The sequence below is a fragment of the Flexivirga oryzae genome, assembly GCF_014190805.1.
Lineage (GTDB): Bacteria > Actinomycetota > Actinomycetes > Actinomycetales > Dermatophilaceae > Flexivirga > Flexivirga oryzae.
In genome coordinates this window covers 55,785-169,771 of sequence record NZ_JACHVQ010000006.1, presented here as the reverse complement: position 1 = coordinate 169,771, position 113,987 = coordinate 55,785, and the positions used below count along the sequence as shown (strand labels likewise).

Sequence of the window (113,987 nt, the reverse complement as noted above, 5' to 3'; positions counted from 1 at the left end):
ACGGCCAGCGTGCAACCGCAGTCGATCCTGCAGCCGCCGGCGCGCGCGGCGATGTTCCTGGTCCTCACCGTGCGCGACGGTGCCGAGTCGGAGGCCGTCGACCTGCTCGCCGACCTGCCGGGGCTGATCCGTTCGGTGCGGTTCCGCCGCCCGGAGGACAACCTCACCTGCGTGGCCGGCATCGGCGCGAAGGCGTGGGACCGGATGTATGACGTGCCGCGGCCCGCCTCCCTGCACGTTCTCGAGGAGATCGTGGGGGACAAGCACACGGCGGTGTCCACCCCCGGTGATCTGCTGTTCCACCTGCGCGCGGAGCGGATGGATCTGTGTTTCGAGCTGGCGCGCCAGTTGATGATCCGGTTGGCCGATACCGCCGACGTCGTCGACGAGGTGCACGGGTTCCGCTACTTCGACGACCGGGACCTGCTCGGGTTCGTCGACGGCACCGAGAACCCGGAGGGAAACGCCGCGGCCGCAGCGGTTTTCGTCCATGACGAGGATCCGTCATACACCGGCAGCAGCTACGTGATCGTGCAGAAGTACCTGCACGACCTCACCTCGTGGAACGCCATCTCGGTGCGCGAGCAGGAGCTCGTCATCGGCCGCACCAAACTGGACGACATCGAGTTGCCGGACGCCGACAAGCCGAGCAACTCGCACGTCGAGCTCAACACGATCGTCGACGACGACGGCGTCGAGCACGACATCATCCGCGACAACATGGCGTTCGGGGAGGTCGGCAGCGACGAATTCGGCACGTACTTCATCGGATACGCCGCCGACCCCGGCGTGATCGAGCAGATGCTGCGCAACATGTTCGTGGGCAAGCCGCCGGGTAACCACGACCGGATCCTCGACTTCTCCACCGCGGTGACCGGCAACCTCTTCTTCGTGCCGACCGCCGACTTCCTCGAAGACGGGCCACCGGAGACCGCGGCGGATGACGACCCGGCACCGACGACATCCACCACCGAGCAGGACACCGGCTCGCTGCAGATCGGCAGCCTGCGCGGAACCGACCAGAACGAGAGGTAGAACCGTGAACAATCTGCACAGGGAACTCGCCCCGATCTCCGACGCCGCCTGGGGCGAGATCGAGGAAGAGGCGCGGCGCTCCTTCTCCATCCGTGCCGCGGCACGACGCATCGTCGACATGCCGGACGCAGGCGGCACCACGCTGGCGGCGGTCGGCACCGGCCACTTCCACGAGTTGAAGCCGCCGTCGGACGACGTGGTCGCCAAGGGTCGCGACGTGCGTCCGGTCGTGGAGTTCCGGGCCCGTTTCACCGTCAACCGGACCGAGGTGGACAACGTCGAGCGTGGCGCCCAGGACTCCGACTGGCAGCCCGTCAAGGATGCTGCCGCGGCGCTCGCCTACGCCGAAGACCGCACTGTCTTCTACGGATCCACCGATGAGCAGATCGCCGGAATGGCCCCGGAGAGCACGAACCCGAAGATCAAGCTGCCCAAGGACGTCACCCAGGCGCCGGCCGCTGTCGCGTCCGCGATCAACGCCCTGCGGCTGGCTGATGTGGCGGGTCCCTACCACCTGCTGCTCTCCCCGGAGCTGTACACCGCCGTGTCCGAGACCACCGACCACGGCTACCCGGTCCGCGACCACGTCGCCCGGCTCCTTGGCGACGGCCAGATCATCTGGGCTCCGGCACTCGACGGGGCGCTGCTGGTCACCGGACGCGGCGGCGACTACACCCTGCAGCTCGGCCAGGACGTCTCGATCGGCTACCTGTCCCACGACGCCGACACGGTCGAGCTCTACCTGCAGGAGTCGCTGACCTTCCTGGTCAACACCGCCGAGGCGTGCGTGTCACTCTCGTCCTGACCGCGCAACTGCGCGTGCCCCACCCTCCGCATGAGAGGGTCGGGTCATGGAGCTGCGACCACCGGCACAATTGGTGTCCACCCGCGCCCGCACCCTGTGGGCCGTGCAAGGTGTCGTCCTGACCGTGATCCTGCTCGCGGTGGGCATCGTCGCGTTGGTGCTGGCCGACCCCTCCGGCGTGTGGATCGCACTCGGGATCATCGTCATCGCAGTCGTTTTCGTCGTCGACGCCGTCGTGATGCCGAGGCTGCGCTATCGGATCCACCGCTGGGAGGTCACCGACGACGCCGTCTACACCCAACGCGGGTTGATCACGGTCGAGCAGCGCATCGCCCCGATCTCCCGGGTGCAGACCGTCGACACCGAGCGGGGCGCCCTGTCACGCCTGTTCGGCCTCAGTACCGTCACGGTCACCACCGCCTCCGCGAAGGGGGAGCTGCGGATCGAAGGCCTCGACCGGGACGTCGCCGCGCGGATCGTGCACGACCTGACCGTGGTGACCGCCGCCAGCGAAGGTGACGCGACGTGAACGGTGACGGCGAGAACCAGGTCCGCGAGGAGCGGCAGGCCCTCGCCCAGGACGGTTTCCCGACCGATGACGCGTGGCGGCGGCTGAGCCCGAAGATGTTGCTGATCCACCCGGTCAAGGAAGTGATCCGCTTCCTGCCCGCGCTCATCGCCGTGGTGATCGCCGGTTCCAGCGGCGGGCAGAACTGGTGGGGTCTGGTCGGCGCCGGTGTCGCGGTGGGTATGGGTCTGCTGCGCTGGTTCACGACCAGCTACCGCTTCACCGCCGAGCAGGTCCAGTTGCGATCCGGGCTGATCAACACCACCACCGTGGCCGCCCCCATGGACAGGGTGCGGTCGGTCGACGTCACCTCGTCGGTGCTGCACCGGATGCTCGGCCTCGCCGAAGTACGCATCGGCACCGGTGCCGGGGAGAAGCAGCTGCGGCTCAACGGCCTCACGACCGCGGAGGCGGCCGCGTTGCGCGGCGATCTGCTGCACCGTGCCCAGACGTCCGCTCCCGCCTCGCCCGACACCGGAACGACCGCGGCTTCCGGCGGGGCCGCCGTCGCGGACGGCGCCGCGGCGTCATACCAGCAGGAAACGGTTGTCTACCAACTGAATCCGTCATGGATCCGGTATGCGCCGTTCGGCCCGGCCGGTGTGGTCGCCGCGGCGGCCGTGCTCGGCATCGGCGCCCAGTTCCTCAACGAGTCCGGGCTGGGCTGGAGCAGGAGCGGCATCGTCAGGGGCACGGTCGACCGGCTGCAAGGTCTGGGGGTGCTGCTCGCCGTGCTGGCGGTGCTGGTCGTGGTGCTGGTGGTCGTCGTGGTGCTGGCACTGCTGGGTTATCTGCTGGCGTTCCACGGTTTTCGGCTCACGCGCGACGACACCGGCGGCACCTACCACGTCAGTCGCGGCCTGCTCACCACGCGCGCGACGTCGCTGGAGATCCGCCGGATGCGCGGCGTCGAGATCCATCGGGCGCTACCGCTGCGCTGGGTGGGCGGTGCCCGATTGACGGCGATCACGACCGGTGTGAAGGACGACGATCGCGGCATGAGTACCACGCTCGCGCCGCCGTCCCCGCTGCCGGTCGTGACCGGGACGGCCGGCGCCGTGCTCGGCGATGCCGCCGCCGAGGTGCCTCTGCAGCGGCACGGACCGCACGCCACCATGCGTCGCTACACCCGGGCGGTCGGTCCCGCCCTGGCGCTCGCGGCCGCGCTCGCGGCCGCCGCCGTCGTGTGGAGTCTTCCGGTGCTCGCTGTGTGCGGGGTGCTCGTGCTGGCCGCGGGGGTGGCGCTCGGCTGGAGTCGCGCGCGGTGGCTCGGGCACGCGGTCACCGACCGTTTCCTGGTGACCCGTGCCGGATCGATCGCGTTGTCGACCAACGTGATCGAGCGGCGAGGGGCGGTCGGGGTGACGGTGCGGCGATCGTTCTTCCAGCGCCGTGCCGGTGTCGCGACGGTCGGCCTGGCGACTGCCGCGGGCACGAAGGAGTACCCGGTGCTCGACGTGCCCCAGGAGCAGGTCGCCAAGCTCGCCGCGCAGATCCTGCCCGGGCACGTGGAGCAGTTCCTGCGTTGACGCCGCCTCCCACTTCACCGAGAGGCTCAGCAACGACCGACAGGCCCAGTAGATCGGGATGATCGGGCATGGATCGGGCCGGTTTTACTGAGCCGGTCGAGCGTTTGTGGGCCTCTCGGCGCGGGGGTGGGCGGGGTGGGCTACCCAACGTGTCAGGCCGCGCTCGTCATACCCAACTGGGCAGCCACATCCGCCACTGCCAATGGGTGTACGGGATGACCTGCGCGGTCCAGATCGGCCAGAAGAAGATGAACAGCCCCACGGTTACGATGGTGAAGCCGCCCACGGCGGCCTTGCCGATGAGCACCCGCTGCGCGCTCGCACCCGGTCGGGCGAGCACCAGGCCGAGCACGAAAACGCACGCCAGCACGATGTATGGCGCGAACGCTACCGAGTAGAACGTGAAGATCGTCCGGTCCTGGTAGAGGAACCACGGCAGCCAGCCGGCAGCGACGCCGACGAGGATCGCACCGGCCCGCCAGTCGCGGCGCAGCAGCCAGTAGAAGATCAGCACGGCGAGGGCGACCGTGCCGAGCCACCAGATGCTCACGGTGCCCAGCGAGGTGATCGCCTTGCTGCAGGCGGCGGCGCCGCAACCGCTCGTGGGCGACTCGTAGAAGAACGACGTCGGACGGGTCTGCAGCGTCCACGACCACGGGTTGGACATGTAGGGGTGGAACGACTTGATGTCCGACGCCGACTGGTACATCTGGATGTTGTATTCCCACAGGGACCGCATCCAGTCCGGCAGCCAGCCGAACAGCGAGCTGTCCGGCTGGAAACCGGAGTTCTGCACGGCGGGGTAGAGCTCGGCCCAATCCCGGTCGTAGGCGTTGTTGCTCGCGATCCAGCCGAACCAGCTGGCCAGGTAGACCCCGAGCGACACCAGCAGCACGTTGACGCAGGCGGGCAGGGCGTCCTTGACGAAGGTCGCCGACCAGTAGCGCCGCACGCCGATCGCCCGGCGGGCGCCGAGGTCCCAGAAGCAGGTCATCAGGCCGAAGGCGGCGAGGAAGTACAGACCGGACCACTTGGTGGCGATGTCCAGGCCGATGCACACACCGGCCACCCACCGCCACGGCCGCCAGCCCAGCCAGGGGCCGGCCAGCGACCGCTTCTCCCAGGTGCCCGCGCCCTGCAGGGCGGCCACCTTGTCGGCCAGGATCCGCCGGGTCCGGTCACGGTCGGCCAGCAGCGCCGTGAACGCCGCCAGTGCCCAGAACATCACCATGATGTCGAGGATCGACGTCCGTGACATCACGAACTCGCTGCCCTCGAAACACAACAGGATCGACGCCAGGGTGGCCAGCACCGGCGACCGGAACAGGTGCCAGGCGGCACGACCCACCAGGTAGATGCCGAGCGTGCCGAACAGGGCGACCGCGAAGCGCCACCCGAAGGAGGAGTCGATGCCGAACAGCTTCTCGCCGAACCCGATGAACCACTTGCCGATCGGCGGGTGGACGACGAAGTCGGCGTTGGTGCCGTAGACGTGCGGGTCACCCATGGTGAACAGCCCGTCCGGGTTGTTCGTGATCAGCGTCGATTTGTCCTGCTTGTGCTCGAAGCCGTACAGCAGCATCGACCAGCCCTCTTTGACGTAATACGTCTCGTCGAAGACCAGCTGGTGCGGGCGGCCGAGGTTCCAGAAGCGGATGATGCCGCCGAGCACGGTGACGATCGCGGGCCCGAGGAAGGCCCACAGCTTCGCCTCCGCGGTGCGGGGTGCCCCGAGCAGCCGGCGGCGCAGGATCGCGCGGCGATCGGCCGGTGGGTCACCGGCGGTGCTGTCGTCGGTTTCCCGTGCCAACGTGACCGTCACGCGCTCGTCCCCTTTCCCGCTGCCGGTGCTACGCCCCTGTCCGAAGTCGAAGGTTAACCGAGGAAGCTACGAGGCGGGGCATCGACAGGCGTTTCGCCATACCAGCGGCTTGCGGTCTGCAGAAGGTGCGGTATGGCGCACCTTCTGCTGGGCACAACTGCGCCGGTATGACGTGCAAGACTGCGCATCATGTCCGACGGTGTACTGGTGCTGGCTGCGACGCCCATCGGGGATCCCCGGGATGCGGCGCCGCGACTCGCCGCCGAACTGGCCACGGCCGACGTCGTCGCCGCCGAGGACACCCGGCGGCTGCGGCGCCTGCTGGACGAGCTGGGGGTGAGCACGCACGGCAGCGTGCTGAGCTATCACGAGCACAACGAGCGTGCCCGCACCCCCGAACTGCTGGATCGGCTGCGCGGCGGGGCCCGCGTCGTCCTGGTCACCGACGCCGGTATGCCGTCCGTCTCCGACCCCGGGTACCGCCTCACCAACGCGTGCGTCGAGGCCGGTGTGCGTGTCACCTGCGTCCCCGGCCCGTCCGCGGTGCTGATGGCGCTCGCGGTGTCCGGGTTGCCGACCGACCGGTTCTGCTTCGAGGGCTTCCTGCCCCGCAAACCCGGCGAACGGGCGCGCCGGCTGGCCGGGCTCGCGGCGGAGCACCGCACGATGGTGTTCTTCGAGGCTCCGCACCGGCTGGCCGAGATGCTGGAGGCGATGGCGGAGGCGTTCGGGCCGGACCGGGTCGCCGCCGTCTGCCGGGAGCTGACCAAGACCTACGAGGAGGTCCGCCGGGACGGTCTCGCCGCGCTCGCGCAGTGGGCGGTCGAGGGCGCCCGGGGCGAGATCACCGTGGTCGTCGGCGGTGCACCGGCGGTCATCGCGTCGGTGGAGGACGTGCTGCCCGGCATACAGCGGCGGGTGGCGGCGGGGGAGCGGCTGAAGGCCGTGTGCGCCGAGGTCGCCGAGCAGACCGGGCTGTCCAAGAAGGCGTTGTATGACGCTGCCGTCGCCGCGCGCTGACTCTCGGCGACGGCCGGCGTGGAGTTGGGGCATCGGCGCGGCCGTCGCCGCCACGGTGTTCTACGCGATCCTCGCGCTCGGCCGGTGGAACGCCGGCGACAGCGCCGACTACGACCTCGGGATCTTCGCGCAGGGCGCCGACGCCTGGTCGCGGGGGCACTGGCCGGTGTCGCACATCCGGGGGCTGTCGCTGCTGGGCGATCACTTCAGTCCGCTGCTCGCGACCTGGGGTGTCGTATGGCGGATCTGGCCGACCCCGCCCGCGCTGCTGGTCACCCAGTCGGTGCTGCTCGGCGCCGCCCTCGGGGTGATCGTCGGCTACGCGCGGTGGCGTGCGGGGTGGCGGGTCGCACTGCTGATCGCGGCCGTCGGCATCTTCTCGCGTGCCGTATTGACCACCGCGATGTTCGACGTGCACGAGGTCGCCTACGCCGCCGTCGCGCTGGCGGTGCTGTGCATCGCGCTGCTGCAGCACCGGTTCTCACTCGCGGTGGTGGCATCAGTCTGGCTGGTGCTGACCAAGGAGGACCTCGGGCTGACGGTCTTCGCCGCGGGCGTCGCCTGGTGGTGGATGTACCGCGGCGAGGGGTGGCGCCGGCCGCTGCTCCTCGCCGGCATCGGGGTTGCCGGCGTGCTCGTCGCGATGCTGGTCCTCGGGGCGTTCGCGCCCGGCAGCGGCACCGGCTATCTCGCCTACTTCGGCATCGGCACCAGCAACAAGCTGCCGGTCCCCGAGGATCACAGCCTCAGCCCGCAACGCCTGCTGCCCGTGCTGATGTATGTCGTGCTCGCCCTCGTCATCGGCGTGCGCTCCAAGCTGACCGTGCTCGCCATACCCACCCTGGTATGGCGTGGCGTGTCGTCCAACATCCACTACTGGGCGCTGGACTTCCACTACGACGTCATCCTGTGGCCGATCGGCCTACTGGCCTTCGTCGACGTGGTCACCCGCGCTGGTCGAGTAGCCGGGGGGAGCGAAGCGGAGGAGAGCGTATCGAGACCGAGCCTTCGCAGCTGGGAGAAGGCAGCCGTCGGCGTCGCGGTGCTCGCCGGGTTCGCGCTCGCGGTCTCCGAGATGGCCGACCGGTCGGTCGCGCCGGCGTCGCTGTTCCGCACCGCACCGGTGGTGACCGACATCCGCACCCTGGCCGCGGATCACCTGCCGAAGGGTGCGCGGGTCGCCACGCAGGCGGACGTCGGCGCCTACCTGGTGCCGTCCTACGACGCCTACTCGCTGCGCACCGACCAGCGTCCGAGCGTCGACTACGTGATGTTCACCGGCAAACCGAAGTGGCTCTACCAGGTGCCGCAGTGCGCCAAGGACAAGCTGGTGCGCGATGCCGCGCAGGTATGGCGCCGCGGCGCCGTCACCCTGGTGAAGCTGCCGCACCGGCAGCGCGTCACGCCCACCTGCTGACGACCGCGGCCCCGGCTGTCACGATCCCGCCAGCCGCGCGGCCGTGGTCTGCGCAGGACACCTTCCGTCGCCGCGTCCGCACGAGGCGAAGTCGCAGGTGCGGCACCACCACGCCGGCGAGTCGCCCTCCGCGCGACGGGCGAAGCGCTCGCCCACCCGGCTCTCGACCAGGCGCGCGAGGAGTCGTTCCAGGGTCGCCGCCTCCGCGGCGTCGAGCCCGTCGGTCGCCTGCCGTATGACGGCCAGCTGCGCGCGGCGTGCACCGGCCGCCTGCCGGCGCCCGCGTGCCGTGAGTACCACCTCGACCCGCCGGCGGTCCGCGCCCGGCCTGCGCTCGGCATACCCCGCATCCTCCAACTGGCTGACCAACCGCACCGCTCCCGAGTGGGTGAGGTCCAGCACCTCGGCGAGTTTGCCCACATGGCAGCCGCCGAGGAACTCCTCGAGGGCCAGAAGCGCTTGGATCGCGCGGCCGGTCAATCCACCCGACCTCTCCATGGCGGCCGTCGTGTCCTCGGCGAGATTCAGCGTCAACGCGGCCAGCAGGTTGTCCAGTCGGGGATGCGCTGCGGTCGTCATACCGGCTATTGTATGACTCACTCATATATTTGATGAGGGAGATGAGCGCAATGCGCGGCGAGATCGCCACAGCCGAGACAACCGTCCACGCTGGTCGCGACGAGGTGTGGGCGGCACTGACCGACCCGGATCGGATCGCCGCCTACAGCGGCGGCGCGCGCGTGACCACCAGCTGGCGGGTCGGCGACCCGATCATCTGGAGCGGCGAATACAACGGGCACGCCTTCGAGGATCACGGCGAGGTGCTGGTGTATGACGTGCCGCACGTCCTGTCCGTCACCCACTACAGCCCGCTGATGGGCCAGGACGACCGACCGGAGAACTACCACACGCTCGTCTACACCCTCAGCGCCGACGGTGAGGACACGCGGCTGTCGCTGGTTCAGGACAACTGCACGGACGCAGCCCAGGCGCAGCAGTTCGGCGCCAACTGGCAGGCCACGCTGGACGGCCTCAAGGAGCAGGTCGAGCAGTAGGCGACCCGTGTCAGCGCTGCCCGCAGAGCGGATCCTCGGGCAGCCGGATCGAGGCATCGGTCGGGTCACTCGGGGCGTAGCACACCCAGGCGACCCTGCCCTGCGCGCGGAAGGCATTGGCGTTCACCGGTGCGGTGACCTGGTGCGACTTCCCGTCGACGGTGTAGCGGACGGTGAGATCGGTCTCGCCGCCCGTGGCCGTCCCCTGTTCCAGGACAGCGGCGGGCGCCATACCCGGGCGGGCGGGGCCGCTCGATCCGCGGCCGTTCCACCACTGCAGCGCGAGGAGCACGGCGGCCACGAGCACGACGACGGCCAGCACCTTCTCCCACCAGGTGCCGAGGAATGCCGGGCGTTCAGGTGACGTCCTCGGCATACCTCCTCCTTCGGGCGAACGACCGCATGCGCCGGGCGAACTTCCACAGCACCCAGCCACCGATGATGAGCACCACGATCACCAGCAGCGGCAGGAAGATCGCGATCAGCGACAGCCCGAATGACGATACGTCCTCGATGGTGGAGACGATCGGGGCACCCAGCCCGGCGGAGCCGAGGTTGACCGCCGGCCGGGCGGTGGACTTGCCGGCGTGCACGATGCCGGCGATCACGATCCCGCCGATCAGCCCGATCCAGGTGTGCTCGCGCATGAAGGACGAGTCGTCCAGCGAGCTGGCGGACTGGGTTGCAGCCGCGATGATGCCACCGGAGGCCGGTCGGATGACGGTGCCGGCGATGTCGTTGATGCTGTCGACCACCGGGATCTTGTCGAGGACGAGTTCGCTGATCAGCAGCACCGCGCCGATGCCGAGCGCCCACCAGGACTCGATCCACTGCCATTCGCCCGGCAGATTGATGACGTCGGTGAACCGCGCGAGCAGCCCGACGATGAGGAACGGGATGTAGGCGTTGAGTCCTGCGGCGGCCGACAGCCCCGCACCGGTCAGCACTGCGAACATCCGACACCTCCCTGCTGGTCTCGCAGGATCGTGTCAGCCGGAGCGGTCCGGCGCAACGACCGCGGGGAGAACTGCCGCGACTTCGACGGACCGCCCCACCTAGGATTGCTGACCATGAAGGTTCTGTCCGCTGTTGCCTGGCCCTACACGAACGGGCCACGTCATATTGGCCACGTCGCCGGATTCGGCGTCCCCGCAGACGTTTTCAGCCGTTACATGCGTATGGCGGGCCACGACGTGCTGATGGTCAGCGGCACCGACGAGCACGGCACACCGATCCTGGTCCTCGCCGACCAGGAAGGTGTCAGCGTCCAGGAGATCGTCGACAAGTACAACGCCGTCATCGCCCAGGACCTCACCGACCTCGGCCTGTCCTACGACCTGTTCACCCGCACGACGACCCGCAACCACTACCAGGTCGTGCAGAACCTGTTCACCCAGATCCGCGCCAACGGCTACATGATCGAGCAGACGACCACGACGGCGATCAGTCCGTCGACCGGACGCACCCTGCCCGATCGCTACCTGGAGGGCACCTGCCCGATCTGTGGTTTCCCGGAGGCACGCGGTGACCAGTGCGACAACTGCGGCAACCAGTTGGACCCGTCCGACCTGATCAACCCGCGGTCCAAGGTCAACGGTGAGGTGCCGGAGTTCGTCGAGACGCAGCACTTCTTCCTGGACCTGCCGGCGCTCGCGGACGCGTTGCAGCGTTGGCTGGACGAGGTCGACACGGCCGGCACCTGGCGCCCGGGCGTGATCAATTTCGCCAAGGGGCTGGCCAAGGACATGCACCCGCGTGCCATGACCCGGGACATCGACTGGGGCATCCCGATCCCGGTCGAGGGCTGGGACGCCAAGCGGTTCTACGTGTGGTTCGACGCCGTGATCGGCTACCTGTCGGCCGCGATCGAGTGGGCGCGCCGGCTGGGCGAACCGGACCGCTGGCGGGAGTGGTGGAACGACCCGGAGGCCGTCTCCTACTACTTCCAGGGCAAGGACAACATCACCTTCCACGCGCAGATCTGGCCGGCCGAGCTGCTGGGCTACATGGGCCGGGGCGACAAGGGCGGCGAGCCGGGGGAGTACGGCGAGCTCAACCTGCCGACCGAGGTCGTCGCGTCCGGTTTCCTCAACTATGCGGGCGGGCAGTTCTCCACCTCGCGCGGCAACGTCATCTACGTGCAGGACATGGTCGCGCGGTATGGCGCGGACGCGTTGCGCTACTTCATCTGCGCGGCCGGCCCGGAGACCCAGGACAGCGACTTCACCTGGCCCGAGTTCGTCACCCGCAACAACAACGAACTCGTCGCCGGCTGGGGCAACCTGGTCAACCGCACGGCGTCGATGATCGCCAAGAACTTCGGCGAGGTCCCGGCGCCGGGTGCGCTGGAGCCGGTCGACGAGGCGCTGCTGTCGGCGGTGCGCGGCGGGTTCGAGACGGTCGGTGGGCTGCTGGAGACGCAGCGGCAGAAGGCAGCCTTGGCCGAGGTCATGCGGCTGGTGCGGCTGGCCAACAAGTACGTCACCGACACCGAGCCGTTCCGGCTCAAGGGCGATGACCAGCGCGAGCGGCTCGGGACGGTGCTGCACACGCTCTCGCAGGCGATCACCGATCTCAACACGATGATGGCGCCGTTCCTGCCGCACAGCTCCAACGAGGTCGCCCGGGTCTTCGGCGGCACCGGCGAGTTCATGCCGATGCCGCGCCTGGAGCAGGTGCGCGACCTGGACGACGACACCCGGGCGTATCCGATCATCACCGGCGAATACTCAGGCACTCCGCGCTGGGAGTCACGGCCGGTGCAGGTGGGTGTCCCGGTCGCGAAACCGACGCCGATCTTCGCCAAGCTCGACGAGATCGACCCGGAGGATCCGTTCGGCCGCGGCGTTGCGTGAGCGATTGACCGGCATACCGATGCATTGACCGGCGTACGAAAATGCGGCGAATCCGTATGCCGCTCAATGCAGAGGTATGCCGCTCGATGAGAGAAGGAGGACCGGTGTGAGCAAGGGGCATCAGCAGGGCCGGAGCGACGGGCCGCCGCCGGCGCCGCAGCCGTTGCCGATCGCCGTCGTCGACAACCACACCCACCTGGACATCGCGCGCGACGGCCACCCGGCTCCCGATGTCGAGGTCGCGCTCTCGCAGGCGGCCGCCGTCGGTGTCGACCGGGTGGTGCAGATCGGCTGCGACCTATCGGGCGCCCGCTTCACCGTTGAGCAGGTCGCGCAGCATCCGCGGATGCTGGGCGGTGTCGCCATACACCCCAACGAGGCCGCAAAGCTCGCCGCCACAGGCGAACTCGCCGCTGCGTGGGACGAGATCGAGCAGCTCGCGGCCCACCCCCGCATCCGGGTGATCGGCGAGACCGGTCTCGACTACTTCCGCACCGGCCCGGAAGGTGTGCAGGCGCAACACGATTCGTTCCGCTGGCACATCGACCTGGCAAAACGCACCGGCAAGGCGCTGCAGATCCACGACCGGGACGCGCACGACGACGTGCTCCGCATCCTCGCCGAGGAGGGTGCACCGGAAAGCACTGTCATGCACTGCTTCTCGGGCGACATCAACCTCGCACGCACCTGCGTCGAGAAGGGCTACCACCTGTCGTTCTCCGGCACAGTGACCTTCAAGAACGCCCGGGCGCTGCGCGACGCGCTCGCGATCGTGCCGCTGGACCGGCTGCTGGTCGAGACCGATGCGCCGTACCTCACGCCCGCTCCGTACCGGGGTGCGGTCAACTCGTCATACCTCGTCCCGATCACGGTGCGGGCGATGGCCGAAGTGCTCGCGATCGACGTGCCCACCCTGTGCGCCTCGCTCTCGGCGAACAGTGAGCGGGTCTACGGCTCCTGGACGGTATGACGAAGGTATGCCGGCAGGGTTCACCACCACTCACACCCGCCACACCCAACACAGGAAAAATTCAAGTGTGAGGTAGCTTTCGTTACCGAAATTTGACCTTTGCCCCGTTTGTGCGGCACTCTCGTGGAGTTCAACCCGAGAGCAGGCACCCCCGAATCGGTCGCGCACCCTGCGGCCGGGCGAGCCCGGCACCATGTCGCTCGCCTGCATCGCCTCGGCAATCACCCGGTTGTCGATGACGTGCGCCCCGCCGCTCGGAGGGAAGCACGACATCGGAGAACTCTTGACTTACCGCCTGACCAAGACCGCCGCAATCGCCGCCACCGCGGTAGCAGCCGGCCTCGGGATCACCGCCTGCGGCGGTGGCACCACGGCCGGCGCGCACAGTGCCTCGCTGGCGACCCGGACCAGCGCCACGGCGTCGGCCACGCCGAGCTCGTCGACCACGACGAAGACCCCGAAGGCCACACCCAGCAAGGCCAAGACGCACAAGGCCAAGGCGCACAAGAGCAAGGCGCCGGAGACCGCCACCGCACGCGCGACCGCCAAGAAGGTGTCCCGTGACGAGGTGCGTCCGACCGTGACGACCCGCTTCGTCACCGGCACCGCGACCGTTGCGTTCCAGACCGTGCGCAAGTACGACTCGACCCTCGCCTACGGCACCAGCCGCGTGCAGCGCGCCGGCGTCGCGGGCCTGGAGACCGTGACCTACCGCCAGCAACTGGTCGGCACCCGGGTCAGCACGAGCACCGTCGTCAAGCGCGTCGTCACCCGGCAGCCGGTCGACCAGATCCTGGTCATCGGCACCAAGAAGGCGACCCCGACGCCCACGCCGACCCCCACGCCCACCCCGACACCGACCGGTGGCGGCTCCTCGTCGGGCCTCGATCTGTCCCGTGCCGCCATGTGGGACCGCATCGCACAGTGCGAGTCCGGTGGCAACTGGCACATCAACACCGGCAACGGCTACTACGGCGGTCTGCAGTTCAGCTACAGCACCTGGTTGGCATACGGTGGCGGCAGCTTCGCCTCGCGTGCCGACCTGGCCACCCGCGAGCAGCAGATCACCATCGCCAACCACGTCTACAACGCGAGTGGGTTGAGCGCCTGGGGTTGCGCGGGCGCCGCCTGAGGCATCCTCGACACCTGACCAACGGCCGGGCCGCAGTCCTTCGGGACTGCGGCCCGGCTTCGTCGTGCCGGACGCCGTGGCTATCGGATGTGGCGAATCCTCAACTCGCAGTGCACTTTGCACCTAGTGTGGGAAGTGCGGAGTGGCACCCCTCGCGCCACCGATGCGTGGTTGCGTTGGCTTGTTACTACGTACGGTAGTAGTTTGTGATCGAAGGCTTCCGACACGGTTCGAGACGAGCGAGGGTCAGATGACTGCCACACCCGCGGCACAGAGCGTGCGCCCGCCCCGAGGTGGCCCATGGTTGCAACTGGTCGTGGCAACCATCGGTTTCGCGCTCAACTTCTGGGCCTGGGCCCTGATCAGTCCGCTCGGGCCGCTGTTCAGCCCGGACAAGACGGTCCTGAAGCCGGAGGCCTACGAGAAGCAGCTGAGCTTCCTGCCGTTCTCCGACGGGCAACCGCTGTCCGCCAGCCAGGCGAGCCTGATGGTGGCCGTCCCCGTGGTGGTCGGGTCGCTCGGTCGCGTCCCGGTCGGTGCGCTGACCGACAGGTTCGGTGGCCGGATCATGTTCCCGTTGGTCTCCGCGGTCACGATCGTGCCGGTGCTGGTCATCGGGCTGTGGGCGCAGAACTCCTACGCGGCCCTGCTCGTCTCGGGCATCTTCCTCGGCATCGGCGGCACCTCGTTCGCGGTGGGTGTGCCGTTCGTGAACGGCTGGTTCCCGCCGGAGAAGCGGGGTATGGCGACAGGCATCTTCGGCGCGGGGATGGGTGGCACCGCGATCAGTGCGCTCACCACGGTCAGCCTCTTCAAGGCACACGGGAAGTCCGTCCCGTTCGTGATCGTCGCCGTGGCTCTGGCGGTCTACGCGGTGATCGCGTGGCTGCTGATGGGCGACGCGCCGGGGCGCGTCATACCCACCACCCCGCTCGCGCAGCGACTCCTGGCCAACGCGAAACTGCCCATCACCTGGCAGAGCTGCGTGCTCTACTCCGTCGGTTTCGGCGGCTACGTCGCCTTTTCGGTGTTCCTGCCGCTCTACCTCACCAACGCCTACGCACTCACCGCCGCGGACGCGGCCAACAAGATGGCCGGCTTCGTCGTCATCGCGGTGATCATGCGCCCGGTCGGTGGCACGCTCGCCGACAAGCTCGGCTCGGTCCCGGTGCTCGCGACCTGCTTCACCTTCGTCGCGATCTGCGCCGCGATCGCCTCCGGTGAGCCGCCACTGCGCGGCTACGGCACGCCGGTCTTCCTCGTGATGGCCGCTGCACTGGGCGCGGCTTCCGGCGCGACGTTCGCGCTGATCGCCGAGGCCACCGACCCGGCGCGGGTCGGCGGCGTCACGGGATTGGTCGGAGCCGCAGGCGGACTCGGCGGTTTCGTGCCACCACTGGTGATGGCCTACATCTACAACGAGACCAAGTCGTACGCGATCGGGATGTGGTTGCTCGCCATCTGCGCCGCGCTCACCCTGGTGCTGACACTGACCGTCGTACGCCGCACCGCGCGCCACGAATCATCGATCCCGGAGGAGGTCCAAGCATGACTGCAGGACTGGACGACAGACTGACCGATGCGCTCGTCGGCACCCGCCGCTTCTTCACCCGGGCGCAGGTGTCGCCCGACCACCGGGCGATGTATGCCGAGGGCGGTCGCCAGGGCGACTCGTTCTACCGGGACCGCTGGAGTCACGACAAGGTCGTGCGCTCCACCCATGGCGTCAACTGCACCGGCTCCTGCTCCTGGAAGGTCTACGTCAAGGACGGGATCATCACCTGGGAGGCGCAGCAGACCGACTATCCGAGCACCGGGGCCGACAAGCCGGAGTACGAGCCGCGCGGCTGCCCCCGCGGCGCGGCGTTCAGTTGGTACACCTACTCGCCGACACGGGTGCGTTACCCCTACGTGCGAGCCGCGCTGCTGACGATGTTCCAGGAGGCGCGGGCGCAGTACGGCGACCCCGTGGTCGCGTGGGCGTCCATCGTGCAGGACCCCGAAAAGGCTTCTCGTTACAAGCAAGCACGTGGCAAAGGCGGCCTGGTGCGCGCGTCCTGGGCCGACGCCGTCGAGATGATCGCGGCTGCACACGTCTACACGATCAAGCGGTTCGGGCCCGACCGGATCGCCGGCTTCTCGCCGATCCCGGCGATGTCGCAGGTCAGCTACACCAGCGGGGCACGGTTCAACGAGCTGATCGGCGCACCGATGCTGAGCTTCTACGACTGGTATGCCGACCTGCCGGTGGCCAGCCCGCAGATCTTCGGCGACCAGACCGATGTGCCGGAGTCCGGCGACTGGTGGGACGCGGGTTACCTGATCATGTGGGGCACCAACGTGCCGTTGACCCGCACACCGGATGCCCACTGGATGACGGAGGCGCGCTACCGCGGTCAGAAGGTCGTCGTGATGAGCCCCGACTACGCGGAGAACGTCAAGTTCGCCGATGAGTGGCTGGCACCGGCACCCGGCACCGACGCGGCGCTCGCGATGGCGATGGGCCACGTCGTGCTCAAGGAGTTCTTCGTCGACCGGACGGTCGACTTCTTCGACGACTACGTCAAGCACTTCACCGACCTGCCGTTCCTGATCACCCTCGACCAGCAGGACGACGGCAGCTGGCTGCCCGGCAAGAACCTCGTGGCCGCCGACTTCGAAAACCCTGCGCGCACAAGCGAGAACGCGCTGTTCAAGCCGGTCGTCTTCGACGGCGCGACCAGCTCTCCGGCGGTCCCCAACGGCACCCTCGGGCACCGCTTCGGCGACGAAGGGGTCGGTAAGTGGAACCTCGATCTGGAGGGCCTGCAGCCCCAGCTGTCCTTCTGGTCCGAGGGCGCGGAGTCGGTCGCGGTGCGCCTGCCGCGCTTCGATGCACCCGACGGGCAGGCGGTCCTGGAGGAGCGCGGTGTGCCGGTCACCCGGATCGGCGATCACGTCGTCACCACGGTCTTCGACCTGATGCTCGCGCAGTACGGCGTCGGTCGGCCGGGTCTGCCCGGGAGCTGGCCGGAGGGGTATGACGACGCGCGGGCGCCATACACCCCCGCCTGGCAGGAGGAGATCACCTCCGTCCCGGCGGAGGCATGTGCGCGCATCGCTCGCGAGTTCGCGCGCAACTCCGTTGACACTGGCGGCCGTTCGATGATCCTGATGGGTGCCGGCACCAACCACTGGTACCACTCCGACCTGATCTACCGGGCCATGCTGATGCTCACGACGATCACCGGGTGCCAGGGGCGCAACGGTGGCGGCTGGGCGCACTACGTCGGCCAGGAGAAGGTCCGTCCGTTGATGGGCTTCCAGAACGCCGCGTTCGCGCTGGACTGGTCCCGTCCGCCGCGGCACATGAACCAGACCGCGTACTGGTACGTCAACACCAGCCAATACCGCTACGACACGTTCCTCGCCGACACCGTCGGCGCCGGGATGGGCGCGTTCCCGGAGCAGACCATCATGGACCTGCTGCTCAAATCCGCCCGATTGGGTTGGGCGCCAACCTATCCCACGTTCGACAAGAGCTCGATCGAGATCCCGGAGCTGGCGGCGGCGGACGGCGTGGACGTCAAGGACTGGGTGGTCGACAAGCTGCGGTCCGGCAAGCTGAAGTTCGCGCTCGAGGAGCCGGAGAACCCGGAGAACTACCCACGGGTGCTGACGCTGTGGCGGTCCAACCTGCTCGGATCCAGCGCGAAGGGCGACGAATACTTCCTCAAGCACCTGCTCGGCGCCGAGGGCGCCACCACCGCGAAGGAGGCCGCGCCGGAGCAGCGGCCGCGCGACATCGCGTGGGCCGACCAGGTCCAGGACGGCAAGCTCGACCTGCTGATGACGATCGACTTCCGGATGACCAGCTCGACGCTGTTCTCCGACATCGTGCTGCCCGCGGCGACGTGGTACGAGAAGCACGACATCAACACCACCGACATGCATCCCTTCATCCACTCGTTCAACCCGGCGATCAGCCCGCCCTGGCAGAGCAAGACCGACTGGGACGCGTGGAAGGAGATCGCAAAACGCTTCTCGGAGCTGGCCGTCGACCACCTGGGCACCCGCACGGACCTGGTTGCCAAACCGCTCTGGCACGACACCCCGGACGCGATGGCGACACCGCACGGTGTGGTGCGCGACTGGAAGCTGGGGGAGTGCGAGCCGATCCCGGGCAAAACCATGCCGGCGCTCATCCCGGTCGAACGCGACTACACCGCCGTCTACGACAAGCTCACGTCGGTGGGTCCGCTGCTGGACACGCTCGGCACCTCCTGCAAGGGCATCACGTATGACGTTTCGGCCGAGCTCGAGCTGATGCGGCACGAGCACGGAGTCGTGGCGACGGGGCCGGCCGCCGGTCGGCCACGGCTCGACACCGACGTCCACGTGGCGCAGATGATCATGACGTTGTCCGGCGCGACCAACGGGCACCTGGCCACCCAGGGGTTCCGGACCCAGGAGCAGCGCACCGGCCACCAGATGCACGACCTGGCGGCCGAAAGTGAGGGCAGGCGCATCACTTTCGCGGACACGCAGAAGGCACCGCAACCGGTGATCACCACCCCCGAGTGGTCCGGATCGGAGACCGGCGGCCGGCGGTACAGCCCGTTCACCGTCAACATCGAGCGGCTCAAACCGTTCCACACGCTGACCGGACGGCAGCACTTCTATCTCGACCACGACTGGATGCTGCGGATGGGGGAGGCGATGCCCACCTTCCGGCCGCCGCTCGACATGACCCGGCTCTTCGGTGAGGCGGAGATCGGCGCGACCGGCGAACTCGGTGTGTCGGTGCGCTATCTCACGCCGCACAACAAGTGGTCGATCCACTCCGAGTACCAGGACAACCTGTTCATGCTGTCGCTGTCCCGCGGTGGCCAGACGGTGTGGATCTCGGACAAGGACGCCGCCAAGGTCGGTATCGGCGACAACGACTGGGTGGAGATGGTCAACCGCAACGGTGTGGTCGCCTGCCGGGCGATCGTGTCGCACCGGATGCCGGAGGGCACGGTCTTCATGCACCACGCGCAGGACCGCCTGATCGACGTGCCGTTGACCCAGCGGGACAAGAAGCGCGGCGGCATCCACAACTCGATGACCCGCATCATGATGAAGCCGAGCCACCTGATCGGCGGCTACGCGCAGCTGTCCTACTTCTTCAACTACATCGGCCCCACCGGCAGCAACCGCGACGAGGTCACGATGATCCGCAAGCGCACGACGCCCGTGGAATACTAGACAGGGCAAGGGGTTTCGAAGATGCGAGTAATGGCGCAGATGTCGATGGTGATGAACCTCGACAAGTGCATCGGCTGTCACACCTGCTCGGTCACCTGCAAGCAGGCGTGGACCAACCGGGCGGGCATGGAATACGTCTGGTTCAACAACGTGGAGACACGTCCCGGGCTCGGCTACCCGCGCACCTGGCAGGACCAGGAGAAGTGGAAGGGCGGCTGGAAGCGGCTGCCGAACGGCCGGCTGACGCTGAAGTCCGGGAACCGGCTGAAGAAGCTGGCCAGCATCTTCAGCAACCCCAAGCTGCCGAGCATCAGTGACTACTACGAGCCGTGGAGCTATGACTACGAGACGCTGCTGGAGTCGCCGGTCACCAAGAACTACCCGGTCGCGCGGCCCTATTCGCTGCTGTCCGGCAAGCCGATGAACGTGGAGTGGTCGGGCAACTGGGACGACGACCTCGGCGGTTCGCGGGAGCACGCGGTGAAGGACCCGATGCTCAAGGGCATCGAGGACAAGGTGAAGTTCGAGTTCGATCAGACCTTCATGTTCTACCTGCCGCGGATCTGTGAGCACTGCCTCAACCCCGCGTGCGCCGCCTCCTGCCCGAGCGGCGCGATCTACAAGCGGGAAGAGGACGGCATCGTCCTGGTCGACCAGGACAAGTGCCGCGGCTGGCGGATGTGCATCAGCGGATGTCCTTACAAGAAGGTCTATTTCAACCACAAGACCGGCAAGGCCGAGAAGTGCACGTTCTGCTACCCGCGCATCGAGGTCGGCATCCCGACCGTGTGCGCGGAGACCTGCGTCGGCCGGCTGCGCTACATCGGGATCATGTTGTATGACGCCGACCGCGTCCTGGAGGCGGCGTCGGTGGAGAACGACCAGGACCTCTACCAGGCGCAGGTCGACTGCTTCCTCGACCCGTTCGACCCGGAGGTGCAACGTGCCGCCGAGGCGGACGGCATACCCGGCGACTGGATCGAGGCGGCGAAGAAGTCCCCGGTCCGGCGGTTGATCATGGACTACCGGGTCGCGCTGCCACTGCACCCGGAATTCCGCACCATGCCGATGGTTTGGTACATCCCGCCGCTCTCGCCGGTCGTCGACGTCATCAAGGAGACCGGCTACGACGCGGAGGACCAGGGGAACCTGTTCGCGGCGATCGACGCGCTGCGGATCCCGGTCGAATACCTCGCCAACCTGTTCACCGCGGGCGACGTCCCCACGGTCGACCGGGTGCTGAAGAAGATGGCCGCGATGCGTTCGTTCATGCGCGACATCAACCTCGGTGGTGACCCGAACGAGGAGATCGCGGCGTCCGTCGGGATGTCGGCCGAGGACATGTACGAGATGTTCCGGTTGATGGCGATCGCCAAGTACGACGAGCGTTACGTCATACCGACCGCGCACGCCGAACAGGCGCACGGGCTGGAGGAACTCGCCACCGAGTGCGCGGTGAGCGAGTACGACCACCAGGGCAGTCCGTTCGGTGAGGGCTCCGGCCAGAGCGCGCTGACCCCGGTCGCGATCGAGAACTTCAACATGCTCAAGGAGCGACAGACCTCCGACCACGACACCCTGGTCAGCGGCGGGTCGAAACACGGCCGGGTCAACCTGCTCAACTGGGACGGCCGGGGAGTCCCGGAGGGTCTCTTCCCATCCGGTGGCCGAGTAGCGGAGGGCAGTTCCGGTGGCCGAGTAGCGGAGGACAGTTCCGGTGGCCGAGTAGCGGAGGAGCGCAGCGGGGGAGCGTATCGAGGTCCCGGCGACGACGGGCCGCAGCAATGAAAACGTTGCGCTGGCAACGCCATCGCCGCCGCACCGCGGAGCTGCCCGACGACGTGCTCACCGCAACCTGGCAAGCCGTCTCGGTGCTGCTGGAATATCCCGATGTGCAAGCGGTGCAACAGTTCTCGGCCGTACGCGGCGTCGCGGAGCAGCTGCCGCCGCAGCTCGGCCGTCACTTGCTGGGTTTCCTGGACGACGCGGAGCACCTGCCCCTGCCGGAGTTGCAGGCGGACTACGTCGACACCTTCGACGTGACCCGCAAGTGCAGCCTGCACCTGACCTACTTCACCAGCGGCGACACCCGCCGGCGGGGCGTGGCTCTGGTGGAGTTCAAGCAGGCCTACCGGCACGCCGGGGTGGAACTGACCGACGAGAGCAGCGAGCTGCCCGACTTCCTGCCGGTACTGCTGGAGTTCGGCGCCTTCACCGACCGGGACACCGCGTGGAAGCTGCTCAACGCGCACCGGGTCGGCCTCGAACTGCTGCACGCCGCGCTCGTCAGACGCGAATCCCGCTGGCTGCCGGTGGTCGACGCGTTGCGCGAGACGCTGCCGTCGCTCGGTGACGACGACGAGGTCGCGCTCCGCCAGCTGATCGCGTCGGGTCCGCCGTCGGAGGACGTGGGCATCGACAGTTCGCCATACAGCCTGGACCCGCGGCTGAACCCGCAACCGGACCCGATCGACCTCGGCATGCCGACGACAGGAGTGTCCTGATGGCTCTGTTCCTCTGGGTGATCGTGCCCTACGTGTGTTTCGCGATCTTCATCGTCGGTCACTTCTGGCGTTACCGCTACGACAAGTTCGGCTGGACGACCCGCAGCTCACAGCTCTACGAGAACAAGCTGCTGCGCTGGGGCAGCCCGATGTTCCACTTCGGCATGCTCGGTGTCCTGGGCGGCCACATCATCGGCCTGGTCATCCCGAAGGTCTGGACCGACGCGCTCGGCATCTCGGAGCACTGGTACCACGTGATCGCCCTCGCGGGCGGGATCCCGGCCGGCTGCATCGCCCTGGCCGGCCTGGTCATCCTGATCTACCGTCGCCGCATCACCGGTCCGGTGTTCTCCGCGACCACCAAGATGGACAAGGTCATGTACGTCTTCCTCGCCGCGGCCATCGTGCTCGGCGTCTGGAACACGCTGGCGTCCGGGCTCTTCCACGTCGGCGGCGACTACAACTACCGCGACGGGGTGAGCCTGTGGTTCCGCGGGGTGTGGACGTTCCAGCCGAAGGCGTCGCTCATGGCGGACGCGCCCTGGAGCTTCCAGCTGCACGCGTTCGTGGCCATGATCCTTTTCGCGCTGTGGCCGTTCACCCGCTTGGTGCACGTCTTCAGCGCGCCCATCGGCTACCTGACCCGGCCCTACATCGTCTACCGGTCCCGTGACGAACGGCCCGGTGCCGGCACCGGATCCCGTGCACCGCAACGTGGTTGGGACAAGCCGACCCTGCAGAAGAAGTGAGGCACCATGGACAGCACGATGCAGCGCACGCCGCTCCTCATCTCCACGCTGCTGCGATACGGCGCGAGCGCGCACGGCCGCAGCGAGCTGATCACCTGGACGGAGTCAGGAGCGCGGCGCACGTCATACCGTGAGGCGGGTGAGCAGGCGGCGCAGCTGGCCCATGCCCTGCGCGGTGTCGGCATCACCGATGACCAGCGGGTCGGCACGTTCATGTGGAACAACGCCGAGCACGTCATCGCCTATCTCGCGGTGCCGTCCATGGGCGCCGTGTTGCACGCGATCAACATCCGGCTCTTCCCGGAGCAGATGGTCTACGTCACCCGGCACGGCGGTTCCGAGGTCGTCATCGTGGACAACTCGCTCGCCGAGCCGTTCAGCAAACTGCTGCCGGCGCTGACCGGCGTACGTCATGTCGTCGTCAACGGCCCGGTCCCGGATGGGCTGCGGGATGCGCTGGCGGCACCCGACCACGTCGAGCAGGTCCACGACTGGGACGAGTTCCTGCGTGACCAGCCGACGTCCTTCGATTGGCCCGCGGTCGACGAGAACGACGGCTGCGCAATGTGTTACACCTCCGGGACGACCGGCAACCCGAAGGGTGTCGTCTATTCGCACCGCAGCAACTACCTGCACGCGCTGACCTCCGCGTCGATGCTCTCCGTCGGTCAGGCGGACCGGTTGCTCATCGTGGTCCCGCTCTTCCACGCCAACGCCTGGGGCTATCCCTACGCCGCGATGTTCACCGGCTCCAGTCTGGTGCTGCCCGACCGGTTCCTGCAGCCCGAGCCGCTGGCCCGGATGATCTCCGAGCTGAAGGTGACCGGCGGTGCCGGTGTCCCGACCGTCTGGAACGGCCTGTTGCAGCACCTGCAGCAGACCCCGACGGATGTGTCGAGTTGTCGTTTCCTGATGGTCGGCGGTTCGGCCGCCCCACCGGCGATGCTGCGCACCTACCAGGACCGGTTCGGCATCGAGATGATCCACGGCTGGGGCATGACCGAGATGTCCCCGGTCGGGTCGCTCGCGCTCGCACCGGGCGACGTCGAGCCGGGCACCCCGGAGTACTGGCGGTACCGCAGTTCCCAGGGACGGCTGTTGCCCGGCGTCGAGGGCAGGCTGATCGGCCCGGACGGCGCGCAGCAGCCCGCGGACGGATCGTCGATCGGTGAGCTGGAGGTGCGCGGCCCGTGGATCACCGGGTCCTACTACTCCAACGGCAGCGAGAGTGAGACGGAACTCGCTGACATGGCAAGCAAGTTCGACGGCGAGTGGTTGCGCACTGGGGATGTCGGTGCCCTCACCGACGACTCCTACCTGCTGCTGAGCGACCGCTCCAAGGACGTCATCAAATCCGGTGGCGAGTGGATCAGCTCCGTCGATCTGGAGAACGCCATCATGGGTCACCCCGACGTGCTGGAGGCGTCGGTCATCGGCATACCGGACGACAAGTGGCAGGAGCGGCCCCTCGCGACTGTCGTCCTCCGGGACGGCGCGACCGTCATGATCGACGGGCTGCGCGACTTCCTGGCCGACAAGATCGCGCGCTGGCAGCTGCCCGACAAGTGGGCGATCATCGACGAGGTGCCCAAGACCAGCGTCGGCAAGTTCGACAAGAAGGCGCTCCGGCGCAGCTTCGCCGACGGGGCACTCGACGTGCAGCGGGTCGGTTCCGAATGAGCGATGGATCCGCAGACCCAGCAGTCGTTTTCGACGCCATCGTGCTTGTAGGTGGCGCGGGCTCCAGACTGGGTGGGGTCGACAAGGCCGCGGTGGAACTCGCCGGGCGGTCCCTGGTGTCGCGACCGCTCGAAGCGGTGCGGGACGCGCGCACCCTCGTCGTGGTGGGCGACACCGCGGCGCCCGACATCCCGGACCGGGCGATCCGGGTCGTCGAGGACCCGCCGGGGAGCGGGCCGGCCGCCGCGACCGTCGCCGGGCTGCGTGCGATCGAGGAGCCCGCCGCCTGGACCTACTTGATCTCGTGCGATGTGCCGGGCGCCGTGGGCGCCATACAACTGCTCGCCGAGGCGGACGCCGGTGATTCCGACGGTGTCGTGCTGGCGGAGCCCGACGGCCGGCTGCAGTGGCTGCTGGGTCGTTACCGCTCGTTCGCCCTGTATGACGCCGCCGAGCAGCTCGGTGACGCGGCAGACCGGTCGATGCGCGCGCTGCTGGAGGACCTGGACCTGGTCCCGGTCCCCGCCCCCGAGGAAGTGTGGCGCGACGTCGACACCTGGGACGACCACGCCCACTGGACGCACACCCTCGGCGGCGACCCGAGGCCCTGACAGTACCCCTGACCCTGCGCACACCCCCTCGCCGAGCGGCTCACAAACCCATCGACAGGCTCAGTAATACGGCGTTCTCCGCGCCGTTGAGCGCCGTATTACTGAGCCCGTCGGTATTTGGTGAGCCTGTCGGCGGGGTGTGGGCGCCACGGGCGGCGTCGGCAGGACCCCGCACTGGGGCAACGGCTAGTGTCGGGCGGGTGAACGACGACGCCGCCACCTTGCTCACCGCGCCGCTGGTGCGGGAACTGGCCGGGCGGCTCGACGTGCGCCCGACCAAGCACTGGGGCCAGAACTTCGTCATCGACCCCAACACCGTGCGCAAGATCGTCCGGCTGGCCGGTGTCGGACCGGCCGACAGTGTCGTCGAGATCGGCCCCGGGCTCGGCTCCCTGACGCTGCCGCTGCTGCAGGCCGCGGCACACGTCACGGCCGTGGAGATCGACCCCCGCCTCGCCGAACAGCTCCCGCGTACCGTCGCGGACCTCGCGCCGCAGTTGCGGGAGCGGCTGCGCGTCATACCCCAGGACGCCATGACGGTGACCGAGATGCCGGATCCGCAGCCGGTCGCGCTGGTCGCCAACCTGCCCTACAACGTCGCCGTGCCGGTGGTGCTGTCGTTCCTGGCACGCTTCCCGACGCTGCAGCGCGTGCTGGTGATGGTGCAGCTCGAGGTCGCGGAGCGGCTGGCCGCCGGACCGGGCAGCAAGGTCTACGGCGTCCCGAGCGTCAAGGCCGCCTGGTATGCCGACGTGCGGCTCGCGGACCGGGTCGGTCGCAACGTCTTCTGGCCCGCGCCCAACGTCGACTCCGGCCTGGTCGCGATGGTCCGGCACGATCCACCGGCGACCACGGCGAGCCGCGAGGAAGTGTTCGCGTGCATCGACGCCGCGTTCGCCGCACGTCGCAAGACCCTGCGGGCGGCGCTCGCCGGGTGGGCGGGGTCGGCGCCCGAGGCCGAGCGCATGCTGCGCGCCGCCGGGGTCGACCCGTCGCTGCGCGGGGAGCGGCTGACGATCGACCAGTTCGCGGCCATTTCGGCTCAACGCATAGGGTGACGGCATGGAAGTGACGTCCACGGCCCCGGTCACGGTGCGCGTGCCGGCCAAGGTCAATCTCGAGCTGCGCATCGGCCCGCTCGAGGACGACGGATATCACTCTCTGTCAACGGTTTTCCACGCAGTGGAGCTGCACGACCACGTCACGGTCCGGGCCGCCGACGAGTGGTCGGTCACCACGACGGGCGTCGGTGCGGGCATCGTGCCCGACGACGACACCAATCTCGCCATGCGGGCAGCCAAACTCATCGCGGCCCGGATCGGCACCGACGAACGCCTGGCGATCGACGTGGACAAGAAGATCCCGGTCGCCGGTGGTATGGCGGGCGGCTCCGCGGACGCCGCCGCAGCGCTGGTGGCCGTCGACGCGTTCTGGGACTCCGGCTTCAGCCCCCGCGAGCTGCAGGACATGGCCGCCGAACTCGGCAGCGACGTGCCGTTCGCACTGGAGGGCGGCACGGCCATCGGCTCCGGTCGTGGCGAGCACCTGGTGCCGGTGCTCAGCCGGGGCGCGTTCGAGTGGGTCTTCGCGCTGCACCACGATGGCCTGTCCACCCCCGCGGTCTACGCCGAGTGCGACCGGTTGCGCGGCAACCGACGGATCCCCGAACCGAAGCCCAACACGGCGCTCATGGCGGCCCTGCGCGCCGGTGACGTCGACGCCCTGGCCAGCAACCTGCAGAACGACCTGCAGGATGCCGCCTGCTCGCTGATGCCGAAGCTGACCACCACGATGACCACCGGCCTCGACAACGGCGCGCTCGGGGCGATCGTCTCAGGCTCCGGGCCGACGGTGGCGTTCCTGTGTGCCGACCGGACGTCCGCGCTGGACCTGATGGTGACCCTGTCGGCCAGCAACGTCTGCGACGAGGTCGTCAGCGCCGCCGGGCCCGTCCACGGCGCGCACGTCGTGCACGACGTGCGGCACCGGTGACCCGGCCCCGCCATACCCGATCGATAGTTGCCTGATGCCCAATCTCCTTGCCGCCGAGAACATCTCACTGGCTCTCGGCACCAACCAAGTGCTCGACGCCGTCTCGCTCGGGGTCGGCACCGGTGACCGGATCGGTGTCGTCGGCCGCAACGGCGGTGGCAAGTCGACGCTGCTGCGCGTGCTCGCCGACGCCCAGCCGATCGACACCGGGCGGGTCACACGCGTCGGCGGCCTGACGATCGGCATGCTGAGCCAGGACGACCGGCTCGACCCCGCAGCCACCGTCGGCGACGCGACCCTCGGCGACCGCGCCGAGCACGAATGGGCGGGCGACCCGCGCATCCGCGACGTGCTCGGCGGCCTGCTCGGCGGTGTCGGGTTCGGTGCGGTGGGCGGCCCGGACGCGATCGTCGGCACCAAGTCCGGTGGCGAGCGGCGCCGGATCGCGTTGGCGCAGCTGCTGATCGACGATCCGGACCTGTTGCTGCTGGACGAGCCCACCAACCATCTCGACGTCGAAGGCGTGCAGTGGCTGGCGGACCACCTGGTGCGTCGCCGGTCGCGACCGGACAACGCGTTCGTGACCATCACCCACGACCGGTGGTTCCTCGACGCGGTCGCCGACCACACCTGGGAGGTCGTCGACGGGCGCGTCGAGCAGTACGACGGCGGGTATGCCGCCTACGTGCTCGCGAAGAACGAGCGGGCACGGATCGCGGCGGCGACCGAGGACCGGCGGCAGAACCTGCTGCGCAAGGAACTCGCCTGGCTGCGGCGGGGACCACCCGCGCGCACGTCGAAGCCGCGGTTCCGCATCGACGCGGCGAACGAGCTGATCAAGGGCGAGCCGGAGCCGCGCGACGAGGTCGAACTGGTGCGCTTCGCCACCACCCGGCTCGGCAAGGACGTCATCGACCTGATCGACGCCACTGTCGACGTGGGCGACAAGCGGATCCTGGACAAGCAGACCTGGCGTCTCGCACCGGGGGAGCGCACCGGCATCGTCGGCGTCAACGGGGCCGGCAAATCGACGGTGCTGCGCGCCATCGAGGGCAGCCAGCCGCTCACGGCGGGCAAGCGCAAGCAGGGCCGGACCGTCGAGCTGGCGTTCCTGACCCAGGAGGTGCGCGAGCTCGACAGGTACGACGGGCAGCGGGTCATCGACGCCGTCACCGAGGTGAAGAGCTTCATCATGCTCGGTGGCAAGGAGGTCTCGGCGTCCTCGCTGGCCAAGCGGCTCGGGTTCTCCGGCGCCCGCCAGCAGACCCGGGTCGGCGACCTGTCCGGTGGCGAGCGGCGCCGGCTGCAACTGTTGCGGCTGCTGATGACCGAGCCGAACGTGCTGCTGCTGGACGAGCCGACCAACGACCTGGACATCGAGACGCTGACCTCGCTGGAGGATGTGCTCGACGGCTGGGCCGGCACGCTGGTCGTCGTGTCGCACGACCGGTATCTGCTGGAGCGCATGTGTGACCGGCAGGTCGCGCTGCTGGGCGACGGCCGGATCCGGGAGCTGCCCGGCGGTGTCGAGCAGTACCTCGAGCTGTATGCCGCGCAGCAGCGTTCCGCACCGGCGCAGACGGCGAGCACCCGGACCGACGTGGCAGCGTCGACGCCCGCGGCGTCATACAGCGCGGCGGAGCAGCGCGAGGCCCGCAAGGAGATGGCCCGTATCGAGCGCACCCTGGGCAAGCTCGCCGACCAGGAGGAGAAGCTGCACGCGGCGCTGGTCGAGGCCGCCACCGACCCCGCGCGCGCGACCGAGCTCGACGGGCAGTTGCGCGCGGTACACGCGCAGCGCGAGGAACTCGAGGAACGCTGGCTGGAGGTCGGCGAGATCGTCGAGTGACCGGGGCGGCCCGATCGCGACCGGCCTGCTGCCGAGGCAGCGGGAGAATGCGTTCGCCATGCGCTGGACGAAAGGTGATCACGGCAGTGAACGTGATCGAGAGCATGCGAGACGCGGCCGGCCGCGACCGAGTGTGTGGGGAGGACCTGTCGTCCTCCGGTATGACGGGAGCGTCGCGATCGCCGGTGTCGCGCGAAATCCGGCGCGGCCCACGACGTCCCCTTTCGATCAATCATGACATTGGCGATATGACCGTCGCAATTGAATTACGGTCATATCGCCAATGTCGGGGCGAACGGGTGAATTACTGTTCGATCATTGCGTGACCCAGAGCTGGGAAAGGCTGGGCATGCTGAGGATCGGGTTGAGTTCGACATTCTTGACGTTCTTGCCGAATGTCGCGGTGTTCATCGAGTAGTAATCCGGCAGGGACGGGACGTACTTCGTCATCAATTCCTTGTCCAGGGCGGCCCACTTCGGGGCAGCCTTGGCGGGATCCATGGCGCTGATCGCGTCCATCTCCTTGTTGACGGCGGCGTTCTTGAACTGACCCACCGACAGACCGTTGGAGATGCCGGCCCCGTTGAACAGTGGCGGGTACTGCGAGTCGCCGGTCGGCCAGTCGTAGCACCAGCCCGGGGTGCCCTGGCCCATGTTGACCGGAGCCTTCGGGTCGGCGATCTTCTTGGTGAACTCGGCGCTGGACACCGGGATGTCCTTGACCGTGAAGCCCGCCGCCTTCAGCGCCGCCTTCTTGGCGTTGTTGGCGTTGACGACGTTCGGCTTGTCGCTGCGGTAGTAGTAGGACAGCTGGAAGCCGACCTTGTTCGCCTTCTGCAGGATGGCCTTGGCCTTGGCGGGGTCACCGTTGCCGGTGCCGGTCGCGTACGGCAGTGGCGGGTATTTCTTGTAGCCCTGCAGGCTGGGCGCGGCGAACGTGGTGGCCGGCTGGTAGTTCAGCGTCGACAGGCCGCCGGCCTTGCGGATCTGGTTGAACGGCCACGCGTAACCGATCGCCTTGCGGATGTCCAGCGGCACCTTGCGGGTGTCGATCTCCACAAAGAACTCGCACGAGGACGGGCCGATCGCGAACTGGTTCTTCTGCGCGCCGGTGACCTTCGAGGCCAGCGAGGCGTCGATCGCGCCGATGTTGACCGTGTTGGCGCCGACTCCGCTGTTGGCCAGCACCCGCTGCTGCGAGGGCAGGTCCTCGATGGAGAAGTTGATCTGCACCTTGTCCGGGTAGGCGTGCCGCACCGGGTCGGTCTTGGCGTCCCAGTTGGTGTTTCGCACCAGGATCATCTTCTGGCCCTTGGTGAACGACTGCACCTTGTAGGGGCCGGTCGTGAGGGGGTTGTTCTGGTATGTCGCCTTGGTGTCCTTGGCCTTCGGCACCGGGGTGAACTCCGGGAACGAGGCGAAGTAGTTGAACGACGGGACCTTCTTCGTCAGGTGGAACACCAGCGTGTCGCTGCCCTCGGTGGTGACGCCGGGGAACTTCACGTTCGGCTGGGCGTAGGGGCCCTTGTAGGTGTCGCCGCCCTTCAGGTACTCCATCTGGTAGCCGGTCCCGTTGGCACCGACACCCTTCACGTCGAAGGTGCGCTCCATGCCGTAGACGAAGTCCTGGATCTTGACCGGGGAACCGTCGGAGTACTTCAGACCGGGCTTGATCTTGAACTTCCAGGTCAGCCCGTCGGAGGACGGCTTGCCGACACCTTCGGCCAGGTCGGGCACCAGCACGGGTTTTCCGTCGACGATCTTGTACTGCGTCAGCGTCCGGAACAGGTACTGCGACGAGAACGCGTTCGAGTCGATGTAGTAGATGCCGGCCGGGTCCATCGTCGGCGGGTTCGACGAATCGTCGATGTACAGCGTCCCGCCGTTCTTGGCGCCCTTGACCGCCGGCGCCGGACCCTTCAGGTTCGGATCCTGCGCGGCGACCGCCGCCTTCGTCTGCTCGTTGGCAGCCGTCGTGTTGCCGCCCTGGGTGCCCGACTCCGACGGGCCACCGCTGCTGCAGGCAGCCAGCGAGACCGCAGTGACACCCGCAGCCGTAAGTGCGACCACCTTTGTGAAACGCATTTTCATTTCCTCCATTGCCCTGGAATTGGCCAGGGCGGGTCATGGATCAAGCCGTCTATTGACGGTTTTGATCGCAAATTGTTTGCAGGCAGCTCGAGTTGACGGTTCGCCTGCACCCCCGCGTTTACCTGAATGAGAACGAAGGCCGCGACGCGGCCTTGTGGCAACCACTGTGATCAACCTTTGACGCAGCAATGCGTGATGTCCAGCCATTGCCGGTTATCGCGACCCGATCGCAATATTCGACGGTATTCGAATCGAGTTCTCCTCGGGCTCCTGCCGTCGGCCGGCGGCGGCCCCGACGTCCGTTACGGCGTGCCGGTCAGCAGTTGCCGGCCCGTGGGCGACAACTCGTAGAGCACGCTGTGGCGGTCACGTGACCGCTCGAGGAGACCGGCCCGCTGCAGGACCTTGACGTGGTACGACACGGTGGCGGCGGCCAGCCGGAGCTCACCACTGAGCTCGGTGGTGGTCCTCGCGGACGTGAGCTTGCGCAGGATCAGGGCCCGGGTCGGACCGAGCAGTCGGCGCAACTCGGCCAGCGACGCGGAGCGCGTCGCGGCGACCCCGACCGGGTAGGCGACGAACGGTTGGGTGCCCCACAGACGCATGGCGAGCCGGGTCGGTCCGTACAGCGCGGTGGGAATGACCAGCAGCTCGGAGGGGGTCTCGGGTGCCGGACCGTCGCTGCTCAGCTGCAGCAGATCGTCGTAGGAGAGGCGATCGTGCACGGCGCCGAGCGCCGCACTGATGCCGCCGCTCTCAACGAGTTGGGTGCAGCGTTCGATCTCGGCCTGAAGCGCCTCCTGCGCGGTGGGCCAGATTCCCGCAACGCCGTTCTCCCAGAACGACTTCAGGCCCCGCGCCGCGCGGGCCGGCAACGTGCCGTCCCGCAGGGCGCAGGACACGTTCGTCGACAGTTCGCGGTCGCCGAGATCCTCCCAGACCTGCACCGCCGCGATCGCGTGGTCGGTGCGGCGGATCTCGTCCAGCTGGGCCGTTGCGACCGCGGCGGCGGGTCCGTCGGCAGGGACCGGCACGAGGAAGTCCGGGGTGGGGCCGTCGCCGTGCGGCAGCAGCTCGGCGACCAGGGCGACATCCGGGCAGTCGAGCAGTTCCCGGGCCCGCTCGTCGGGTGCACCGTAGGTCGGATCGGTACCCCCGTCCCGCGTCAGGCACAGCCAGCCGAGCGTCTCCAGGACCGGCGAGGGTGCCCAGCGGATAGTGCTGGACATCCGTGGCGCCAGGTCAACCGTGATCACGTGCCGCATCCTCCTACCGGCCTTCATCGTGTCATCGACGCCCGGTGCGGCTCAACCTCATTTCCTCCGGGCCCGGCAGCGCGCCCGCAGCGCCGTCAGTCCGCGGGTCGTTCCACGGCGGCCAGCAGGGTGCGCAGTGACGCGGCCAGCGCGGAGCGGTGCCGGCTGGGTAGGTGAGCCAGGATCTCGTGCTCCTGTTCGAGCAGTTCGGTCATCGCCGAGTCGACCGCGTCGCGACCGGCCGGGGTGAGGCGCACGAGCACCCCGCGGCGGTCCTTCGGTGCCGGGTGGCGTTCGACGAAGCCGCGGCTCTCCAGTCGGTCGACGCGGTTGGTCATGGTGCCGCTGGTGACCAGGGTCTGTTGCACGAGAGCGCCCGGTGACAGCTCGTACGGCGCCCCGACGCGGCGCAGCGCGGACAGCACGTCGAACTCCCAGCCGTCCAGCCCGTGGTCGGTGAAGGCGCGTCCGCGAGCCTGGTCGAGCAGTCGCGCGAGCCGTGAGACCCGGGAAAGCACTTGCAGTGGCTCGACATCGAGGTCGGCGCGCTCGCGGCGCCAGGCCTCGACAATCTGGTCGACCTCGTCGCGTTCCGCCACCATGGAAGCAGTCTACTCACGAGTTTCTTGACATCGAGACATCCCAGGGTATCTTGATATCAAGATAAATCGAGCGGGAGGTTGGCATGGCGACGTGGGATCCGGGGCAGTACGAACGATTCTCCGATCTGCGCAACCGTCCGTTCGCCGACCTGGTGGCTCGCGTCGGCGCCGACGACCCGAGCGCCGTCGTCGACCTCGGCTGCGGAAACGGCCCGTTGACGCTCGGGCTCGCCGATCGCTGGCCGGGTGCGAGCATCACCGGGCTGGACTTGTCGGCGACGATGCTGGAACGGGCCCGCGCACTGGATGTGGACGACCGAGTCGAGTGGGTGCTCGGCGACGTGTCCGCGTGGGAGCCGTCCGGTCCCACTGACGTGATCGTCACCAACGCCACCCTGCAGTGGGTTCCTGGGCATCTCGAGCTGATCGCGCGGTGGCTGCGGGCGCTGCCGGCCGGTGGCTGGTTCGCGATGCAGGTGCCGGGCAATTTCAACGCCCCGTCGCACCGGATCATCCGCGAGGTCGCACGAGAGCACCGCCGAGCGGGCGACCTGGTGGGTGCGTTGCGCGAGTCGCCGGTCGAGACGCCGCAGCGGTATGGCGAAGTGCTCGCCGCGGCCTGCGGCCATGCCGACGTCTGGGAGACCACGTACGAGCAGATCCTGGATCCGCAAGGAACGCAACGCAGCCCGGTACTGGAGTGGGTCAAGGGCACCGCCCTGCGGCCACTGCTCGACGTGCTGGACGGCCAGGAGCGGGAGCCGTTCCTGGCCGAGCTGGCATCCCGCTTCGACGCGGCGTACCCGAGGGCGCCACACGGGGTCGTGATGCCGTTCCGGCGGATCTTCGCCGTCGGCAGGAAGGGCTGAGCGGTGTGACGCAGCAACGCATTTCGGTCACCGGCCTGCACCATGTCCAGCTCGCCTGCCCGCCGGGTGCGGAGGACCGGTTGCGACAGTTCTACGGCGGGTTGCTCGGGCTGCCCGAGATCCCGAAGCCGCCGGCGCTCGCGGCGCGCGGCGGTTGCTGGTTCGCGGTCGGTGACACCCACGAATTGCATTGCGGCGTGGAGGAACCCTTCACGCCGGCACGCAAGGCACACCCGTGCCTGCTCGTGTCCGACGTCGACGCGGCCGCGGCGGCGGTCGACGCCGCGGGAGGGGCGGTCCGCTGGGACGACGGCATACCCGGTGTCCGCCGGTTCCACACCGACGATGCGTGCGGTAACCGGGTCGAGTTGCAGCAGGCGCCGGTCAGAGCGTCTTGAGTGTGGGCTCCTTCTCGATGTGGCCGAGGCCGTGCCAGGCCAGGTTGACCATGTGCGCGGCGACGGTGTCGCGTGACAGCGAGGAGCCGGACTCGATCCACCACTCGCCGGTGAAACCGATCATCCCGACCAGCATCTGGGCGTAGATCGGCACGACCTCGACATCGAGGTCGTTGCGTTCGAACACCTCGATGACGATCGCCTCAACGTGGCTCGACACGGTCGACAGGATGCTCGCGGCGGACCCGCTGCCGTGCCACGTCGGGGAGTCGCGCAACAGCACCCGGAACGCCGCAGGGTGCTCCTCGATATAGGTCAGGAGCGCTACCGCGCCGCGCTCCAGCAACTCGCGCGAGCCCCCGCCGGCGGTGAGGGAGCCGACGAGCTGGTCGAGCAGGTCACGCATGGCGCGGTCGACGACCACGGCATACAGGCCCTCCTTGCCACCGAAGTGCTCGTAGATCAGCGGTTTGGTGACGCCCGCTGCCGTGGCGATGTCTTCGACGGTCGTGGGTTGGACGCCGTGCTCGGCGAAAAGCTGCTGGGCGACCGAGATGAGCTGTTCGCGTCGGTCAGCGGCCGAGAGCCGGGACCGTTTCTTCGTGGGCATATGGATATTCAAGGGGAAGAGACCCGCCGGTGTGGCCATGTCTCTGGGACCGATATGCCTTCTTGACCGATCTGTCCTACCCTTGTCCGCGTCCCCGCAGGGGGCGTTCCCCGGTTGCTCTGCTGGTAGGGGCCGCCTGACTTTGAATCAGGATTAGCGACGTTGGTTCGATTCCAACCCGGGGAGCCGGTGGCGGCTCGGGGTGGGGACGATGGGGGGTCTGATGGGTGAGACGACGCTGGAGACAGTCGAGGGCCGCCCGACACTGCGCTTCACGCGTGAGTTGGTCGCTCCGCTCGCAGCGGTATGGCGGGCCGTCAGTCAGCCGGGTGTCGTCGGGGAGTGGTTCCTGCGGGGCAGCCATGGGCGAAGCCGACCGAGCTCGGTCGGCTACTCGGTGAGGTGCAGGGCGAGCCGATCTCCAGCGTGCCACCGTCGCACATCGCGTGGCAGTGGGACGAAATGGTTTTCACCTTCGAACTCACCGAGCACGACGGCGTCGTACAGCTCGAACTGCTGGTGACGATCGAGGACCGCGACGAGGCGGCGGTCGCCGCGCTGGAGTTTGACGCGTTCCTCGATCGGCTGGCGCCATACCTTGCCGGCGACGAGCTGACCTTCGCCGCCTTCGCCGACGTCGACGCACAGGAACGCCTGCTCGAGGTGTATGCCGAGCGGTTCGGCATCGACCGGACGCGCGGCCTCGACTTCGTGGCGAGCATCCGGCGCGCCCTGGCGGCGCGGGAGGATCGCTTCGTCGCCGACGGGTCACTGGACGTCACCGGCCTCGAATCGGCGTGGCAGGACACGCATCCGGGGAGCTGAGCTCGCCGCAACAGGGCAGGTCAGGCGACTGTCGCCGCGCTCCTGCGGTGGGAGTAGGCCCACCCGGGCGAGCGCAGCAGGTAGGACCACCGGCCGCCCCAGGTGTCGGCACCCGTCACCTGCTCGAACATGTCGACCCATTCGTGACCGGCGATCCTGATCGGGTTGAACGTGTCGATGTTCTTCGTCAATCCGTAGACCGGCTGGGAGTTTTCGGCCTCGAAGGTGCCGAACAGCTTGTCCCAGACGATCAGGATGCTGCCGTGGTTGCGGTCCAGGTACTCGCTGTTGGTGCCGTGGTGCACGCGGTGGTGCGACGGCGTGTTGAGCACCTTCTCCAGCCACCCGATCGAGCGAACCGCCTCGGTGTGGATCCAGAACTGGTAGAGCAGGTTGATCGCACGCGCGTTGATGATGTGCCGCGGGCGCACGCCGACCAGGGCCAGCAGGCTGTAGGGGATGTAGAGCGTCATCGTGTCGCCCCACGGCTGTCGTAGGGCGGTCGAGAGGTTGTAGTGCTCGCTGGAGTGGTGGACCTCGTGCATGGCCCACATCCAGCGCACCTCGTGGTCGAGCCGATGGTTCCAGTAGTAGATGAAGTCCCAGCCGAGCACCGCCAGCGTGGCGACGAGTGCGCCGTCGCCGAGGTCGAGCGGGGTGCGGCCGAAGAACTTCTCCCCGGTGGTGCGCGCGCCCCATTCGGTGGCGACGACCAGCGCGGTGGACGCGACGGCAATGCCGGCGACCCGGCCGGTGATCCGTTCCAGGACCGGTCTGACCGGCGCACCGTCCGACGGGGCCTGGGTCCGTTGGAGGACACGGGTGTCCCAGTCGGCGACACCGGCCGCGCCGAAGTCGTCGCTGCGCAACTTGCGGATGACGTCCAGTGCCGTGGTGGCCGCGGTCGCGCCGATCGCGACCGTCATCGCCGTCCTCGCCGCTCGACCGCGCCCGGCGAGCGGCCCGATCAGCGTCTTGGAGACGTATGGCGCCACCAGCGACCCGAGGCCCATCGACAGGCTCGCCATCGTGTCCTTGAACTCGTAGTCACCGGCCCGTGTCCCTGGCGGTGCCGGATGTTTGCGCTGCCAGGCGTATTCGGCAGCCATTGCACCGATGAAGCCCGGAATAGCCAGCACGGTGAGGTCCAGTCTCATGGGGTTGACTCGATCCGGATCGCGGTCTGCAACGCCGGCTCAGGCCCGGAACTGCGGCGGGACGTAGAAGTTCTCCTCGGGGATCTCCCGCCCGGTCGTGACGTCGATGACCCGGATGCGGTCGTCCCGCTCGATCCGCAGGTCGCTGCCGACCGGGAAGTCGTAGATGCCGATCAGCGCGGGCTCGATGGCGCAGGCCTGGTTGTAGTCCATGATGACGAACGGGTTGCCCTGGTTCATGTACTCCTGGGTGTCGTGCTCACCGAAGATGCGCCAGCCGTTGTCCGCCGGCGCCTTCGACTCGTCGCGGTGCATGAACTTCACCCGGCCGACGCGGTCCCGCACGTGCGTGGTGACCAAGCAGGCGCCCGCCTGCGGGATGAATTCCACCGGGGCGCCACTGGGCGGTTGCGCTTCCTTCTTCTTCCGGAAACCGAATGCCACGGCTGACTCCTCACGGTCGTGGTTTCGGCCAGTCTGCCATGCGCGGGCGCCCCCTTCCGTGAGGCGACAGCAGGTGCACACCGCGGCTGCCGGTAACATCACCGCCGGGCCCGCACGCGCACGCGCGCCCGTCGCCAGCGCCACCAGGAGTCGATCCCGTGACTGCAACGCCCGCCGCCGTCATCGTCCTGTCCGCAGGTGACGGCACCCGGATGAAGTCGCGACGCAACAAGGCACTGCACGCCATCGGTGGGCGGACCCTCGTCGGGCACGCCGTCAGCGCCGCGGTCGGCACCGGTGCGCAGTATGTCGCCGTCGTCGTCCGCGCGCAGAAGGAAGCCGTCGCCGAAGCCGCCCGCGAGATCTCCCCGGAGATCGTCATCGCGGAGCAGGACGACGTCTACGGCACCGGGCGCGCGGCCGAGTGCGGTCTGCTGGCCCTGCCCGACTCACTCGCCGGCACCGTCGTCGTCACCACCGGGGACACGCCGCTGCTCACCGCCGAGACGTTGGTCGACCTGACGCAGGACCACGAGCACGCCGGAGCCGCCGTCACCGTGCTGACCGGCGTGCTGCAGGACGCCTCCGGCTATGGTCGCATCGTCCGCGACGAGCAGGGCGCGGTGCAGGCCATCGTCGAGCACAAGCAGGCGACCCCCGAGCAACTGCAGATCGGCGAATTCAACTCCGGCATCTTCGCATTCGACGCGGCCGTGCTGCGCGACGCGCTCGCGGAGGTCGGTGTCCACGCCGAGGCGGGGGAGAAGTACCTCACCGACGTGGTCGAGGTCGCCGTGCGGCGCGGACTGCGGGTCAACGGTCACGTGCTGGACGACCTGTGGCAGACCGAGGGCGTCAACGACAAGGCGCAGCTCGCGCGGCTCGGCAAGGAGCTGAACCGCCGCACGCTCGACACGCTCATGCGCGAGCACGGCGCGATCGTCATCGACCCCGACACCACCTGGGTGGACGTCGGCGTGAGCGTGGGAGCCGACAGCGTCATACATCCGGGGTGTCAGTTGCACGGCGCGACCTCGATCGGTGCCGACTGTGAGATCGGCCCGGACACCACCCTGGTCGACACGGAGGTGCAGGACGGCGCGAGCGTCGTACGCACCCAGGCGAACCTGGCCTTCATCGGCCCCGGCGCGAACGTCGGACCGTTCTCCTACCTGCGGCCCGGCACCGAACTCGGCCGGGGCGGCAAGATCGGCGGTTTCGTCGAGACCAAGAACGCCCAGATCGGGGACGGCGCCAAGGTGCCGCACCTGACCTACTGCGGCGACGCGACCATCGGTGAGGGCAGCAACATCGGCGCCGGCACGATCTTCGCCAACTACGACGGCGTCACCAAGAGCCACACCAACGTGGGCAAGCACAGCTTCGTCGGCAGCAACTCGGTCATCGTCGCTCCGGTCGACATCGCGGACGGGGTGTATGTCGCGGCCGGTTCCACCGTCGTCGACGACGTCGCCCCCGGGGAACTGGCCATCTCCCGGGCCAAGCAGCGCGACGTCCCCGGCTGGGTGGCGCACCGGCGTGCCGGCACCGCGACCGCGGCCGCCGCCGAGGCAGCCTCGCACGCCACCACCGACATACCGCCGGCCGACCCCGACGGCACGGACAACCAGGAAGGTCCCACTCAGTAATCATGAGCGAGCGCAGCGAGCGAATACAGGCTCAGGCGAACGACAACGCCGGTACGAAGGCGTTGTCATGAGCACCGGCATGAAACGCACCACGGAGAAGAACCTGATGGTCTTCTCCGGCCGCGCCCACCACGAGCTGGCGGAGGCGGTCGCGGCCGATCTCGGCACTCAGCTGGTGCCGACCGAGCTGCGCGACTTCGCGAACACCGAGATGTACGTGCGGTTCGAGGAATCGGTGCGCGGGTGCGACGCCTTCGTGATCCAGAGCCACACGGCGCCGATCAACAAATGGATCATGGAGCACCTGCTCATGGTCGACGCGTTGAAGCGGGCGAGCGCCAAGCGGATCACCGTCGTCACGCCGTTCTACGGCTACGCCCGCCAGGACAAGAAGTCCCGCGGCCGTGAGCCGATCAGCGCCCGGCTGATGGCGGACATGTTCAAGGTTGCGGGCGCGGACCGCCTGATGACGGTCGACCTGCACACCGACCAGATCCAGGGCTTCTTCGACGGCCCGGTCGACCACCTGCAGGCGCTGCCCATCCTCACCGAGCACGTCGCGAGCAAGTACGGCACCGAGGAGCTCACCGTCGTCTCCCCGGACGCCGGCCGCATCAAGGTCGCCGAGCAGTGGTCGAGGCGGCTGGACAACGCCCCGCTGGCGTTCATCCACAAGACCCGGGACGTCACCAAGGCCAACTCGAGCGTCGCCAACCGGGTGATCGGTCACGTCGAAGGACGCACCTGCGTGCTGGTCGACGACATGATCGACTCCGGCGGCACCATCTGCCACGCGGCGGACGCCCTGATGAACGACGGCGCCGCCAGCGTCATCATCGCCGCGACGCACGCGATCTTCTCCGAGCCGGCCGTGCAGCGACTGCGCGACTCGGTCGCCCGCGAGATCGTCGTGACCGACACGCTGCCGATCACGCCGGAGAAGGAGTTCGAGAAGCTCACCGCGTTGTCCATCGCGCCACTGCTCGGCCAGGCGATCCGCGAGGTGTTCGAGGACGGCTCGGTCACCTCGATGTTCACCCCCTGACGGGGCGTACCGGGTGTGCGGCCCGGGTGTACCGGACCCGGGCGTGCCGGAGTCGCCCCAGGGGAGGGCTGTGCGCGGGTTTGCCGGCTTCGGGTGTACCGGAGTCGCCACTGGGGGGACCTGTGACCGCAAAACCGGTCCAGGGCGTGCCGGAGTCGCCACTGGGGGGACCTGTGACCGCAAAACCGGTCCAGGGCGTGCCGGAGTCGCCACTGGGGAGAGCTGTGTACGCCGACGCACCGCCCGCCGCCCGTTCCTGGGACGCCGATTTGGGCGAGACGCGGCTCCCGGCATACGATCTAGGGCGCCAGCCTCGGCGAGGGACGCTGCACGAACGTCCGTGATCGACAAGGTGTGCAACCGCAGCCTCGAACGCTGCTCTCCTGCGCACGTATGTCGGCCGCTCGCGCCGCGTCCCACGTCGAGGCACCACTGACACCCAGTTGCTCGACGAAGCGAGGAAATCCCCATGGCACAGACAGAGCTCCGCCTCAACGCGGAACTGCGCACCGAGTTCGGCAAGGGCGCCGCCCGCCGCATCCGCCGCGACCACAAGATCCCGGCCGTGCTCTACGGGCACGGCACCGACCCGGTGCACCTGACCCTCCCGGGCCACGACACGATGCTCGCGCTGAAGCACTCCAACGCGATCCTCACCCTCGACTTCGACGGCAAGGAAGAGCTCGCGCTGGCCAAGGACGTGCAGCGCGACCCGATCAAGCCGGTCATCGAGCACGTCGACCTGGTCATCGTGAAGCGCGGCGAGAAGGTCACCGTCGACGTCCCGGTCCACGTGGAGGGCGAGGCCGGCCCGGAGACCAACGTCGTCGTCGAGAGCTCCACGCTCTCCGTCGAGGCCGACGTCCTGTCGATCCCCGAGTTGTTCGTCGTCTCCGTCGAGGGCCTCGAGGCCGGCAGCCAGATCCTGGCCAAGGACGTCGAGCTGCCCGCCGGCGTCACGCTGGTCGCCGACGAGGAGCTGCTTGTCGTCAACGTCAGCCAGCAGGCCGCCGAGGAGCCCGAGGAAGAGGCTGCCGAGGGCGAAGAGGCCGCCGAGGGCGAGGAAGCCGCTGCGAGCGAAGAGGCCGCCGAGGGCGACGAGGCCTGATCCACCAGAAGCTGAAGCGGCCCCGGTCCGTCTCGGACCGGGGCCGCACCGCGCCCACGGCGGATCGACCGCCGGAATGCGTTATCTTCAAAGCGTTTCCGCACGAGGGATGGGATGAGCAGTGACTGACGACGCACCCTGGCTGATCGTCGGTCTCGGCAACCCCGGACCCAAGTACGCCGGCAACCGGCACAACGTCGGTGCCATGGTGATCGATCGTATGGCGCACGACGCCGGCACGAGCCTGCGCGCGCACAAGGCGGGCGCGCTGGCCGCCTCGATCCGCCTCGCCGGGCAACCGGCGATTATCGCGACCCCGACCAGCTACATGAATGAGTCCGGCGGACCGGTGGCCGGGCTGATGCGCTTCTTCAAGGTGCCGCTGGAGCGGCTCATCGTCATCCATGACGAGCTGGACATCGACTTCGCGACGTTGCGGCTGAAGCGCGGCGGTGGCGAAGGTGGCCACAACGGCCTGAAATCGATCACCAAATCCGTTGGCAGTAAAGACTATCTGCGGGTGAGGGTCGGGATCGGCCGGCCACCGGGACGGATGGACCCCGCGGCGTACGTGTTGAAGGACTTCAACGCGGCCGAGCGCAAGGAACTGGACTTCCTCGTGCCCGACGCCGCCGAGGCCGCGGAGCTGCTCACGACCAAGAGCCTCAGCGACGTGCAGAACGTCATCCACGCACGCTGACCCGAAAGGGAGTCGCCGTCGTCGGTCGCCGGCGATAGCGTCGATCCATGCATCGCAGTCGCATCGGAGTCTTTCTCATCGACCACCCGCCGGAGACCTACCCGGCCGCGGCCGCATTCTGGACCACCGCTCGCGGCAGCGAACGTCGGGCGACCGGCAGCACCGCGCCGGACGACCCGTTCGAGGGCCTGGACCGGCTGCCAGGCGGCGTGATGCTCGCCTTGCAGCGGCTGGACGACGGTGCGCCGCGGCTCCACCTCGACATCGAGACCGACGACATCGACGCCGAGGTGGCCCGCCTGGTCGCGGCAGGAGCGACCGTGCAGGAGTCGCGCGACAACCCGCACTACGCGATCCTCGCCGACCCGGGTGGCATGATCTTCTGCGTCGTGCCCGTGCAGACCGGGGCCGACTTCGACGCCCACGCCACGACGTGGCCCGATACCGCGGCCGACTAGAATCGATCCCGACAACCCCGTCTCGCCTGCGAACGGGGCCCTTTTGCGTGCCCGCCCCGGCGGGTACGACGATCAAGGAGTTGCCCACCGGTGAGCCTGCAACCCATGCTCGACCTGCTCGCGCGGGACGACGCCGTCGCGCGACTGCTGTCGCACGTCGGCACGGCGAACGTCGTCGACATCGCGTGTGCCGCCGGCGCTCGCGGACCACTGGCCGCCCTCGTCGCCCAGGGCGGCGCCGACCGGCCGGCGCGCACCGTGCTCGCAGTGACCGCGACCGGGCGGGAGGCGCAGGACCTGGCAGCGTGCCTGCGCGGCTTCCTGCCCGCCGAGCAGGTCGTCGAGTTCCCCAGCTGGGAGACGCTGCCGCACGAGCGGCTGAGCCCGCGCAGCGACACGGTGGGCCGGCGTCTCGCGGTGCTCCGCCGCCTGGCGCACCCGGACGCCGAGGACGAGGCGTATGGCGAGATCGCGGTCGTGGTCGCCAGCGTCCGGGCGCTCATGCAGCCGATCGCCAAGGGCCTCGGTGACCTCGCGCCGGTCTCGCTGCGCATCGGACAGGACGCGGAGCTGCCCGAGGTCGTCGAGGCGTTGGCGGGTGCGGCATACACCCGCACCGATCTGGTCGAACGACGGGGCGAATTCGCCGTCCGCGGCGGCATCCTCGATGTGTTCCCGCCCACCGAGGAGCACCCGGTGCGGGTGGAGTTCTGGGGCGACACGATCGAAGAGATCCGTTGGTTCAAGGTCGCCGATCAGCGCAGCCTCGACATCGCGGAGCACGGCCTGTGGGCGCCGCCGTGCCGTGAACTGTTGCTCACCGAGGACGTGCGCGCACGGGCGCGCACCCTCGCCGCCCAGTTGCCCGGCGTCCAGGACATGCTGCTCAAGATCGCCGAGGGGATCGCGGTCGAGGGGATGGAGTCGCTCGCGCCGATCCTACTCGCCGGCGGCACCGCGGGCGGGATGGAAACGCTGCTGGACGTGCTGCCGCAGGGCACCCACGTGCTGCTCGCCGATCCGGAACGCGTCCGTCGACGGGCACACGACCTGGTCGCGACCAGCGCCGAATTCCTGGACGCCAGCTGGTCCAACGCCGCCGCAGGCAACGCGGTGCCGGTCGACCTGCAGTCCGTGCTGGGGACGGCCTCCTACTGGTCGATCGCCGAACTGCGCGACCATGCGCTGTCCGCGGGACTTGCCTGGTGGTCGTTCTCCGCGTTCGCGACCGATGCCGAGCTGGCCGAGTTCCAGGAGGACGACGCGCTCTCCGGGGAACAGGTCACCATCGGGACCGCTGACGTGCCGCTCTACCGTGGCAGCACCGAGCAGGCGGTCGCCGACATTCGCGACTGGGTGGGCGCCGGCAACCGGGTGCTGGTCGTCACCGAGGGACCTGGGCTCGGGCACCGCATCGGTGAGGTGCTGCGTGACCACGACGTGGCGTCGCACCGGATCGAACAGCTCACGCCGGGCGCAGTGGAGATCGCGACCGGCGCTTTGGGCAACGGGTTCGCTCTGGCATCAAGCGAGTTCGTGCTCCTCACGGAGAACGACCTGACCGGTTCCTCAACGCACGGCGGCAGCACCAAGGACATGCGCAGGATGCCGTCGCGGCGCCGCAACGTCGTCGACCCGTTGCAGCTGCACCCGGGCGACTTCGTCGTGCACGAGCAGCACGGTGTCGGCCGGTTCGCGAAGATGATGCAGCGCACCGTCGGCGGTGCGACCCGCGAATACCTGGTCATCGACTACGCGCCGTCCAAGAAGGGTCAGCCGGCTGACCAGCTGTACGTGCCGACCGACCAGCTGGACCAGGTCACCCGTTACGTCGGCGGTGAGCAGCCGTCCCTCAACAAGATGGGCGGATCAGACTGGCAGACAACCAAATCCCGCGCCCGTCGGCACGTCCGGCAGATCGCCGCCGAGCTCATCCAGCTCTACTCGGCGCGGATGGCGACCGAGGGCCACGCCTTCGGCCCGGACACCCCGTGGCAGCGCGAACTGGAGGACGCGTTCGCCTACATCGAGACCCCCGACCAGGCCAGCAGCATCGACGAGGTCAAGGCCGACATGGAGAAGTCGGTGCCGATGGACCGGCTCATCTGCGGCGACGTCGGTTACGGCAAGACCGAGATCGCGATCCGCGCCGCGTTCAAGGCGATCCAGGACGGGAAGCAGGTGGCGGTGCTGGTGCCGACCACCCTGCTGGTCAAACAGCACCATCAGACGTTCACCGAGCGCTACGCCGGGTTCCCGGTCGTGGTCAAGGCGCTCTCCCGCTTCCAGAGCGACCGCGAGGCACGCGAGATCATCGACGGATTGCGTTCCGGCACGGTCGATCTGGTCATCGGCACGCATCGGCTGCTGTCCAACGAGGTGAAGTTCAAGGACCTCGGCCTCGTGGTCATCGACGAGGAGCAGCGCTTCGGCGTCGAGCACAAGGAACAGCTCAAGCAGATGCGCACCGCCGTCGACGTGCTCGCGATGTCCGCGACCCCGATCCCGCGCACCCTGGAGATGGCCGTGACCGGCATCCGCGAGATGTCCACGCTGGCAACGCCTCCCGAGGAGCGGCACCCGGTGCTGACCTTCGTCGGCGCCTACGAGGAGAAGCAGGTGGGCGCCGCCATACGACGTGAGCTGATGCGTGAGGGCCAGGTCTTCTTCGTGCACAACAAGGTCGGCACGATCGAGAAGGCCGCGTCCCGGCTGCGCGAGCTGGTGCCCGAGGCGCGGGTAGCCACGGCACACGGCAAGATGTCCGAGCACCGCCTGGAGGACGTCGTCACCGGCTTCTGGGACCGCGAGTACGACGTGCTGGTGTGCACCACGATCATCGAGACCGGCCTGGACATCTCCAACGCCAACACGCTCATCGTGGACCGCTCCGACCAGCTCGGTCTGTCCCAGCTGCACCAGCTGCGCGGGCGCGTCGGTCGTGGCCGCGAGCGCGCCTACTCCTACTTCCTCTTCCCGCCGGAGAAGCCGCTCACCGACACCGCACACGACCGGCTACAGACGATCGCCAGCCACACCGATCTCGGTGCCGGCATGCAGGTCGCGATGAAGGACCTGGAGATCCGCGGCGCCGGCAACCTGCTCGGCGGCGAACAGTCCGGGCACATCGCCGGGGTCGGGTTCGACCTCTACGTCCGGATGGTGGGGGAGGCCGTCGCGGACTTCCGCGGGGACGGCACGTCGCCAGCCCCGACCGAGGTCAAGATCGAGCTGCCGGTCGACGCGCACCTGCCGCACGAGTACGTGCCGGGGGAGCGGCTGCGGCTGGAGGCCTACAAGAAGCTGGCCACCGTCGAGGACGAGGCGGCGCTCGGCGAGATCGAGGCCGAGCTGCGCGACCGGTACGGCGCGCCGCCCGAGCCGGTGCAGCACCTCTTCGAGGTGGCCCGGCTGCGGACCATCGCCCGGCAGGCCGGCATCGGCGACATCGCACTGCAGGGGCGGATGGTGCGCTTCGGCCCGGTCGAGCTGCGGGAGAGCCAGCAGTTGCGGCTGGAGCGCATCTACAAGGGCACGATGGTCAAGCCCGCCATACATCAGATCCTCGTGCCGCAACCCAAGACGGCACCCGTCGGCGGCAAGCCGCTGCGCGACACCGAGGTGCTGCGGTGGGCGGCGCAGCTGATCAAAGCGGTGCTGCTGGACGACATCTCCGCGGCCGCGAGTGCGTCGGCGTGACCGGCCACTCACGGCCACAGCGAGGACTGGCATGATGCAGGGTGCGCGCCGGACTCCGGCGCTGGTCAGGACATCGCAGAAGGAAAGGCCGTTCTCCATGCCCAGCTTCCACCGCGGACGGTTCGTCGTGGGTGCCGCAGTCGCGATCAGCACCCTTGCGCTCGCCGGATGTGGCGCCGACGGTGTGATGCACAGGGGCTCCACCGCGCTGCAGTATGACGGCCGGACGGTGACCAGCCAGCAGTTGCAGACCGCCACGGACGAGATCAACAAGGCGACCGGTTACGGCATCGACCCGGCGAACGTCGCGCAGGTGCTGTCCATCGGGCCCGAGATCATCAAGGTCGGTGAGAAGAACGGCGTCGTGTTCTCCGACTCCTACTTGCGCAACAAGTACAAGAAGTCGACGCTGTCCGACGTCGCGGTCGAGGCCCTGCGGGTCAACGACATCTCGCAGACGCTCAGCAACGCGGGCAACCTGACCAAGGCCGACACCGAGAAGATCGCGGCGCAGAACGCCACGCTGAACCCGCGGTACGGCTCCTGGGTCAAGGGGACCGGGCCGACGACCGCTCCGGAGCCGTGGATCAGCGCCTCGCCGACCTCGACCGGCGCCGCGCCGAACGGCCACCCCGCGGAGTGACCGGGCCGCAGCCGCTGCTGACGGTGCTGGTGACCAGCCCCCGTGTCGCGGCGGGTCTGCTTTCCCGGGATGCCTGGACCGCGTTGGAGAGCGCTGCGCAGGTGCTGACCGCGGACCCGGACGACCCGGTGCCCGCCGCCGTTGCGGCATCCGGCATCGACGTTGCGGCGGCGCCATACGAGTCGGCGGCCGAGAGCGCGCGTGCGCTCGTCGCGGCCGCCGCGGAGCGGTCGATCGTCTGGATCAGCTCTCCCGACGCCGACCCCGGTCTGACCGACGCCATCGCCGAGGAGCTGACCCGGCTGGAGGACCCGCCGCAGATCGAGGTGCTGGTCGGTTCCTGGGACGTCCCGGGTGCGCGCTTGTTGGACGCGGTGGCCGTGATGGACGCGCTGCGGTCGCCGGGCGGCTGCCCGTGGGACGCCGAGCAGACGCACGAGTCGCTGGCCAAGTACCTGCTCGAGGAAGCCCACGAGACGGTCGAGGCGATCGAGACCGGCGACACCGAGCACGTCGCGGAGGAGCTCGGTGACGTGTTGCTGCAGGTGCTCTTCCATGCGCGCATCGCCGCGGACGAGGACCCGGGTTACACCATCGATGATGTCGCGAGTCTGTTGGTGGACAAACTGATTCGGCGTCACCCGCACGTGTTCGGCGACGGCGATGCCAGCACTCCCGACGAGGTCGAGCGGTCCTGGGAGCGGATCAAGGCCGCCGAGAAGTCCGACCGGGACGAGGACGACCTGTTGGCCGGCATCCCCGCGTCGTTGTCGCCGTTGCTGATCGCCGAGAAGGTGCTCACCCGGGCGGACCGCCGCGGCATACAGGTGTCGTATGACGAGGGCGCGGATCTCGGCGGCCGGCTGCTGGCGCTGGTCGCGCAGGCCCGCGCCGGCGGTGTCTCGGCCGACGCTGCCCTGCGCGCGACGCTGCGTGAGGTCGCCCGGCCGCCCGTCAGCGGGTGATTCGCGGGACCTCGCCCACCGGGGCCGGGCCCGGGCTCGGGACGCGACCGGCGGGCGTCCAACTGTCCCAGTCGCTCCACCACCGGGTGCCGTCGATCAAATGCTGCTCGACCTGGGCCGCGGCCTCCAGCACGGCCAGCACCGTCCGCGCCTCGATGCGCCCCTGTGCCCGCTGATGGTGCAGGTCCGGAACATCCTTCCACCACCAGGTGCCGTCCGGCCGGATGACGATGTCGAGTCCGTAGTCGTCGGTGTCGATGGACACCGCGTCGCGGGCCAGCGGTGCCTCGAAGTTGATGTACCACTGCCGGAACGCCCCGTCGGCGCCGAACATCTTCCAGACCGAGTAGAGGTGCTGCGGCCGGTAGAGCTGCAGGACGATCGTCTCGGCCCATCGGGTGGATCCGGCCCAGGGGTGGCGCCCGAACGGGTGCGCTGCGAAAGTCATCGGCGCACCCGGATCGAGGCGCACGGCGAGTATGTCGCCGTCATCTCTGACGACGGTGACCGGCGTCGACAGCCAGAGGCGACCGTGGAGCACCTCCCTGCGCTCGATCACCGAACCGGCTTCGAACAGCTGCATGCGCCCAACGTAGCCGGTCCAGGAGCACTGGGCGCGGGGCTTCGGGAGCATGACAAGCTACGGGTCATGACGGATCAGGACCTCGCCGCGGCCATCGACTCCCGGTGCCGGTGCACGGCGAATTCACCCTCCGCTCCGGACAGGTGGCGACCGAGTACTTCGACAAGTACCTGTTCGAGGGCGACCCGCAGCTCATCCGCCGGGTCGCGGCAGGGATGCAGCCGCTGCTACCCGATGACGCCGAAGTTCTGGGAGGCCTGGAGCTCGGTGGTGTGCCCATTGCAGCGGTGCTCGGGCAATTGGTAAATCTGCCAACTGTTTTCGTGCGCAAGGAGGCCAAGGAGTATGGCACCCGCAAGCTCGCCGAGGGCGGCTCCGTCGAAGGCCGACACGTCGTGCTCGTCGAGGACGTCATCACGACGGGCGGCGCCGTCATCGCCGGCGCGGAGGAACTGCGGCGCCTGGGTGCCCGGATCGACCTGGTCGTCTGCGCCATCGACCGGAGACCGCCCGAGGCGACCGGGCTCGCCGACGCGGGGGTCGAGGTGCGCTCGGTGTTCACCCGCGCCGACCTGGACCGGGCGCGCGCGGCAGCCGGCTGAGCACGCCATACGGGCCGGTGCGACGATGAATGGATGGTCTACCTGCCCGCACACGACGAAGCACCATCCACCGCGGAGGTTGCGGAGCTGATCTCCTCCGTGCCGTTCGCGACCTTGGTGACCTCCGACGGAAAATCCTTGAGTGCCAACCACATTCCGTTCTTGCTCGAGGTGAGTGAGGACGGGGACAAGCTCATCGGTCACGTCGCCCGAGCCAACGACGTGTGGCGTGCCGGCCAGCACGAGGGTGAGACCCTGGTCGTCTTCAACGGCGCCGACCATTACGTCTCGCCGACCTGGTATCCCTCCAAGCAGGAGCACCATGAGGTCGTGCCCACCTGGAACTACCTGGTGGCACACGTGTATGGCGAACTCGTCGTCCACGACGACCTGCGCTGGACGCGAGCGGCGGTCGCGAAACTGACCCAGGTCATGGAGGGCGGCCGCGTCGACGCGTGGCACATGGGGCAGGCTCCGGCCGATTATCTGCGCGGCCGGCTCGGCGACATCGTGGGGATCGAGCTGCGCATCTCCCGCATCGTCGGCAAGTTCAAGGTGAGCGCCGGACGCAGCAGCGCGGACCGCAACGGCGCCGCGGACGGCATCGAAGCCGAATCCGGCCGGTCACCGCTCGTCGACGCGATGCGCGCCGTCGACCACCGCGTCCCGAAGTAGCGACGGTCGCGGGTTGGGGACGGGGTTTCGCGGAAAGTGCGTCCCGAAGTAGCGACGGTCGCGGGTTGGGGGCAGGGTTTCGCGGAGTGCGTCCCGAAGTAGCGACGGTCGCGGGTTGGGGACAGGGTAACGCGGAAAGTGCGTCCCGAAGTAGCGACGGTCGCGGGTTGGGGCCGGGCCAGGCCAGCCCCAGGCCGGGCCAGGTCAGGGACGCCGCCGCTTACGACTGCGCCGCCGCGGCCCGGTGCTGCTCCAGCGCGAATTCGGTCACGCGCACGAGCGCGGCCTTCGCCGAGTCGCGGTCCCGCGCGTCGACCCGCATCAGCGGGATGTGCGGTGAGATGGCCAGCGCATCGGCGATCTCGGCCTCGGAATGCACTCGGGTGCCGTCGAACTGGTTGACGGCGACGATGAACGGCAGGCCTTTGGCTTCGAAGTAGTCGATGGCCGAGAAGGCGTCGCCGAGGCGGGCGGTGTCGACGAGCACGATCGCGCCGATCGCGCCCTTGACCAGGTCGTCCCACATGAACCAGAAGCGCCGTTGACCGGGCGTGCCGAACAGGTAGAGCACCAGATCGTTCGCCAGGGTGATGCGACCGAAGTCCATGGCGACCGTGGTGGTGTTCTTGTTCGGCGTCGACGTGAGGTGATCGGTCCCCTCCGACAACTGGGTCACGGTCGCCTCGGTCTGCAGGGGGACGATCTCGGAGACCGCGCCGACGAGCGTCGTCTTGCCGACCCCGAATCCGCCGGCGACGACGATCTTCGTCGACGTCGTGCGATGGGCCGGGCTAGAGGTCGCGGAGTCCACGCAGGGTCCTTTCAATGAGGTTGATGCGCTCGTCACTGGACGTGCTGTCGGTCATGGTCTGTTGCAACTGCACACTGCCCTCGGCTGCCAGGTCGCCGACGAGAACCCTGGCCACGCCGATCGCGAGACCGGCCCGGGCCGCGATCTCCGCGACCGAGAGCAGTTCGTCGGCGCACAGGTCGACGATCCGGCGCGTCGGGTCGTGCGCCGGCCAGCGCTTCGATCGCCCCTCCACCGTGAGCTCGACGGTCGCCTCGAGCGGCACGTCGACCTCCGACGTGGTGCGCCCGGACGTGAGCGTGTAGGGCCGCACCACGCTCGCGGCGGGTTCCTCGGCGCCGTCATCCCACTCGGGAGGCTCGTCGGTCATCGGTCATCCGTCATTCGCGCACTGGGCCTGTTCGCTCACCGCGCCCGCGGAGCCGCGTCCACGGCGCGCCCGACCCGCTCGACCATGATCGCCATCTCGTACCCGATCTGACCGATGTCCGCGGACGGGCCGGTCAGCACCGCCAGATGTGACCCGTCGCCGACGCTCATCAGCAGCACGAAGCCGTTCTGCATCTCGATGATGGACTGCAGCACGGCTCCACCGTCGAACAGGCCGGCCGCCCCGGACGCCAGGCTTGCCAGCCCCGACGAGACCGCAGCCATCTGCTCCGCACGATCGATCGGCAGTTCGGCGTTCCGGGCGATCACGAGTCCGTCGACCGATACGAGCACCGCGTGCGCGACACCGGGGGTGTCCTGCACGAATCTCGAGACGAGCCAGTCGAACTGGCCGTCATGGCCGGTTGTCGTGGAGTAGTCGGTCACCGTGACCTCGATCCGTTGTCGTCGTTGTGCTGGTCGAAATCGTCGGCCGCGGCGGCTCGCCGTGCGCGTTCGACGCCCTGCTTGTAACGGCTGAGTTTCGCGCGCAGTGCCTCCGGGTCGCGCAGTGGCCCGTGCTCCGGGCTCCGGCCGTGCGGGCCCGTCGCGCTCGCCGACTCCACGCTGCCCGGCACGATGTAGCGCCCCGGTTGCCGGCGCGGCAGCGGATTGTCGCTGTCGGTCACCGCGTGCTCCTCCGTCGCGGCCTGCGCGGCCTCCCATGCCCGGTCGGTGGGCTCGGAGGACCACGGCAGTTCGCCGTCCGCGCCCAGCCAGCGGGAGCTGATCGACCGGAAGATCGGGGTGTCCTCCACCCGGGGAGGAGTATGACGTGGCTCCTGCGCCGGAGGCGCGGCGGCTTCCGCCGAGTCACCGGCCGACAGGTCGGACCCGGACCCGGAACCCGCTCGGCCGCCGACGCCGTCGGCTCCGGCGGCGTCGTCGGATCGGCCCGGCCGGGCGTCCCGGGTGCCGCTGAAGAACGCCATCGCGCCGAGCGAGCGCTCGGGTGCCGAGGCCGAACCGGCGATCGGGGAGACCCAGTCGCCCCGGGCATCGCTGGCGTCGGCCGTGTGTTGCGCGGCCGCGGCGCCGAGCGAGGCGGCGCCGGTGAGGGCGCTCACGCCGGTGGCGCCCGGTCGGCGACGCGGCAGGCCGGCCTCGGTCTGCTCGACCGGCTCCGGGGGAGCGGCGTCGACGGCGGTCGCGCGCTCGGCGCGGGCCGGTGCGGGTGTGGCTCGACGCGCCGGCGGTGCGGCAGGTTCGGGCGCCCGCAGCACCCCGACCGGCACGTGCACCGCGGCGACGGTGCCGCCCGAGGGGTTCGCGCGCAGCCGTACGTCGATGCCGTGACTCTCCCCGAGCCGTGCGACCACGAAAAGGCCCATGTGGCGGGTGGTTTCGACGCCGAACTCGCCACCGGCGGAGATGTCGTCATTCAGCTTCTCGAGCTGGTCCGCCTCGATGCCGAGCCCGTGGTCCTCGATCTCCAGCAGGACGCCACCGTCGATGGCGCGCGCACCGCCGATCTGGACGCGGGACTGCGGCGGGGAGTACGCGAGTGCGTTGTCGACGAGCTCGGCGACCACGTGCACCAGGTCCGTCGCGACCTCGGGGTCGACGATCTGGTCCGGCAACTGGGCGACGTCGACCCGCTGGTAGTCCTGCACCTCGGAGATCGCCGCCCCGACCACTTGGGCGATTGCGAGCGTTTCGTTCCGGTGGCGGCCCTCGTTGCCCGCGAGCACCATCAGGCTCTGACCGTTACGTCGCATGCGAGCGGCCATGTGGTCCAGCCGGAAGAGGCTGTCCAGCCGCGCGGAGTCGTCCTCGCTGCGCTCCAGCTGCTCGAGCAGGTTGAGTTGCTGGTTGACCAGCGAGGTGTTGCGTCGCGACAGGGTCTCGAACATCTCGGTCATCTGCCGGCGCAGGGTCGCCTGTTCGGACGCCAGCCGGATGGCGCGGTTCTGCATCCCGTCGATCGCGCGGGACAGCTGCCCGATCTCCTCCCGATGGGGCAGCGCGACGCTCTGGATCCGCCCGACGCCCTGGCCGGACTGCACGCGTTCGATCGCTGCGGGCAGGTGCTCTTCGGCGACGTCGATCGTGCTGCGTCGCAGCCGGGCGATCGGCCGCACCAGCAGCCGTCGCGAGATGAGCAGGGCGAGCAGCACGGTGAGCAGCAGGATCGCCAGGATCAAGCCGATCTGCAGCAGCGCGGAGCGCCGCGAGTCGTCCGCCTGGGCGGACACCCGGTCGGTGGCCGTGGCCACCGCGGCGCGGTAGACCGTCCGGTAGGAGGAGGTGACGCTCGGGGTCACGCTCTTGACCTGGTCGAACGTGCCGTTGGTGCTGAACGCGAGCCGGCTGACCGTCGCCGCCTGCTGGGTCGACACATCCACCGTCGGTAACTGCGCCGCCTGGACGCGCTCGAGAGCGTCCTGTTCGCCGCCGACGTCCGCGGACAGGGTGGTCCGCAGGTCGTCGGTGAACCCGGTCTCCCGTGCCAGGTCGAGTCGTTCGTCGGCCAGGTGGCTCTGCGCGGTGACCACGTCGTGCAGCGCGTTGAGCGTCTGCTCGGGGTGGGCGGCGTTGAGGTCGTCCAGGAAGCCCAGCACGTCGGAGCTGATCGCGCCGGGTGCCAGGGACGTGGCGTCGCCCGTCCCGCCGGTCCCGGAGGTGAGTGCGTCACCGCTGTTGACCGCCGCGTTGAGCAGGCTGCGCTGGTGCGAGCTGAGGCTCGACGAGCCGATCGCCGACGTGAGCGCCGTGCGTGCTGCGCCGAACCGTGCCCGGTTCGTCTCGATCGTCTTGTCGTCCGGCGACGGCCGGACCAGTTCTGCGGCGAGGTCCTGGCTGGCGGCCAGGTAGTCGATGGACGGCTCGAGCGCGGCATACCGGCTCTTGGCCTGCGATGCGGCGCCCGCGTCGGACCACGCGCCGGCGATCCGGAAACACACCAGCACGGTGGCGAAGATCAGCGGGATCGCCAGGGCTGCGACAACCTTGCGTCGCAGTGACCAGTCCATCGGTGGCCAGAACGTCCTCGTGGGCGCGTTGTCGTCCGTCGCCGGAGACGCCGTCACAGGTCGGCGTGATTCAGGCATCGTCGTCGGTCTCTTCCAGTCCGCGGCGCACCGCGAGGCGCCCCGTCTTCACAGTCTGTGCGGACGAGCCCCCACCCCTAGTTGCTCCACGTCCGCGTGTATTTGTCGGCGCCGCGTCCGCATCCCTCGGGCAGCGTGAGACGCGGGCAATGTGGTCGCCCGTTCGGAACAGGATGCACCAAGTCGATCGTCCATGACACCGGAATGGCGTGAACTGCCTCGCAGAATCGCCTCGACATGGTAGCCGTGCCGGGCGTCACCCGGCGCCGTCGGCGACGGAGCGGCCGAAGTCGGCGGGCCCACCGAGCGGGTCGTCCCGGATCCGCATCGCCGTCGGCGATAGTCTGAACCCGCAGCACGTGTGGGCATCATGCCTGCTCCCAACGTCCCGACCCCTGCCAGGAGACTGCTAAGTGGCCACGATTGACGCCCTGCTCGCCCGCGAGATCCTCGACTCCCGAGGCAACCCGACCGTCGAGGTCGAGGTCGCGCTCGACGACGGCACCGTCGGACGGGCCGCGGTCCCCTCCGGTGCCAGCACCGGTCAGTTCGAGGCCGTCGAGCGCCGCGACGGCGATGCGAAGCGGTATGGCGGCAAGGGTGTCCAGGACGCCGTCGACGCTGTCGCCGAGGAGATCGCGCCGCATGTGCTCGGGTATGACGCCAGCGAGCAGCGCCTGGTCGACCAGGAGATGCTCGGCACCGACGGCACCGACAACAAGGGCCGCGTGGGAGCCAACGCCATCCTCGGTGTCAGCCTTGCCGTCGCGCAGGCCGCCGCCGAGTCGGCCGACCTGCCGCTCTTCCGTTACGTCGGCGGGCCCAACGCGCACCTGCTGCCGGTCCCGATGATGAACATCCTCAACGGCGGCGCCCACGCCGACTCCAACGTCGACATCCAGGAGTTCATGATCGCGCCGATCGGCGCCGGCTCCTTCCGGGAGGCGTTGCGCTGGGGCGCTGAGGTCTACCACGCACTCAAGAAGGTGCTGCAGGACCGCGGCCTGGCCACCGGCCTCGGCGACGAGGGCGGCTTCGCCCCCAGCCTGGAGTCCAACCGCGCCGCGCTCGACCTGATCCTCGACGCGATCAAGGCCGCCGGCTACACCCCCGGCAAGGACATCGCGCTCGCGCTCGACGTCGCGGCCAGCGAGTTCTTCGAGGACGGTTCCTACGTGTTCGAGGGCAGCAAGAAGTCCGCCGCCGAGATGACCGCCTACTACGCCGACCTGGTGGCGTCATACCCGCTGGTGTCGATCGAGGACCCACTGAACGAAGAGGACTGGGAGGGTTGGAAGATCCTCACCGACGAGCTCGGCGACAAGGTGCAGATCGTCGGCGACGACCTCTTCGTCACCAACCCCAAGCGGCTGGCGCGCGGCATCGAGTCCGGGATCGCCAACGCGCTGCTGGTCAAGGTCAACCAGATCGGCACGCTGACCGAGACCCTCGACGCGGTCACGCTCGCGCAGAGCAACGGCTTCCGGTGCATGATGAGTCACCGGTCGGGGGAGACCGAGGACACGACCATCGCGGACCTCGCGGTCGCCACCAACTGCGGGCAGATCAAGACCGGTGCCCCGGCGCGCTCGGACCGGGTCGCCAAATACAACCAGTTGCTGCGCATCGAGGAGGAGCTGGACGACGCCGCGGTCTACGCGGGCGCCAGTGCCTTCCCGCGGTTCAAGGCCTGAGCGAGGACAACGAAAGGTCCACTTGTGACACGCGATTCGCGCAAGACCCCGACGGGTCGGTCGCGCGCGACGTCACGCCCGTCGGCCCGGCCGCGGCGCTCCGGCACCGGGCGCACCACCTCGGTGCGCACGGCGCCGGGCAAGGCCGCGACCGGCACCCGGGCGGTGCGCAAGACGCGGTCACCGCGCTCGATGCGCCGACTGGCCGTCGTCGGTGCGCTGATCGTCTTCCTCGCCGTCGTGATCGCGCCCACGGTGCGCTCCTACCTGTCGCAGCGGCAGCAGGTCGCAAAACTCCAGGCGCAGGTCGCGGCCCAGCAGGCGGACGTCAAGTCGTTGCGGGCCGAGAAGGCCAAGTGGAGCGACCCGAAGTATGTCGAGGCGCAGGCCGGTCAGCGGCTCGGCTTCGCCAAACCGGGCAAGACCCTGACGGTCTACGTGACCGACGGGACGTCGGGTGCGGGTGTCGCGAAACGGGCCAACCAGTCGCAGACCTGGTACGGCACGCTGTGGCGGTCCGTCGTGTCCTCCGGCGAACACTGAACCGACCCATGCCCGAAAACCCTTCTCCTGCGGTTGATCCCGCAGACCTCGAGGCGGTCGAGCGACAACTCGGCAGGCTGCCGCGTGGGGTGGTCGAGATCGCGGCACGTTGTCCCTGCGGTTGTCCTGCCGTGGTCCGGACACTGCCGCGACTGCCCGATGGCACGCCCTTCCCGACGACCTTCTACGCCACCTGCCCCCGGCTGACCGGCGCGATCGGAACGCTGGAGGCCCGCGGCCTGATGCGTGAGATGACCGACCGACTCGGCACGGACCCCGAGCTGGCGGCGGCCTACCGTGCGGCGCACGAGGACTACCTGCGGCGGCGCGCCGCGCTCGGTGAGGTCCCCGAGATCGCCGGCATCTCGGCGGGCGGGATGCCCGACCGGGTGAAGTGCCTGCACGTGCTTGTGGCGCACTCGATGGCAGTCGGCCCAGGCGTCAATCCGCTTGGCGACGAAGCACTTTCAATGCTTCCCGCCTGGTGGGACGGCGGTTGCTGCACCCAGCCCCAGGAGAAGGTATGACGCGAGTCGCGGCCGTCGACTGCGGCACCAACTCGATCCGCCTGCTGATCGCGGACACCGACGGGCAGTCACTGAGTGACGTCGTGCGCACGATGGAGATCGTGCGCCTCGGTCAGGGTGTCGACGTGACCGGTCGCATCGCACCGGACGCGATGGAGCGCACGTTGCGAGCAGCCCGGGTGTATGCCGGGCAGTGCGTCGCGGCCGACGTGGAACGGGTGCGTTTCGTGGCCACCTCCGCGTCGCGGGATGCGGCGAACGCAGCCGACTTCACCCGTGGGATCGCCTCCGCCTTCAGCGATTTCGGCATCGAGCCGGAGGTCATCAGCGGTGATGAAGAGGCACAGTTGAGCTTTCGCGGCGCGACGAGCGTGGTGCAGCCGTCGACGCCTGCGCCATACCTCGTGGTCGACCTCGGCGGGGGATCCACCGAGTTCGTCCTCGGCGCCGGCGACGTGACCGCCGCACGGTCGGTGAACATCGGATGCGTGCGCTTCACCGAGCGTCATCTGCACACCGACCCGCCCACTGACGCCGAGATCGACGCGGCGCTGGTCGACATCAACGCCGCGATCGACGAAGCCGCCGCGACGGTTCCGCTGCAACGCGCCGGTGCGTTGATCGGGCTGGCCGGTTCGGTCACCACCATCACGGCGCATGCGCTGGGGCTCGCGGTCTACGACCCGGAGCGGATCCACGGCACCGAGTTGTCGGTCGAGCAGGCCCAGCGTTCCTGCGACGCACTGCTGCGGGCGACCCGCGCAGAGCGTGCCGCGCTCGGTTACATGCATCCCGGGCGGGTCGACGTCATCGGATCGGGTGCGCTGATCTGGCGCACCATCGTCGGCCGCGTCAGTGCGGTGGCCGGCATCGACACGGTGCTCACCAGCGAACACGACATCCTCGACGGCATCGCCCTCGGGCTCGGCTGACCCTTCCGCCCGACCCTCCTGCTCCGAGCCCCGGTCCGGAGCCCGCTCCGCGCTACCCATTCACCGGCGACGTCTTCCCCTGAGTAATAAAAACTATTACTCTAGTAAAAAATAGTCAGCGCCGCGGTATCGGCGCCATCGGAACGGAGGTTGGTCGCCATGAGCCTGATCGTTTACGCCGACTTCAGTAGCCCGGAGTGCTACGTCGCGAGCAGACGTGCGGACGCGCTGGCCGGGGAGGTGGAGGTGGACTGGCGCGCGGTCGAGTCCCGCGCCGACCTTCCCGTGGGCGGCGTGCCCCTGTCCGGCGAGGACCGTCGTGCACTCGTGGCGCGGTTCTCGACCTTGCAGGCCTCGCTGCTCGACGGGGAACTCTTGCCGTGGCGCGTCCCGGCGGTGGCCCCGAAGACGGAGGCCGCGGTGTCCGCCTGGTCGGAGCTCTGCGGCAGTCGGGTCGCCGGCGAAGCACGCCGGCTGCTGTTCGAGTTGTACTGGCGCGAGGGGGTCGACATCGGCAACCCGAACGTCCTGCGCACCCCGCTGACCGGTCCCGTGCTGCGGTCGGGGGTCGACGCGGACCCGTTGCGCGAGGCCGGGTATGCCGTCGCGGTCAATCGGGGTCCGATCACCGGCGGCGCGTACCGGCGGGTGCGGGCGTGGCGCGCGGAGTGGCTGGCGCTGGACAGGCCGGACCTGCCGGTGCTCCTGGTCGACGGCGCGACCCTGACCGGACTCGATGCCGTGCGCCGGCTCGGCAAGGAGCTGGTCTATCGCAACGTGCGGATCGAACCTCCTGTGGGCGATCCCCGCCGCTACCCGAGGGTCGACGGGCGGCCGCCCGAGTCCTGGGTGTCGCAGATCGGCGGCAGGTGGGGCAACCTCTACCGGCTGCCCGACGCGCGGGCGCTGCGGTCCGACGCCTGACGGTGGGGAGGTTCGCTCGTGCTCACGGATCCCGACGATGACTGGCGCAGGAACGCAGCCTGTCGTGGTCTCAACTCGGACCTGTTCTTCCCGGTCGGGACGACCGGGCCGGCGCTCGCCCAGACCGAGCGTGCGAAGGCCATCTGCCGCACCTGTCCGGTGGCCGCGCAGTGCCTGGAGGCAGCGCTGGCGCACGGCGAGGATGACGGCATCTGGGGTGGTATGACGCCGGAGGAGCGACGCAGACTGCGCTACCTGCGCCGGCGGCGCGCCTCAGCCTGAGTCCGACTCGTCGTCGGCGGAGACGGTGCGTGCCGCGCGGTCGGCCAGCGTTGTCACGCAGAGGTTCGCCTCGACGAACGGGTCGAGCCGTGCCGCGTCCACCGGTGCGTCGAGTTCGGCGAGAACGCCGCGCATCAGGCCGAGGTGGACGGCGCACACCACGTCGCGGTGTTCTTCGGCGACCTCACGGAACGGGCACTGGTGCAGCAGGATCTGCCGGCGGCTGTCCTGCTCCACCGGCTCCGGTGCGAAGCCGATCTCGTCCAGGACGTCGACCAGTTGCCGGGTAGCCGCGGAGTCGTCCACGGTGCGGAAGGGGGCCGGGCGGTCGGTGAGGAAGCGCCCCCATGCCTCGCCGGCGTGCAGCGCCGCGTCGCTGGGTGCGAGCGTGTGTGAGGCCAGATAGCTGGTGAGGATCTCGGCGAGCAGGCGGTAGCTGCGCCGACCAGCGCGAGCGCTGTCTGCCGTGGCGCGGTAGAGCGCGCGGGGCCGACCGGGCACGTCGCGCTGCTCGGTCTCGCGGCGGGCCAGCCCTTGCTCGACGAGGCCGTCCAGGTGGAAACGGGCGGTGTTGGGATGCAGCCCCACCTCGTCGGCGATCTCGGTCACCGACGCGGGCTCCGGTGAACCCTGCAGGGCGGCGAGCACCTGCGCCCGGCTGTCGCCGAGCACCGGGCCCGCCTGCGGGTCCGGCCGGGTCAGCTCCTCACGCTCCACGACGTCATGCTCCCACAACAGTCTGACTTACTTATTTTTACAAGTATAGATCGTGTAAATTGAAGTCCGCCGGCGCATCCGTGTCGGCGATCTCAGCAAGGAGGATCCATCGTGTCCAGTGAAGACCGCGTGCTCGACGTTCGCACCGAGGAGCCCCGGCGGCGTCACGAGCTCATCTTCGAGACCTTCAACACGCTGCCCGTCGATGCGAGCTACGTGCTGGTCAACGACCACGACCCCAAGCCGTTGCGCTATCAGTTCGAGGCGGAGAACGCCGGTGAGTTCACCTGGGAGTACCTCGAACAGGGCCCGGAGGTATGGCGCGTGCGGATCGGCCGGACGGCTGCTGCGAAGCCTGTGTCGTGAGCGTCCCAACCGGCGTGTGGGCGGACTGGCGCGACGTGGTCGCGCCCCGGGAAGGCGCGCCCGACGTTCGGATATTGCACGAATCCGAGGAGTTGAAGGTGGTGCTCGTCGCGCTCGCGGCGGGTCAGGCGCTGCCGGATCACCCTGGGCCGGCAGCGAGCTTCCACATCCTGTCGGGTTCCGGCGCTGTTGTCGTCGACGACACGGTGCACCCGGTCGAAGCGGGCGCCACCGTCATCGCCGGTTCTGGCAGCCGACGGTCCGTGCGCGCGGCGACCGCACTGGTGTTCCTCGGCAACCTTGGGGATCCGGCGTCGGAGGACGGCCCGCACTGACGGCCCGCACTCACGGCCCGGTCCGGGCGCCCGGGCGAACCTGTGAGCAAACTGTGTGCCAGATCACAACACAGGAAGGAACCGCCGGTCGACGAGATAGGTTAGCCTCACCTAACTGTGAACCAACTTTCCGTCATCGCTGAGCAAACCGTCGTCCCTTACACGGCACCCCCTCCGTGGCGTGTCCTGACCGAGGTCGGGTACTTCGCCGGGCTGTGTGCCCTGCTCGGTGGACTGGCCGTGGTGCTGATCGCGGTACTGCCCGCGCACCGCGACCACGCGCAGTCGGTCGAGGGCCGCGAGCGTCATACTTGGGCGATCTTCCCGGTGATCGGCGTCGCGATGCTGCCGCTGCTCTACCTGCAGGAGGCGGCGCTCGCGGCCCGGAGCGGCGAATTCGCCTTCGCCCACGGTCTGCGCCCCGACGTCATCGGCGAATTCCTCACTGCGCCCAAGGAATCCGGCGAGTGGATCGCCGAGTCGACGCTCCGTCTCGTGCAGGTCGTACTGCTGGAGGGGGCGGCCCTGTTGGCGGTCGCCGCGGGCCGACGCGCGTCCCGGCGCCTCGGCTGGTGGGCGTTGCTGGTCGGCGTCGTCGGCGAGGTCGTGGTCAGTGTGCCGACGGCTTTCGCCGGACTCGTGGTCGACGACTGGTTGAAGACCGTCCTCACCCAGGTCCACATCCTCGGCGCGCTCGTCTGGCTCGGCGGGCTCGGGGTGCTCGCCGCTCTCGCGGTCCGGAGTCGCGGATCGGCGTCCGACGCGGCCTGGGCGGGCACCTGGTCGCGGTTCAGTGTCATGGCGATGACGGCCGCGGGAGGGATCCTGATCTCCGGGTTGTGGATGTCCTGGCAACACGTCGGTGGGTTCGGGGAGTTCGTCACGACGCCGTACGGCCGGTTCCTGTTGCTGAAGATCGTGCTCGTCGGCGTCATGCTGGCCGCCGGCGGCTACAACCACGTGGTGTTGCTGCCGCGCATCGAACGGTCGCTGCGCGGCGGTGACGTGCCGACGGTCCGGCACGCGGTGCGCGCACACTTCCCGAAGGTCGCGGCCTTCGAGGCGACGGTCGGGATCGCGGTCCTGTTCATCGTCCCGTTCCTGTCCGGCTCCGCGCGCAAGGAGAGCGGCAGCGGATCGGCGGCCCCGTTCGACGGGCGCATCCTGCTCATCGGCGTGCTGCTGATCGCCACCGTGCTCGCGTCGTTCTGGGCGACCAGTCGGCTCGCGCATGCTCAGGCACGTCGCCCACACCTGAGCTCCGTGCCCACCGTGGCCGACTGACCGATTCGCCGTCGCGTGGGGTGCCCGGACCACGCCACCTCCACCGGGCACCCCACGCGTACGCTGGCTCTCGCCCTCGTAGCCCAATTGGCAGAGGCAGGCGACTTAAAATCGCTCGAGTGCGGGTTCGAGTCCCGTCGGGGGCACTCACCGCACGAGGCCCGAAACTCCGGCTCGACGAGACCTCGGCGTGGCTCCTGCCACCACGATGCGGAGAAGGCAGGCCGGCGGGAGGAGTCCAGGGGTGTAGCCTCCCACCGGCCTACCGGATCAGCGCACGCCGTGGCGTGGGTGCCCCTTGCAGGTTGCTGCGATCTTCACGATGGTGCCCGGGCCGTTCTCGCTGCCCATCGTCGCCGCGTAGAGGGTTCCGTTGCGGGCGCTCTCGACGGCGACGACTCCTGGCAGCTCGACCAGCGTCGACACCCGACCCGAGTGCACGACCGAGATCTTGTTGCCGAACAACTCCGCGACGTAGATGTCGCCGTGCGTGCCCAGCGCCAGGTTGGTCGCCCCCAGGAAGCCGGTGGCGATCCGGGTCACCGAGTGCGTGTACGGGTTGACCTTCCACAGCGATCCCCGTGCACCGAGTTGCGGACCTTCGGGGCCGCCGGGCAGCGTCGTCACATAGATCGATCCACCCGGGCCCACCTCGACATCGGTGGGTACGGCCTCGAAGTCGTAGGTGACGCCGAGAGTGCACTGGGGGAGACCGAGCTCATCGATCGCCGCCTGGGTGACCACAGCGGGCTGCGCGGGGAACGTCGCGACGGTGCGGATCCGGCCGCGGTCGCTCACGGACAGCAGGTCGTTGCCACCCGCGTCCGCGACCAGCCAGCCGTTGCGGTCACTCGCCACGGAGTAGGCGTGCGAGTCCAGCAGGCCGGTGTACCGCGGGCCGAGCGCGCCCGTGACACACGGGTCGCTGCTGCGCGGTCCGTAGTGGTTGACACCGTCCGGGTTGTACTTCTTCTCGTATGCCGTCGTGTCGGCGTAGACCGTGCGGTGGCCCGGTCGCCGGATGTGCAGGCCGGAGGCGAAGTTCTCCAGGGTCTCCTCGTTGCTCACCGTCGAGGTGTAGGCGAGCGACCTGCCACGGGTGGCCACTCCCGAGGCACCGGGAACGTCCGAGACGACGGGTGTGATCGAACCGTTGCGCTGGACACTGCCGACCAGCCCGGCTCCGCCGTCGGCAACCAGCAGACGACTTCCGTCGACCTCGAGGTTGAACGGTGCACCGACCGACGTGGACAGAACGACTGGCGCATTGCTCCTCGGATGAGCCGAGGCGATGCCTGGGGTGGCGACGGCCAAGCCGGCTGTGACGCAGCCGATGGCGAGTGAACGGAAATGGCGCATGGATCCTCCGATCCGACCTGCCCGTGCGGTGGCAGGCCCATCCGCTCCCTTGGGTGGCTCCCCCCGGCGCGCGCCCGCCGGAGACCTACAGGGTCCTCGGGGCAAGGATCCTTGACCGCAATTGTGGCCTGAGTTACCACATCCGGAGGCTGGTTTGGGGAAACTCGCGCTGTGAATTCACCCGATGGTCGCGTCGCCGGTGCCGGCGGTGAGCCAACAGCGGGCGCGTTCGATGACCGCCTGTCCGGGCAGTGTGACGTCGACCGTCACGCCGAACTCGTCCTCCTGCAACGGTTCCAGGTCGGCGAACTGCGAGTCGAGCAATGCGGCCGGCATGAAATGTCCGGTGCGATTCTGCATTCGCTGCAGGATCGTCGCGCGCGGACCGGCCAGGTGCACGAAGGCGATCTCGCCGAGCCTGTCGCGAAGCCGATCCCGGTAGCGGCGCTTGAGGGCGGAGCAGCTCACGATCGGCAGGTGGCCCGCCCGGCTCTGCTGATCCATCCAGTCCGCAACGAGGTCCAGCCAGGGCCACCGGTCCTCGTCGTCGAGGGGGTGACCGGTGGTCATCTTGTCGACGTTCGCCTGCGGGTGCAACCGGTCGGCCTCACCGAACTGCGCAGCCAGCTGCTCGGACAGTGCCTGCGCGACGGTGGTCTTGCCGCAACCGGACACCCCCATGACCACGACGTGCTGAACCTTGTGTCGTACGGCGATGTTCACGTCGTCACCGCGGAGGACTCGAACCGCTCCAGTTCGGCGCTCACGGCCTTGCGCGCTCCGCCGTCGATGCCGAGGTGTGCCAGAACCCGCGCGACTGCGGCATCCCTGTCGCCGGCGGCCAGCGTCCGGATCTGCTCGGCGCCGTTGTCCTGCAGCGGCGCCCCCAGGCCACGCAGGTGCGCGATCCATGCTGCGACCACCCGCAGACCGCCACCGGCGTCCCTGCCCGCGTCGAGCTCGGCCCGCACGATCGGCACGATCCTGACCGGTAGCTTCTGGGTGCCGTCGGCCGCGATCTGCGCCAGCAGGTGACGGATGTTCGGGTTCGCGAACCGGGACAACAGCGCAGCCCGGTAAGCAGCCAGCTCGTCGGCGGGCAGCGGAAGATGCCGGCACGCCTCGTCCCACCACTGCTCGACCCAGCCGAGCACGCGCGGATCGGCGATCGCGTCCGCCACGGTCTGGCTGCCGAGGATGCTTGCCGCGTAGGCCATGAGCGAGTGGGAACCGTTGAGCAGCCACAGCTTCCGGTGCTCCCAGGGCACGATGTCGTCGACGAACCGCGCGCCGGAGTCCTCCCAGGACGGTCGCCCGACGGGGAAGGTGCCCGAGATGACCCACTCGGCATACGGCTCGGTCACGACCAGCGCCGGATCGTCGATCCCGGTGGTGGCGAGGAGGTGGCTCCGGTCGGCGGTGGTGCTGCGCGGGGTGATCCGATCGACCATCGTGGACACGAACGACACGTTCTGCACGATCCAGTCGGCCAGGGCCGGATCGAGTGCACGCGCGGCATCGAGCACGACCCGGCGAGCCACCGCGCCGTTCTCGGGCAGGTTGTCGCACGGGAGTACGGCGATGCCGCCGAGCCCTGCCGCGCGACGGGCCATCAGTCCCAGCAGCAGCTTCAGGGGTGCGGTGCGCACCTGGGCGTCGGCACCGTCCGTGCGAAGGGCCGCGAGGTCGGACGCAACGCGCGAGTCGTCGAGGTCGAGGCCGCCGTCGGCGTTACGGCAGTAGCCGGCTTCGGTCACCGTCGTGGACGCGAAGGCCAGCTCGGGCCGGGCGAAGAACTCCCGCCAGGCATCCAGATCGTCCGCGCCGAAACTCGCGCTGATACTCGAAACAACCTCGGGCACATCGGAATCCGTGGCCCGGGTCAGCAACGTGTAGATGCTGTCCTGGTCGGTCAGGTCAGCCGGTGGGCCACTGGTGGTGCCGCTGAACGCCGCAATACCCCACTGCGCGGCGTCGGTCGCGTGCTCGGTGTACCAGCACTGGTGGGCACGGACGAAATTGCCCAGGCCGAGGTGCACGCTGCGCACCGGCGCAGCGGGGCGCCCGTCGGCTGCACGGGAGAGGGCACGCGACTCGGTCACAGTTTGAACGCCTTCCGGGGTATGTCGGTGACGAGCTGCACGGCGAGCTCCTGCGCTTCGTCCAGTTCGATCCGGTGCTCGGCGACCAGCTCGGCGAGGAAGCCGCAGTCGAGACGGCGGGACATGTCATGTCGGGCGGGGATCGAGCAGAACGCACGGGTGTCGTCGATGAAACCCGACGTGCGGTAGAAGCCGATGTCGTCGGTGATGGCCGCCCGGTAGCGACGTACCGCGTCGGGCGCGTCGATGAACCACCACGGTGCGCCGGCGTACACGCTCGGGTAGAAGCCGGCGAGCGGCGCGATCTCACGGGAGAAGGTCGTCTCGTCGACGGTGAACAGCACCAGATGGAAGTCCTGTTCGAGGCCGTAGCGGTCCAGGAGTGGTTGTAGCCCGCGGGTGAATTCGACCTGCATCGGGATGTCGTGACCGCTGTCCGGGCCGAAGCTGCGGAGGGTGGCGCTGCTGTGGTTGCGGTAGATGCCGGGGTGCAGCGTCATGACCAGGCCATCCTCCACCGACATACCGGCCATCTCGGTGAGCAGGTGGCGCCGCAGCGCGGTGGTCTGCTCCGGCGTTGCCGTCCCGGCGCGTGCCGCGTCGTACAACCTGCCGGCCTCGGCCGGCTCGAGTACGACGGTCACGACGTCGGCGTGGCTGTGGTCGGCGGACACCGCACCGTGCTCGATGAAGTAGCGGCGGCGTGCGCGGAGTGCGTCCAGGAACCCTGCCCAGGTGTCGACGGGGGTGTCCGCGGCCGCACCGAGCGCGTCGACGAGCGTGTTCCAGTCGGGGCGACCAGGTTCCAGGTAGCGGTCGGGACGGAAGCTGGGAACGACGGTGCCCGTGAACGTCTCGTCGGCAGCGAGCTTCTCGTGGTGCACGAGGTTGTCACAGGGGTCATCGGTGGTTGCCAGGACCTCGATACCGAAGCGGTCGAACAGGGCACGCGGTCGGTAGGCGGGCTCGGCGAGTCGAGCGCACAATGCGTCGTAGATGCGATCGGCACTGTCGGCGCTCGGGCGTTCGGTGATGCCGAAGATCCCGGCCAGTTCGTTCTCGATCCAGTAGCGCACCTGGGTCCCGCGATAGACCGGCCAGTGGTCGCAGAACGTCCGCCAGGCGGCCCGGGACCCCGCCTCGTCCAGCACGTGACCACCGACGCCCAGCGTCTCCAGCGGCACGCCGGCCGAGTGCAGCAGCCTGGTCAGGTAGTGGTCCGGCGAGATCAGCAACGAGGTCGGGTCGCCGAACGGCTGATCCTCCGACAGCCACTGCGCCGGGACATGCCCGTGAGGGGAGACGATCGGCAGGTGCTCGACCTGCGCGAACAACTCACGGGCGATGGCGCGCACCTCCGGGCTGGTGGGCAGGAGCCGGTCGAGGTGTGGTGTCAGCGGAGTGGCCATGACCCGATCCTCGCGGAGAACGACGCGGGCGAGGCAATGGTTGCCACAAGTTGCGCATCCTCCTTGCCGGGCGTGGTGCCGAAGGACAAGGTGGCTGTATGACGACGACGCAGCTGCCCGAGGGACTGGCCGACTCCGCAGCACGGATAGGCGGACCCGACGGTGTCCTCACCGATGCGCAGGTGCACGACTTCATCGTGGGGCAACTGCGGGATCACCCGTTCGAAGGTCGTAGCGTGTGCGTGATCGTCCCGGACGCGACCCGGGTCTGTCCGCTGCCGCAGCTGATGCGTGCCGTGCACGAGGGCCTGCACGGTCGGGCCAGCCGGATCACCGTGCTGATCGCACTGGGCACGCACTCTGCGATGAGTGAGACCGCTCTGGGCGCGCTGCTGGGCTACGAGCCCGGTCGGCTGGAGGAGACCTATCCGGGCGTCACCGTGCTCAACCACGAGTGGTGGAAGCCGGAGACGTTCGCCGATCTCGGCACGATCCCGCAGTCGCGGATCGAGGAGCTGTCGGAGGGCCGGATCCATCAGGAGGTCCGGGTGCTGCTCAACCGCGCGGTGGTCGACCACGACGTGTCGCTGGTGGTCGGGCCGGCGCTGCCGCACGAGGTGGTCGGCATCTCCGGGGGCAACAAGTACTTCTTCCCGGGCGTCGCCGGGCAGGAGATCATCGACGTCTCACACTGGCTCGGCGCGCTGATCACCTCGTCGGAGATCATCGGCACCACCGGCATCACGCCGGTGCGTGCGCTGATCAACGAAGGCAGCGCGCTCATCCCGAGTGAGAAGCTCGCCGTCAAGATCGTCACCGCCGAGGGCAGCGGCCTGCACTCGGTGTCCTTCGGTTCCACGGATGCCGCGTGGGCGTCGGCGGCGGAGGTGTGCGCCCAGACCCACGTGCACTACCTGGACGCCCCGGTGAAACGGGTGCTGTCCCTCGTCCCGCGGATGTATGACGAGATCTGGACCGGCGCGAAAGGCTTCTACAAGGTCGAGCCGGTGGTCGCCGACGGCGGCGAAGTGATCGTCTACGCGCCGCACATCACCGAGGTCGCGCGCAACCACCCGGAGATCCTCGAGATCGGCTACCACTGCCGCGACTACTTCGTGAAACAGTGGGACCGCTTCAAGACCGTGCACTGGGGCACCCTCGCGCACTCGACCCACCTGCGTGGCGCGGGGACCTACGACGCCGACACCGGCACCGAGGAGTTGCGGGTGAAAGTCACTCTGGCGACACGCATCCCGCGTGAGGTGTGCGAGTCGATCAACCTCGGCTACCTCGACCCGGACTCCGTCGATGTCGACGCGTACTGGCACGACCCGGACACCCTGGTCGTGCCCAACGCCGGGGAGATGCTCTACCGGTTGGGTGGTCCGCGGTCTTGAGTGACGGTTCAGTCCCGGTGGATGATCCGACCCGGCCGTGCGGTGGTCTGCCGGACGACGAGTTTGACCGGCAGTTCCAGGGTGCCGCTGTGCTTGGCGCGCCCGCGGACGAGCGCCAGGACGTTGGTCACGCCCGTGTGGCCCTGCGAGCGCAGCGGAGACGCGACGGTCGTCAGCATGGGATCGACGAGTTGCGAGATCTGGATGTTGTCGAAGCCGACCACGGAGATGTCGACCGGCACCCGCACACCGCGTGCGCGCAGGCCGCGCACCAGTCCGACGCCCAGCGCGTCGTTGTAGGTCTGCACAGCGGTGGCGCCGGTCGCGATCACGTCCTCTGCCGCATCGAATCCCGCCTGCACAGAAGGTGTTTCGCAATTCGTACCGCTGCGCCGGACAACGAGTTCGAGTTCGTGCGCCGCTTCGCGCAGCGCCCGCCAGCGTGCGCTGTCCGCCCAGCTCGTCGACGGTCCCGGCAGGTAGGCGATCGAGCTGTGTCCCAGACCACCGAGATGTTCGGCGGAGCGGCGGATGCCGCGGGCGTTGTCGATGACCACGCAGCTGATCTCCGGCATACGCCGGTTGAGCAGCACGACGGGACGGCGTTTGGCGATCTTGCGCAAGGCGACCTCGCCGAGGCGGGTGCTGGCGAAAACGATGCCTTCCACCAGGTCGATGCACCCCTCGATGACGGTGCGCTCGTAGTCGGCGTCCTCCCGCGTGTGCAGGATCATCAGCACATAGCCCGCCTCGCGCGCTGCATCCGTGGCACCGGTGATGATCTCGTCGTAGAAGGGATTCGCGATGTCACTGACGACCAGAGCCAGTGCACGGGTGCGCGCACCCACCCGACCCTCGAGGGCACTGCTGTGGTAGCCGATGCGCTCGGCCGCCTCGAAGACCTTGCGGGAGGTGTTCGCGTTCACCCGGCCGGGGTTGGAGAAGGCCCGGGACACGGTGGACGCGGCGACGCCCGCCTCCTGGGCGACGTCGTAGATCGTCGGGCGTTTGTCCACGCCCGCACCGTACGGAAGTCCGCGACCCATGGCAACGAAGAGGAGCAATCGTGACCACCGCGCCACCATTGGACGAGACGACCGCTGGGCGGCTCGCCGCGATGCGACAGGCTCTGGAAGGGGTCGACCGCCTCGGAGTGGCGTTCTCCGGGGGCGTCGACTCCGCGGTGCTGCTCGCGGCCGCGACCAGATGGCTCGGCAGGGACCGGGTGCGTGCCGTGCTCGCGGTCTCACCGAGCCTCGCCGCGGACGAGCGCGCGATCGCGCACGAGGTCGCGGACCGTATCGGCGTCGAGCTGATCGAGATCTCGACGCGCGAGGGGGACCGGGAGGGGTATGTGCGTAACGGCCCGGACCGTTGCTATTTCTGCAAACACGAGCTGTTCACCGTCATCGACGACACTGTTGCGGCCGCACACGGGCTGACGGCGATCGCATATGGCGAGAATGCGGACGACGCGCTCCGGCGGGACCGTCCGGGATCGCGCGCCGCGACCGAGCACGGTGTGCTCCGTCCGCTCGCCGATGCCGGGTTGACCAAGGCCGAGGTGCGTGCGGTGGCCAGGGTGTGGGGGTTGCAGGTCGCGGAGAAGCCGGCGGCGCCCTGCCTGGCGAGTCGCATTCCGCACTTCACGACCGTGACTCCCTGGCGGCTGCACCAGATCGAGGAGGCGGAGCGGGTCTTGCGCCATGCCGGGTTCCGCGATTGTCGGGTCCGTCACCACGGTGCTACCGCGCGCATCGAGGTGCCGGCCGACGAACTGTCCAAATTCGACGACGACGGGTTGAAAGACGTTGTCACACAGGGCGTTCGCGCGGTGGGCTTCGACGACGTGCAGATCGATCCGGAGGGCCTGAAGTCGGGTGCATTCACCCTTGCCGTGCTCGACGGGGAGGCGCAGCAGGGTCGTCGGCATGGGTGACGGTGCCGCTGACGAGCTGAAGGCGCTCGCGGACCCCGACTTCATGCGGCAGGCGCGGCGGGGTTATCCCGAGGCGGTGTATGGCGAGGGCAAGACACCGGAGCAGCTGCGGGTCATTGCCCGCTCCTACGCGTCCCGTGGATCCACTGATTCTCCAGTGATTTTCACCCGGTGCGATGAGGAACGTGCGGCTGCGGTGTTGGTCGAACTGCCCGATGCGGTGCATCAGCCGCAGGCGCGGTTGGTGGTGTGGCCCGCTGATCCTCCGGAGCCCACCGGTGGCCTCGTCGCGGTGCTCACCGCGGGGACGTCGGACCTCCCAGTGGCGCTCGAGGCGGAGACGACGGCCCGCTACCTGGGCCGTCGTACCGAGCTCGTGGTCGATGTCGGTGTGGCAGGGCTGCACCGCGTGCTCGGCAGACTGGACCTGTTGCGTGCGGCCCGAGCGATCGTGGTGGCCGCGGGTATGGACGGTGCGCTGCCGACGGTGGTCGCCGGGTTGGTCGCGGCACCGGTCATCGCCGTGCCGACCTCGGTGGGGTACGGCGCCGCCTTCGGCGGTGTGGCGCCGCTGCTCACCATGCTCAACGCCTGCGCACCAGGAGTGGCAGTCGTCAACATCGACAACGGGTACGGTGCCGGGCACCTCGCCGCGCAGATCGCCGCGCCGCCCGTTGACGGCTGAACCGGTCGTCAACGGCGGGACCGCTACGGCCGGCGGGGCCAGGGTGTCCCTGGTGTGAGACCGGCGTGGACGGCGGCCACCCGGACCTGCTCCAGGGCATCGCGCTCCGACGATCCGACGTCCCGGCTGAGCGCGGCGACATCGTCGAATTCGGGCTGTGCCGTTGCGATCCGGCCGTCCTGGATCCCGAGCTTCACGCGTGCTGTCTGCCCGGACACGGTCACCGTTTCGACGCGCCGTTCCAGCGCGTCACGCAGCACGGTCGTGCGGCGCACGCCCAGCGTCGTGGTGGTGCTGTGCAACGTCCGGACCAGCTCGTCGATCAGCTGCGGTCTGGCGAGCACGTGCACCGTGTGCGCCGGTCGGCCCTTCTTCATCAGGATCGGCACCAGCCACGCGTCGAGGGCCCCGGCGTCGAGGAGAGCCTGCAGGGTGCCCGGCCACAGCCGGGGGTCGAGATCGTCGACATTGGCAGCCAGTTCGACCAGTGTCTCGCTCCCGGCCTCGGCACGCATCGCGGTGGTGAGCACCAGGCGGACGGTGTTCGCACGTTCGGCGTCGTCACGGGTCCCCGCGCCCACGCCGGTGCGTTCGATGCGCCCGGCGAGCCGGCCGGAGCGTGCACCCCAGGCCCGCAACAGCGCCGCCCCGGTCGGCGTGGTTCGCTCGTGCGGCAGGTCGGTCGTGACGTCATACCCACGAGTCAGTTCCAGCACTGCAGGTCCCGGGACCCCCACCGTCCCGTGCGCGATCCGCATCGTTCCGCTGCCCAGCTCCCAGGGCCCGACGGTGACGCTCGGCCGGCCGAGCTCGGCGTACAGCCGGCACGATCCGACGATGTCGGCGATCGAGTCCCAGGAACCCACCTCGTGGAAGTGCACGTCGTCGGGGCTGATCCCGTGTGCCCGTCCTTCCGCCGTGGCAAGTTCGGCGAAGGCGGCGAGAGCCAACTCCGTTGTGGCATCGCCGAGTTCGGCGGCCACCAGGAGCTCCCGGATAGTTGCCCAGGACCGGTGTGGGTGGTCCTCGACGAGAGGGACGACGTCCACCTTGAGTGCGCGCATGCCCGCTCGGGTCACCGTCGCGGTCCGCAACTCGACCGTGTTCGGCAGCACAGCCTCCACGGCCGCCCCGGCGGTGCTCAGCGCCCGGTCCGGGTCGTCGTGCAGGTCGACGAGCGCGCCGAGCATCATGTCCCCGGCGACGCCGGCTGTCGCGTCGACCCACAGCGTGCGGGCGGTGCTCGTCATACCTGCCATCCAATCAGGCCGGGGTGGCTTCCTCGTCGCCGGAGACGTTGATGGCGGCAGACTTGCGCAACTCGTTCTCGTCGCGGATCTGGGTGAAGACCTTGTCGGTCAGCGGGTACTTCCAGAAGATGATCATCGCGACGATCGCGGCGACGGCGGGCACGATGCCCATGGTGAACTTGATCATCGTGAGCGCACTGTCCGGCTGCACCGGGTTGGAGTTGCTGCTGGAGGACGACACGTAGTTGCCGAGCGCGAGCAGGCCGGCGCCGAGGAAACCGCCGATCGACTGGGTGACCTTGCGGGTGAACGAGAACAGCGCGTAGGTCGCACCCTCGGACCGCTGGCCGGACTTCCACTCGCCGTACTCGACGGTGTCGGCCTCGAGGCCGAACATGATCGTGTTGATCAGGCTCTGGCCGATACCCGAGATGCCGAGGAAGACCAGCGACAGGCCGAGGTGGTTGTTGGGGGTCAGGAAGATCGCGACGCCGCCGACGACCGTGAATCCGCCCAGGGCGATGAAGAGGTTCTTCTTGCCGAACCGCCGGATCAAGGCGGGTACGAAGGGCGTTGCGACGAAGGAGATCCCGATGCTCACCAGGGAGATCCACACGGCATTCTTGACGTCGCCGAGGATGTACTGCGCATAGAACGCGCTCACCCCGAGGGTGGCGAACATGCCGGTGAGGTAGCAGAACGACGCACCGCACAGGAAGGCGAGCGGGCGGTTGTGCCGCAGGGTCGCGAACGACTCCCGGACCGACACCCGGCTGGCGCGACGCACGACCTTCTCGCGGGTGGTGCAGAAGACGATCAGGTAGGCGACCGTTCCGATGAGGATGAACCACAGCGTCGTCTGGGTGAAGATCGATTGTGCCTGGTGCAGGTACTGCTCGGAGGTGAGGGACTTCTTCTGGTCCTTCAGCGCGGAGATCTTGGGCGCGATGATCCAGGTGAGCCCGACACTTGCCACGGCGGTGCCGATGGTGCGCCCGGACACGAGCTTGGCGCGCTCCTGCACGTCCTGCGTCATGGCGGAGGCCAGTGAGCCGTAGGGGATGTTCACCAGGCTGTAGACGAGACCGAGCACGGCATACGTCAGGTAGACGTAGAGCAGCTTCGTGCCGTAGGTGACGTTGCTCGGGACGTGGAAGCACAGGAAGCTCATGAACAGCAGCGGCACCGCGCCGAAGAGGATGAACGGCCGGAACTTGCCCCAGCGGGTCATCGTGCGGTCGACCAGGCGGCCGGCGAACAGGTCGGTGAACGCGTCCCAGAAACGCACCACGAGGAACATCGCAGCGACGGCCGCGGCACTGATGCCGGCCACGTCGGTGTAGTAGTACAGCAGGAACGATGCTCCGAGCGAGAAAGCCAGGTTGTTCGCGAAGTCGCCGAAGCCGTAGCCGACGATCGAACGCCGTGGCAGGCGACCGATCACTCCGGCGTGTGTGCGGGGAGTGCTGACCTCCGTCATCATCGGCTGATTCCCTTCGTATCCGGTGAATTCCGTGCCGGGAGGCGCGATTTGATCAGCGAACAACGAAACCCGGCGAGGCCGGAATCTGTTGCCGCTTGTTGCGGCGGACCCGTCGCACCGTGGCAACCGTTGGCAACAGCTGGCTGCGCGGGCGCGGGCGGTGGCAGCCTGCGATCAGAGCCCCCGACCTCCTCACGAAAGGCACCGACATGCTGCGTCCGCAAGAAACCGAGTCCCGGTCCCGTCTCCCGTTGGACGGGCTGTGGGACTTCCGGATCGACCGGGACGGAGCCGGGTACGACGAGCGGTGGTTCTCCGCACCGCTGCAGGACGCACGCGCGATGGTCGTCCCGTCCAGCTACAACGATCTGGTGGTCGATGCGGAGGACCGCAACTTCTTCGGTGACATCTGGTACCAGCGGACCGTGCGGGTTCCGCGCGGGTTCGCGGGGGATCGGGTGATCCTCTACTTCGAATCGGCGACGCACCGCGCGACGGTCTGGGTGGACGACCTCGAAGTCACCCGGCACGAAGGCGGCTACCTGCCGTTCGAGGTCGATATCACCGACCACGTGACCGCCGGGCGGACGTTCCGGCTGACCGTGTGCGTCAACAACACGCTGTCCTTCCAGACGATCCCGCCGGGCGTCATCGAGGACACCCCGACCGGGCGCAAGCAGATCTACTGGCACGACTTCTTCAACTTCGCCGGCCTGCACCGCAGCGTCTGGCTGGCGTCGCGCCCGGCATCCCACGTGGACGACCTCACCGTCGTCACCGGTTTCGAGGGCACGACCGGCTCGGTGCGGTATGACGTGCGCAGCGTCGACGCGCAGCAGTTGACCGCCCGGGCGGTGCTCGCCGATGCCGACGGCGTCGTCGTCGCACAGGGTGACGGCGACCAGGGCGAGCTGCACGTGGACGATGTCCACCTGTGGGGCCCCGGCGACGGCTACCTCTACGACCTGACGGTCCAGCTCCTGGACGGCGGCACGATCGTCGACGAAGTGCACCAGCACGTCGGCATACGCACCGTCGAAGTCCGTGGCACGGAGTTCCTCATCAACGGACAGCTGTTCCACTTCAAGGGTTTCGGAATGCACGAGGATCACGTCACGATCGGCAAGGGGCACAACGACGCCCTGATGGTCCGTGATTTCGAGTTGCTGCAGTGGATCGGTGCGAACTCCTTCCGCACCTCGCACTACCCCTACAGCGAGGACGTCATGGACTACGCGGACCGGATGGGCTACGTCGTCATCGACGAGACTCCGGCGGTCGGACTCAACATGGGGCTGGGCGGAGGCATCTTCGGCGGCCAGGGCTACACGACATACTCACCCGAGACGGTCAACGACACGACGCGTCAGCGACACATCGAGGAGATCGAGGGGCTCGTCGCACGCGACAAGAACCACCCGTGCGTGGTGATCTGGTCGATCGCCAACGAGCCCGAGTCGGAGACCGAGGGCGCGGAGAACTACTTCCGGCCGCTGTTCGACATCGCCCGCAAGGCCGACCCGCAGGGTCGTCCGGTCGGGTTCGTCAACGTCATGCTCGCTCCCTACGGCAAGTGCCGGGTCAGCCAGTTCGGTGACGTGCTCATGCTCAACCGTTACTACGGCTGGTACGTCAACACCGGCGACCTGGAGGGTGCCGAACACGCCTTCACAGAGGAACTGCGCGGCTGGGCCACCGAGGGCAAGCCGATCATCATCACCGAGTACGGCGCGGACACGATGCCCGGGCTGCACCAGTTGCCGGCCCAGCCGTGGTCGGAGGAGTACCAGGTCGAGTACCTCGCGGCCAACCATCGCGCCTTCGACAAGGTGGACGCGGTCGTCGGCGAGCAGGTCTGGAACTTCGCCGACTTCGCGACCACCTCCGGGATCATGCGCGTCGGTGGCAACAAGAAGGGCGTCTTCACCCGCGACCGGCAGCCGAAGGCGGCTGCCTTCGCACTGCGCGAACGCTGGAGCTGACCCGCCGCCCCGGAACACAGGGACCACCTCCCGGCGTTGAGCGGGATGTACCGATGTTTCCTGTCACCTACACTGCTGTCAGGCAACATCCGTCACAGTCGTTCACAAACGTTAGGGGCTGCCATGGCATCCAATCCGGTGTTCAACCGGTTCAACGAGGACCTGTCGAAGGGCCGGTTGACCGACGGGCAGCCGCAGTACGGCCAGTTCGGCACGCCGGAGCAGCAGCAACAGGCGCGCTACGGCTACCAGGGCGAGCAGCCGGGCTACCCGCAGCAGCAGTACCCGGGTTACCCGCCGCAGGGGCAGTTCGGCCAGCCGGCGCCCGACCTGGAGAAGATGTATGGCGCGCCCGCCGCCACCGCCACCCAGTCCGGCCGGATGACGCTGGACGACGTGGTCACCAAGACCCTCGGCCTCTTCGGGGTGCTGCTGGTCTTCGCTGCGGTCGGCTGGTTCGTCGGCAAGGAGAACCAGGGCGCCGGTATGGCGCTGTGGCTCGGCGGCATGATCGTCGGCCTGGTGATCGGCTTCGTGATCTCCTTCAAGCGCGTCATCTCGGTGCCGCTGATCCTGGCGTACGCCGTCTGTGAGGGCCTGTTCGTCGGTGCCGCCAGCGGCTTCTTCAACACCGTCTACCCGGGCATCGTGGCCGAGGCGGTCCTCGCGACGTTCTGCGTCTTCGCGGGCATGTTCGTGGGCTGGAAGTTCGGCCTCATCCGCGTCACCGAGCGGTCCCGCAAGATCTTCGGCCTGATGGTGGTCGGCTACCTGCTCTTCGCCCTGGTCAACGTCGCGCTGGTCTGGACCGGCGTCATGAGCAACCCGTTCGGCGTCGGCGGCAGCGGCCCGCTCGGCATCATCATCAGCGTGTTCGCGGTCGGGCTGGCGTCCTACTCGCTGGCCGTCGACTTCGACTCCATCCAGCGCGGCGTCAACGCCCGGCTGCCGGAGAAGTACTCCTGGCTGATGGCGCACGGCCTGCTGGTGTCGGTCGTCTGGCTCTACATCGAGCTGCTGCGCCTCTTCGCACGCATCCAGAGTCGTTGACCTCGACAGCACACCGCACGACCGAGGTCGAGCACGTGATCCCCTCGGATCACGTGCTCGACCTCTTCGCGGTCCCGGGCGACCTGCGGCCGCTGCCGGGCGGTTGGGGCAACAGCGTGCTCGCCGGCGACCTGGTGCTCAGCCCGGGACGTGACCGGTCGATCGCCGACCGGCTGAGCCCGCGCCTGGCCCGGCTCGCGGTCGGCCTCGACACCCGGCCGCGCCGCGACGTGCGCATCGCGATGCCGATCCCGGCACGGGACGGCAGCTGGGTGGTGGAGGGCTGGTCCGCCAGCCGCTACGAGCCGGGCAGCCGCACCTGCACCGACGCGGCCGTCGTGCGGGCCACGGGATCCCTGCTGCACGCCGAGCTCGCGCTCGCGGTCGGGGAGTGGCCGCTCGCCGATGCGGAGCCACGCAGCCGGTGGGACCGCGCCGAGCGCGTCGCGTTCGGCACCGGGAGCACCGACCTGGGCGAATACCTCGCAGGACAGGCCGAGCTCGCCCGTGAACTGCTGGGCCTGCGCACCGACGAGGCGTTCGGCGCGAACCAGCTTGTGCACGGGGACCTGGCGGGCAACGTCCTGCTCGACGCCGCCGACGTCCCGGTGGTCATCGACTTCGCGCCCTACTGGCGTCCGGTGCGCTGGTCCGACGCGGTGTGCGTGCTCGACCTGGTGATGTGGTTCGGGGCCGACCCGGCGCTGCTGACCGACTGGACGTTCGGCGCGAGCCGTCAGGCGATGCTGCGTGCCGCGATCTTCCGGGTGCTGTCCGACCTCGACCCGGACCTCGGACGCTACCGCCGCACGCTGCAGCCGGTGCTGTCAGGGCAGTGAGCGCCGCAGCCGCGTCAGACCCGGCAGCACCTGCTCGTCCAGGCCCGCGCGGCGCGCGTCATACACCATGACGGTGAGCTGATCGAGCAGCGCCGCAGTGCCCAGGTCGGGTATGCCGAGCGGTTCGCGGCCGGTCGCCGCGCGGGTGGCGTCGGCCAGGTGCTGCGCGAGATCCCTCAGCAGCGACGCGTTTTCGGCCGCCACCGCCTCGGGGAGTTCACGCCAGCGTCGGTGCACCCGGCGCAGCTCGGTCCCGATGTCGTCCACGCACACAGGGTATGGCGTCACCGCCGCGGGACTCGGACACCGGGGGATCCGGATCGAGACCCGAGACTGACGGTGATATTCACGGTTGACGGCCGAATTCGGCCGTCAACCGTGAATCGGGCCGTCAGTCTCGAGGGGCCGGTCAGATCCGGTCGCGAGCGGGCCAGCCGTTCAGGACAGGCGCTCGTAGATGATCGCCATACCCTGACCGCCGCCGACGCACATGGTCTCCAGACCGAAGGTGCCGTCGGCCTCGCGCAGACCGTTGAGCAGCGTCGTGGTGATGCGGGCGCCGGTCGAGCCGAACGGGTGGCCGAGGGCGATCGCCCCGCCGTGGACGTTCAGCTTGTCGAAGTCCATGCCGAGGTCGTCGGCGGACGGCAGCACCTGCGCGGCGAACGCCTCGTTGATCTCGTAGAGGTCGAGGTCGCCGATCGTCATACCGGCGCGTTTCAGCGCCTGCCGGGACGCCTCGACCGGGCCGAGGCCCATGATCTCGGGGGAGAGCGCCGAGACGCCGGTCGCGACCACGCGGGCCAGCGGGGTGATGCCCAGCTCCTCGGCCCTGGTGTCGCTCATCACGACCAGGGCGGCCGCGCCGTCGTTGAGCGGGCAGCAGTTGCCCGCGGTGACCGTGCCGTTCTCCCGGAACACCGGCTGCAGGGTGGACACCTTCTCCAGCGTGACACCCGGGCGGGGCCCGTCGTCGGTGCTGACGACCGTGCCGTCCGGCAGCGTCACCGGCGTGATCTCGCGGGCGAAGAAGCCGCTGGCGATCGCCTGCTCGGCGCGGTTCTGGCTGCTCACGCCCCACTCGTCCTGCCGCTCGCGGCTGATGCCGCGGGAGGTGGCGACGTTCTCGGCGGTCTGGCCCATCGCGATGTAGACGTCCGGCAGCTTGCCGTCCTCGCGCGGGTCGGTCCAGGTCGTGTTGTCCTTGGCGAGCTGCGCGGTGCGGGCCACCGCGTCGGCGAACTTCGGGTTCTGCCAGTCGGCCTTGCTGACACCGGCCCCGGAGAAGTCGGCATAGCGGGAGACGCACTCGACGCCGGCGGACAGGAAGACGTCACCCTCGCCGGCCTTGATCGCGTGGGCCGCCATCCGGGTCGTCTGCACCGAGGAGGAGCAGAATCGGTTGACCGTCGCACCGGGCAGGTGGTCCCAGCCGCCGAGCACGGCGACGACGCGGGCCATGTTGCTGCCGTGCTCCGCCCACGGCTCGGCGCAGCCCAGGTAGAGGTCCTCGATGAGCGTCGGGTCCAGGTCGGGAACCTGGGCGAGGGCGGCCCGAATGGCCTGCACGCTGAGGTCGTCGGGACGGATGTCCTTCAGTGATCCCTTGAAGGCGCGGCCGATCGGCGTACGAGCGGCGGCGACGATGACTGCTTCGGGCATGGGGTCCTCCGTTGTTGCAGGGAGCCGCCGGGTTCACCGCCGGCGGATGTTACCGATCAGTAGAAAAGTCGTGCTGGCAGTCTAGGGCGGCTCACCGGGACGCGATCGGCCCGGTCAGCCGCGCAGCGCTGCCCCGGCGGCCGCGATGACGTCGGCGTCGCCGCCCTGGCCGGGCTTCCAGGGCTCGATGAGCCCGTCGTCGACATACCGCGGGATCACGTGCAGGTGGAAGTGGAACACCGTCTGCCAGGCCGCGGAGCCGCAGCAGTTGAGCAGGTTGACGCCGTCGGCCGCGAACACCTCCTTGGCGCGCTTGGCGATCTCCTGCGCCTTGACCGTGACGGCCGCCAGGTCTGCCGGGTCGATCGTGGTGATGTCCTGCGTATGGCGCTTGGGTATGACGAGTGCGTGTCCTCGCGTCGCCGGGTTGATGTCCATGAACACGTAGGTGCTGTCGTCCTCGGCGACCTTGGTCGACGGGATCTCGCCCGCGATGATCTTGCAGAAGATGCAGTCAGTCTCGGTGGCCATGAACGTGACTCTAGTGTGCGGCGGTGGTGTCGGTGCCGGAGTCGTGGTGCACGGGCTCGGCGACCGGTTCCTCCGGGGTCGACGGTGCGGCATCCTCGACGTCGGGCTCCGCGTCGGACCCGGTCGCGTCGTTCTCCTCCGGCAGTGGTTGGCGGTGTCGGCGCAGCAGCACCGCCCACGGGCCGCGCACGTTGCGTGCCACGCCCTTGACCTGGGTACCGGACACCTCGGTCCCGGGATCCTTGGCGGCGCGTCGCGCTGCCGACGACACCGGACGGACGGCTTCACCGCGCAGCCGGTTGGGCTTGCGGCCGGTGTCCGGCGAGGCCTGGCCGAGTGCGTCGAGCACGCTGGGCAGCAATGCCGACGCGGCCCGCGCGTAACCCGCGGCCGACGGGTGGAAGCGGTCCTTGGAGAACATCACCGACGGGCTGTCGGAGAACTCGTGACCGAGCAGGTCGCCGAGGGAGACGGTGCGGCCGCCGAGTTCGACGACGGCCACCGTCTGCGCGGCCGCCAGGTGACGGGACCAGCGGCGGGCGAGCTGGCGCAGCGGCTGGGGGACCGGTTTGATCACGCCCAGGTCGGGGCAGGTTCCCACGACCACCTCGCTGCCGGCGTCGCGCAGTCGGCGCACGCACTCCGCCAGATGCGCCACCGCGTCGGTCTGCGACAGGCGGCTGGTCACGTCGTTGGCGCCGATCATGATGAGCGCGACGTCCGGGTGGGGTACTTGGTGCAGCGCCTGGTCCAGTTGGCCGTCCAGGTCGGGCGAGGTCGCGCCGACCACGGCGACGTTGGTCAGCTGGACCGGCCGGCCGGCGAGCGCGGCCGCGGCGGTCGACACGATCGCACCCACCGTCTGGGTCGCGTTGTCGGCGCCCATCCCCTTGGCGGTGGAGTCGCCGAGTACGAGCAGGCGGATCGGGTCGCCGGGTGCGGCGCCATACACGCCGTTGTCGTCCGGGGCACCGTCGAAGGGCTGGCCGACGACCCGTCGCGCGATGGCCGCCTCACCCTTCAACACGCCCCAGCCGCCGAGGAATCCGGCGGCGCCGATGCCGGCGCTGCCCGCGACATAGGTGGCCGCCTTGCGTGCCATCGATGCCCGACTCACCGCTGGTCCACCCGCCCTCCGTCGCCGTTCGCCCGCGCGGCTCTCGATCGTCCCGTGGAGTCCAATGTTCTCATTCCGGCGTCGGCCGCGTCGGGGGGACCGGACCGCGACGCTGCCGAGCCGATCCGCCATCTGAGACGATCAGCACATGAAGTTCGCTGAGCACATCGTGGATCTGGTGGGCGGCACGCCCTTGGTGCGATTGTCGAAGGTCACCGAGGGCATCGCCTGCACCGTCCTGGCCAAGGTCGAATACGTCAATCCCGGCGGGTCGGTCAAGGACCGCATCGCGTTGCGGATGATCGAAGCGGCGGAGGCCTCGGGAGCCCTGCGGCCGGGCGGCACGATCGTCGAGCCGACCTCGGGCAACACCGGCGTCGGTCTCGCCCTCGTGGCGCAGCGCAAGGGTTATCGGTGCATCTTCGTCTGCCCCGACAAGGTCAGCGAGGACAAGCGCAACGTGCTCAAGGCGTATGGCGCCCAGGTTGTCGTCACCCCGACGTCGGTCCCGCCCGAGCACCCCGACTCCTACTACAGCGTGTCCGACAAGCTCGCCGCGGAGACGCCGGGCGGCTGGAAGCCCGACCAGTACTCCAACCCGGAGGGTCCCAACTCCCACTACCACTCCACCGGTCCCGAGATCTGGGCCGACACCGACGGGCAGCTGACCTCGTTCGTGGCCGGCATCGGCACCGGCGGCACGATCACCGGGACCGGCCGCTACCTGCGCGAGATCTCGGCGGACCGTGCGGGCGGCCGGGTCACGATCATCGGCGCCGACCCGGAGGGTTCGGTCTACTCCGGCGGCACCGGGCGCCCCTACCTGGTGGAGGGTGTCGGTGAGGACATGTGGCCCCGCGCCTACGACCCCTCGGTCGTCGACGAGGTGATCGCGGTCAGCGACGCGGAGTCGTTCGCGATGACCCGCCGGCTGGCGCGTGAGGAGGGCCTGCTGGTCGGGGGATCCTGCGGTATGGCGGTGGTGGCGGCGCTGCGGCACGCGGCCACCCTGCCCGCGGAGGCGACGGTCGTCGTGCTGCTGCCCGACTCCGGCCGCGGCTACCTGTCCAAGATCTTCGACGACGAATGGATGAGCAGCTACGGCTTCCTGCCCGGCCAGGCCGAGGAGAAGACCGTCGGCGGGGTGCTCGCGGCCAAGGAGGGCAGCATGCCCGCGCTGGTGCACACCCACCCCAACGAGACGATCCGCGACGCCATCGAGATCCTGCGCGAATACGCGGTGTCCCAGATGCCCGTGGTCAAGGCCGAACCGCCGGTCATGGCGGGCGAGGTCGCCGGATCGGTGAGCGAGCGGGAGTTGCTCGACGCCCTGTATGCCGGCACGGCGCACCTCGCCGACCCGGTGGAGCGGCACATGGAGGCACCCCTGCCGATGATCGGCGCCGGCGAGCACGTCGCCGCCGCGCGGGACCTGTTGAGCAAGCACGACGCGCTGATGGTGGTCCAGGACGGGAAGCCGGTGGGTGTGTTGACCCGGGCGGACCTGCTGAACCTGCTCGTCGACTGACCGGTCGGACTGCCGAAATCCGCGGAATTCCGCCGATTTGGCAGTTCGCCCGTCGGTGGTCTACTGTTCTTCATGTCAGCCCGACGGGGCGGCGGACGAGGAGCGAAAGCCCTTCACCAACCGCCTTCGGAAGACTGATCGATCGGATTTTGTGTCCGGACGGTCACCTGCTAGGCTGACAACGTCGCTCGGAGCCAAGTGCGCGAGAGTCAGGATCCTCCGGATCAGGACTTGCCGCCCAAGAGACGAGCGCGACAATCAAGAAGCTAGTTCTTGTCGATGCGTGGCGCATGCCGCGTGGAGATGAGTGCCTAGTCGTTTTTTGAGAACTCAACAGCGTGTCGAGTGATTGATGCCAATTGTTTGTTGGTTTTGATCGTTTTTGTAGCATTTTTGCTCTTGATCGATTTTGTAGCCATGTATCGAATTTTTTGAATTTTTTTTGGAGAGTTTGATCCTGGCTCAGGACGAACGCTGGCGGCGTGCTTAACACATGCAAGTCGAACGATGAAGCTGGTGCTTGCACTGGTGGATTAGTGGCGAACGGGTGAGTAACACGTGAGTAACCTGCCCTCCTCTTTGGGATAAGCCTTGGAAACGGGGTCTAATACCGAATATTCACATTCTGTCGCATGGTGGGGTGTGGAAAGTTTTTGTGGTGGGGGATGGACTCGCGGCCTATCAGCTTGATGGTGGGGTAGTGGCCTACCATGGCTTTGACGGGTAGCCGGCCTGAGAGGGTGACCGGCCACACTGGGACTGAGACACGGCCCAGACTCCTACGGGAGGCAGCAGTGGGGAATATTGCACAATGGGCGGAAGCCTGATGCAGCGACGCCGCGTGGGGGATGACGGCCTTCGGGTTGTAAACTCCTTTCAGTAGGGACGAAGCTTTTTGTGACGGTACCTACAGAAGAAGCACCGGCTGACTACGTGCCAGCAGCCGCGGTAATACGTAGGGTGCGAGCGTTGTCCGGAATTATTGGGCGTAAAGAGCTTGTAGGCGGTTTGTCGCGTCTGCCGTGAAAGCCCAGGGCTTAACCCTGGGTCTGCGGTGGGTACGGGCAGGCTAGAGTGTGGTAGGGGAGACTGGAATTCCTGGTGTAGCGGTGAAATGCGCAGATATCAGGAGGAACACCGATGGCGAAGGCAGGTCTCTGGGCCACTACTGACGCTGAGAAGCGAAAGCATGGGGAGCGAACAGGATTAGATACCCTGGTAGTCCATGCCGTAAACGTTGGGCGCTAGGTGTGGGACTCATTCCACGAGTTCCGTGCCGTAGCTAACGCATTAAGCGCCCCGCCTGGGGAGTACGGCCGCAAGGCTAAAACTCAAAGGAATTGACGGGGGCCCGCACAAGCGGCGGAGCATGCGGATTAATTCGATGCAACGCGAAGAACCTTACCAAGGCTTGACATACACCGGAATGTGCCAGAGATGGTGCAGCCTTTGGGCTGGTGTACAGGTGGTGCATGGTTGTCGTCAGCTCGTGTCGTGAGATGTTGGGTTAAGTCCCGCAACGAGCGCAACCCTCGTTCCATGTTGCCAGCACTTCGGGTGGGGACTCATGGGAGACTGCCGGGGTCAACTCGGAGGAAGGTGGGGATGACGTCAAATCATCATGCCCCTTATGTCTTGGGCTTCACGCATGCTACAATGGCTGGTACAGAGGGTTGCGATGCCGTGAGGTGGAGCGAATCCCTTAAAACTGGTCTCAGTTCGGATTGGGGTCTGCAACTCGACCCCATGAAGTTGGAGTCGCTAGTAATCGCAGATCAGCAACGCTGCGGTGAATACGTTCCCGGGCCTTGTACACACCGCCCGTCAAGTCACGAAAGTCGGTAACACCCGAAGCCGGTGGCCCAACCCTTGTGGGGGGAGCCGTCGAAGGTGGGATTGGCGATTGGGACTAAGTCGTAACAAGGTAGCCGTACCGGAAGGTGCGGCTGGATCACCTCCTTTCTAAGGAGCATCAACACCTTTCACTGTCGAATGCACAGTGGGGTGGCTCATGGGTGGATCATCAATCATGGTGCCTGCACAGTGTGTGCCGGCGGGACGAGTACGAGCAGTGCGTGCCCCCCTGGTGGGGTGGGTGGTGTTGGGGAAAGTGTCGTGGGTGCGTGGTGTGGGGGTGTCGGCACGTTGTTGGGTCCTGAGGGAACGACCGTTGTGTTGTTTTCTTGGTGCTGCCTGCATGGATTGTTCGTGGTTGCGGATGGTTTGTGTGGTGTTGGTGTGTTGTTTGAGAATTGTATAGTGGACGCGAGCATCTTTGTGGCTTTAAAGATTTTTCTGGTTTTTGTGTAAGTTTTTAAGGGCGCATGGTGGATGCCTTGGCATCAGGAACCGATGAAGGACGTAGTAATCTGCGATAAGCCTCGGGGAGCCGATAAACGGGCTGTGATCCGAGGGTTTCCGAATGGGGGAACCCCGCACCAGTTATGTGGTGTGACCCGTGCCTGAATTTATAGGGTGCGTGGAGGGAACGTGGGGAAGTGAAACATCTCAGTACCCACAGGAAGAGAAAACAATAGTGATTCCGTGAGTAGTGGCGAGCGAAAGCGGAGGAGGCTAAACCATGGTTGTGTGATACCTGTCAGGGGTTGCAGTCGTGGGGTTGTTGGGGTTGTGTCGTACCGTGTCTGACAGTGCGGTGGCGTGTTTGCGTGCGTGTAGTCGAATCAGTGGTGAGTGCTGGACCGTAGAGGGTGTGAGTCCCGTAGGCGAAATGCGTGGCGCGGCGTTGATGTGATTTCCCAAGTAGCACGGGGCTCGTGGAATCTCGTGTGAATCTGCCAGGACCACCTGGTAAGCCTAAATATTCCCTGGTGACCGATAGCGGACTAGTACCGTGAGGGAAAGGTGAAAAGTACCCCGGGAGGGGAGTGAAATAGTACCTGAAACCATGCGCTTACAATCCGTCAGAGCCTCCGTTGGTGGGGTGATGGCGTGCCTTTTGAAGAATGAGCCTGCGAGTTAGTGCTCAGTGGCGAGGTTAACCCGTGTGGGGTAGCCGTAGCGAAAGCGAGTCCGAAGAGGGCGTTTTGAGTCGCTGGGTCTAGACCCGAAGCGGAGTGATCTACCCATGGCCAGGTTGAAGCGACGGTAAGACGTCGTGGAGGACCGAACCCACTTCAGTTGAAAATGGAGGGGATGAGCTGTGGGTAGGGGTGAAAGGCCAATCAAACTCCGTGATAGCTGGTTCTCCCCGAAATGCATTTAGGTGCAGCGTTGCGTGTTTCTTGCCGGAGGTAGAGCTACTGGATGGCTGATGGGCCTCACCAGGTTACTGACGTCAGCCAAACTCCGAATGCCGGTAAGTGTAAGCGTGGCAGTGAGACTGCGGGCGATAAGGTTCGTAGTCGAGAGGGAAACAGCCCAGATCACCAGCTAAGGTCCCTAAGCGTGTGCTAAGTGGAAAAGGATGTGGAGTTGCTGTGACAACCAGGAGGTTGGCTTAGAAGCAGCCACCCTTTAAAGAGTGCGTAATAGCTCACTGGTCAAGTGATTCCGCGCCGACAATGTAGCGGGGCTCAAGCACACCACCGAAGCTGTGGCAATCACACAAGACTCTAGGACTGTTCTTCGGGATGGTTTTCAGGGGTGTGGTTGGGTAGGGGAGCGTCGTGTCACCAGTGAAGTCCCGGTGTGAACCAGGGGTGGAGGTGACACGAGTGAGAATGCAGGCATGAGTAGCGAATGACGGGTGAGAAACCCGTCCGCCGAATAACCAAGGGTTCCAGGGTCAAGCTAATCTGCCCTGGGTAAGTCGGGACCTAAGGCGAGGCCGACAGGCGTAGTCGATGGACATCCGGTTGATATTCCGGAACCGGCGAAGGACCGCCCATATCGAATCAGGGGATGCTAACCACCCGAACCACCGTGTGCTTCGCCCTTCGGGGTGGGGTCGTGTGTGGGGAGCGTGGGACCCGATCTTGTAGTAGGTAAGCGATGGAGTGACGCAGGAAGGTAGCCTCCGCGGGGCGATGGTTGTCCCCGTCCAAGCGTGCGAGCCGACTGGTAGGTAAATCCGCTGGTCATAGGGGCTGAGGCGTGATGGTGACCACGTAATGTGGGAAGTAGGGTGATCCTATGCTGCCGAGAAAAACTTCTAGCGAGGTTCGAGCCGCCCGTACCCTAAACCGACTCAGGTGGTTAGGTAGAGAATACTAAGGCGATCGAGTGAATCGTGGTTAAGGAATTCGGCAAAATGCCCCCGTAACTTCGGGAGAAGGGGGACCTTCCGCTCTGAAGAGACTTGCTCTCTAGGGGTGGGGGTCGCAGAGACCAGGGAGAAGCGACTGTTTACTAAAAACACAGGTCCGTGCGAAGAAGTAATTCGATGTATACGGACTGACGCCTGCCCGGTGCTGGAACGTTAAGGGGACCGGTTAACACTTCGGTGTGAAGCTGAGAACTTAAGCGCCAGTAAACGGCGGTGGTAACTATAACCATCCTAAGGTAGCGAAATTCCTTGTCGGGTAAGTTCCGACCTGCACGAATGGCGTAACGACTTCTCCACTGTCTCAACCACGAACTCGGCGAAATTGCATTACGAGTAAAGATGCTCGTTACGCGCAGCAGGACGGAAAGACCCCGGGACCTTTACTACAGCTTGGTATTGGTGTTCGGTGCGGCTTGTGTAGGATAGGTGGGAGACTGTGAAGCGCACGCGCCAGCGTGTGTGGAGTCATTGTTGAAATACCACTCTGGTCGTTCTGGGCTCCTAACTTCGGACCATGATCTGGTTCAGGGACAGTGCCTGGTGGGTAGTTTAACTGGGGCGGTTGCCTCCCAAAGGGTAACGGAGGCGCCCAAAGGTTCCCTCAGCCTGGTTGGTAATCAGGTTTCGAGTGTAAGTGCACAAGGGAGCTTGACTGTGAGACAGACATGTCGAGCAGAGACGAAAGTCGGGACTAGTGACCCGACGGTGGCTTGTGGAAGCGCCGTCGCTCAACGGATAAAAGGTACCCCGGGGATAACAGGCTGATCTTGCCCAAGAGCTCATATCGACGGCATGGTTTGGCACCTCGATGTCGGCTCGTCGCATCCTGGGGCTGGAGTAGGTCCCAAGGGTTGGGCTGTTCGCCCATTAAAGCGGTACGCGAGCTGGGTTTAGAACGTCGTGAGACAGTTCGGTCCCTATCCGCTGCGCGCGTAGGAAACTTGAGAAGACCTGTCCCTAGTACGAGAGGACCGGGATGGACGAACCACTGGTGTGTCAGTTGTTCTGCCAAGAGCACCGCTGATTAGCTACGTTCGGAAGTGATAACCGCTGAAAGCATCTAAGCGGGAAGCACGCTTCAAGATGAGGTTTCCAACACTCCTTTGTGGGTGGTGAGGCTCCCAGCGAGACTACTGGGTTGATAGGCCGGATGTGGAAGCACAGTAATGTGTGGAGCTGACCGGTACTAATAAGCCGATAACTTACCAAACACTTCCCCAGAAAACATTCCTTTGGGGCCATGTAACAAGTATGCTTTGCGTCCACTATACGATTCTGAAACAACACCCAAGAGCAGTGGTACACGATGAAGAGTTGAATACTGTTTCGTGTGTAACCCGTGTGGTTGTGTTTCCAAGGGTTACGGCGGTCATAGCGAAGTGGGAAACGCCCGGTCACATCCCGAACCCGGAAGCTAAGCCCTTCAGCGCCGATGGTACTGCACTCGGTAGGGTGTGGGAGAGTAGGACACCGCCGAACATCATTTGAGAAGTGGCCCCGCCTGTCCAGGCGGGGCCACTTTGCATTTCCTTCGGTAGTATCTGCCGGGCGGGACGGCCGCTGCAAACAAAGGTGTCTGGGGGCGTGGGAGTGAGCGGCGACTTGGTGCGTCTGCCGAGAATGCTGCGCGGCTCCTTCAACCCCTACGGCGGCCCGGCCGCACGGCAACGCTCGGACGTGCCATGGCGGGAGCAGGTGGCGCGCTGGGTGGGACGCGCCTTCATGTTCGCCGCCGTCTGGTCGCTGATCAGCGTCCCGCTGCACGGCAACATCGTGGTCGACATCGTCGACGACACCCTCGGCCTGCTGAACGTACCCGCCGAGCCCAGCCTGTTCACCGTCTGCCTGCTGTTCGTCCTGGCCGGTGCGGTCCGGCGCCGGCTGCGCTTCGCCTACTGGATCGTCGTGCTGCTGATGGCGCTGAGCGTGCTGAGCAGCCTGTTGCTGCTGCTCGGCGCCGTGTTCCGCCAGGACATCTTCCAGGACTCACGGCTGAGTGGCTTCGACCGCGACTACCACGCCTTCGTCACGAGCGTCCCGGCATCGGCCGGCGCCCTGCTCATCGGCATCATCGTCCTGGTCATCGTCACGCTGAGCCGATCGGCCTTCCCGGCACGGCTGGCGCCCGGCAGCAGGGTCGCCGCCGCGGTGGTGCTGGTGACCGGTCTGGCGGCCTCGCTGGGCATCACGTTCGCGATCACGCTGGCGGCACCGGACACCCTGCACGGCACGGGCGAGATCGCGCGGTTCGCCGTACGGTCGGCGTTCGGTTTCACCTCCGACTCCTCGACCCCCGGGCTGCACGAGCACAGCGGGCATTCCTGGGTCTACGGCCTGGCGGGCATCATCTCGACCGTCGCCCTCCTGCTCGCGAGCCTGGTCTTCGTGCGCTCCGGCCGCGGGGGCCAGTTCCAGACCGCGGACGAGGAGCTCGCCATACGCCGGCTGTTGCTGCTGCACGGGGAGAACGACTCCCTCGGGTACTTCGCCACGCGACGGGACAAGAGTGTCGTGTTCTCCCCGGACGGGCAGGCTGCCGTCACCTACCGCAACGAGGGCAGTGTCAGCGTTGCGAGCGCCGACCCGGTCGGGCGGCCCGGCTCCTGGCAGCCGGCGATCCAGGCCTGGCTCGAGCAGTGCCGCGAGCTGGGCCTGTACCCCGCGGTGCTGTCCAGCTCCGAGCACGGCACGCACGAATACGTCGAGGCCGGTCTCAAGGCGTTCGCCCTCGGCGACGAGGCGATCATCGACGTCGAGTCGTTCTCGCTGCGCGGCCGGTCGATGCGACCGGTGCGCCAGGCCGTGACCAGGGTGTCCCGGGCCGGGTACACGACCCGGGTGCGACGTCACGCCGAGCTGTCGGCCGACGAGCTGCACCGCATCGCCGACCTCGCCGAACTCTGGCGCGGTGAGGAGACCGAGCGCGGCTTCTCCATGGCGCTGAACCGGCTCGGCGATCCGGCGGACGGACGATGCATCATCATCACGGCGCACGACGCCACGGGAGAGGTGCGGGGCTTCCTGTCCTTCGTGCCGTGGGGCGTGCGGGGCGCCTCCCTGGACCTGATGCGGCGCGACCGCCATGCCGAGAACGGTCTCAACGAATACCTGGTGTCCCAGCTGATCGAGGCGGCACCCGAGCACGGCATACGACGGATCTCGTTGAACTTCGCGGTGTTCCGGGAGGTCTTCAGCAGCGCGGACCAGGTCGGCGCGGGCCCGATCACCCGCTTCAACGACGCGGCGCTGTCGTTCGCGTCCCGCTTCTTCCAGCTGGAGACCCTCTACCGCTCCAACGACAAGTACAAACCGACCTGGGTGCCCCGGCTGCTGTGCTACGACCCGGCTCTCACCGTGCCGCGTGCCGGCATCGCGATGGGCATCGCCGAGGGCTTCGTGCCGATGATCGGCCCGCGGGTCCTGACCGGCCCACGACCCTCCGACGTACAACCGCCGCGCCCGGAGCCGTGGTTCGTCGACCGGGTGCGTGAACAGGAAGCGGCGTTGTTGCTGCCCGCCCCGCCGCCGGTCCGGCTCTCGGAGCAGCAGGCGGTACGCCGCGGCAAGCTGGAGCTCCTCGACGAGGCCGGCGTCGACGCGTACCCGGTGTCGGTCGCCCGGACCGACCGGCTGGGCGACATCCGTGCGTCATACGACTCGCTCCCGGCGGGGGAGGTGACCGAGCACGTCGTGTCGGTCGCCGGACGGGTCAGGGCGCTGCGCGATCTCGGCGGCGTGTGTTTCGCGGTCCTCGACGACGACGATCAGCAGCTGCAGGTCATGGTGACCACTGCGGACTCGCCCGCGGCGGCTCGCTCGCTGTGGCGGCGCACGGTCGACCTGGGTGACCTGGTGAGCGTGACCGGCCCGGTGGCCGCCTCGCGCACGGGTGAACTCTCCGTGCTGCTGACCGGGTGGCAGATGGCCGCGAAGTGCCTGCGCCCGGTGCCCGGGCTGCACACCCGGCTCGGCGACGACGTCCGGGCGCGCAACCGGTCACTGGAGCTGATCATCGACTCCGCGGCCCGAACCCAGTTGGTGCAGCGCTCCCGGGCGATCCGCGAGATCCGGGCTGCACTGACCGAGCGCGACTTCCTCGAAGTCGAGACACCGGTCCTGCAACCCATCCACGGCGGCGCGGCGGCACGGCCGTTCAAGACCCACATCAACGCCTACAACATGGAGCTCTACCTGCGCATCGCGCCCGAGCTCTACCTGAAGCGATTGGCGGTCGGCGGGATGCAACGCATCTTCGAGGTGGGCCGCAACTTCCGCAACGAAGGCGCGGACGCGACCCACAACCCGGAGTTCACCTCGCTGGAGGCGTATGCCGCCTACTGGGACTACACCGACATGCGCGAGCTCACCCGGGAGACACTGCTCCGGGTGGCGACCAGCATCCACGGCCGCCCGATCGCCCTGCGCCCGGCCGGAACCGGCGACTTCGACGAGGTCGACCTGACCCGCCCGTGGCCGGTCATCCGGGTGCACGACGCGGTGTCCAAGGCCGTCGGCGTTCCGGTGACCACCGCAACAACACGGGCCGAACTCGCGCAGTTGTGCAAGGCCCACGACGTCCCGGTCCGGGCTGAGCACACCGCCGGCCACCTGGTCATGGAGCTGTACGAACGGCTGGTCGAGAAACAGACGACCTACCCGACGTTCTACTGCGACTTCCCGGTGGAGGTCTCACCGCTGGCCCGCCGGCACCGCAGCGACCCGCGCCTCACCGAACAGTGGGACCTGGTCGCCTTCGGCGCCGAGATCGGCACCGCCTACAGCGAACTCACCGACCCGGTCGATCAGCGGCAGCGCTTCACCCAGCAGTCGATCGCGGCCGCCGGCGGCGACGTCGAAGCCATGCAGCTGGACGAGGCGTTCCTCGCCGCACTCGAATACGCCATGCCGCCCACCGGCGGCCTGGGCCTGGGCGTGGACCGGTTGGTCATGATGCTCACCGGCGCGAGCATCAAGGCGACACTCGCCTTCCCGTTCGTGCGGCCACAGGGGTGAGCCACGGTCAGCCGATCGGGGCCGCGGCGCGAACCCCCGCAACAACGGTGTCGATGCCCACGCGGTAGTAGCGGCCGACATCGAGCGGGGTGGTCAATGCGCTTGCCGCGGCCCGGATCCGGGGAAAGTCCCGGTCGGGCAGATTGTCCAGTGCGGTGTGCAGATCGGCGAGTTCCACCAGCGAGGTGGCCGGGTCGCCCGGGGCGGTCGGCTCGCACTCCACGAGCGTCACCATCGCCTGCACGGACTGCTGGGCCAGCAGGACCGCGTCGTGCACCTCGATACCCGCCGCGTCGCTGCTGTCGAGCAGGATCTCGAGCGCCGCGAGGTAGTGCGGCAGCGGGACCAGCCGCTCGATCACCAGCCGCCCCATCCAGGGGTGGGCGCGCAGCAGGTCGACGAGCGTCGACAACACGGCCCGGTATCGCCGGTCCCAGGCGGCACGGCTGTCGTCGCTGAACCGGGCCTCCGCCGTCACCTGCTCCGCCATCGCGTCCAGCAGGGCGTCGCGATCGGCGAAGTGCCAGTAGAGCGCCATCGGGGTGACCTCGAGCTCCTTGGCGAGCCGCCGCATGGACAGCGCGGCGAGCCCGTCCGCGTCGGCGATCGCGACGCCGGTGCGCAGGATCCCGGACGGGGTCAGTGGTGCGCGTCCCGCGCGTTCGGCCTTCACAACGGCAACTGTACGCCGTATAGTGACCTGCGTTCTTATACGCCGTATAGGAATAAATGGAGGGTATGACGGTGGACTTCTTCTGTTTTCACCGGGACCGCGCCGGTGCCGGACTACTGCGTGACGATCTCCGCGAGGAGCACTGGTCCTACATGGACCGCTTCGCCGACCGCCTGATCGCGCGCGGACCCACGTTCGGGGCTGACGGCTCGGTCAGCGGCAGCGTCCACATCGTGCGCGTCGCAGGACCCGCTGCGGCTCGGGCGTTCGCGCTCGACGAGCCGTACTGGCAGGCGGGAGTGTTCCGGGACGTGATGCTCCGGCGATGGCACGACCTGCTGGGCCGGACCATGTGGGAGTTCCCGAACCCACGACCGGACGCGCCCCGGTTCCTGGTGATCGGGCTCGGCGGGCATCGGGTCGGTCAGCCGCAGGATCCGGACGCGGTCATTGCGTGCGGGGGGTTGCTGTCCGACAGTGGCGGCGGTCGACTCGGCACTGCCGCGCTCGTCCAGGTGGATGACGCCCGCGCGGCGCGGGCGGTGCTCGGTGCCGGCGACGGTGCTGAGCCCGAGGTGCACCGATGGGACTTCGGCGGACGCCCGGATCCCGAGTGAGGTGAGGCGGCCGGGTCAGCCGATCTCCGGCTGGCTGGACCAGGGGAAGTCGATCCACTGGTCGGTGCGTTTCCAGACGTATTCGCACTTGACCATCGAGCGCGACTTCTCGTAGATGACGGCGCAGCGGGTCTCCTTGACGTGACCCTCGCAGAACTTGCGCACCAGGTCGAGCGTCCCGCCGGTGTCGGCGACGTCATCGATGATCAGCACCGTCGCACCCGACAGATCCACGGGCTGGGGGACGGGCGGCAGCATCACGGGCATCGGCAGGCGCTCGTCGACACCGGTGTAGAACTCGACGTTGAGCACGTGCACGTTCTTCATGCCGAGGGCGTAACTGATCGCCCCCGCCGGGATCAGACCACCACGCGCGATCGAGATGATCAGGTCAGGGCGGTAGCCGTCGTCGTAGATCGTCTGAGCCAGCTCGCGGCTCGCACTGCCGAAAATGTCCCAGGTGAGCACCTCACGTTGCTGATCCATGCGCCCATTCAACTCCAGCGCGCCGTCGTGGCTGTGGTTAGGTTGCGATCATGTCGAGCGTGTGGGGATCGGTATGACGACGAGCGGACCCGTCGGCGACGCGGAGATCCCGGGCTACCTGGATGCCCTCGGGCTCCCGGGGCTGGCGGACATCCATGTGCACTTCCTGCCCGAGCCGATGTTGCGCAAGGTGTGGGCGTACTTCGACGGCGCCCTGGAGCACTACGGGACGGCGTGGCCGATCACCTACCGTTTCGACGAGGCGACCAGGCTGGCGGTGCTGCGCGGCTTCGGCGTGCGGCAGATCCCGGCGCTGACCTACCCGCACAAGGCGGGCATGGCGCGCTGGCTCAACGAGTGGAACGCGGACTTCGCCCGCCGGGTGCCGGACGGCGTTCACTGCGCGACCCTCTACCCGGAGCCGGATGTCGGCAGCTATGTCGCGCAGGCGCTGGATTCGGGGGCCCGGCTGTTCAAGATGCACGTGCAGGTCGGACGGTACGCACCGGACGACGAGTTGCTGGATCCTGCCTGGTCGCTGCTGGCGGAGGCGGGCGTGCCTGTCGTCATACATGCCGGGTCCGCGCCGATCGCAGGGGAGTTCACCGGGTCGCAGCGCGTTGCACGAGTGCTGGCGCGGCATCCGCGGCTGACGCTCGTCATCGCGCACGCCGGTATGCCGGAGTATCACGAGTTCGCCGACCTGGTGGAGCGTTACGACAACGTCCATCTCGACACGACGATGGTCGCCACCGACTTCACCGATCGCTTCGCGCCGTTGCCCGACGGCTATGCGGCGCGGTTGGGCGAGTTGCGGGATCGCGTCGTCCTCGGGTCGGACTTCCCCAACATCCCCTACCCGTACGCGCACCAGCTGACGGCCCTCGCGCGCCTCGACCTCGGCGACGACTGGATGCGGGACGTGCTCTGGCGCAACGGATCCCGGCTACTGCGCGGCGGGACCGCGTAGCTGCTGCAGCAGCTCGTCCCGGTCGGTGACCGGGGCTGCGCACACGAAGCCGTGGCAGACGTATGCCGCCGGCCGCTCGTCGACCAGCGGACGATCGGCCAGCAACGGGCTCTGCGCCGAGTCCGGGGGACCTGCCACGACGACCGCGCCGGCGGAGGGCGCCTCCCACGCGGATCGGACCAGACCGCGGGCGGCGCGTCCGTCGCCGACGACCGCCACCTGCACCGGGCCGGCCAGCTGTGCCTCGGCGACCGCCAGCGCCCAACCGGCGAATCGCGGTGCCTCCGTGGCGATTTGGCCCATCGCAGCCACGGCTTGCTCCGAACGCTCCCGTGGCGCAGGGTCGCCGGTCAGCGCGCTGAGGACGAGGAGCGCGCCGGCCAGGCTCGAGGTCCCGCACGGCTCGGCGTTGTCGCCGGCACCGCGCGGGGTGAAGAACAGCTGCTCGCCGTCCGCCGCGGCGTCGTGGAAGCCGCCGGAGGGTTCGGAGAAGATCTCGGTCGCGGTCGCCAGCAGGTCCTGGGCGAGCGTCAGGTAGCGGTGTTCGCCGGTCGCCTGGTGCAGGGTCAGCAGCGCTTCGGCGAAGTTGCCGTAGTCGTCCGCGACGCCCGGCGCGGCGCCGACCGACCCGTCCAACGAGCTGCGCCGCAGCCTGCCGTCGACCAGGTGCCGGTCGAGGATGAACTCCGCGGATCGCACTGCGGCATCGAGCCATTCGGGCACACGCAGGATCATCGAGGCCTCGGCCAGTGCGCTGATGGCCAGGCCGTTCCACGAGGTCACCACCTTGCCGTCGCGCGCGGGCTGGGCGCGCTCCGCCCGTGCGGCGAGCAGGTCCGTCCGGGTCGTCTCCCACCACGCTCCGTCCTCGGGGTCCTGGGGGAGTTGCAGGGTGGACCGGCCGTGCTCGAAGGTGCCCGCTGCGGTCACATCGAGCAACTCCGCCGCGCGGTTGCCGTCGTCCTCGCCGAGCGCGGCGCGCAGCTCGCCCGGTGTCCAGACGTAGGTCGCACCCTCCACCCCGTCGGTGTCGGCGTCCAAGGCGCTGGCGAAACCGCCTTCGGGGGTGCCGAGGTCGCGGATGATGAATTCCGCTGTCTCCGTGGCGATCCGGGCGGCGAGCGGATCGAGGTTCGCCCGCCACAGGTGGGCGTAGACGCGCAGCAACTGGGCGTTGTCGTAGAGCATCTTCTCGAAGTGCGGCACCGTCCAGGTCGCGTCGACGCTGTACCTCGCGAAGCCGCCCGCCAACTGGTCGTAGATCCCGCCGCGTGCCATCGCGGCGCAGGTGTGCTCGGCCATCCGCAGGCAGCTCTCGTCGCCGGTGCGCGCGTGGTGGCGCAACAGGAACTCCAGCACCATCGTCGGCGGGAACTTGGGAGCCCCGCCGAAGCCGCCATACGTGTCGTCATACGACTGCTGCAGGGTCGCGACGGACGCCCGCGCCTGCTCGTCGGTGATCGGGACGGATGTGCCCCGGTCGGTGGCCGCCGCGAGTTGGGTCGCGATGTGCTCGCCCGAGGCGAGGACCTGGTCGCGCTGGTTCGCCCACGCGTGGGACGCGGCCGAGAGCAATTGCAGGAACTGCGCTTTCGGCAGGTAGGTGCCGGCGAAGAACGGCTTGCCGTCGGGTGTCAGCAGGCACGTCATCGGCCACCCGCCGTTGCCGGTCATGGCCGTGGTCGCCGTCATGTAGGCGGCGTCGATGTCCGGGTGCTCCTCCCGGTCGACCTTGATCGCGATGAACGAGTCGTTGATCGCGGCGGCCACGGTGGCGTCCTCGAACGACTGGTGCGCCATGACGTGGCACCAGTGGCAGGCGGCATACCCGACGGACAACAGGATCGGCAGGTCGCGCTCGGCGGCCTCCTGCAGCGCCTCGGGTCCCCATTCCCACCAGTCCACCGGGTTGTCGGCGTGCTGCAGGAGGTATGGCGACCGTGAGTCCCGGAGTCGGTTGGGCATGGTCCCAGCGTTGCATGCGACCGGTTCACCCACATCCTGGGTCCGCACGGATCTGGGCAGTTGATAGTTTCGCCATACAACGCCCGCCCCGGGGCGCGGAGGGAGACACAGTGCCGACGAACACTGAAGGACACGAAGGTTCGGGCCCGTGGACCGATGAAGTCGTGGAGCAGGCCGCCCCGGGCGTGTTCCGGATCCCGCTGCCGCTGCCCGAGGACGGGCTACGTGCGATCAACGTCTACGTGCTCAGGCACGGTGATCGAGCGACCCTGATCGATTCGGGTTGGTCCTTCGGCCCGGGGCAGCAGGTGCTGGAGCGGGGCCTGGCGCAGCTCGACCTCGACCTCGGCCAGATCGACCGGGTGCTCGTCACGCACATGCACCGGGATCATTACACGCTCGCCATCCGGCTGCGGTCGCTGCTGGGCACCCGGGTGCTGATCGGTGCGGGCGAGCGGGAAAGCATCGAGGCCGCGGTGGACGGGGCCGGTTCGGGTGTCGAGGACCCCTGGCTCTCGCGGTGGGGTGCGCACGAACTCCGTCCGCTGCTGGCCGCCCGGCCGCCGCGGCCGACCTCGGAGTACGGCCTGCCCGACGAGTGGATCGACGCCCCCACCGACTTCGCCGTCGGGGACCGAACCCTGCGGGCGGTTCCGACCCCCGGTCACACCCGGGGCCACCTGGTGTTCCTGGACGAACAGGCCGGGTTGCTGTTCGCGGGGGACCATGTGCTGCCGAGGATCACACCGTCGATCGGCCTCGAAGTGCCCCGGGACCCGCTTGCGCTCGCGGCGTTCCTGGAGTCCTTGCAGGTGGTGCGTCAGCTTCCGGACCTGGCCGTGCTGCCCGCACACGGAGCGCTGGGCGCCCGCTCGCACCGGCGCGCCGACGAGCTCGCCGAGCACCACCGGCTGCGGCTGGACGCGACGGCCGAAGCCGTCGGTGGTGGCGCGACAACGGTCTACGAGGTGGCGCGTGCCCTGACGTGGACCCGGCACGAGAAGCACTTCGCCGAGCTCGACGCGGGCAACCAGTACCTCGCCGTCGCCGAAACGGCCGCCCATCTTGCGGTCCTCGTCCGGGACGGCGTGCTGGCCGACGGGCGGGCCGACGGCGTGGACACCTACCGGGCAGCGGCAGCGGCGCCCTCAGCGGCCCGCGGCGAGACCAACTAATTGGCCCGAAGCCCGCAACGCCTCGCGGACGAAGCCGCCGGCGAGCAATTCGTCGAGCAGGTCGTTCAGCCAGCTGGTCGTCGCCGGGTCGGCCGTCCGCCGGGTCGCGACCGACTGGCGGATCTGCATGAACGGCTCATCGATCAGGCGCAGATCGGGGTGCGCGCCGACGTATGCCGTGACCGGTTCGCGAATGCCCGCCGCGACGTCCAGCCCCTGCTCGCCGAACACCGTGGTGCCGTCCGCTCCGCGGACGATGGTGGCGTGCTGCAGGGTGCGGGTGAGGAAGAGGTCGTATGCCGAACCCTGCTTGACGCCGATCTGCACGCCCGGCGCGTCGATCTCGGCCGGGGAGCGGTATGACGACGAGCCGGGGACGGCATACACACCGTCGATGAGGACGTACGGCCGGGTGAAGGTGACCTCCGCCGCGCGTGCGGGCTCGTCGGCGAGGAACGCGATGGTGGCTGCGCCCTCGGTGAGCTCGGCGAACGACTTGCGGGCGGCGTCGAAACAGCTGAACCGGACGTCGACGCCGAGCCGCCGGGCGACCTCGTGGGCGAGATCCACCGTGACTCCCTGCGGGTCGTCGGGGTTCCCCTGAGCGAGCACCGGGTTGCCGAGGTTGATGGCGGCGACCAGGATCCCGTCAGGTGCCAGATCCGTGCGCTGCTGGTCGATGGTCATGCCGCGATCGTACGGGATCGCTGCCGACAGCAGCGAAACCTGGTGCTGCACAGTGTGTTTCGCCGATGCTCGAAACATGACCGAAGAACAACCCAGGCCACCACACCCACTCAGCCGACAGGTCGCCGAACACCTGCTGGACCAGCGCGTCATCGTGCTCGACACCGCCCTCGACGACGAGATCGGCACCCGGCTCATCTCGCAGCTCTACCTGCTCTCCGCCGCCGATCCCCGCGCCGACATCAGCTTCTGGATCAACTCGCCCGGCGGCTCTGTCCCGGCGATGCTCGCCATCATGGACGTGATGCGTGCGATCCCCAACGACGTGTCCACGCTGGCGCTCGGACTCGCCTGCAGCGCAGGGCAATTCCTGCTGACCGCCGGGCAGAAGGGGAAGCGCTACGCGCTGCCGCACTCCAAGATCCTGATGCATCAGGGCAGTGCGGGGTTCGGGGGAACCGCCGTCGACATCGAGCTGCAGGCCGACGACCTGCGCCATACCCGGGACACGGTGCTGGGCATCACCGCCGAGTTGACCGGGCAGCCCCTGACGCGGGTCTTCGAGGACTCGCTGCGGGACCGCTGGTACACCGCGGAGCAGGCCGTCCACTACGGCTTCATCGACCAGGTCATCGACGACCTGGGCAACATCAAACCACGGAAAACTCCTGTAGGACTGGGGGTTTCAGCATCATGAGTTCCTACACCATCCCGAACGTCATCGCCTCCTCACCGCGTGGTGACCGGGTGATGGACGTCTACAGTCACCTGCTCGCCGAACGGATCGTCTACCTCGGCACCGAGATCGACGACGGCGTCTCGAACGCGCTGATCGCGCAGATCCTGCACCTGGAGTCGACGGCGCCGGACCAGGAGATCAACCTGTACATCAACTCGCCGGGGGGATCGCTGACCGCGACCTTCGCGGTGTATGACGCGATGCAGTTCGTCCGCTCCCCGGTCGCGACGACGTGTGTCGGACAGGCGTGCTCGACGGCCGCGATCCTGCTGGCGGCCGGGAAGCCCGGCAAGCGCAGCGTGCTGCCGCACTCCCGGGTGTTGTTGCACCAGCCGTCCGGGAGCGGTCGGGGCGCCATACCCGACATCATCCTGGCGGCCGACGAGGTGATCCGGCTGCGGTCGGAAGCGGAGGAGGTGCTGGCCCGGCACACCGGCCGCACCGTCGAGGCGCTGCGCAAGGACACCGACCGGGACCGGATCTTCACGCCGCAGGCGGCGGTGGACTACGGGCTCGCGGACGAAGTGATGGCCTACCGCAGCCAGTGAGCGTCTCAGGCGGCCAGCGCCACCGGCCCGCGGATCGACGTCGCGGACCGGTGGGCCGTGCTGCGCAGCTCGAGGAGCTGCTCGGCCCGGGCCTGCTGCGCGGTGGCCCGGCGCAGTTCGCGGGTCGTGAGGTCGGTGATCTCGGCGACCGTGCTGTCGAGGGCGCCGGCAATGGCCGCCACGATCTCCGAGGACGGGTCCTTGCGGCCGCGCTCCACCTCGGAGAGGTATTGGGCGGAGATGCCGGCCCGGCGGGCGGTCGTGGTGATCGTGCGGTGCCTGCGGGTGCGCAGCAGGCGCAACTGGGCGCCGAGGACATCCCGCCAGAGCGGCTCGACCGTCGGAGTTTGCCGGAGTTGTCGCACTTCACCCATGGATCGACGCTAACCCCGGGGCGCGCGCGAACTCCATCCTTTCTGCTCTCGGCAGAAAGGATGGAGTGGTTGCCGGTCGATCAAGAGGTGGCGGATGTGCTGTCGGGCTCGCGGACGACCGGGACGAGGGCGAGCGCGACCGTCGCGGCGGCACCCACGGCGAGCATGGCGTGCAGCACGCCGACGTGTTCGCCCAGCAGGCCGAGCAGGGGCGGGCCGGCGAGGAAGGCGGTGTAGGCGATGGTGCTGATCACCGAGATGCGCGCGTTCGCGCGGGCCGGGTCGTCGGCGGCCGCGCTCATGCCCACCGGGAAGCCGAGCGACACTCCGACACCCCAGACCAGGATGCCGGCATACGCGAGGGCGGTCGGACCGAACACGACGACGAGACAGCCGAGGATGGCGAGCGCGAAGCAGACGCGCAGCACCGGGACCCGGCCGAACCGGTCGAGCAGGCGGGTGCCGATGAGACGCCCTGCCGTCATACAGGCGAGGAACGTGGCGAACGCGAGCACTCCCGCCCACTTGGGTACGTGATGACCCTCGACGAAGGCGATGGACATCCAGTCGTTGGCCGTGCCCTCGGTGAACGCGGCCACCAGGGTGACGACGCCGATGAGCAGGACCCGTGGGTCGCGCCAGACGCTGAGATGCGAAACCTGTTTGCCAGAGGGGGATTCGGTCGCCTTGTCGGCGAGTCGGGGCAACGTGCTGAAGGCGCGGGACGCCCACATCCCGGCAGCTGCGATCAGACACATGACAAGTCCCACGTGCAGCCACACCGGGACCCGGGCCGCGGTGGCGCCCGCGCCGATGAGCGCGGCGAGCACGGTGCCGCCGCTGAACATCGCGTGGTAGCGCGGCATGATCGAGCGCCGCAGGTGGCGCTCGGTGATCGCTCCCTCGAGGTTCATCGCGACGTCCCAGAGCCCGATGCCCCAGCCGGTGACCGCCATGCACGGCACGGCCAGCCACAGCAGGTGGGCCGAGACCGCGGCCGCGGTGCCGATGTAGGACATCGTCGTGACCAGCAGTGCGAGGCGTACGGCGACCCGGGAGCCGAGCCGGCCGGTGACCCAGCCGGACATCGGCAGGCCGATGACGCTGCCGATCGATCCGGCGATGAGGAAGAGTCCGAGACCGGCCGCGGAGAGTGCGAGCAGGGACTTCACGTCCGGCAGCCGCGATGCGAAGGTCGCGAATGCCGCACCGTTGAGTGCGAACATGACGGTGACGGCGAGCGAGGACCTGCGGATGTCCGCGATCGCCGGTCGGGTGGCGACGGGTGCTGCCCCCCGCTCGGTCATGGTCATGACGTTCCTTCTCGCTCTGTCGGCGTCGTCGAATCGATTCGATCGAATCGATTCGATAGTCTGCTCCTCATGTCCGTTGGAGGTCAAGCCGGAGGCGCGTCACGGGTGACGCTCCGCGACGTCGCCGAACTGGCCGGTGTCGCGATCTCGACGGCGTCGTTGGTGTTCAGCGGCAACAAGCCCGTTGCCGCCGACACGGCCGCACGTGTGCGCGCTGCCGCCGTACAGCTCGGGTACGGCGGGCCGGACCCGATGGCGTCTTCTCTGCGGCAGGGGCGCAGCGGTGTCATCGCGGCGGTCGTCGAGCGCCGCATCCTGCACGCCTTCCGCGACCCGTATGTCGTGTCCGTGCTGGACGGCCTCTCGCAGGTGGTCGGGGAGATGGGCTGCGGCCTGCTGCTGCTGCCGGACTCCGCCGAGGGCAGCGGTGACAGCGGTCCGCAGGTCTCCCGGGTCGCGGCGGACGCCGCGGTCTTCATGCTGTGTGGCGACGAGAACAACGAGTTGGCAGCGCAGTTCGCGGCTCGCGGCACCCCGATCGTCGGCACCGGCGCACCGCGTGGGGAGGGCATCGTGCAGGTCACGGCCGACGAGCGCGCCGCGTCGCGGGAGGTGGCGCAGTTGCTCCACGGTCTGGGGCACCGGCGGGTCGGTCACGTGATGATGCCGCTGAAGTGGGGGAACGGCACCGGCCCTCGCACCATCGCCCAGGTCCGGCAGAGCCACTTCCCGGACACCCGGGACCGGGCGTTCGGGGTACGTGACGTCTTCGCCTCGGCCGCGCTGATCGAGGCGCAGGAGCCGGACTTCGACGCCGGGTATGCCGCGGCCGGGCTGTTGCTGGACGCGCCGTCGCGGCCCACCGCGATCGTCGCGCAGAGCGACCTGCTCGCGGCGGGCGTCGTGCAGGCCGCGGTCGACCGGGGGCTGCGGGTGCCCGACGACCTGTCGGTGACCGGCTGGGACGGAGTGGCGTTGCCGTGGTTCTCCCGAACGCTCACCACCGTCGACCAGCACCCGCTCGACAAGGGCCGCACCGTGGGGGAGACCGTGCGTGCGCTGCTGGCCGGCGATCCGGTCAGCGATGTGGTCGTGCCGGTGACGTTGCGGGTCGGCGACACTACCGGTCCCGCGCCGGCCGCGTGAGCGGATCGGGCGCCCGGCTCGCGGCTGACGCTCGAAACGGCGGCTGACGGCGCAATATCGGGGTCAACCGCCGGTTTCGCCGTCAACGGTGGGCTGGACCGTCAACGGTGGGCTGGACCGTCAACCGGCGCGTCGGCGGTTCGCTACCCTGGTGGCAACACGACTGGCGACGGGTGGGTCACCACCGGGGAGTGTGAGTTCGTCGTATCGCCCGCCTGGGTACGACTCCTATCCGAGGAGTCGACTGATGGCCACTACCGCACAGATCCTGGACGGCGCTGCCGTGTCCCGGAAGATCTTCGGTGAGGTCGCCGAACGAGCCGCGAATTTCGCTGCAGCGCAGGGACGTCCGGCCTGCCTCGCCACGGTGCTGATCGGCGACGACCCCGCGTCGCACACGTACGTGCGGATGAAGCAACGGCGTGCCGGGCAGCTCGGGCTGGAGTCCCGCCGCGTGCAGTTACCTGCCGAGACGACCACCGCGGAGGCTGTCGCCGCGGTGCGCGCGTTGTCCGAGGACGACACGGTCGACGGCATTCTCGTGCAGCACCCGGCGCCCGCTCAGGTCGACGAGATCGCGGTCTTCGAGGCGATCGCTCCCGGCAAGGACGTCGACGGCGTGACGATGGCCAGCTTCGCGGCAATGGGGCTGTCCGCCGAGGGGTTCCACTCCTGCACACCGGAGGGCATTGTTCGGCTGCTCGACGCCTACCAGCTACCGATCGCCGGCAAACGCGTGTGCGTCGTCGGCCGCAGCGCGATCCTCGGCAAGCCGGTCGGACTGCTGTTGCTCGCGCGGGACGCCACCGTCACGTTCTGTCACTCGCGGACGGTCGACCTCGGCGCGCACGTCGCCGAGGCGGACATCGTGGTGGCTGCGGTCGGGCGCCCCGAGCTCATTCGCGGCGCGTGGATCAAGCCGGGCGCGGTCGTGATGGACGCCGGGTACAACCCGGGAAACGTTGGTGACGTGGAGTTCTCGGCTGCGGCGTCGCGGGCGTCATACATCACGCCGGTACCCGGCGGAGTGGGCCCGATGACGATCGCGGTGTTGATGGAGCAGACCGTGACTGCGGCGGAACGGCGGGTGTCCTAGGGCGGCGAGGAGTCCGGATGTTGTTCTGGCGTCGGACCCTCTGGCTGCCGGTGCGGGTCGAATCGGACGAGAGACAGTTGTAGCTTCTCGTTCGTCGGTCCGGCGTAGGGGCTGACTGGCGCAGGTGTTGGAGTGTGGGCACGGAAGTCGGGTCGTAGTTTCGTCCCGTCGCGTGCCGTGAAGGTGACACCGCCTGGCCTTGTCGGGTCGCCGACCATGACGAAGGTGCCTCGGTGATGCTCGTCGTGGTGGTAGGGGCAGAGCATGATCATCCGGTCGGCATCGGTCGAGCCACCGTCGATCCAGTGATCGAGGTGGTGAGCCTCGAGGTGGTGCATCGCGAGGCAGCCTGGATGCCGACAGCCACGATCGCGGTCCTCCAGCAGTCGTCGGGTCCGAGCCGGCACGATCCGTTGCGCGCGGCCGACGCTGACCGGTTTGCCCTCGGCCTCCCAGATCGGCTGGATGACCCCGTCGCACAGGACGCGAGCCCGCAGCGACGGTGGCAGGGCACAGGACTTGTTGATCCAGGTGTTGCCCAGGGTGTCCAGGTGCAGATAGACGCGGTAGCGGCTGGCGCGAGAGTGTCCGAGCGGGGCACCGGCATCGAGGGAGCGTTGCGCCATCAGGCCGAACGCCTCACCGAACGTCGCGCCCTTGCGTGACGTGGCCGGGTCGGTCGGGTTCTTGCCGCACGCGGTGGTGCCGGGGTCGGTCTTGTGGTTCGTGGCCCGGTCGGTGGGTGTGGCCAGGTGGAAGAGGGTGTCCTTGGCCTCCAGCAGCGCCTGCTCGACGAGCGCCCCGATGTCGGCGGGCGCGTCGTAGGTGAGGTGGAATCGGCCCGCGGTGTAATGCATGTCGAGGCGTGGCGGCGCAGTTGTCGGGTCGAACTGGTCCGGCGCGCGGTCTGCGGCCGCGTCGGAGGCGGCGGCCACTTGCTCCTCGTCGTCGGCGGCCTCGCCCGGCAGCACCACACTGTCCTGGTCCGTGGTGCCGTCCGTCGTCTCAGCGGAGGACGAATCGGGCCCCTCGGTGTGGAACTCATAGCGGCACAACGCCCTTCGTAGCTGCGTGACTGTCGTGTATGACGCGAACTCGGCGACGTCGGCGTCGTAGGCCGCTGGGGTGTACTTGGCGATGACGGCAGCCAGGCCGAGAGTGAGCCGGCCGGCGTCGAGCAGCCGGCGCATGCTGGGCAGGTCGGCGCAGCGCTCGGCGATGCGGACGATGTCGTGCGCGGAGGACCAGGTGAGCCCGGCATACGCCGTCAGCCATTGCTCCGGTGACCGGAACCCGGCGCCGCACCACAGGTCTTCGGCCAGCACGCGTCGCATGAGGGTGACCAGCTGGGTGTGCCCGTCGTTGAGTTGTGCACTGATGAGCGCGAGCTCCTCGCGGGCGGCGTTCATCGCGACGTTGGCAGGCGAATCAGCCTGTGGCAGGGCGGGATCCGCTCCTGTGCCAGGTGTCGTTCGCTGTGCCATCTCGATCATGTGTCCAGTAGAACATCGACCACTGACAGCCCCGGCTGGGTGCGAGGGCGTGACGCTGAGTGAATGCCTGCCGAGATCGGCCGCCGCGCAGCTGCTCTAAGCGTTCCTCGGCAGGTCGTACGCGACCGTGTGGCGCGGCTCGTAGATCTGGATGTCGTTGGTGCCGGGTACCTCGACGTCGGCGGCGATGCCGTAACCGCGGTCCTCGGGCTCACCGCGGAAACGCGCGCCGCGAGCGGTCAGCTCCGCGACCGTTGCGGCGATGTCGTCGCAGACCAGGCTGATCTCGTGCCGGGGCGTGCCGCGGCCGTCGCTCGGCATCAGCGGATGGACGCCGAGCTCGCTCGGCCCGGTGCCGAAGATGAGCCAGCTCGCAGCATCGCCGGGGTCATTGCCCGGCTCGCTGGATGCCGCATCGCTGACGAACGGCCACTGCAGCACGTCGCGGAAGAATGCCCGCGTGGCAGGCGGATCCGACGAATAGATGAGTGTGTGGATCGCGGTAAGCATGTTCGCAGGCTAGTCCGGCCAGGCGTGCGTCGTGGAAATCGCGTGCGGTGATGATGCGGGCGCCATACGGTCGTGGCATGCGTGCACCCGATGCTGTCTTCGCCGATCCTCGCCTGGCCGTCCTGTATGACGCCTTCGACGACGACCGTAGCGACCTGGAGGTCTACGCGGCGATCGTCGAGGAGCTGGACGCCCATCGTGTCGTCGACGTCGGCTGCGGAACCGGCTGTCTCGCAGTGCTTCTCGCGGAACGTGGTCTCGAGGTGGTCGGTGTGGACCCGGCGGTTGCGTCCCTCGGCGTGGCGCGGTCGAAGCCGTACTCCGACGGTGTCACGTGGGTCGAGGGCGACGCGACGGCGCTTGCCGGGCGGGTGAGCGGTGCGGATCTCGCCATGATGACCGGCAACGTCGCGCAGGTCTTCGTGGACGACGCGGACTGGGTGCTGACGTTGGGCGCCATACGTGGGGTGTTGGCCGGTGGCGGGTGGTTCGTCTTCGAGACACGACGACCCGAGGTGCGTGACTGGGAGACGTGGGAGGTGCCGGAGACCGCGAGGATCCATCCCGATGGCAAGCGCTCCGTCGTCAGCCGCACCGTGACCGAGGTGGCGCTGCCGCTCGTGACGTTCGAATCCGTGACGGTGATGGACGGAGACGTGATCGAATCCGCGTCGACACTGCGTTTTCGCGAGTATGACGAACTCGTGCACGACCTCGACACGCACGGCTTCGACGTCGTCGAGGTCCGGGATGCACCGGACCGGCCGGGCAAGGAATGGGTCTTCCTGGCACGGGTCCGCGGTTGAGATCATCTGTCGTCACTGGAAGTCGCGGGACTTGGTGCGCACGTGGATCGTGAGGTGCTCCAGGCGGTCCGCGAGCAGGTTGGTGACGCCGTCCTCGGAGCGCTCCAGGATCCCGCGCACCACCATGGCCGGCGAGGCGCGCGCGATGCGGCGATAACGGTGCCAAACACCGCGCGAAACAATGACATTCAGGATCCCGGACTCGTCCTCGACGTTGACGAAGGTGATCCCACCCGCCGTCGCCGGCCGTTGCCGGTGGGTGATCACGCCGCCGACCTCCACCCGGCGCCCGGTCTGGAACCCTTTCAGCTGCTCGATCGGCAGGACGCCACGTGCGTCCAGATCGGCACGGACGTGCCGGATCGGGTGGTCGCCGGGGCTGATCCCGGTCGCCTGCAGGTCGTGCATCAGCAGCTCGCCGATGGACAGCTCCGGCAACAGCGGCGGCTGATAGGCGACCCGCACCGGCAACTGGTCGCCGCGGATCGACGCCGCCTCCGCCGAGCGCCACAGCGCGTCGCGCCGTGACCCGGTCAGTGGGTCGAGTGCGCCGGACAGCGAAAGTGCCTCCATCTGCTCGGTGTCCAGGTCGCCCCGTCGCGCCAGGTCGGCCAGATCGGTGAACGGCCCGTCGAGATCACGGGATCGCACGATGCGTTCGGCGGCTGCCTCGCCGAGCGCGGTGATGTCGGCCAGCCCGAGTCGCACCGCGAAGTGCCAGTCGCGTCGGTGCTCCTGCCAGTCCGGTGGTGCGTCCGGGTCGAAGTCGCCGATCTCCTCCTGGGTGTGGTCGCGCAGGCACTCGTCGCCGCCACCACGGCGCTGCGCCGCGTCGGGGGAGTCCGGCTCCAACTCGGCATGGATGGCGGAGCGCGTCAGGTCGGGGGACAGCACCTCGACGCCGTGCCGGCGCGCATCGCCGGTCAGCGTCTGCGGTGAGTAGAACCCCATCGGTTGCGAGCGCAGCAGGCCGGCCAGAAACGCTGCCGGGTAATGCAATTTGAGCCAGGAACTGGCATAGACCAGCACCGCGAAACTGAGCGCGTGCGACTCGGCGAAACCGAAGTTGGCGAAGGCCTCGATCTTGGTGTAGATCTCATCGGCGGTCTCCTGGGGTATGCCGTTGCGGGCCATCCCGGCATACAGCTTGGTGCGCAGCGAGTCGATCCGCTCGACCCCGCGCTTGGACCCCATCGCCCGCCGCAGCAGGTCGGCGTCGGCCGGGCTGCAGTCACCGACCGCGATCGCCATCTGCATCAGCTGCTCCTGGAAGAGCGGCACACCGAGGGTGCGCTCCAGCACCGGCTCCAGCAGCGGATGCGAATAGGTGACCGGCTCCTTGCCGGTGCGCCGCCGGATGTAGGGGTGCACCGCGCCCCCCTGGATCGGTCCGGGGCGGATGAGCCCGATCTCGACCGCCAGGTCGTAGAACGACCGCGGCTTCAACCGGGGGAGCGTGCCCATCTGGGCGCGGCTCTCCACCTGGAAGACCCCGATCGAGTCGGCGCGGCACAGCATGTCGTAGACACCGGGCTCGTTGCGCGGCAACGTCTCGATGCGCCACTGCTCCCCGGTGTGCCGCTCCACCAGGTCGAAGGTGTGCTGCAGGGCGGCCAGCATGCCGAGACCGAGCAGGTCGAACTTCACCAATCCCATCCAGGCACAATCGTCCTTGTCCCATTGCAGGACAGTGCGATCCGTCATCCGCGCGCGCTCGATCGGGCACACCTCGCTGACCGGCCGATCGGTCAGCACCATGCCACCGGAGTGGATGCCGAGATGCCGCGGGTAGCTCAGCACCTGCCGGGCCAGCTCGATGACGGGCGCCGGGATGTCGTGGTCCTGGCTGGCGATCTCCGCACCCCACCGCTCGACCTGGCGGGACCAGGCGTCCTGTTGTCCCTGGCTCGCGCCGAGCGCCTTGGCCATGTCGCGCACGGCGTTCTTGGGGCGGTAGGTGACGACATTGGCGACCTGCGCCGCATTACGGCGGCCGTAGCGGGCGTAGACGTGCTGGATCACCTCCTCGCGCCGGCCCGAGTCGAAGTCGACATCGATGTCGGGGGCCTCCTCGCGCAGCTCGGACAGGAAGCGCTCGAAGGGCAACTCGTAGAAGATCGGGTCGATCACCGTGATGCCCAGGACGTAGCAGACCGCAGATGCCGCTGCCGACCCCCGACCCTGACACAGTATGCCGCGGCTCCTCGCGAACTGCACGATCTCGTGCACGATCAGGAAATATCCCGGGAAGTCCTTCTTCTCAATAACATTCAGCTCACGCTCGATGCGTGCGTGTGCCACTTCGTCGTCGCGTTGATACCGCTCGGCGGCGCCTCGCATGGTCAGCTCACGCAACCAGCTCATCGGGGTGTGCCCGGGTGGCACCTCCTGTCGCGGCAGGTGCGGTGACGCTGCACGCAGGCTGAACGCCAGGTCGTCGGCGATCTCGACGGTCCGCTCGACCGCACCGGGGAAGCGGCGCATGCGCTGCGCCATCTCCGCGCCGCTGCGGATGTATGCCGCGCCGTGTGCCGGCAGCCAGCTGTCCAGCTCTTCCAGACTGCGTCGGGAGCGGACCGCGGAAAGTGCAGTGGACAGTGGGTATTGCTCGGGATCGGCATAGTGCACCGCATTGGTGACGACGGTGAGTGCGCCCCCGGCACTTGCCACGTCCGCGAGCCGGTCACAGGTTGCGCTGTCGCCCGGGTCACCGTGGTCGGTGAGCTCGACGAAGACGTTGTCCCTGCCGAAAAGGTCCTGCAGGGAATGTAACTCGGCAACGGCAGCTTCCTGCCCGTGTCGGGCGAGTGCGCTGGGGACGCTGCCTTTGCGGCAACCGGTGAGGACCACCCACTGCCCTGCTGCTTCCTCGGCCAGCGCAGCGAGGTCGTAGAGGGGTTTGCCCTTCTCCGCGGTGTCGGCGAGTTGTCCCTCGGTGATCGCCTTGGCCAGTCTCCGGTAACCCTCGGTGCCTCGCGCGAGCACCAGCAGGTGGGTGCCCTCGGGGTCGGGTACGCCGTTCTGCGGGGCGGTGAGACCTAGTGACAGCTCGGCGCCGAAAACAGTTCTCAAGCCGTAGCTTTCGGCAGCCTCGGCGAATCGCACGATGCCGTAGAGGCCGTCGTGGTCGGTGATGGCGATGCCGTGCAACCGGTGCCGTGCAGCTTCGGTCACCAGATCCTCGGGTGCGGCGGCCCCGTCGAGGAAGCTGTAGTGGGAGTGCGCGTGCAGCTCGGCATACGGCACCACGGGCCCGGCCTGCTCGCCGAGCTCCGAGGGCCGGAACGGTTTCCGCTTCCGGGAGAAGGCCGGTCCGTCCCCGCTGTCGGCGGGGCGGCCGCGAACGCTTCGGTCCTCCGGTCGGATGCCGCGGGACAGTGCCTGCTCCAGCTGCGACCACGGGATGGCGGGGTTGCTCCAACCCATCAGTCGTACCTCGCCTCGGCGAACCAGGTGCTGCCGTCGGCCAGCAACAGCCAGGCGGACGAAGAATTGTCGACCAGCTGAAAACGGTTGAGTTGCCTTACCTTCCGCCACCAACGCTGCCGGATCGGCCACGGCCCCGCCCATTGCTCGATGCGTCTGCGATCCGCAGGTAACCGCAACCAAGCGGGTATGCCGCTGACCGCGCCGCGCTCGTCCACCGTCACCGGCTCACCGGTGGCGGTGAGCACCTGCACCTGGCCCGCGCTGGTGAAGACGGTGGCGGGTGCCGGCCCGGGAACGGTGCCCGGCCAGGGTTGCTCGACGCGACGCTCCCGGAGCGTGGGAAGGGCATCGCCCCACGGGCGCAGCACGCGTCGCTCGTGCAGCAGGCGACCGCCCGTGACGGTGCTGGTCAACACGGCCTCATGTCCGAGACGGTGCTGCAGATTGGTCAGAGTGTGCTCCACCTTCTCGTCCGGCCGGTCGCCCCACAGTCCTTGCGCGTGATGCTCGGCATCGTCGACGGACTCCGGGAGAACCTGCACCGACAGCACGGACGCGCCCAGTGAGTCATCGTCGACGGTGCTGGCTTCGGAGGCGAGATCTTCCAGCTGCCAACGGATCCGGTCGAGCACCTCGACCTTGCCGAACTGCCACGGGTGCCGCCACAGTCGCTCGAAGAGCGCATCCGGCTCCAACTGGATGGTCACCCGGATCTCCGTGCAGATCAGCGCGGAGCGGGTGAGCAGCTGGGCGAACCCGGCGGCGGCCGGCTCGCAACGTGACACCACCCGGTCGATCTCCGCTGCCGGTGGGTCGAAGGCGACGTGCATCCCGAGCTCGGGTGGCACGACACGTGGGCTGAGGACCGGAGCATCCTCGCCGCAGGCGAGCTGGTGTGCGCGCAGGCCGGTGGCGCCGAAGCGCGCGTGCACCTGACCACGGGGCAACTTCGCCAGGTCGCCCAGGGTGCGAATACCCATACGTTGCAGCAGGTTGTCCAGCTTCTTGTCGCAGGCGACGGCCACCGGGAGGCCGGCCAGGAAGGCGGGTGAGTCGCCGGCCGGGATGATCGTGAGCGGGTCGGTCGCGGAGCTGGAGCAGGCTGCCTGTTCGGCGGTGAACAGGCCGTCCGCCACCGCGATCCGCAGGTCGACCGGAAGCCGTAGCTCGTGCTCGGTGAAGCGGTGCAGGTGCTCCAGGAGGGAGTGCGCGGCGGCACGCTCGCTGCCGTAGAAGCGGCCGGCACCCTGCGCACGCACCGCGGCCAGGCCGGGCCGGACGACATGGACGTTCGGGATCTTCTCCTCCACGGCACGCAGCATCGGCTCGAAGGCCCGTGCCTCGGCGACCACATCGTGCGGCAGCACGATCAGGTCGGGGCAGCGGTGCTGCGCCTGCCGGACACGCAGGCCGGTGGTGACACCCTCGAGCCGGGCGGCGGCGGAGCAGGCCACCACGATGCCGCGATCGGTGAGCGCCAGGGCCTGGTCCGCGGCGATGCCCTGCACCAGGCGGGCCGCCAGCACCGACCACCCCGGGCACCAGAGCATCATCACGCGGACCGGGTTTTTGCTGATCACGGCCGCACCGGCATTTCCAGCTCGACGTGGCGGTTCTGGTGGCGCTCGGTCACCTCGAAGCGCAACGCGCCGCCGGAGAGATGGCCGTGCCCGTCATACAGCCCGTCCCACCGCACGATCCGCCCGGTGAGCGTGGCGGCGGCCCGCGGCCAGTCACCCAGCACCACCAGCGTGCTGCCGCTGGTGCGCAACCGGGCGAGCAGCCGGGAGACCTCACCGGGGGAGATGTGCTTCGGCGGTGTTGCGACGACCAGCGCGCTCACCTCGACCAGTGCGGCGACCACCGACGTCCAGTCCTCGGCGGCGACGCGGGGGATCAGCGCGAGCCGGTCGAGCCAGACACCCCAGTCGGCCGCTGCTTCGACGCCCAGGTCCGGGACCCCGACCACGCCGCACCAGGAGCCCGCCATCGACGGGCCGGCGAGCAGGGCGAGCGCGGCGCTCATCGAGCCGTGCAGGGCATAGACCGCACCCGCACGCAGCCCGCGGGGGAAGAGCGGTGCCAGCTCGGGGTGCACCGGGACACTGCTCGCTGCGGGTGTCGTCTCCTGGCGCTGCAGCAGTTCGTGCAACTGCGCCATGCGGGTCGCGGTCGGTGCGGTCATCGATCCATGATCGAACAAATGTTCGAGAAAAGTCAATTGCTGGTGCGGCACACTGGGGGCAGCCGCCAGTACGACGAATGATCGCCGAGCGGTGTGACACACCCCGACACCGGAGGACCGCATGGCCAGCAAATTCACCGAGCTCGCGATCGATTGTGCCGATCCGCACGCCCTGGCCGGCTTCTGGTGCGCTGTCCTGGGCTACGAGGTGCAGGACGAGGACGACGAGATCGTCATGATCGGTTCGCCGCAGGTGCCGGAGGGCAAGCGACGCCCGGGCCCGGTGCCGCCGACGCTCACCTTCGCGCCGGTGCCTGAGGGCAAGGTGGTCAAGAACCGGCTGCACCTCGATCTCAACCCCACCGATCGTGACCAGGCGGCCGAGGTCGAGCGGCTGCTCGGGCTCGGTGCGCGTCGCGCGGACGTCGGGCAGGGTGAGCAGAGCTGGGTGGTGCTCACCGACCCCGAGGGCAACGAGTTCTGCGTGCTGGCCGGTCGCTGCCCCTGACCGACGACGGGCGGTGTGCACGCCGGATGCGCGGGTCGACATAATCGCTCGGGTGATCGGACCTGCTGCCTGGCGCTCCTTCTCGCGCGGTCCGGTCCGGTTGGCGTATGCCGAGGCCGGTGCGGGCGATCACCCCGTCGTGCTGCTGCACGGTCTCGCGGGCACCGCACAGGAGTGGTCGGCGACGATGCGCGCGCTGAGCGGGTCGCACCGGGTCGTCGCCCTCGAGCAGCGTGGCCACGGGCATTCGACCCGGATGCCGCAGGACGTGACCCGAGCCGCCCACGTCGAGGACGTCGTGGCGCTGATCGAGCGGCTCGGCGGGGGACCGGTGACGCTCGTCGGGCAGTCGACGGGTGGTCACACCGCGATGCTCGTTGCAGCCGAAAACCCTGATCTGGTCAGCAGATTGGTGATGGTTGAGGCGGGCGTCGGTGGCGGCGGTGATGCTGCACTCGCACCGGTGGAGCGCTGGTTGCGCAGCTGGCCGGAGTCCTTCCCGGACCGGGACGCGTTCATCGACTTCTTCGGCGGCAGCCCGGGTGCGGGTGACGCGTGGGCGGACGGGTTGCAGTTCGACGCCGGCGGGCTGGCGCCCTGTTGGGACGCCGACGTGCTGGTCGAGACGCTGCGCGCGGTCCTCGTGCTACCCCGCTGGCGCGCTTGGGAGAGCGTCAGCGTCCCGACATACCTGGTGGTCGCGGAGCGCAGCGCCATACCCTCGGAGCAGGTGGAACGCATGCTCCGGCGCGAGCAGGTCGAACATGTGACGATCTCCGGCGCCGGCCACGACCTGCACCTGGACCAGCCACGAGCGTGGCTGGAGACGCTGAACGGGTTGCTCCCCTGAGCTTTCACTTCGCTGCGGTGTTCTCCGTGGTCGTGGTCGGACGCTGGGCAAGGTCCTCGTCGAGGCGCAGCAGGCCCGGACCGTCGTTGTTGATCAGCTTGAGCCGGTTGACGAGCTCGTCGACCGTCGACTCCTCCTCGACCTGCTCGGCGAGGAACCACAGCAGCAGTGGTCGTGAGTCGAGATCGCCCTCCTGCTCCGTCGCCTTGTAGAGCTCCCGGATCGCCTCGGACACCTTCTGCTCGTGGGCGAACGCGGCCTCGAAGACATCGAGCACGGTCGTGACACTGACCTTCGGCGCGGCGATGGCGCCGATCAGCGGGTGGTTGTCGCGAGCGCTGAGGTGATCGATGAACTTGTTGGCGTGCATGACCTCTTCGTCCGCCTGGTGTCGCAGCCAGGCAGCGATGCCGGGCAGGTCCTGGTCCTCCATCTCGATCGCGAGCTGGCGGTAGACCATCGACGACTCGAACTCGAGGGTGATCTGCGCGTTGAACTTCTCTTCAAGGGCGGCGCTCATCTTCATGACTGTCAGCGTATGTCGAGCCGGCGCCCGTCACCAGCAATGTTTGCCTAGCCACACTTGGGTGGGCCTCAGTCCTGCTGCACCAACGACTGGTATTCGGGGTGCTTGCCGATCCAGGCCTTGATGAACGGGCAGAGCGGGACGACGGAGCGCTCGCCCTGGGACCGCACATCGTCGAGCGCGAAACGCGCAATCGCGGAACCGACACCTTTGCCCTCGAACTTCGTGTCGACCTCGGTGTGCACGAACGTGATTCGTCCCTCGGACAGCTCGTAGACGGAGAAGCCCGCGAGCACACCACCGATCCGGGCCTCGTAGCGGTGCAGACCGGGGTTGTCGCTCACTGTGATCTCGTCGCTCATCGCTCCATCTTGGCCCTCGTACCCGGAAGGCGGCACGGGGGCAGGGTGGTTCACGCCGGGGCGACGGTCTTGGTCATGACGCAGTTGAGGGTGCCCTTCCGGCGCTGGTAGGTGAAACCTAGGCGCTCGTACATCGTCCGGGTCGAGCTGTAGAGGAAGGAAGCGGACATCTTCTTCCCCTCGGGCAGATCATGCGGGTAGGACTCCACCAGCCCGCCGCCCTGCTCGGCGATCAGCTGTAGTGCTCCGCGAACAGCAACTGCTGCCAACCCTTTTCGACGGTATCTCCGGTCCACGAAGTGACAGGTCAATCGGTAGTCGGGGCGGTGCTCGAGACCGGTCTCCCACTCCTTGCGGTGCCGGATGTTGGGCAACTCCTCGACGGTCCCGTACTGACACCAGGCGATCGCCTCGTCGCCATCGAAGACCAGCGCCGCATGTGCTTTGCCCTCCTCGACCTGCTGCTTCTTGAACTCCTGATTGCCCAGCGTCTCCCGGGACTGCTCGTCGTTCGGTCGCTGGAACCAGGTGCACCAGCAGCCGCCGAACACGCCGTTGTGGCGCGCGGCCAGGTCCTCGAACGCGTTCCAGGTCGCCGAGCACAGCGGCTCGACGCGGTAGCCGTCGATCGTGATCGCCATACCCCAGGCTAGGCACGAGATATGGCGAATGCACAAGGTCGCTCGCCGGAAACCGGACGGTCGTATAGGGAACCGATACCGACGATCGCGGGTCCGAACTCCCGCAATACCACTGAAGGCAAAGGAGAAAGACATGCGAAAGGTTCAGTTGGCGGCAGTTGCTGGCGCCTGTGCGGCGGCGGTCTGTGTTCCGGCTGCGGCGGCCACGGCGGCTCCGGT

General features: G+C 68.4%; 102 protein-coding genes, 2 tRNA genes, 3 rRNA genes and 1 riboswitch (2 of these 108 cut by a window edge). Of the genes, 66 read left to right on the top strand and 41 right to left on the bottom strand.

All coding sequences use genetic code 11. From position 1 onward, the window contains the following. The 4 genes in view from FHU39_RS23260 to FHU39_RS23245 are tightly spaced (at most 46 nt apart) and all read left to right on the top strand, a layout consistent with a single transcriptional unit that may run on beyond the window. A protein-coding gene (locus FHU39_RS23260; protein ID WP_343066096.1) for a Dyp-type peroxidase crosses the window boundary here: on the top strand, window positions 1–1,035 show its 3' portion. Its footprint begins 3 nt before the window's first position; 1,035 of the gene's 1,038 nt are visible here — the last part of the coding sequence; its start codon lies beyond the left edge, outside the window; the stop codon is at window positions 1,033–1,035. A gap of 4 nt (window positions 1,036–1,039) precedes the next feature. Continuing rightward, the gene (locus FHU39_RS23255; RefSeq protein ID WP_183323102.1) at window positions 1,040–1,840 is read left to right on the top strand and encodes a family 1 encapsulin nanocompartment shell protein; all 801 of its coding nucleotides are present in this window, start codon (window positions 1,040–1,042) and stop codon (window positions 1,838–1,840) included. 46 nt (window positions 1,841–1,886) lie between these two features. Continuing rightward, window positions 1,887–2,369: a PH domain-containing protein gene (locus FHU39_RS23250; RefSeq protein WP_183323101.1), complete on the top strand. Its 483-nt coding sequence runs from the start codon at window positions 1,887–1,889 to the stop codon at window positions 2,367–2,369. Continuing rightward, window positions 2,366–3,937, top strand: a complete 1,572-nt coding sequence (locus tag FHU39_RS23245) for a PH domain-containing protein (RefSeq protein WP_183323100.1) — start codon at window positions 2,366–2,368, stop codon at window positions 3,935–3,937. The genes FHU39_RS23250 and FHU39_RS23245 overlap by 4 nt, the downstream gene beginning before the upstream one ends. Window positions 3,938–4,103: 166 nt before the next feature. On the opposite strand, the gene FHU39_RS23240 is transcribed toward FHU39_RS23245, so the two are convergent. Continuing rightward, window positions 4,104–5,759 (bottom strand): phospholipid carrier-dependent glycosyltransferase, encoded by a 1,656-nt coding sequence (locus FHU39_RS23240; protein ID WP_183323099.1) that lies wholly within the window; start codon window positions 5,757–5,759, stop codon window positions 4,104–4,106. Window positions 5,760–5,948: 189 nt separating this feature from the next. Here FHU39_RS23240 and rsmI point away from each other — a divergent pair, with 189 nt between their 5' ends. Further along, entirely contained in the window at window positions 5,949–6,779 is an 831-nt protein-coding gene (rsmI, locus tag FHU39_RS23235; protein WP_183323098.1) for a 16S rRNA (cytidine(1402)-2'-O)-methyltransferase, read from the top strand. Then, entirely contained in the window at window positions 6,754–8,196 is a 1,443-nt protein-coding gene (locus FHU39_RS23230) for a DUF2079 domain-containing protein (RefSeq protein WP_183323097.1), read from the top strand. Before rsmI ends, FHU39_RS23230 begins: the two co-directional genes overlap by 26 nt. Before the next feature lie 18 nt (window positions 8,197–8,214). Here the strand turns inward: FHU39_RS23230 and FHU39_RS23225 are convergent, their stop codons facing one another. Beyond that, a complete protein-coding gene (locus FHU39_RS23225) occupies window positions 8,215–8,775 on the bottom strand; it encodes a MarR family winged helix-turn-helix transcriptional regulator (protein WP_183323096.1) in 561 nt (186 codons plus the stop codon). A 41-nt stretch (window positions 8,776–8,816) separates the two neighbouring features. On the opposite strand from FHU39_RS23225, the gene FHU39_RS23220 reads away from it, so the two are divergent. Further along, the gene (locus FHU39_RS23220) at window positions 8,817–9,251 is read left to right on the top strand and encodes an SRPBCC family protein (RefSeq protein WP_246336865.1); all 435 of its coding nucleotides are present in this window, start codon (window positions 8,817–8,819) and stop codon (window positions 9,249–9,251) included. A gap of 10 nt (window positions 9,252–9,261) precedes the next feature. On the opposite strand, the gene FHU39_RS23215 is transcribed toward FHU39_RS23220, so the two are convergent. Together FHU39_RS23215 and FHU39_RS23210 are read right to left on the bottom strand one after the other, a co-directional pair. Continuing rightward, window positions 9,262–9,627 carry a DUF3592 domain-containing protein gene (locus FHU39_RS23215; RefSeq protein WP_183323095.1) on the bottom strand — a complete coding sequence of 122 codons (366 nt, stop codon included), beginning with the start codon at window positions 9,625–9,627 and terminating at the stop codon, window positions 9,262–9,264. Next, complete coding sequence (locus FHU39_RS23210) at window positions 9,608–10,207, bottom strand: DUF4126 domain-containing protein (protein ID WP_183323094.1); 600 nt, start codon at window positions 10,205–10,207, stop codon at window positions 9,608–9,610. Before FHU39_RS23210 ends, FHU39_RS23215 begins: the two co-directional genes overlap by 20 nt. 114 nt (window positions 10,208–10,321) lie before the next feature. On the opposite strand from FHU39_RS23210, the gene metG reads away from it, so the two are divergent. The 13 genes from metG to FHU39_RS23145 all read left to right on the top strand — a co-directional run bounded on the left by metG (window position 10,322) and on the right by FHU39_RS23145 (window position 28,822). Further along, on the top strand, window positions 10,322–12,106 hold the full coding sequence (gene metG / locus FHU39_RS23205) for a methionine--tRNA ligase (RefSeq protein ID WP_183323093.1): 1,785 nt from the start codon (window positions 10,322–10,324) through the stop codon (window positions 12,104–12,106). 76 nt (window positions 12,107–12,182) lie between these two features. Further along, the gene (locus tag FHU39_RS23200) at window positions 12,183–13,076 is read left to right on the top strand and encodes a TatD family hydrolase (protein ID WP_183323092.1); all 894 of its coding nucleotides are present in this window, start codon (window positions 12,183–12,185) and stop codon (window positions 13,074–13,076) included. 283 nt (window positions 13,077–13,359) lie between these two features. Next, window positions 13,360–14,208 (top strand): resuscitation-promoting factor, encoded by an 849-nt coding sequence (locus FHU39_RS24855; protein WP_281379841.1) that lies wholly within the window; start codon window positions 13,360–13,362, stop codon window positions 14,206–14,208. Window positions 14,209–14,458: 250 nt separating this feature from the next. Then, window positions 14,459–15,760: an MFS transporter gene (locus FHU39_RS23190; protein ID WP_183323090.1), complete on the top strand. Its 1,302-nt coding sequence runs from the start codon at window positions 14,459–14,461 to the stop codon at window positions 15,758–15,760. Next, window positions 15,757–19,437, top strand: a complete 3,681-nt coding sequence (locus FHU39_RS23185; protein WP_183323089.1) for a nitrate reductase subunit alpha — start codon at window positions 15,757–15,759, stop codon at window positions 19,435–19,437. The genes FHU39_RS23190 and FHU39_RS23185 overlap by 4 nt, the downstream gene beginning before the upstream one ends. 21 nt (window positions 19,438–19,458) lie before the next feature. Continuing rightward, entirely contained in the window at window positions 19,459–21,225 is a 1,767-nt protein-coding gene (narH, locus tag FHU39_RS23180; RefSeq protein ID WP_183323088.1) for a nitrate reductase subunit beta, read from the top strand. Beyond that, window positions 21,222–21,941: a nitrate reductase molybdenum cofactor assembly chaperone gene (gene narJ / locus FHU39_RS23175; protein WP_183323087.1), complete on the top strand. Its 720-nt coding sequence runs from the start codon at window positions 21,222–21,224 to the stop codon at window positions 21,939–21,941. Before narH ends, narJ begins: the two co-directional genes overlap by 4 nt. Further along, window positions 21,941–22,690 carry a respiratory nitrate reductase subunit gamma gene (narI, locus tag FHU39_RS23170; RefSeq protein WP_183323086.1) on the top strand — a complete coding sequence of 250 codons (750 nt, stop codon included), beginning with the start codon at window positions 21,941–21,943 and terminating at the stop codon, window positions 22,688–22,690. Before narJ ends, narI begins: the two co-directional genes overlap by 1 nt. Before the next feature lie 6 nt (window positions 22,691–22,696). Then, window positions 22,697–24,370, top strand: a complete 1,674-nt coding sequence (locus tag FHU39_RS23165; RefSeq protein WP_183323085.1) for a fatty acid--CoA ligase — start codon at window positions 22,697–22,699, stop codon at window positions 24,368–24,370. Next, entirely contained in the window at window positions 24,367–24,981 is a 615-nt protein-coding gene (gene mobA / locus FHU39_RS23160; protein WP_183323084.1) for a molybdenum cofactor guanylyltransferase, read from the top strand. The genes FHU39_RS23165 and mobA overlap by 4 nt, the downstream gene beginning before the upstream one ends. 200 nt (window positions 24,982–25,181) lie before the next feature. Then, window positions 25,182–26,039 (top strand): 16S rRNA (adenine(1518)-N(6)/adenine(1519)-N(6))-dimethyltransferase RsmA, encoded by an 858-nt coding sequence (gene rsmA / locus FHU39_RS23155; protein WP_183323083.1) that lies wholly within the window; start codon window positions 25,182–25,184, stop codon window positions 26,037–26,039. Between the two features lie 4 nt (window positions 26,040–26,043). Continuing rightward, window positions 26,044–26,973: a 4-(cytidine 5'-diphospho)-2-C-methyl-D-erythritol kinase gene (locus FHU39_RS23150; protein ID WP_183323082.1), complete on the top strand. Its 930-nt coding sequence runs from the start codon at window positions 26,044–26,046 to the stop codon at window positions 26,971–26,973. 34 nt (window positions 26,974–27,007) lie between these two features. Beyond that, window positions 27,008–28,822 (top strand): ABC-F family ATP-binding cassette domain-containing protein, encoded by a 1,815-nt coding sequence (locus FHU39_RS23145; RefSeq protein WP_183323081.1) that lies wholly within the window; start codon window positions 27,008–27,010, stop codon window positions 28,820–28,822. Window positions 28,823–29,137: 315 nt separating this feature from the next. Here the strand turns inward: FHU39_RS23145 and FHU39_RS23140 are convergent, their stop codons facing one another. From FHU39_RS23140 to FHU39_RS23130, 3 genes are all read right to left on the bottom strand, one after another. Continuing rightward, window positions 29,138–30,907: an ABC transporter substrate-binding protein gene (locus FHU39_RS23140; protein WP_183323080.1), complete on the bottom strand. Its 1,770-nt coding sequence runs from the start codon at window positions 30,905–30,907 to the stop codon at window positions 29,138–29,140. 308 nt (window positions 30,908–31,215) lie between these two features. Next, the gene (locus FHU39_RS25150; protein ID WP_183323079.1) at window positions 31,216–32,169 is read right to left on the bottom strand and encodes a helix-turn-helix domain-containing protein; all 954 of its coding nucleotides are present in this window, start codon (window positions 32,167–32,169) and stop codon (window positions 31,216–31,218) included. A gap of 95 nt (window positions 32,170–32,264) precedes the next feature. Further along, window positions 32,265–32,771: a MarR family winged helix-turn-helix transcriptional regulator gene (locus tag FHU39_RS23130; protein ID WP_183323078.1), complete on the bottom strand. Its 507-nt coding sequence runs from the start codon at window positions 32,769–32,771 to the stop codon at window positions 32,265–32,267. An 83-nt stretch (window positions 32,772–32,854) separates the two neighbouring features. On the opposite strand from FHU39_RS23130, the gene FHU39_RS23125 reads away from it, so the two are divergent. Beyond that, the gene (locus FHU39_RS23125; RefSeq protein WP_183323077.1) at window positions 32,855–33,640 is read left to right on the top strand and encodes a methyltransferase domain-containing protein; all 786 of its coding nucleotides are present in this window, start codon (window positions 32,855–32,857) and stop codon (window positions 33,638–33,640) included. A gap of 5 nt (window positions 33,641–33,645) precedes the next feature. Beyond that, window positions 33,646–34,038 carry a VOC family protein gene (locus FHU39_RS23120; protein ID WP_343066093.1) on the top strand — a complete coding sequence of 131 codons (393 nt, stop codon included), beginning with the start codon at window positions 33,646–33,648 and terminating at the stop codon, window positions 34,036–34,038. Here the strand turns inward: FHU39_RS23120 and FHU39_RS23115 are convergent. Next, complete coding sequence (locus FHU39_RS23115) at window positions 34,025–34,648, bottom strand: TetR/AcrR family transcriptional regulator (protein WP_221185851.1); 624 nt, start codon at window positions 34,646–34,648, stop codon at window positions 34,025–34,027. The genes FHU39_RS23120 and FHU39_RS23115 overlap by 14 nt on opposite strands. 107 nt (window positions 34,649–34,755) lie before the next feature. Between FHU39_RS23115 and FHU39_RS23110 the strand changes: the two genes are divergently transcribed. Both FHU39_RS23110 and FHU39_RS23105 read left to right on the top strand, forming a co-directional pair. Further along, window positions 34,756–34,834: transfer RNA gene (locus FHU39_RS23110), tRNA-Gln, on the top strand. Between the two features lie 156 nt (window positions 34,835–34,990). Beyond that, window positions 34,991–35,473, top strand: a complete 483-nt coding sequence (locus FHU39_RS23105; RefSeq protein WP_183323075.1) for an SRPBCC family protein — start codon at window positions 34,991–34,993, stop codon at window positions 35,471–35,473. A 20-nt stretch (window positions 35,474–35,493) separates the two neighbouring features. Here the strand turns inward: FHU39_RS23105 and FHU39_RS23100 are convergent, their stop codons facing one another. Together FHU39_RS23100 and FHU39_RS24505 are read right to left on the bottom strand one after the other, a co-directional pair. Further along, complete coding sequence (locus FHU39_RS23100; protein WP_183323074.1) at window positions 35,494–36,630, bottom strand: sterol desaturase family protein; 1,137 nt, start codon at window positions 36,628–36,630, stop codon at window positions 35,494–35,496. 39 nt (window positions 36,631–36,669) lie between these two features. After that, a complete protein-coding gene (locus FHU39_RS24505) occupies window positions 36,670–37,074 on the bottom strand; it encodes an immunity protein Imm33 domain-containing protein (protein ID WP_343066092.1) in 405 nt (134 codons plus the stop codon). A 158-nt stretch (window positions 37,075–37,232) separates the two neighbouring features. On the opposite strand from FHU39_RS24505, the gene glmU reads away from it, so the two are divergent. The 8 genes from glmU (at window position 37,233) to FHU39_RS23055 (ending at window position 47,341) form a co-directional block, all read left to right on the top strand. Continuing rightward, complete coding sequence (gene glmU, locus FHU39_RS23090; protein ID WP_183323073.1) at window positions 37,233–38,723, top strand: bifunctional UDP-N-acetylglucosamine diphosphorylase/glucosamine-1-phosphate N-acetyltransferase GlmU; 1,491 nt, start codon at window positions 37,233–37,235, stop codon at window positions 38,721–38,723. Between the two features lie 67 nt (window positions 38,724–38,790). Continuing rightward, the gene (locus tag FHU39_RS23085; protein WP_183323072.1) at window positions 38,791–39,768 is read left to right on the top strand and encodes a ribose-phosphate diphosphokinase; all 978 of its coding nucleotides are present in this window, start codon (window positions 38,791–38,793) and stop codon (window positions 39,766–39,768) included. Between the two features lie 469 nt (window positions 39,769–40,237). Then, window positions 40,238–40,876, top strand: a complete 639-nt coding sequence (locus FHU39_RS23080) for a 50S ribosomal protein L25/general stress protein Ctc (protein WP_183323071.1) — start codon at window positions 40,238–40,240, stop codon at window positions 40,874–40,876. Between the two features lie 121 nt (window positions 40,877–40,997). Beyond that, a complete protein-coding gene (gene pth / locus FHU39_RS23075; protein ID WP_183323070.1) occupies window positions 40,998–41,576 on the top strand; it encodes an aminoacyl-tRNA hydrolase in 579 nt (192 codons plus the stop codon). A gap of 47 nt (window positions 41,577–41,623) precedes the next feature. Then, complete coding sequence (locus FHU39_RS23070) at window positions 41,624–42,034, top strand: VOC family protein (protein ID WP_183323069.1); 411 nt, start codon at window positions 41,624–41,626, stop codon at window positions 42,032–42,034. Between the two features lie 90 nt (window positions 42,035–42,124). Then, window positions 42,125–45,733 carry a transcription-repair coupling factor gene (gene mfd / locus FHU39_RS23065; RefSeq protein ID WP_343066091.1) on the top strand — a complete coding sequence of 1,203 codons (3,609 nt, stop codon included), beginning with the start codon at window positions 42,125–42,127 and terminating at the stop codon, window positions 45,731–45,733. A 97-nt stretch (window positions 45,734–45,830) separates the two neighbouring features. Continuing rightward, window positions 45,831–46,376: a YgdI/YgdR family lipoprotein gene (locus FHU39_RS23060; RefSeq protein WP_183323068.1), complete on the top strand. Its 546-nt coding sequence runs from the start codon at window positions 45,831–45,833 to the stop codon at window positions 46,374–46,376. Next, window positions 46,316–47,341 (top strand): nucleoside triphosphate pyrophosphohydrolase, encoded by a 1,026-nt coding sequence (locus FHU39_RS23055; RefSeq protein WP_343066090.1) that lies wholly within the window; start codon window positions 46,316–46,318, stop codon window positions 47,339–47,341. The genes FHU39_RS23060 and FHU39_RS23055 overlap by 61 nt, the downstream gene beginning before the upstream one ends. On the opposite strand, the gene FHU39_RS23050 is transcribed toward FHU39_RS23055, so the two are convergent. Then, window positions 47,331–47,924, bottom strand: a complete 594-nt coding sequence (locus tag FHU39_RS23050) for a ribonuclease FAU-1 family protein (RefSeq protein ID WP_183323067.1) — start codon at window positions 47,922–47,924, stop codon at window positions 47,331–47,333. The two genes, FHU39_RS23055 and FHU39_RS23050, sit on opposite strands and share 11 nt — an antisense overlap. Before the next feature lie 104 nt (window positions 47,925–48,028). Between FHU39_RS23050 and pyrE the strand changes: the two genes are divergently transcribed. Both pyrE and FHU39_RS23040 read left to right on the top strand, forming a co-directional pair. After that, a complete protein-coding gene (gene pyrE, locus FHU39_RS23045) occupies window positions 48,029–48,526 on the top strand; it encodes an orotate phosphoribosyltransferase (RefSeq protein ID WP_183323066.1) in 498 nt (165 codons plus the stop codon). A gap of 33 nt (window positions 48,527–48,559) precedes the next feature. Continuing rightward, window positions 48,560–49,201 (top strand): FMN-binding negative transcriptional regulator, encoded by a 642-nt coding sequence (locus tag FHU39_RS23040; protein ID WP_183323065.1) that lies wholly within the window; start codon window positions 48,560–48,562, stop codon window positions 49,199–49,201. A 220-nt stretch (window positions 49,202–49,421) separates the two neighbouring features. Here FHU39_RS23040 and FHU39_RS23035 read toward each other — a convergent pair whose 3' ends face one another. The 4 genes from FHU39_RS23035 to FHU39_RS24495 are packed head-to-tail and all read right to left on the bottom strand — an operon-like array spanning window position 49,422 to window position 53,413. Next, the gene (locus tag FHU39_RS23035) at window positions 49,422–50,012 is read right to left on the bottom strand and encodes an ATP/GTP-binding protein (RefSeq protein WP_183323064.1); all 591 of its coding nucleotides are present in this window, start codon (window positions 50,010–50,012) and stop codon (window positions 49,422–49,424) included. Continuing rightward, window positions 49,993–50,382 carry a DUF742 domain-containing protein gene (locus FHU39_RS23030; protein ID WP_183323063.1) on the bottom strand — a complete coding sequence of 130 codons (390 nt, stop codon included), beginning with the start codon at window positions 50,380–50,382 and terminating at the stop codon, window positions 49,993–49,995. Before FHU39_RS23030 ends, FHU39_RS23035 begins: the two co-directional genes overlap by 20 nt. Before the next feature lie 35 nt (window positions 50,383–50,417). Then, window positions 50,418–50,828, bottom strand: coding sequence for a roadblock/LC7 domain-containing protein (locus FHU39_RS24500; RefSeq protein WP_343066089.1), 411 nt, complete (start codon window positions 50,826–50,828; stop codon window positions 50,418–50,420). Beyond that, window positions 50,825–53,413 carry a sensor histidine kinase gene (locus FHU39_RS24495; protein WP_246336864.1) on the bottom strand — a complete coding sequence of 863 codons (2,589 nt, stop codon included), beginning with the start codon at window positions 53,411–53,413 and terminating at the stop codon, window positions 50,825–50,827. The genes FHU39_RS24500 and FHU39_RS24495 overlap by 4 nt, the downstream gene beginning before the upstream one ends. Window positions 53,414–53,904: 491 nt before the next feature. Between FHU39_RS24495 and eno the strand changes: the two genes are divergently transcribed. The 6 genes from eno to FHU39_RS22995 all read left to right on the top strand — a co-directional run bounded on the left by eno (window position 53,905) and on the right by FHU39_RS22995 (window position 58,393). Next, on the top strand, window positions 53,905–55,185 hold the full coding sequence (eno, locus tag FHU39_RS23020; RefSeq protein ID WP_183323061.1) for a phosphopyruvate hydratase: 1,281 nt from the start codon (window positions 53,905–53,907) through the stop codon (window positions 55,183–55,185). Between the two features lie 24 nt (window positions 55,186–55,209). Continuing rightward, window positions 55,210–55,728 carry a septum formation initiator family protein gene (locus tag FHU39_RS23015; protein ID WP_183323060.1) on the top strand — a complete coding sequence of 173 codons (519 nt, stop codon included), beginning with the start codon at window positions 55,210–55,212 and terminating at the stop codon, window positions 55,726–55,728. A gap of 8 nt (window positions 55,729–55,736) precedes the next feature. Further along, on the top strand, window positions 55,737–56,255 hold the full coding sequence (locus FHU39_RS23010) for a DUF501 domain-containing protein (RefSeq protein WP_183323059.1): 519 nt from the start codon (window positions 55,737–55,739) through the stop codon (window positions 56,253–56,255). After that, window positions 56,252–57,187 (top strand): Ppx/GppA phosphatase family protein, encoded by a 936-nt coding sequence (locus FHU39_RS23005; RefSeq protein WP_183323058.1) that lies wholly within the window; start codon window positions 56,252–56,254, stop codon window positions 57,185–57,187. Before FHU39_RS23010 ends, FHU39_RS23005 begins: the two co-directional genes overlap by 4 nt. A gap of 159 nt (window positions 57,188–57,346) precedes the next feature. Beyond that, on the top strand, window positions 57,347–58,111 hold the full coding sequence (locus FHU39_RS23000) for a DsbA family oxidoreductase (RefSeq protein WP_183323057.1): 765 nt from the start codon (window positions 57,347–57,349) through the stop codon (window positions 58,109–58,111). An 18-nt stretch (window positions 58,112–58,129) separates the two neighbouring features. Continuing rightward, on the top strand, window positions 58,130–58,393 hold the full coding sequence (locus FHU39_RS22995; RefSeq protein WP_183323056.1) for a WhiB family transcriptional regulator: 264 nt from the start codon (window positions 58,130–58,132) through the stop codon (window positions 58,391–58,393). Here the strand turns inward: FHU39_RS22995 and FHU39_RS22990 are convergent. Then, the gene (locus tag FHU39_RS22990; RefSeq protein ID WP_221185849.1) at window positions 58,385–59,110 is read right to left on the bottom strand and encodes a helix-turn-helix domain-containing protein; all 726 of its coding nucleotides are present in this window, start codon (window positions 59,108–59,110) and stop codon (window positions 58,385–58,387) included. The genes FHU39_RS22995 and FHU39_RS22990 overlap by 9 nt on opposite strands. A 111-nt stretch (window positions 59,111–59,221) precedes the next feature. Here FHU39_RS22990 and FHU39_RS22985 point away from each other — a divergent pair, with 111 nt between their 5' ends. The 4 genes from FHU39_RS22985 to FHU39_RS22970 all read left to right on the top strand — a co-directional run bounded on the left by FHU39_RS22985 (window position 59,222) and on the right by FHU39_RS22970 (window position 61,241). Continuing rightward, window positions 59,222–59,476 carry a DUF2249 domain-containing protein gene (locus tag FHU39_RS22985; RefSeq protein WP_343066088.1) on the top strand — a complete coding sequence of 85 codons (255 nt, stop codon included), beginning with the start codon at window positions 59,222–59,224 and terminating at the stop codon, window positions 59,474–59,476. Then, window positions 59,473–59,811: a cupin domain-containing protein gene (locus FHU39_RS22980; protein WP_183323055.1), complete on the top strand. Its 339-nt coding sequence runs from the start codon at window positions 59,473–59,475 to the stop codon at window positions 59,809–59,811. The genes FHU39_RS22985 and FHU39_RS22980 overlap by 4 nt, the downstream gene beginning before the upstream one ends. 117 nt (window positions 59,812–59,928) lie before the next feature. Then, a complete protein-coding gene (locus tag FHU39_RS24850; RefSeq protein WP_183323054.1) occupies window positions 59,929–61,095 on the top strand; it encodes a CopD family protein in 1,167 nt (388 codons plus the stop codon). A gap of 72 nt (window positions 61,096–61,167) precedes the next feature. Continuing rightward, window positions 61,168–61,241, top strand: a tRNA-Leu gene (locus tag FHU39_RS22970). Between the two features lie 124 nt (window positions 61,242–61,365). Here FHU39_RS22970 and FHU39_RS22965 read toward each other — a convergent pair. The 4 genes from FHU39_RS22965 to uxaC form a co-directional block, all read right to left on the bottom strand. Continuing rightward, window positions 61,366–62,454 (bottom strand): ScyD/ScyE family protein, encoded by a 1,089-nt coding sequence (locus tag FHU39_RS22965; RefSeq protein ID WP_183323053.1) that lies wholly within the window; start codon window positions 62,452–62,454, stop codon window positions 61,366–61,368. Between the two features lie 177 nt (window positions 62,455–62,631). Beyond that, the gene (locus FHU39_RS22960) at window positions 62,632–63,177 is read right to left on the bottom strand and encodes a gluconokinase (protein WP_343066087.1); all 546 of its coding nucleotides are present in this window, start codon (window positions 63,175–63,177) and stop codon (window positions 62,632–62,634) included. Further along, the gene (locus tag FHU39_RS22955; RefSeq protein ID WP_343066086.1) at window positions 63,174–64,556 is read right to left on the bottom strand and encodes a mannitol dehydrogenase family protein; all 1,383 of its coding nucleotides are present in this window, start codon (window positions 64,554–64,556) and stop codon (window positions 63,174–63,176) included. Before FHU39_RS22955 ends, FHU39_RS22960 begins: the two co-directional genes overlap by 4 nt. Next, complete coding sequence (gene uxaC / locus FHU39_RS22950) at window positions 64,553–65,965, bottom strand: glucuronate isomerase (protein WP_183323052.1); 1,413 nt, start codon at window positions 65,963–65,965, stop codon at window positions 64,553–64,555. Before uxaC ends, FHU39_RS22955 begins: the two co-directional genes overlap by 4 nt. 98 nt (window positions 65,966–66,063) lie before the next feature. Between uxaC and FHU39_RS22945 the strand changes: the two genes are divergently transcribed. Beyond that, window positions 66,064–67,362 (top strand): lactate racemase domain-containing protein, encoded by a 1,299-nt coding sequence (locus FHU39_RS22945; protein ID WP_183323051.1) that lies wholly within the window; start codon window positions 66,064–66,066, stop codon window positions 67,360–67,362. 8 nt (window positions 67,363–67,370) lie between these two features. On the opposite strand, the gene FHU39_RS22940 is transcribed toward FHU39_RS22945, so the two are convergent. Continuing rightward, window positions 67,371–68,378, bottom strand: coding sequence for a substrate-binding domain-containing protein (locus FHU39_RS22940; RefSeq protein WP_221185848.1), 1,008 nt, complete (start codon window positions 68,376–68,378; stop codon window positions 67,371–67,373). Between the two features lie 50 nt (window positions 68,379–68,428). Here FHU39_RS22940 and larE point away from each other — a divergent pair, with 50 nt between their 5' ends. Together larE and larB are read left to right on the top strand one after the other, a co-directional pair. Continuing rightward, window positions 68,429–69,301 carry an ATP-dependent sacrificial sulfur transferase LarE gene (gene larE / locus FHU39_RS22935; RefSeq protein ID WP_343066085.1) on the top strand — a complete coding sequence of 291 codons (873 nt, stop codon included), beginning with the start codon at window positions 68,429–68,431 and terminating at the stop codon, window positions 69,299–69,301. Further along, window positions 69,294–69,986, top strand: a complete 693-nt coding sequence (larB, locus tag FHU39_RS22930; RefSeq protein ID WP_183323049.1) for a nickel pincer cofactor biosynthesis protein LarB — start codon at window positions 69,294–69,296, stop codon at window positions 69,984–69,986. Before larE ends, larB begins: the two co-directional genes overlap by 8 nt. Window positions 69,987–70,009: 23 nt before the next feature. Here the strand turns inward: larB and larC are convergent, their stop codons facing one another. Next, window positions 70,010–71,236 (bottom strand): nickel pincer cofactor biosynthesis protein LarC, encoded by a 1,227-nt coding sequence (gene larC, locus FHU39_RS22925; RefSeq protein ID WP_183323048.1) that lies wholly within the window; start codon window positions 71,234–71,236, stop codon window positions 70,010–70,012. Between the two features lie 13 nt (window positions 71,237–71,249). Then, window positions 71,250–72,719 carry a glycoside-pentoside-hexuronide (GPH):cation symporter gene (locus tag FHU39_RS22920; RefSeq protein WP_183323047.1) on the bottom strand — a complete coding sequence of 490 codons (1,470 nt, stop codon included), beginning with the start codon at window positions 72,717–72,719 and terminating at the stop codon, window positions 71,250–71,252. Between the two features lie 209 nt (window positions 72,720–72,928). Between FHU39_RS22920 and uidA the strand changes: the two genes are divergently transcribed. The 3 genes from uidA to FHU39_RS22905 all read left to right on the top strand — a co-directional run bounded on the left by uidA (window position 72,929) and on the right by FHU39_RS22905 (window position 76,590). Further along, window positions 72,929–74,701 (top strand): beta-glucuronidase, encoded by a 1,773-nt coding sequence (uidA, locus tag FHU39_RS22915; protein ID WP_183323046.1) that lies wholly within the window; start codon window positions 72,929–72,931, stop codon window positions 74,699–74,701. 123 nt (window positions 74,702–74,824) lie between these two features. Continuing rightward, a complete protein-coding gene (locus tag FHU39_RS22910) occupies window positions 74,825–75,751 on the top strand; it encodes a Bax inhibitor-1/YccA family protein (RefSeq protein WP_183323045.1) in 927 nt (308 codons plus the stop codon). Continuing rightward, window positions 75,748–76,590, top strand: coding sequence for an aminoglycoside phosphotransferase (locus tag FHU39_RS22905; RefSeq protein WP_221185847.1), 843 nt, complete (start codon window positions 75,748–75,750; stop codon window positions 76,588–76,590). The genes FHU39_RS22910 and FHU39_RS22905 overlap by 4 nt, the downstream gene beginning before the upstream one ends. Here the strand turns inward: FHU39_RS22905 and FHU39_RS22900 are convergent. The 4 genes from FHU39_RS22900 to FHU39_RS22885 all read right to left on the bottom strand — a co-directional run bounded on the left by FHU39_RS22900 (window position 76,579) and on the right by FHU39_RS22885 (window position 79,885). Further along, window positions 76,579–76,857, bottom strand: coding sequence for a hypothetical protein (locus FHU39_RS22900; RefSeq protein WP_183323044.1), 279 nt, complete (start codon window positions 76,855–76,857; stop codon window positions 76,579–76,581). The two genes, FHU39_RS22905 and FHU39_RS22900, sit on opposite strands and share 12 nt — an antisense overlap. A gap of 171 nt (window positions 76,858–77,028) precedes the next feature. Further along, window positions 77,029–78,252: an acetyl-CoA C-acetyltransferase gene (locus FHU39_RS22895; protein WP_183323043.1), complete on the bottom strand. Its 1,224-nt coding sequence runs from the start codon at window positions 78,250–78,252 to the stop codon at window positions 77,029–77,031. A gap of 114 nt (window positions 78,253–78,366) precedes the next feature. Beyond that, complete coding sequence (locus FHU39_RS22890) at window positions 78,367–78,783, bottom strand: HIT family protein (RefSeq protein ID WP_183323042.1); 417 nt, start codon at window positions 78,781–78,783, stop codon at window positions 78,367–78,369. A 10-nt stretch (window positions 78,784–78,793) separates the two neighbouring features. Then, complete coding sequence (locus FHU39_RS22885; RefSeq protein WP_183323041.1) at window positions 78,794–79,885, bottom strand: SGNH/GDSL hydrolase family protein; 1,092 nt, start codon at window positions 79,883–79,885, stop codon at window positions 78,794–78,796. A gap of 163 nt (window positions 79,886–80,048) precedes the next feature. Here FHU39_RS22885 and FHU39_RS22880 point away from each other — a divergent pair, with 163 nt between their 5' ends. The 5 genes from FHU39_RS22880 (at window position 80,049) to lysX (ending at window position 90,669) form a co-directional block, all read left to right on the top strand. Then, on the top strand, window positions 80,049–81,428 hold the full coding sequence (locus FHU39_RS22880; protein ID WP_183323040.1) for a cystathionine beta-synthase: 1,380 nt from the start codon (window positions 80,049–80,051) through the stop codon (window positions 81,426–81,428). Between the two features lie 439 nt (window positions 81,429–81,867). Further along, window positions 81,868–83,390, top strand: a 16S ribosomal RNA gene (locus FHU39_RS22875). Window positions 83,391–83,732: 342 nt separating this feature from the next. Beyond that, window positions 83,733–86,866, top strand: a 23S ribosomal RNA gene (locus FHU39_RS22870). A 151-nt stretch (window positions 86,867–87,017) separates the two neighbouring features. Beyond that, window positions 87,018–87,135: ribosomal RNA gene (gene rrf / locus FHU39_RS22865) — 5S ribosomal RNA — on the top strand. Together the 16S, 23S and 5S rRNA genes form the textbook arrangement of a ribosomal RNA operon. Before the next feature lie 105 nt (window positions 87,136–87,240). Continuing rightward, complete coding sequence (lysX, locus tag FHU39_RS22860; protein ID WP_343066084.1) at window positions 87,241–90,669, top strand: bifunctional lysylphosphatidylglycerol synthetase/lysine--tRNA ligase LysX; 3,429 nt, start codon at window positions 87,241–87,243, stop codon at window positions 90,667–90,669. 7 nt (window positions 90,670–90,676) lie between these two features. On the opposite strand, the gene FHU39_RS22855 is transcribed toward lysX, so the two are convergent. After that, on the bottom strand, window positions 90,677–91,342 hold the full coding sequence (locus FHU39_RS22855; RefSeq protein ID WP_183323039.1) for a TetR family transcriptional regulator: 666 nt from the start codon (window positions 91,340–91,342) through the stop codon (window positions 90,677–90,679). A gap of 65 nt (window positions 91,343–91,407) precedes the next feature. Here FHU39_RS22855 and FHU39_RS22850 point away from each other — a divergent pair, with 65 nt between their 5' ends. Continuing rightward, window positions 91,408–91,959, top strand: a complete 552-nt coding sequence (locus tag FHU39_RS22850) for a YciI family protein (protein ID WP_221185846.1) — start codon at window positions 91,408–91,410, stop codon at window positions 91,957–91,959. Window positions 91,960–91,974: 15 nt separating this feature from the next. On the opposite strand, the gene FHU39_RS22845 is transcribed toward FHU39_RS22850, so the two are convergent. Continuing rightward, a complete protein-coding gene (locus FHU39_RS22845) occupies window positions 91,975–92,445 on the bottom strand; it encodes a phosphoribosyltransferase (RefSeq protein WP_183323038.1) in 471 nt (156 codons plus the stop codon). Between the two features lie 73 nt (window positions 92,446–92,518). Here FHU39_RS22845 and FHU39_RS22840 point away from each other — a divergent pair, with 73 nt between their 5' ends. Beyond that, window positions 92,519–93,415 carry an amidohydrolase family protein gene (locus FHU39_RS22840; RefSeq protein WP_183323037.1) on the top strand — a complete coding sequence of 299 codons (897 nt, stop codon included), beginning with the start codon at window positions 92,519–92,521 and terminating at the stop codon, window positions 93,413–93,415. Here the strand turns inward: FHU39_RS22840 and FHU39_RS22835 are convergent. Continuing rightward, window positions 93,392–95,380 (bottom strand): thioredoxin domain-containing protein, encoded by a 1,989-nt coding sequence (locus FHU39_RS22835; RefSeq protein WP_183323036.1) that lies wholly within the window; start codon window positions 95,378–95,380, stop codon window positions 93,392–93,394. The genes FHU39_RS22840 and FHU39_RS22835 overlap by 24 nt on opposite strands. A gap of 110 nt (window positions 95,381–95,490) precedes the next feature. Between FHU39_RS22835 and FHU39_RS22830 the strand changes: the two genes are divergently transcribed. After that, window positions 95,491–96,555: an MBL fold metallo-hydrolase gene (locus FHU39_RS22830; RefSeq protein WP_221185845.1), complete on the top strand. Its 1,065-nt coding sequence runs from the start codon at window positions 95,491–95,493 to the stop codon at window positions 96,553–96,555. Here the strand turns inward: FHU39_RS22830 and FHU39_RS22825 are convergent. Next, window positions 96,529–97,242 (bottom strand): transporter substrate-binding domain-containing protein, encoded by a 714-nt coding sequence (locus FHU39_RS22825; protein WP_183323034.1) that lies wholly within the window; start codon window positions 97,240–97,242, stop codon window positions 96,529–96,531. The genes FHU39_RS22830 and FHU39_RS22825 overlap by 27 nt on opposite strands. A 76-nt stretch (window positions 97,243–97,318) precedes the next feature. On the opposite strand from FHU39_RS22825, the gene FHU39_RS22820 reads away from it, so the two are divergent. Further along, window positions 97,319–97,939 (top strand): ClpP family protease, encoded by a 621-nt coding sequence (locus FHU39_RS22820; RefSeq protein ID WP_183323033.1) that lies wholly within the window; start codon window positions 97,319–97,321, stop codon window positions 97,937–97,939. Continuing rightward, a complete protein-coding gene (locus FHU39_RS22815; RefSeq protein ID WP_183323032.1) occupies window positions 97,936–98,529 on the top strand; it encodes a ClpP family protease in 594 nt (197 codons plus the stop codon). Before FHU39_RS22820 ends, FHU39_RS22815 begins: the two co-directional genes overlap by 4 nt. 5 nt (window positions 98,530–98,534) lie before the next feature. Here FHU39_RS22815 and FHU39_RS22810 read toward each other — a convergent pair whose 3' ends face one another. After that, a complete protein-coding gene (locus tag FHU39_RS22810; protein ID WP_183323031.1) occupies window positions 98,535–98,903 on the bottom strand; it encodes a helix-turn-helix domain-containing protein in 369 nt (122 codons plus the stop codon). An 80-nt stretch (window positions 98,904–98,983) separates the two neighbouring features. After that, entirely contained in the window at window positions 98,984–100,210 is a 1,227-nt protein-coding gene (locus FHU39_RS22805; RefSeq protein WP_183323030.1) for an MFS transporter, read from the bottom strand. A gap of 75 nt (window positions 100,211–100,285) precedes the next feature. Here FHU39_RS22805 and FHU39_RS22800 point away from each other — a divergent pair, with 75 nt between their 5' ends. Next, window positions 100,286–101,362, top strand: coding sequence for a LacI family DNA-binding transcriptional regulator (locus FHU39_RS22800; protein WP_221185844.1), 1,077 nt, complete (start codon window positions 100,286–100,288; stop codon window positions 101,360–101,362). 149 nt (window positions 101,363–101,511) lie between these two features. Continuing rightward, window positions 101,512–101,590, top strand: a riboswitch (ZMP/ZTP riboswitch). 19 nt (window positions 101,591–101,609) lie between these two features. Continuing rightward, window positions 101,610–102,458, top strand: a complete 849-nt coding sequence (locus FHU39_RS22795; protein ID WP_183323029.1) for a bifunctional 5,10-methylenetetrahydrofolate dehydrogenase/5,10-methenyltetrahydrofolate cyclohydrolase — start codon at window positions 101,610–101,612, stop codon at window positions 102,456–102,458. On the opposite strand, the gene FHU39_RS22790 is transcribed toward FHU39_RS22795, so the two are convergent. Next, complete coding sequence (locus FHU39_RS22790) at window positions 102,455–103,951, bottom strand: HNH endonuclease signature motif containing protein (RefSeq protein WP_183323028.1); 1,497 nt, start codon at window positions 103,949–103,951, stop codon at window positions 102,455–102,457. The genes FHU39_RS22795 and FHU39_RS22790 overlap by 4 nt on opposite strands. Before the next feature lie 96 nt (window positions 103,952–104,047). Then, on the bottom strand, window positions 104,048–104,461 hold the full coding sequence (locus FHU39_RS22785; protein ID WP_183323027.1) for a VOC family protein: 414 nt from the start codon (window positions 104,459–104,461) through the stop codon (window positions 104,048–104,050). A gap of 77 nt (window positions 104,462–104,538) precedes the next feature. On the opposite strand from FHU39_RS22785, the gene FHU39_RS22780 reads away from it, so the two are divergent. Then, on the top strand, window positions 104,539–105,267 hold the full coding sequence (locus FHU39_RS22780; protein WP_183323026.1) for a class I SAM-dependent methyltransferase: 729 nt from the start codon (window positions 104,539–104,541) through the stop codon (window positions 105,265–105,267). Between the two features lie 12 nt (window positions 105,268–105,279). On the opposite strand, the gene FHU39_RS22775 is transcribed toward FHU39_RS22780, so the two are convergent. Genes FHU39_RS22775 through FHU39_RS22765 form a run of 3 tightly spaced genes read right to left on the bottom strand, consistent with a single transcriptional unit; the run spans window position 105,280 to window position 110,881 of the window. Further along, window positions 105,280–108,693, bottom strand: coding sequence for an error-prone DNA polymerase (locus FHU39_RS22775; protein ID WP_183323025.1), 3,414 nt, complete (start codon window positions 108,691–108,693; stop codon window positions 105,280–105,282). Further along, window positions 108,693–110,276 carry a Y-family DNA polymerase gene (locus FHU39_RS22770; RefSeq protein ID WP_183323024.1) on the bottom strand — a complete coding sequence of 528 codons (1,584 nt, stop codon included), beginning with the start codon at window positions 110,274–110,276 and terminating at the stop codon, window positions 108,693–108,695. The genes FHU39_RS22775 and FHU39_RS22770 overlap by 1 nt, the downstream gene beginning before the upstream one ends. Beyond that, a complete protein-coding gene (locus FHU39_RS22765; protein WP_183323023.1) occupies window positions 110,273–110,881 on the bottom strand; it encodes a hypothetical protein in 609 nt (202 codons plus the stop codon). The genes FHU39_RS22770 and FHU39_RS22765 overlap by 4 nt, the downstream gene beginning before the upstream one ends. Window positions 110,882–111,002: 121 nt before the next feature. On the opposite strand from FHU39_RS22765, the gene FHU39_RS22760 reads away from it, so the two are divergent. Both FHU39_RS22760 and FHU39_RS22755 read left to right on the top strand, forming a co-directional pair. Beyond that, window positions 111,003–111,389 (top strand): VOC family protein, encoded by a 387-nt coding sequence (locus FHU39_RS22760; RefSeq protein WP_183323022.1) that lies wholly within the window; start codon window positions 111,003–111,005, stop codon window positions 111,387–111,389. 52 nt (window positions 111,390–111,441) lie between these two features. Continuing rightward, window positions 111,442–112,239, top strand: a complete 798-nt coding sequence (locus tag FHU39_RS22755) for an alpha/beta fold hydrolase (RefSeq protein WP_221185843.1) — start codon at window positions 111,442–111,444, stop codon at window positions 112,237–112,239. Between the two features lie 4 nt (window positions 112,240–112,243). Here the strand turns inward: FHU39_RS22755 and FHU39_RS22750 are convergent, their stop codons facing one another. The 3 genes from FHU39_RS22750 to FHU39_RS22740 all read right to left on the bottom strand — a co-directional run bounded on the left by FHU39_RS22750 (window position 112,244) and on the right by FHU39_RS22740 (window position 113,768). Then, entirely contained in the window at window positions 112,244–112,765 is a 522-nt protein-coding gene (locus tag FHU39_RS22750) for a ferritin (protein WP_183323021.1), read from the bottom strand. A gap of 68 nt (window positions 112,766–112,833) precedes the next feature. Then, window positions 112,834–113,127 carry a GNAT family N-acetyltransferase gene (locus FHU39_RS22745; protein ID WP_183323020.1) on the bottom strand — a complete coding sequence of 98 codons (294 nt, stop codon included), beginning with the start codon at window positions 113,125–113,127 and terminating at the stop codon, window positions 112,834–112,836. 50 nt (window positions 113,128–113,177) lie between these two features. Continuing rightward, window positions 113,178–113,768: a GNAT family N-acetyltransferase gene (locus FHU39_RS22740; RefSeq protein WP_183323019.1), complete on the bottom strand. Its 591-nt coding sequence runs from the start codon at window positions 113,766–113,768 to the stop codon at window positions 113,178–113,180. Between the two features lie 133 nt (window positions 113,769–113,901). Here FHU39_RS22740 and FHU39_RS22735 point away from each other — a divergent pair, with 133 nt between their 5' ends. After that, a protein-coding gene (locus tag FHU39_RS22735) for a hypothetical protein (protein WP_183323018.1) crosses the window boundary here: on the top strand, window positions 113,902–113,987 show its 5' portion. 250 nt of this gene lie beyond the right edge of the window; only the first 86 of its 336 coding nucleotides appear in the window; it begins with the start codon at window positions 113,902–113,904; its stop codon lies beyond the right edge, outside the window.

Excerpts from the sequence above, each read along its gene's own strand:
- FHU39_RS23250 (WP_183323101.1), top strand. The coding sequence starts at position 1,887 with ATGGAGCTGCGACCACCGGCACAATTGGTGTCCACCCGCGCCCGCACC.
- rsmI (WP_183323098.1), top strand. The coding sequence starts at position 5,949 with ATGTCCGACGGTGTACTGGTGCTGGCTGCGACGCCCATCGGGGATCCC.
- FHU39_RS23230 (WP_183323097.1), top strand. The coding sequence starts at position 6,754 with ATGACGCTGCCGTCGCCGCGCGCTGACTCTCGGCGACGGCCGGCGTGG.
- FHU39_RS23225 (WP_183323096.1), bottom strand. The coding sequence starts at position 8,775 with ATGACGACCGCAGCGCATCCCCGACTGGACAACCTGCTGGCCGCGTTG.
- FHU39_RS23220 (WP_246336865.1), top strand. The coding sequence starts at position 8,817 with ATGAGCGCAATGCGCGGCGAGATCGCCACAGCCGAGACAACCGTCCAC.
- FHU39_RS23215 (WP_183323095.1), bottom strand. The coding sequence starts at position 9,627 with ATGCCGAGGACGTCACCTGAACGCCCGGCATTCCTCGGCACCTGGTGG.
- FHU39_RS23210 (WP_183323094.1), bottom strand. The coding sequence starts at position 10,207 with ATGTTCGCAGTGCTGACCGGTGCGGGGCTGTCGGCCGCCGCAGGACTC.
- metG (WP_183323093.1), top strand. The coding sequence starts at position 10,322 with ATGAAGGTTCTGTCCGCTGTTGCCTGGCCCTACACGAACGGGCCACGT.
- FHU39_RS23200 (WP_183323092.1), top strand. The coding sequence starts at position 12,183 with ATGCCGCTCGATGAGAGAAGGAGGACCGGTGTGAGCAAGGGGCATCAG.
- FHU39_RS23190 (WP_183323090.1), top strand. The coding sequence starts at position 14,459 with ATGACTGCCACACCCGCGGCACAGAGCGTGCGCCCGCCCCGAGGTGGC.
- FHU39_RS23185 (WP_183323089.1), top strand. The coding sequence starts at position 15,757 with ATGACTGCAGGACTGGACGACAGACTGACCGATGCGCTCGTCGGCACC.
- narH (WP_183323088.1), top strand. The coding sequence starts at position 19,459 with ATGCGAGTAATGGCGCAGATGTCGATGGTGATGAACCTCGACAAGTGC.
- narJ (WP_183323087.1), top strand. The coding sequence starts at position 21,222 with ATGAAAACGTTGCGCTGGCAACGCCATCGCCGCCGCACCGCGGAGCTG.
- narI (WP_183323086.1), top strand. The coding sequence starts at position 21,941 with ATGGCTCTGTTCCTCTGGGTGATCGTGCCCTACGTGTGTTTCGCGATC.
- FHU39_RS23165 (WP_183323085.1), top strand. The coding sequence starts at position 22,697 with ATGGACAGCACGATGCAGCGCACGCCGCTCCTCATCTCCACGCTGCTG.
- mobA (WP_183323084.1), top strand. The coding sequence starts at position 24,367 with ATGAGCGATGGATCCGCAGACCCAGCAGTCGTTTTCGACGCCATCGTG.
- FHU39_RS23150 (WP_183323082.1), top strand. The coding sequence starts at position 26,044 with ATGGAAGTGACGTCCACGGCCCCGGTCACGGTGCGCGTGCCGGCCAAG.
- FHU39_RS23145 (WP_183323081.1), top strand. The coding sequence starts at position 27,008 with ATGCCCAATCTCCTTGCCGCCGAGAACATCTCACTGGCTCTCGGCACC.
- FHU39_RS23140 (WP_183323080.1), bottom strand. The coding sequence starts at position 30,907 with ATGCGTTTCACAAAGGTGGTCGCACTTACGGCTGCGGGTGTCACTGCG.
- FHU39_RS23130 (WP_183323078.1), bottom strand. The coding sequence starts at position 32,771 with ATGGTGGCGGAACGCGACGAGGTCGACCAGATTGTCGAGGCCTGGCGC.
- FHU39_RS23125 (WP_183323077.1), top strand. The coding sequence starts at position 32,855 with ATGGCGACGTGGGATCCGGGGCAGTACGAACGATTCTCCGATCTGCGC.
- FHU39_RS23115 (WP_221185851.1), bottom strand. The coding sequence starts at position 34,648 with ATGCCCACGAAGAAACGGTCCCGGCTCTCGGCCGCTGACCGACGCGAA.
- FHU39_RS23100 (WP_183323074.1), bottom strand. The coding sequence starts at position 36,630 with ATGAGACTGGACCTCACCGTGCTGGCTATTCCGGGCTTCATCGGTGCA.
- FHU39_RS23085 (WP_183323072.1), top strand. The coding sequence starts at position 38,791 with ATGAGCACCGGCATGAAACGCACCACGGAGAAGAACCTGATGGTCTTC.
- FHU39_RS23080 (WP_183323071.1), top strand. The coding sequence starts at position 40,238 with ATGGCACAGACAGAGCTCCGCCTCAACGCGGAACTGCGCACCGAGTTC.
- FHU39_RS23070 (WP_183323069.1), top strand. The coding sequence starts at position 41,624 with ATGCATCGCAGTCGCATCGGAGTCTTTCTCATCGACCACCCGCCGGAG.
- FHU39_RS23060 (WP_183323068.1), top strand. The coding sequence starts at position 45,831 with ATGCCCAGCTTCCACCGCGGACGGTTCGTCGTGGGTGCCGCAGTCGCG.
- FHU39_RS23050 (WP_183323067.1), bottom strand. The coding sequence starts at position 47,924 with ATGCAGCTGTTCGAAGCCGGTTCGGTGATCGAGCGCAGGGAGGTGCTC.
- FHU39_RS23040 (WP_183323065.1), top strand. The coding sequence starts at position 48,560 with ATGGTCTACCTGCCCGCACACGACGAAGCACCATCCACCGCGGAGGTT.
- FHU39_RS23030 (WP_183323063.1), bottom strand. The coding sequence starts at position 50,382 with ATGACCGACGAGCCTCCCGAGTGGGATGACGGCGCCGAGGAACCCGCC.
- FHU39_RS24495 (WP_246336864.1), bottom strand. The coding sequence starts at position 53,413 with ATGGACTGGTCACTGCGACGCAAGGTTGTCGCAGCCCTGGCGATCCCG.
- FHU39_RS23010 (WP_183323059.1), top strand. The coding sequence starts at position 55,737 with ATGCCCGAAAACCCTTCTCCTGCGGTTGATCCCGCAGACCTCGAGGCG.
- FHU39_RS23005 (WP_183323058.1), top strand. The coding sequence starts at position 56,252 with ATGACGCGAGTCGCGGCCGTCGACTGCGGCACCAACTCGATCCGCCTG.
- FHU39_RS23000 (WP_183323057.1), top strand. The coding sequence starts at position 57,347 with ATGAGCCTGATCGTTTACGCCGACTTCAGTAGCCCGGAGTGCTACGTC.
- FHU39_RS22965 (WP_183323053.1), bottom strand. The coding sequence starts at position 62,454 with ATGCGCCATTTCCGTTCACTCGCCATCGGCTGCGTCACAGCCGGCTTG.
- uxaC (WP_183323052.1), bottom strand. The coding sequence starts at position 65,965 with ATGGCCACTCCGCTGACACCACACCTCGACCGGCTCCTGCCCACCAGC.
- FHU39_RS22945 (WP_183323051.1), top strand. The coding sequence starts at position 66,064 with ATGACGACGACGCAGCTGCCCGAGGGACTGGCCGACTCCGCAGCACGG.
- larB (WP_183323049.1), top strand. The coding sequence starts at position 69,294 with ATGGGTGACGGTGCCGCTGACGAGCTGAAGGCGCTCGCGGACCCCGAC.
- larC (WP_183323048.1), bottom strand. The coding sequence starts at position 71,236 with ATGACGAGCACCGCCCGCACGCTGTGGGTCGACGCGACAGCCGGCGTC.
- FHU39_RS22920 (WP_183323047.1), bottom strand. The coding sequence starts at position 72,719 with ATGATGACGGAGGTCAGCACTCCCCGCACACACGCCGGAGTGATCGGT.
- uidA (WP_183323046.1), top strand. The coding sequence starts at position 72,929 with ATGCTGCGTCCGCAAGAAACCGAGTCCCGGTCCCGTCTCCCGTTGGAC.
- FHU39_RS22910 (WP_183323045.1), top strand. The coding sequence starts at position 74,825 with ATGGCATCCAATCCGGTGTTCAACCGGTTCAACGAGGACCTGTCGAAG.
- FHU39_RS22895 (WP_183323043.1), bottom strand. The coding sequence starts at position 78,252 with ATGCCCGAAGCAGTCATCGTCGCCGCCGCTCGTACGCCGATCGGCCGC.
- FHU39_RS22890 (WP_183323042.1), bottom strand. The coding sequence starts at position 78,783 with ATGGCCACCGAGACTGACTGCATCTTCTGCAAGATCATCGCGGGCGAG.
- FHU39_RS22885 (WP_183323041.1), bottom strand. The coding sequence starts at position 79,885 with ATGGCACGCAAGGCGGCCACCTATGTCGCGGGCAGCGCCGGCATCGGC.
- FHU39_RS22880 (WP_183323040.1), top strand. The coding sequence starts at position 80,049 with ATGAAGTTCGCTGAGCACATCGTGGATCTGGTGGGCGGCACGCCCTTG.
- FHU39_RS22850 (WP_221185846.1), top strand. The coding sequence starts at position 91,408 with ATGACGGTGGACTTCTTCTGTTTTCACCGGGACCGCGCCGGTGCCGGA.
- FHU39_RS22845 (WP_183323038.1), bottom strand. The coding sequence starts at position 92,445 with ATGGATCAGCAACGTGAGGTGCTCACCTGGGACATTTTCGGCAGTGCG.
- FHU39_RS22840 (WP_183323037.1), top strand. The coding sequence starts at position 92,519 with ATGACGACGAGCGGACCCGTCGGCGACGCGGAGATCCCGGGCTACCTG.
- FHU39_RS22835 (WP_183323036.1), bottom strand. The coding sequence starts at position 95,380 with ATGCCCAACCGACTCCGGGACTCACGGTCGCCATACCTCCTGCAGCAC.
- FHU39_RS22825 (WP_183323034.1), bottom strand. The coding sequence starts at position 97,242 with ATGACCATCGACCAGCAGCGCACGGATCTGGCACCTGACGGGATCCTG.
- FHU39_RS22820 (WP_183323033.1), top strand. The coding sequence starts at position 97,319 with ATGACCGAAGAACAACCCAGGCCACCACACCCACTCAGCCGACAGGTC.
- FHU39_RS22815 (WP_183323032.1), top strand. The coding sequence starts at position 97,936 with ATGAGTTCCTACACCATCCCGAACGTCATCGCCTCCTCACCGCGTGGT.
- FHU39_RS22810 (WP_183323031.1), bottom strand. The coding sequence starts at position 98,903 with ATGGGTGAAGTGCGACAACTCCGGCAAACTCCGACGGTCGAGCCGCTC.
- FHU39_RS22805 (WP_183323030.1), bottom strand. The coding sequence starts at position 100,210 with ATGACCGAGCGGGGGGCAGCACCCGTCGCCACCCGACCGGCGATCGCG.
- FHU39_RS22800 (WP_221185844.1), top strand. The coding sequence starts at position 100,286 with ATGTCCGTTGGAGGTCAAGCCGGAGGCGCGTCACGGGTGACGCTCCGC.
- FHU39_RS22795 (WP_183323029.1), top strand. The coding sequence starts at position 101,610 with ATGGCCACTACCGCACAGATCCTGGACGGCGCTGCCGTGTCCCGGAAG.
- FHU39_RS22790 (WP_183323028.1), bottom strand. The coding sequence starts at position 103,951 with ATGATCGAGATGGCACAGCGAACGACACCTGGCACAGGAGCGGATCCC.
- FHU39_RS22785 (WP_183323027.1), bottom strand. The coding sequence starts at position 104,461 with ATGCTTACCGCGATCCACACACTCATCTATTCGTCGGATCCGCCTGCC.
- FHU39_RS22780 (WP_183323026.1), top strand. The coding sequence starts at position 104,539 with ATGCGTGCACCCGATGCTGTCTTCGCCGATCCTCGCCTGGCCGTCCTG.
- FHU39_RS22775 (WP_183323025.1), bottom strand. The coding sequence starts at position 108,693 with ATGGGTTGGAGCAACCCCGCCATCCCGTGGTCGCAGCTGGAGCAGGCA.
- FHU39_RS22765 (WP_183323023.1), bottom strand. The coding sequence starts at position 110,881 with ATGACCGCACCGACCGCGACCCGCATGGCGCAGTTGCACGAACTGCTG.
- FHU39_RS22760 (WP_183323022.1), top strand. The coding sequence starts at position 111,003 with ATGGCCAGCAAATTCACCGAGCTCGCGATCGATTGTGCCGATCCGCAC.
- FHU39_RS22750 (WP_183323021.1), bottom strand. The coding sequence starts at position 112,765 with ATGAAGATGAGCGCCGCCCTTGAAGAGAAGTTCAACGCGCAGATCACC.
- FHU39_RS22745 (WP_183323020.1), bottom strand. The coding sequence starts at position 113,127 with ATGAGCGACGAGATCACAGTGAGCGACAACCCCGGTCTGCACCGCTAC.
- FHU39_RS22740 (WP_183323019.1), bottom strand. The coding sequence starts at position 113,768 with ATGGCGATCACGATCGACGGCTACCGCGTCGAGCCGCTGTGCTCGGCG.